Source organism: Amycolatopsis sp. SB7-3 (genome assembly GCF_041021335.1).
Classification (GTDB): Bacteria; Actinomycetota; Actinomycetes; order Mycobacteriales; family Pseudonocardiaceae; genus Amycolatopsis; species Amycolatopsis japonica.
In genome coordinates this window covers 55162-167250 of the sequence record NZ_JBFPJQ010000002.1, presented here as the reverse complement: position 1 = coordinate 167250, position 112089 = coordinate 55162, and the positions used below count along the sequence as shown (strand labels likewise).

At 69.5% G+C, this 112089-nt stretch carries 111 protein-coding genes and 2 pseudogenes (2 of these 113 cut by a window edge); 43 read left to right on the top strand and 70 right to left on the bottom strand.

Annotated features, from left to right (window positions below):
* Together AB8M46_RS19005 and AB8M46_RS19000 are read right to left on the bottom strand one after the other, a co-directional pair.
* Positions 1–226, bottom strand: partial view of an MFS transporter gene (locus tag AB8M46_RS19005; RefSeq protein WP_394360987.1) — the start only. 1025 nt of this gene lie to the left of the window's left edge; the window shows 226 of its 1251 coding nt (coding positions 1–226); the start codon lies at positions 224–226; its stop codon lies beyond the left edge, outside the window.
* On the bottom strand, positions 223–801 hold the full coding sequence (locus tag AB8M46_RS19000) for a transcriptional regulator (RefSeq protein WP_037337583.1): 579 nt from the start codon (positions 799–801) through the stop codon (positions 223–225). Before AB8M46_RS19000 ends, AB8M46_RS19005 begins: the two co-directional genes overlap by 4 nt.
* Before the next feature lie 118 nt (positions 802–919).
* Here AB8M46_RS19000 and AB8M46_RS18995 point away from each other — a divergent pair, with 118 nt between their 5' ends.
* The 3 genes from AB8M46_RS18995 (at position 920) to AB8M46_RS18985 (ending at position 3441) form a co-directional block, all read left to right on the top strand.
* Entirely contained in the window at positions 920–1456 is a 537-nt protein-coding gene (locus tag AB8M46_RS18995) for an NADPH-dependent FMN reductase (protein WP_394360986.1), read from the top strand.
* Between the two features lie 75 nt (positions 1457–1531).
* A complete protein-coding gene (locus AB8M46_RS18990; RefSeq protein WP_037337579.1) occupies positions 1532–2476 on the top strand; it encodes a 5'-3' exonuclease H3TH domain-containing protein in 945 nt (314 codons plus the stop codon).
* Positions 2473–3441, top strand: a complete 969-nt coding sequence (locus AB8M46_RS18985) for a pirin family protein (protein WP_394360985.1) — start codon at positions 2473–2475, stop codon at positions 3439–3441. The genes AB8M46_RS18990 and AB8M46_RS18985 overlap by 4 nt, the downstream gene beginning before the upstream one ends.
* A 280-nt stretch (positions 3442–3721) precedes the next feature.
* On the opposite strand, the gene AB8M46_RS18980 is transcribed toward AB8M46_RS18985, so the two are convergent.
* The 5 genes from AB8M46_RS18980 to AB8M46_RS18960 form a co-directional block, all read right to left on the bottom strand.
* Positions 3722–4942 carry a GNAT family N-acetyltransferase gene (locus AB8M46_RS18980; protein ID WP_394360984.1) on the bottom strand — a complete coding sequence of 407 codons (1221 nt, stop codon included), beginning with the start codon at positions 4940–4942 and terminating at the stop codon, positions 3722–3724.
* Positions 4943–4986: 44 nt separating this feature from the next.
* The gene (locus AB8M46_RS18975; protein ID WP_081975779.1) at positions 4987–5385 is read right to left on the bottom strand and encodes a DUF4333 domain-containing protein; all 399 of its coding nucleotides are present in this window, start codon (positions 5383–5385) and stop codon (positions 4987–4989) included.
* A gap of 34 nt (positions 5386–5419) precedes the next feature.
* The gene (locus tag AB8M46_RS18970; protein WP_394360983.1) at positions 5420–6619 is read right to left on the bottom strand and encodes a GNAT family N-acetyltransferase; all 1200 of its coding nucleotides are present in this window, start codon (positions 6617–6619) and stop codon (positions 5420–5422) included.
* Positions 6620–6660: 41 nt separating this feature from the next.
* Positions 6661–7344 (bottom strand): DUF4333 domain-containing protein, encoded by a 684-nt coding sequence (locus AB8M46_RS18965; RefSeq protein ID WP_394360982.1) that lies wholly within the window; start codon positions 7342–7344, stop codon positions 6661–6663.
* A gap of 221 nt (positions 7345–7565) precedes the next feature.
* Complete coding sequence (locus AB8M46_RS18960) at positions 7566–10343, bottom strand: DEAD/DEAH box helicase (RefSeq protein ID WP_394360981.1); 2778 nt, start codon at positions 10341–10343, stop codon at positions 7566–7568.
* A 112-nt stretch (positions 10344–10455) separates the two neighbouring features.
* Here AB8M46_RS18960 and AB8M46_RS18955 point away from each other — a divergent pair, with 112 nt between their 5' ends.
* Positions 10456–11043, top strand: coding sequence for a hypothetical protein (locus AB8M46_RS18955; protein WP_394360980.1), 588 nt, complete (start codon positions 10456–10458; stop codon positions 11041–11043).
* Here the strand turns inward: AB8M46_RS18955 and AB8M46_RS18950 are convergent.
* The 7 genes from AB8M46_RS18950 to AB8M46_RS18920 all read right to left on the bottom strand — a co-directional run bounded on the left by AB8M46_RS18950 (position 11027) and on the right by AB8M46_RS18920 (position 15959).
* Positions 11027–11902: a diacylglycerol/lipid kinase family protein gene (locus AB8M46_RS18950; protein WP_394360979.1), complete on the bottom strand. Its 876-nt coding sequence runs from the start codon at positions 11900–11902 to the stop codon at positions 11027–11029. The two genes, AB8M46_RS18955 and AB8M46_RS18950, sit on opposite strands and share 17 nt — an antisense overlap.
* A 7-nt stretch (positions 11903–11909) precedes the next feature.
* The gene (gene tatC, locus AB8M46_RS18945; RefSeq protein WP_037337555.1) at positions 11910–12878 is read right to left on the bottom strand and encodes a twin-arginine translocase subunit TatC; all 969 of its coding nucleotides are present in this window, start codon (positions 12876–12878) and stop codon (positions 11910–11912) included.
* Between the two features lie 95 nt (positions 12879–12973).
* The gene (gene tatA, locus AB8M46_RS18940; protein ID WP_037337552.1) at positions 12974–13306 is read right to left on the bottom strand and encodes a Sec-independent protein translocase subunit TatA; all 333 of its coding nucleotides are present in this window, start codon (positions 13304–13306) and stop codon (positions 12974–12976) included.
* A 38-nt stretch (positions 13307–13344) separates the two neighbouring features.
* Positions 13345–13554 carry a bacteriophage holin gene (locus AB8M46_RS18935; RefSeq protein WP_037337549.1) on the bottom strand — a complete coding sequence of 70 codons (210 nt, stop codon included), beginning with the start codon at positions 13552–13554 and terminating at the stop codon, positions 13345–13347.
* A gap of 9 nt (positions 13555–13563) precedes the next feature.
* Positions 13564–14541: a helix-turn-helix transcriptional regulator gene (locus AB8M46_RS18930; RefSeq protein WP_394360978.1), complete on the bottom strand. Its 978-nt coding sequence runs from the start codon at positions 14539–14541 to the stop codon at positions 13564–13566.
* Positions 14538–15518, bottom strand: coding sequence for a helix-turn-helix transcriptional regulator (locus AB8M46_RS18925; RefSeq protein ID WP_394360977.1), 981 nt, complete (start codon positions 15516–15518; stop codon positions 14538–14540). The genes AB8M46_RS18930 and AB8M46_RS18925 overlap by 4 nt, the downstream gene beginning before the upstream one ends.
* 9 nt (positions 15519–15527) lie before the next feature.
* A complete protein-coding gene (locus tag AB8M46_RS18920; protein ID WP_037337545.1) occupies positions 15528–15959 on the bottom strand; it encodes a helix-turn-helix domain-containing protein in 432 nt (143 codons plus the stop codon).
* A 104-nt stretch (positions 15960–16063) separates the two neighbouring features.
* On the opposite strand from AB8M46_RS18920, the gene AB8M46_RS18915 reads away from it, so the two are divergent.
* The 3 genes from AB8M46_RS18915 to AB8M46_RS18905 are packed head-to-tail and all read left to right on the top strand — an operon-like array spanning position 16064 to position 18179.
* Positions 16064–16999: an NADP-dependent oxidoreductase gene (locus tag AB8M46_RS18915; protein WP_394360976.1), complete on the top strand. Its 936-nt coding sequence runs from the start codon at positions 16064–16066 to the stop codon at positions 16997–16999.
* Between the two features lie 32 nt (positions 17000–17031).
* A complete protein-coding gene (locus AB8M46_RS18910; RefSeq protein ID WP_037337539.1) occupies positions 17032–17484 on the top strand; it encodes an SRPBCC family protein in 453 nt (150 codons plus the stop codon).
* Complete coding sequence (locus AB8M46_RS18905) at positions 17481–18179, top strand: SDR family oxidoreductase (RefSeq protein ID WP_394360975.1); 699 nt, start codon at positions 17481–17483, stop codon at positions 18177–18179. Before AB8M46_RS18910 ends, AB8M46_RS18905 begins: the two co-directional genes overlap by 4 nt.
* On the opposite strand, the gene AB8M46_RS18900 is transcribed toward AB8M46_RS18905, so the two are convergent.
* The 4 genes from AB8M46_RS18900 to pafA all read right to left on the bottom strand — a co-directional run bounded on the left by AB8M46_RS18900 (position 18176) and on the right by pafA (position 21946).
* Positions 18176–19039, bottom strand: coding sequence for a TIGR03620 family F420-dependent LLM class oxidoreductase (locus AB8M46_RS18900; protein WP_394360974.1), 864 nt, complete (start codon positions 19037–19039; stop codon positions 18176–18178). The two genes, AB8M46_RS18905 and AB8M46_RS18900, sit on opposite strands and share 4 nt — an antisense overlap.
* Before the next feature lie 70 nt (positions 19040–19109).
* Positions 19110–19451 (bottom strand): helix-turn-helix transcriptional regulator, encoded by a 342-nt coding sequence (locus AB8M46_RS18895; RefSeq protein ID WP_037337530.1) that lies wholly within the window; start codon positions 19449–19451, stop codon positions 19110–19112.
* 12 nt (positions 19452–19463) lie between these two features.
* Positions 19464–20507 (bottom strand): oxidoreductase, encoded by a 1044-nt coding sequence (locus AB8M46_RS18890; protein ID WP_038513860.1) that lies wholly within the window; start codon positions 20505–20507, stop codon positions 19464–19466.
* 80 nt (positions 20508–20587) lie between these two features.
* Positions 20588–21946, bottom strand: a complete 1359-nt coding sequence (gene pafA, locus AB8M46_RS18885; RefSeq protein WP_037337524.1) for a Pup--protein ligase — start codon at positions 21944–21946, stop codon at positions 20588–20590.
* A 147-nt stretch (positions 21947–22093) separates the two neighbouring features.
* Between pafA and AB8M46_RS18880 the strand changes: the two genes are divergently transcribed.
* On the top strand, positions 22094–23572 hold the full coding sequence (locus tag AB8M46_RS18880; RefSeq protein WP_037337521.1) for a bifunctional phosphatase PAP2/diacylglycerol kinase family protein: 1479 nt from the start codon (positions 22094–22096) through the stop codon (positions 23570–23572).
* Here the strand turns inward: AB8M46_RS18880 and AB8M46_RS18875 are convergent.
* Positions 23569–24543, bottom strand: a complete 975-nt coding sequence (locus AB8M46_RS18875) for a metalloregulator ArsR/SmtB family transcription factor (RefSeq protein ID WP_350596662.1) — start codon at positions 24541–24543, stop codon at positions 23569–23571. The genes AB8M46_RS18880 and AB8M46_RS18875 overlap by 4 nt on opposite strands.
* 285 nt (positions 24544–24828) lie before the next feature.
* On the opposite strand from AB8M46_RS18875, the gene AB8M46_RS18870 reads away from it, so the two are divergent.
* Positions 24829–25467 carry an RICIN domain-containing protein gene (locus AB8M46_RS18870; protein ID WP_394360973.1) on the top strand — a complete coding sequence of 213 codons (639 nt, stop codon included), beginning with the start codon at positions 24829–24831 and terminating at the stop codon, positions 25465–25467.
* Positions 25468–25825: 358 nt separating this feature from the next.
* Here the strand turns inward: AB8M46_RS18870 and prcA are convergent, their stop codons facing one another.
* The 4 genes from prcA to dop form a co-directional block, all read right to left on the bottom strand.
* Entirely contained in the window at positions 25826–26587 is a 762-nt protein-coding gene (prcA, locus tag AB8M46_RS18865) for a proteasome subunit alpha (protein ID WP_037337513.1), read from the bottom strand.
* 52 nt (positions 26588–26639) lie between these two features.
* Positions 26640–27476 (bottom strand): proteasome subunit beta, encoded by an 837-nt coding sequence (gene prcB / locus AB8M46_RS18860; protein ID WP_038513874.1) that lies wholly within the window; start codon positions 27474–27476, stop codon positions 26640–26642.
* A 77-nt stretch (positions 27477–27553) separates the two neighbouring features.
* Positions 27554–27748, bottom strand: coding sequence for a ubiquitin-like protein Pup (locus AB8M46_RS18855; protein ID WP_005150863.1), 195 nt, complete (start codon positions 27746–27748; stop codon positions 27554–27556).
* Positions 27749–27845: 97 nt separating this feature from the next.
* Complete coding sequence (gene dop, locus AB8M46_RS18850) at positions 27846–29348, bottom strand: depupylase/deamidase Dop (protein ID WP_016334163.1); 1503 nt, start codon at positions 29346–29348, stop codon at positions 27846–27848.
* Between the two features lie 43 nt (positions 29349–29391).
* Here dop and AB8M46_RS18845 point away from each other — a divergent pair, with 43 nt between their 5' ends.
* Positions 29392–29910, top strand: a complete 519-nt coding sequence (locus AB8M46_RS18845) for an NUDIX hydrolase (protein WP_037337505.1) — start codon at positions 29392–29394, stop codon at positions 29908–29910.
* Here the strand turns inward: AB8M46_RS18845 and AB8M46_RS18840 are convergent.
* From AB8M46_RS18840 to AB8M46_RS18830, 3 genes are read right to left on the bottom strand one after another with little or no spacing between them, the layout of a single operon-like run.
* Complete coding sequence (locus AB8M46_RS18840) at positions 29907–30512, bottom strand: hypothetical protein (RefSeq protein ID WP_378428244.1); 606 nt, start codon at positions 30510–30512, stop codon at positions 29907–29909. The two genes, AB8M46_RS18845 and AB8M46_RS18840, sit on opposite strands and share 4 nt — an antisense overlap.
* 56 nt (positions 30513–30568) lie before the next feature.
* Complete coding sequence (locus tag AB8M46_RS18835; RefSeq protein ID WP_378428242.1) at positions 30569–31522, bottom strand: aldo/keto reductase; 954 nt, start codon at positions 31520–31522, stop codon at positions 30569–30571.
* Positions 31519–31863 carry a hypothetical protein gene (locus AB8M46_RS18830; RefSeq protein ID WP_037337498.1) on the bottom strand — a complete coding sequence of 115 codons (345 nt, stop codon included), beginning with the start codon at positions 31861–31863 and terminating at the stop codon, positions 31519–31521. The genes AB8M46_RS18835 and AB8M46_RS18830 overlap by 4 nt, the downstream gene beginning before the upstream one ends.
* A gap of 144 nt (positions 31864–32007) precedes the next feature.
* On the opposite strand from AB8M46_RS18830, the gene AB8M46_RS18825 reads away from it, so the two are divergent.
* Entirely contained in the window at positions 32008–32919 is a 912-nt protein-coding gene (locus AB8M46_RS18825; RefSeq protein WP_394360972.1) for a DMT family transporter, read from the top strand.
* A 54-nt stretch (positions 32920–32973) separates the two neighbouring features.
* On the opposite strand, the gene arc is transcribed toward AB8M46_RS18825, so the two are convergent.
* Entirely contained in the window at positions 32974–34776 is a 1803-nt protein-coding gene (arc, locus tag AB8M46_RS18820) for a proteasome ATPase (protein WP_037337492.1), read from the bottom strand.
* Positions 34777–35138: 362 nt separating this feature from the next.
* Here arc and AB8M46_RS18815 point away from each other — a divergent pair, with 362 nt between their 5' ends.
* Complete coding sequence (locus tag AB8M46_RS18815) at positions 35139–35960, top strand: hypothetical protein (protein WP_037337488.1); 822 nt, start codon at positions 35139–35141, stop codon at positions 35958–35960.
* A gap of 7 nt (positions 35961–35967) precedes the next feature.
* Positions 35968–36423: a hypothetical protein gene (locus AB8M46_RS18810; RefSeq protein WP_081975778.1), complete on the top strand. Its 456-nt coding sequence runs from the start codon at positions 35968–35970 to the stop codon at positions 36421–36423.
* Between the two features lie 502 nt (positions 36424–36925).
* Here AB8M46_RS18810 and AB8M46_RS18805 read toward each other — a convergent pair.
* Positions 36926–37750 (bottom strand): tRNA (adenine-N1)-methyltransferase, encoded by an 825-nt coding sequence (locus AB8M46_RS18805; protein WP_394360971.1) that lies wholly within the window; start codon positions 37748–37750, stop codon positions 36926–36928.
* 57 nt (positions 37751–37807) lie between these two features.
* Complete coding sequence (locus AB8M46_RS18800; protein ID WP_394360970.1) at positions 37808–38959, bottom strand: M50 family metallopeptidase; 1152 nt, start codon at positions 38957–38959, stop codon at positions 37808–37810.
* A 128-nt stretch (positions 38960–39087) separates the two neighbouring features.
* Between AB8M46_RS18800 and AB8M46_RS18795 the strand changes: the two genes are divergently transcribed.
* From AB8M46_RS18795 to AB8M46_RS18785, 3 genes are all read left to right on the top strand, one after another.
* A complete protein-coding gene (locus AB8M46_RS18795; RefSeq protein WP_037337482.1) occupies positions 39088–39981 on the top strand; it encodes a RecB family exonuclease in 894 nt (297 codons plus the stop codon).
* Positions 39982–39990: 9 nt separating this feature from the next.
* On the top strand, positions 39991–40776 hold the full coding sequence (locus AB8M46_RS18790; RefSeq protein ID WP_394360969.1) for a thioesterase family protein: 786 nt from the start codon (positions 39991–39993) through the stop codon (positions 40774–40776).
* A gap of 67 nt (positions 40777–40843) precedes the next feature.
* Complete coding sequence (locus AB8M46_RS18785; protein WP_037337476.1) at positions 40844–41779, top strand: ParA family protein; 936 nt, start codon at positions 40844–40846, stop codon at positions 41777–41779.
* A 71-nt stretch (positions 41780–41850) separates the two neighbouring features.
* On the opposite strand, the gene hisG is transcribed toward AB8M46_RS18785, so the two are convergent.
* From hisG to AB8M46_RS18760, 5 genes are all read right to left on the bottom strand, one after another.
* Entirely contained in the window at positions 41851–42696 is an 846-nt protein-coding gene (hisG, locus tag AB8M46_RS18780) for an ATP phosphoribosyltransferase (RefSeq protein ID WP_037337473.1), read from the bottom strand.
* Between the two features lie 32 nt (positions 42697–42728).
* Entirely contained in the window at positions 42729–42992 is a 264-nt protein-coding gene (locus AB8M46_RS18775; protein ID WP_016334149.1) for a phosphoribosyl-ATP diphosphatase, read from the bottom strand.
* A gap of 72 nt (positions 42993–43064) precedes the next feature.
* Positions 43065–43556: a methylated-DNA--[protein]-cysteine S-methyltransferase gene (locus AB8M46_RS18770; protein WP_350581268.1), complete on the bottom strand. Its 492-nt coding sequence runs from the start codon at positions 43554–43556 to the stop codon at positions 43065–43067.
* A 14-nt stretch (positions 43557–43570) separates the two neighbouring features.
* Entirely contained in the window at positions 43571–45034 is a 1464-nt protein-coding gene (locus AB8M46_RS18765) for an AlkA N-terminal domain-containing protein (RefSeq protein WP_394360968.1), read from the bottom strand.
* Between the two features lie 56 nt (positions 45035–45090).
* A complete protein-coding gene (locus tag AB8M46_RS18760) occupies positions 45091–45771 on the bottom strand; it encodes an HAD family hydrolase (protein ID WP_394360967.1) in 681 nt (226 codons plus the stop codon).
* 178 nt (positions 45772–45949) lie between these two features.
* Between AB8M46_RS18760 and AB8M46_RS18755 the strand changes: the two genes are divergently transcribed.
* The gene (locus AB8M46_RS18755; protein WP_037337460.1) at positions 45950–46849 is read left to right on the top strand and encodes a PAC2 family protein; all 900 of its coding nucleotides are present in this window, start codon (positions 45950–45952) and stop codon (positions 46847–46849) included.
* A gap of 82 nt (positions 46850–46931) precedes the next feature.
* Here the strand turns inward: AB8M46_RS18755 and AB8M46_RS18750 are convergent, their stop codons facing one another.
* From AB8M46_RS18750 to AB8M46_RS18740, 3 genes are read right to left on the bottom strand one after another with little or no spacing between them, the layout of a single operon-like run.
* Positions 46932–47756, bottom strand: coding sequence for a metallophosphoesterase (locus AB8M46_RS18750; protein WP_038513915.1), 825 nt, complete (start codon positions 47754–47756; stop codon positions 46932–46934).
* A 15-nt stretch (positions 47757–47771) separates the two neighbouring features.
* Positions 47772–49010: an MFS transporter gene (locus tag AB8M46_RS18745; RefSeq protein WP_394360966.1), complete on the bottom strand. Its 1239-nt coding sequence runs from the start codon at positions 49008–49010 to the stop codon at positions 47772–47774.
* Positions 49007–49585 carry an ArsR/SmtB family transcription factor gene (locus AB8M46_RS18740; protein WP_394360965.1) on the bottom strand — a complete coding sequence of 193 codons (579 nt, stop codon included), beginning with the start codon at positions 49583–49585 and terminating at the stop codon, positions 49007–49009. Before AB8M46_RS18740 ends, AB8M46_RS18745 begins: the two co-directional genes overlap by 4 nt.
* 260 nt (positions 49586–49845) lie before the next feature.
* Here AB8M46_RS18740 and AB8M46_RS18735 point away from each other — a divergent pair, with 260 nt between their 5' ends.
* On the top strand, positions 49846–51453 hold the full coding sequence (locus tag AB8M46_RS18735; protein WP_394360964.1) for an ABC-F family ATP-binding cassette domain-containing protein: 1608 nt from the start codon (positions 49846–49848) through the stop codon (positions 51451–51453).
* Positions 51454–51525: 72 nt separating this feature from the next.
* On the opposite strand, the gene mshC is transcribed toward AB8M46_RS18735, so the two are convergent.
* From mshC to AB8M46_RS18715, 4 genes are all read right to left on the bottom strand, one after another.
* Entirely contained in the window at positions 51526–52764 is a 1239-nt protein-coding gene (gene mshC, locus AB8M46_RS18730) for a cysteine--1-D-myo-inosityl 2-amino-2-deoxy-alpha-D-glucopyranoside ligase (protein ID WP_394360963.1), read from the bottom strand.
* A 74-nt stretch (positions 52765–52838) separates the two neighbouring features.
* Positions 52839–53603 carry a MerR family transcriptional regulator gene (locus AB8M46_RS18725; protein ID WP_037337443.1) on the bottom strand — a complete coding sequence of 255 codons (765 nt, stop codon included), beginning with the start codon at positions 53601–53603 and terminating at the stop codon, positions 52839–52841.
* Between the two features lie 19 nt (positions 53604–53622).
* A complete protein-coding gene (locus tag AB8M46_RS18720) occupies positions 53623–55581 on the bottom strand; it encodes a VWA domain-containing protein (RefSeq protein ID WP_394360962.1) in 1959 nt (652 codons plus the stop codon).
* On the bottom strand, positions 55578–56975 hold the full coding sequence (locus tag AB8M46_RS18715) for an ATP-binding protein (protein ID WP_037337436.1): 1398 nt from the start codon (positions 56973–56975) through the stop codon (positions 55578–55580). Before AB8M46_RS18715 ends, AB8M46_RS18720 begins: the two co-directional genes overlap by 4 nt.
* Before the next feature lie 119 nt (positions 56976–57094).
* Between AB8M46_RS18715 and AB8M46_RS18710 the strand changes: the two genes are divergently transcribed.
* The gene (locus tag AB8M46_RS18710; RefSeq protein ID WP_037337435.1) at positions 57095–57892 is read left to right on the top strand and encodes a hypothetical protein; all 798 of its coding nucleotides are present in this window, start codon (positions 57095–57097) and stop codon (positions 57890–57892) included.
* Positions 57893–57898: 6 nt separating this feature from the next.
* Here AB8M46_RS18710 and AB8M46_RS18705 read toward each other — a convergent pair whose 3' ends face one another.
* Complete coding sequence (locus AB8M46_RS18705; RefSeq protein ID WP_394360961.1) at positions 57899–58519, bottom strand: VC0807 family protein; 621 nt, start codon at positions 58517–58519, stop codon at positions 57899–57901.
* Positions 58516–59400, bottom strand: a complete 885-nt coding sequence (locus AB8M46_RS18700) for an alpha/beta fold hydrolase (RefSeq protein WP_394361724.1) — start codon at positions 59398–59400, stop codon at positions 58516–58518. Before AB8M46_RS18700 ends, AB8M46_RS18705 begins: the two co-directional genes overlap by 4 nt.
* Positions 59401–59488: 88 nt before the next feature.
* On the opposite strand from AB8M46_RS18700, the gene AB8M46_RS18695 reads away from it, so the two are divergent.
* Positions 59489–60052: a TetR/AcrR family transcriptional regulator gene (locus AB8M46_RS18695; protein WP_037337429.1), complete on the top strand. Its 564-nt coding sequence runs from the start codon at positions 59489–59491 to the stop codon at positions 60050–60052.
* 218 nt (positions 60053–60270) lie between these two features.
* Here AB8M46_RS18695 and AB8M46_RS18690 read toward each other — a convergent pair whose 3' ends face one another.
* Positions 60271–61317, bottom strand: a complete 1047-nt coding sequence (locus AB8M46_RS18690) for a ferrochelatase (RefSeq protein WP_394360960.1) — start codon at positions 61315–61317, stop codon at positions 60271–60273.
* Between the two features lie 85 nt (positions 61318–61402).
* Between AB8M46_RS18690 and AB8M46_RS18685 the strand changes: the two genes are divergently transcribed.
* The 3 genes from AB8M46_RS18685 (at position 61403) to AB8M46_RS18675 (ending at position 63653) form a co-directional block, all read left to right on the top strand.
* Entirely contained in the window at positions 61403–61987 is a 585-nt protein-coding gene (locus AB8M46_RS18685) for a TetR/AcrR family transcriptional regulator (protein WP_394360959.1), read from the top strand.
* Positions 61988–62058: 71 nt separating this feature from the next.
* Complete coding sequence (locus AB8M46_RS18680; RefSeq protein ID WP_394360958.1) at positions 62059–63240, top strand: Cmx/CmrA family chloramphenicol efflux MFS transporter; 1182 nt, start codon at positions 62059–62061, stop codon at positions 63238–63240.
* 8 nt (positions 63241–63248) lie between these two features.
* Entirely contained in the window at positions 63249–63653 is a 405-nt protein-coding gene (locus AB8M46_RS18675; RefSeq protein WP_394360957.1) for a nuclear transport factor 2 family protein, read from the top strand.
* 64 nt (positions 63654–63717) lie between these two features.
* Here the strand turns inward: AB8M46_RS18675 and fabI are convergent, their stop codons facing one another.
* Both fabI and fabG read right to left on the bottom strand, forming a co-directional pair.
* Positions 63718–64485, bottom strand: coding sequence for an enoyl-ACP reductase FabI (fabI, locus tag AB8M46_RS18670; RefSeq protein WP_394360956.1), 768 nt, complete (start codon positions 64483–64485; stop codon positions 63718–63720).
* A gap of 50 nt (positions 64486–64535) precedes the next feature.
* Complete coding sequence (fabG, locus tag AB8M46_RS18665; RefSeq protein ID WP_016334125.1) at positions 64536–65240, bottom strand: beta-ketoacyl-ACP reductase; 705 nt, start codon at positions 65238–65240, stop codon at positions 64536–64538.
* 192 nt (positions 65241–65432) lie between these two features.
* Here fabG and AB8M46_RS18660 point away from each other — a divergent pair, with 192 nt between their 5' ends.
* From AB8M46_RS18660 to AB8M46_RS18635, 6 genes are all read left to right on the top strand, one after another.
* Positions 65433–66791 carry an MFS transporter gene (locus AB8M46_RS18660; protein ID WP_037337416.1) on the top strand — a complete coding sequence of 453 codons (1359 nt, stop codon included), beginning with the start codon at positions 65433–65435 and terminating at the stop codon, positions 66789–66791.
* Positions 66792–66801: 10 nt separating this feature from the next.
* The gene (locus AB8M46_RS18655; protein ID WP_037337413.1) at positions 66802–67470 is read left to right on the top strand and encodes a response regulator transcription factor; all 669 of its coding nucleotides are present in this window, start codon (positions 66802–66804) and stop codon (positions 67468–67470) included.
* Between the two features lie 3 nt (positions 67471–67473).
* On the top strand, positions 67474–68877 hold the full coding sequence (locus tag AB8M46_RS18650) for a sensor histidine kinase (protein ID WP_394360955.1): 1404 nt from the start codon (positions 67474–67476) through the stop codon (positions 68875–68877).
* Positions 68874–69815 (top strand): TAXI family TRAP transporter solute-binding subunit, encoded by a 942-nt coding sequence (locus AB8M46_RS18645; protein ID WP_394360954.1) that lies wholly within the window; start codon positions 68874–68876, stop codon positions 69813–69815. The genes AB8M46_RS18650 and AB8M46_RS18645 overlap by 4 nt, the downstream gene beginning before the upstream one ends.
* A 100-nt stretch (positions 69816–69915) precedes the next feature.
* Positions 69916–71199, top strand: a complete 1284-nt coding sequence (locus AB8M46_RS18640; RefSeq protein ID WP_394360953.1) for an alpha/beta hydrolase family protein — start codon at positions 69916–69918, stop codon at positions 71197–71199.
* A 70-nt stretch (positions 71200–71269) separates the two neighbouring features.
* Positions 71270–71701, top strand: coding sequence for a thioesterase family protein (locus AB8M46_RS18635; RefSeq protein WP_038513971.1), 432 nt, complete (start codon positions 71270–71272; stop codon positions 71699–71701).
* Here AB8M46_RS18635 and AB8M46_RS18630 read toward each other — a convergent pair.
* Positions 71689–73284: an alkaline phosphatase D family protein gene (locus tag AB8M46_RS18630; RefSeq protein ID WP_394360952.1), complete on the bottom strand. Its 1596-nt coding sequence runs from the start codon at positions 73282–73284 to the stop codon at positions 71689–71691. The two genes, AB8M46_RS18635 and AB8M46_RS18630, sit on opposite strands and share 13 nt — an antisense overlap.
* A 112-nt stretch (positions 73285–73396) precedes the next feature.
* Here AB8M46_RS18630 and AB8M46_RS18625 point away from each other — a divergent pair, with 112 nt between their 5' ends.
* Entirely contained in the window at positions 73397–73858 is a 462-nt protein-coding gene (locus AB8M46_RS18625) for a tRNA (cytidine(34)-2'-O)-methyltransferase (RefSeq protein WP_037337394.1), read from the top strand.
* A 77-nt stretch (positions 73859–73935) separates the two neighbouring features.
* Here AB8M46_RS18625 and AB8M46_RS18620 read toward each other — a convergent pair whose 3' ends face one another.
* From AB8M46_RS18620 to AB8M46_RS18600, 5 genes are all read right to left on the bottom strand, one after another.
* Positions 73936–74916: a VWA domain-containing protein gene (locus AB8M46_RS18620; RefSeq protein ID WP_394360951.1), complete on the bottom strand. Its 981-nt coding sequence runs from the start codon at positions 74914–74916 to the stop codon at positions 73936–73938.
* Positions 74913–75797 carry a DUF58 domain-containing protein gene (locus tag AB8M46_RS18615; protein WP_225950060.1) on the bottom strand — a complete coding sequence of 295 codons (885 nt, stop codon included), beginning with the start codon at positions 75795–75797 and terminating at the stop codon, positions 74913–74915. The genes AB8M46_RS18620 and AB8M46_RS18615 overlap by 4 nt, the downstream gene beginning before the upstream one ends.
* A gap of 70 nt (positions 75798–75867) precedes the next feature.
* The gene (locus tag AB8M46_RS18610) at positions 75868–76938 is read right to left on the bottom strand and encodes a MoxR family ATPase (protein WP_037305078.1); all 1071 of its coding nucleotides are present in this window, start codon (positions 76936–76938) and stop codon (positions 75868–75870) included.
* Between the two features lie 278 nt (positions 76939–77216).
* Positions 77217–77759: a molybdenum cofactor guanylyltransferase gene (locus AB8M46_RS18605; RefSeq protein ID WP_394360950.1), complete on the bottom strand. Its 543-nt coding sequence runs from the start codon at positions 77757–77759 to the stop codon at positions 77217–77219.
* 3 nt (positions 77760–77762) lie between these two features.
* Positions 77763–79112 (bottom strand): NlpC/P60 family protein, encoded by a 1350-nt coding sequence (locus tag AB8M46_RS18600; RefSeq protein WP_037337381.1) that lies wholly within the window; start codon positions 79110–79112, stop codon positions 77763–77765.
* Positions 79113–79454: 342 nt separating this feature from the next.
* Here AB8M46_RS18600 and AB8M46_RS18595 point away from each other — a divergent pair, with 342 nt between their 5' ends.
* Positions 79455–82262, top strand: coding sequence for an aconitate hydratase (locus tag AB8M46_RS18595; protein ID WP_125734188.1), 2808 nt, complete (start codon positions 79455–79457; stop codon positions 82260–82262).
* A gap of 74 nt (positions 82263–82336) precedes the next feature.
* Positions 82337–83140, top strand: a complete 804-nt coding sequence (locus tag AB8M46_RS18590; RefSeq protein ID WP_394360949.1) for an alpha/beta fold hydrolase — start codon at positions 82337–82339, stop codon at positions 83138–83140.
* Between the two features lie 434 nt (positions 83141–83574).
* On the opposite strand, the pseudogene AB8M46_RS18585 reads toward AB8M46_RS18590, so the two are convergent.
* Positions 83575–84018 (bottom strand): annotated as a pseudogene (locus AB8M46_RS18585) (MgtC/SapB family protein); the annotation flags it as partial.
* 135 nt (positions 84019–84153) lie between these two features.
* Positions 84154–85107, bottom strand: a complete 954-nt coding sequence (locus AB8M46_RS18580; RefSeq protein WP_037337370.1) for a LysR family transcriptional regulator — start codon at positions 85105–85107, stop codon at positions 84154–84156.
* A gap of 144 nt (positions 85108–85251) precedes the next feature.
* Between AB8M46_RS18580 and AB8M46_RS18575 the strand changes: the two genes are divergently transcribed.
* From AB8M46_RS18575 to AB8M46_RS18565, 3 genes are read left to right on the top strand one after another with little or no spacing between them, the layout of a single operon-like run.
* Entirely contained in the window at positions 85252–86673 is a 1422-nt protein-coding gene (locus tag AB8M46_RS18575; RefSeq protein WP_394361723.1) for an MFS transporter, read from the top strand.
* Between the two features lie 13 nt (positions 86674–86686).
* On the top strand, positions 86687–87577 hold the full coding sequence (locus AB8M46_RS18570; protein WP_394360948.1) for an SDR family oxidoreductase: 891 nt from the start codon (positions 86687–86689) through the stop codon (positions 87575–87577).
* A gap of 15 nt (positions 87578–87592) precedes the next feature.
* Positions 87593–87940: a darcynin family protein gene (locus tag AB8M46_RS18565; RefSeq protein ID WP_394360947.1), complete on the top strand. Its 348-nt coding sequence runs from the start codon at positions 87593–87595 to the stop codon at positions 87938–87940.
* Here AB8M46_RS18565 and AB8M46_RS18560 read toward each other — a convergent pair.
* The 8 genes and pseudogenes from AB8M46_RS18560 to AB8M46_RS18525 form a co-directional block, all read right to left on the bottom strand.
* Positions 87930–88649, bottom strand: coding sequence for a nucleotidyltransferase domain-containing protein (locus AB8M46_RS18560; RefSeq protein ID WP_394360946.1), 720 nt, complete (start codon positions 88647–88649; stop codon positions 87930–87932). The genes AB8M46_RS18565 and AB8M46_RS18560 overlap by 11 nt on opposite strands.
* Positions 88650–88881: 232 nt before the next feature.
* Positions 88882–90485: pseudogene (locus tag AB8M46_RS18555) on the bottom strand (alpha/beta hydrolase).
* Between the two features lie 156 nt (positions 90486–90641).
* Positions 90642–91064, bottom strand: a complete 423-nt coding sequence (locus AB8M46_RS18550) for a nitroreductase family deazaflavin-dependent oxidoreductase (protein ID WP_378428920.1) — start codon at positions 91062–91064, stop codon at positions 90642–90644.
* Between the two features lie 46 nt (positions 91065–91110).
* The gene (gene egtD / locus AB8M46_RS18545) at positions 91111–92088 is read right to left on the bottom strand and encodes an L-histidine N(alpha)-methyltransferase (RefSeq protein ID WP_394360945.1); all 978 of its coding nucleotides are present in this window, start codon (positions 92086–92088) and stop codon (positions 91111–91113) included.
* A complete protein-coding gene (gene egtC / locus AB8M46_RS18540) occupies positions 92085–92849 on the bottom strand; it encodes an ergothioneine biosynthesis protein EgtC (RefSeq protein ID WP_125734196.1) in 765 nt (254 codons plus the stop codon). The genes egtD and egtC overlap by 4 nt, the downstream gene beginning before the upstream one ends.
* 5 nt (positions 92850–92854) lie before the next feature.
* Positions 92855–94204: an ergothioneine biosynthesis protein EgtB gene (gene egtB / locus AB8M46_RS18535; RefSeq protein ID WP_125693690.1), complete on the bottom strand. Its 1350-nt coding sequence runs from the start codon at positions 94202–94204 to the stop codon at positions 92855–92857.
* Positions 94201–95463 (bottom strand): glutamate-cysteine ligase family protein, encoded by a 1263-nt coding sequence (locus AB8M46_RS18530; RefSeq protein ID WP_037337355.1) that lies wholly within the window; start codon positions 95461–95463, stop codon positions 94201–94203. The genes egtB and AB8M46_RS18530 overlap by 4 nt, the downstream gene beginning before the upstream one ends.
* Before the next feature lie 129 nt (positions 95464–95592).
* On the bottom strand, positions 95593–96516 hold the full coding sequence (locus tag AB8M46_RS18525) for a LysR family transcriptional regulator (RefSeq protein ID WP_037337353.1): 924 nt from the start codon (positions 96514–96516) through the stop codon (positions 95593–95595).
* A 163-nt stretch (positions 96517–96679) separates the two neighbouring features.
* Here AB8M46_RS18525 and AB8M46_RS18520 point away from each other — a divergent pair, with 163 nt between their 5' ends.
* The gene (locus AB8M46_RS18520) at positions 96680–97867 is read left to right on the top strand and encodes a Glu/Leu/Phe/Val dehydrogenase (RefSeq protein ID WP_394360944.1); all 1188 of its coding nucleotides are present in this window, start codon (positions 96680–96682) and stop codon (positions 97865–97867) included.
* A 69-nt stretch (positions 97868–97936) separates the two neighbouring features.
* Here the strand turns inward: AB8M46_RS18520 and pip are convergent, their stop codons facing one another.
* The gene (gene pip, locus AB8M46_RS18515) at positions 97937–98884 is read right to left on the bottom strand and encodes a prolyl aminopeptidase (protein WP_394360943.1); all 948 of its coding nucleotides are present in this window, start codon (positions 98882–98884) and stop codon (positions 97937–97939) included.
* 165 nt (positions 98885–99049) lie between these two features.
* On the opposite strand from pip, the gene AB8M46_RS18510 reads away from it, so the two are divergent.
* Positions 99050–99853 carry a MarR family transcriptional regulator gene (locus AB8M46_RS18510; RefSeq protein WP_394361722.1) on the top strand — a complete coding sequence of 268 codons (804 nt, stop codon included), beginning with the start codon at positions 99050–99052 and terminating at the stop codon, positions 99851–99853.
* 4 nt (positions 99854–99857) lie between these two features.
* Here the strand turns inward: AB8M46_RS18510 and AB8M46_RS18505 are convergent, their stop codons facing one another.
* The 4 genes from AB8M46_RS18505 to AB8M46_RS18490 are packed head-to-tail and all read right to left on the bottom strand — an operon-like array spanning position 99858 to position 102990.
* Positions 99858–100589: an ESX secretion-associated protein EspG gene (locus tag AB8M46_RS18505; RefSeq protein WP_350592088.1), complete on the bottom strand. Its 732-nt coding sequence runs from the start codon at positions 100587–100589 to the stop codon at positions 99858–99860.
* Positions 100590–100613: 24 nt separating this feature from the next.
* A complete protein-coding gene (locus AB8M46_RS18500) occupies positions 100614–101945 on the bottom strand; it encodes a hypothetical protein (protein ID WP_394360942.1) in 1332 nt (443 codons plus the stop codon).
* A complete protein-coding gene (locus AB8M46_RS18495; protein ID WP_394360941.1) occupies positions 101942–102568 on the bottom strand; it encodes a DUF3558 domain-containing protein in 627 nt (208 codons plus the stop codon). The genes AB8M46_RS18500 and AB8M46_RS18495 overlap by 4 nt, the downstream gene beginning before the upstream one ends.
* 2 nt (positions 102569–102570) lie before the next feature.
* The gene (locus AB8M46_RS18490; protein ID WP_394360940.1) at positions 102571–102990 is read right to left on the bottom strand and encodes a hypothetical protein; all 420 of its coding nucleotides are present in this window, start codon (positions 102988–102990) and stop codon (positions 102571–102573) included.
* Between the two features lie 180 nt (positions 102991–103170).
* Here AB8M46_RS18490 and AB8M46_RS18485 point away from each other — a divergent pair, with 180 nt between their 5' ends.
* The 5 genes from AB8M46_RS18485 (at position 103171) to AB8M46_RS18465 (ending at position 107999) form a co-directional block, all read left to right on the top strand.
* Complete coding sequence (locus AB8M46_RS18485) at positions 103171–103767, top strand: TetR/AcrR family transcriptional regulator (protein WP_037337340.1); 597 nt, start codon at positions 103171–103173, stop codon at positions 103765–103767.
* Positions 103768–103924: 157 nt separating this feature from the next.
* Complete coding sequence (locus AB8M46_RS18480) at positions 103925–105271, top strand: hemolysin family protein (protein WP_394360939.1); 1347 nt, start codon at positions 103925–103927, stop codon at positions 105269–105271.
* Complete coding sequence (locus tag AB8M46_RS18475; RefSeq protein WP_037337336.1) at positions 105268–106311, top strand: hemolysin family protein; 1044 nt, start codon at positions 105268–105270, stop codon at positions 106309–106311. The genes AB8M46_RS18480 and AB8M46_RS18475 overlap by 4 nt, the downstream gene beginning before the upstream one ends.
* Positions 106308–107219, top strand: a complete 912-nt coding sequence (locus AB8M46_RS18470) for a 3-methyladenine DNA glycosylase (RefSeq protein WP_394360938.1) — start codon at positions 106308–106310, stop codon at positions 107217–107219. The genes AB8M46_RS18475 and AB8M46_RS18470 overlap by 4 nt, the downstream gene beginning before the upstream one ends.
* 93 nt (positions 107220–107312) lie before the next feature.
* Positions 107313–107999 (top strand): hypothetical protein, encoded by a 687-nt coding sequence (locus AB8M46_RS18465; RefSeq protein ID WP_037337331.1) that lies wholly within the window; start codon positions 107313–107315, stop codon positions 107997–107999.
* Between the two features lie 456 nt (positions 108000–108455).
* Here the strand turns inward: AB8M46_RS18465 and AB8M46_RS18460 are convergent, their stop codons facing one another.
* Positions 108456–109280, bottom strand: coding sequence for an aldo/keto reductase (locus AB8M46_RS18460; RefSeq protein ID WP_394360937.1), 825 nt, complete (start codon positions 109278–109280; stop codon positions 108456–108458).
* A gap of 48 nt (positions 109281–109328) precedes the next feature.
* On the bottom strand, positions 109329–110147 hold the full coding sequence (locus AB8M46_RS18455; RefSeq protein WP_394360936.1) for a helix-turn-helix domain-containing protein: 819 nt from the start codon (positions 110145–110147) through the stop codon (positions 109329–109331).
* A 114-nt stretch (positions 110148–110261) separates the two neighbouring features.
* Here AB8M46_RS18455 and AB8M46_RS18450 point away from each other — a divergent pair, with 114 nt between their 5' ends.
* Positions 110262–110624 (top strand): nuclear transport factor 2 family protein, encoded by a 363-nt coding sequence (locus tag AB8M46_RS18450; RefSeq protein WP_394360935.1) that lies wholly within the window; start codon positions 110262–110264, stop codon positions 110622–110624.
* Positions 110625–110627: 3 nt separating this feature from the next.
* Here AB8M46_RS18450 and gcvP read toward each other — a convergent pair whose 3' ends face one another.
* Positions 110628–112089 carry the 3' portion of an aminomethyl-transferring glycine dehydrogenase gene (gene gcvP / locus AB8M46_RS18445; RefSeq protein WP_394360934.1) on the bottom strand. Its footprint extends 1418 nt past the window's final position, so only the last 1462 of its 2880 coding nucleotides appear in the window; its start codon lies off the right edge, out of view; the stop codon is at positions 110628–110630.

The window sequence follows — 112089 nt, the reverse complement described above, 5'->3', positions numbered from 1 at the left end:
CCGCGCCGACGCTGGCCCGGCGCGTGCCGACCCGGTCCACGACCGGCCCGCCCAGCAACGCGGCGACCATCAGGCCCAGCACCTCGGCAGCGGTGACGATGCCGGTCTTGGTACCGCTCCCGGTGCTCTGCAGGACGAACCAGGGAATCGCGAGCAACGTCATCATCACCCCGGCCGAGGAGAACCCCGACGCCACGACCAGGGCCCCCAGTGGCATCCGGCTCATGGCGTCTCCGGCCGGGTTTTCCTCGGGAACGCGGCCCAATGCACCCGGACCGGGGTGTCGCCGTCCTTCTCCGGACGGCGATAGCGGCTGATCACCTCGAGGATTTCGTCGCTCAACGCGGCCGCCTCGCCGGGCGTCAGCGGGAGCGACGAGTCGTGGAAGTTGACCTTGTCGATCCAGTCGTCGGCCCAGTCCCGCACTTCGGCCACGAACTGCGATTCGGCGGCGTATCGCCGCTCGATCATGGTGTGCGCGTACGCGTTGAGCGGACCGGCCAAGTCGGGATCGTCGATGAAATCCGCGGCGCTCATCTGATCGCCTTCGTGCACCGCCTTCCACCACCTGTCGCGCCTGCTGCCGCGTTCGGTGTCCTCGGCGATCAGCCCGGATTCGGCCAGCTGGCGCAGATGCCAGCTCGTGGTCCCGGAACTCTCCCCCACCCGCTTCGCCAGCCCGGACGCCGTCGCCGGACCGTCCTCTCGCAGCAATTCCAGGATCTCGACCCGCAACGGATGCGACAACGCCCGCAAGATGCGGCCGTCGACCCGCGCGAGATAGCGCTCGGTCTTCCCCATACCCATCACCCTACGACCGCAGAGGACTCTTTGCAAAGACTTCTCTGCGATTAGTTCCCAGTATGCGGCGATTCTGGAGTTTGACTTCAACTTAACTCTAGGTTTTACGGTCTGTGCCATGACAACGAACTCGCCTTACCAGCTCGCCGTCGTGATCAGCAGCGTCCGCGAGGGCCGCTTCGCCCCCGTCGTCGCGAACTGGTTCCTCGACCGCGCCAAACAGCGCGACGACGTCACCCTGTCCGTCATCGACCTCGCCGAAGCCCCAGGCGACCTCTCCCCCGGCGTCGCCGGCGCGGACGCCGTCGTCGTGATCGTCCCCGAGTACAACCACAGCTACCCCGGCCCGCTCAAGACCGCGCTCGACGCCACCGGCCCCGAATGGCACGGCAAACCGGTCGCCTTCGTTTCCTACGGCGGTATCTCGGGCGGCCTGCGCGCGGTGGAGCACCTGCGCCCGGTCTTCGCCGAGCTCCACGCCGCCACCATCCGCGAGACCGTGAGCTTCCCGTACGCCTGGAACCACTTCGGCCCGGACGGCGCGCACGACGACTTCGAAGGCGCGTCCGCCGCGGCCACCACGCTGCTGGACCAGCTGAACTGGTGGGCCAACGCCCTCCGCGACGCACGCCAGGTGCGGCCCTACGCGGCCTGACGGGGTCCGTGGAGGACTCGGCTGGGGGTCGGGTCCTTCACGGACATCCGGGGCGGAACATGGCAGGCTGTCCGCGTGACCGGACCACTCGCTCTCCTCGATTCCGCGAGCCTCTACTTCCGCTCGTTCTACGCACTGCCCGATTCGATGACCGCCCCGGACGGGACACCGGTCAACGCCGTGCGCGGGTTCACCGACACGATCGCCCGGATCCTCGTCGACCGTCGCCCTTCGCGGCTCGTGGCGTGTCTCGACGCCGACTGGCGGCCGAAGTTCCGCACCGATCTGCTGCCCAGCTACAAGGCGCACCGGGTGGCCGAAGAGGTCCCGGAAGGCAGCGACGTCGAAGAGGTGCCGGACACCCTGACCCCGCAGGTGCCGATCATCCTCGAACTGCTGGAGGCCTTCGGCATCGCGACGGCCGAGGCGGACGGCTACGAGGCCGACGACGTCATCGGCGCCCTCGCGATCCGCGAACAGGAGTCCCCGGTCGAGGTCATCACCGGCGACCGCGACCTGTTCCAGCTGGTGCGTCACGAGCCGACGTCCACTGTGGTCATCTACGTCGGCAAGGGCTGGAACAAGGCCGAAGTCCTCGGCCCGGACGAGATCGCCGAGAAGTACGGGATCCCGGCCGGGAACGCCGGCCCCGGGTACGCCGACATGGCCGCGCTGCGCGGCGACCCGTCGGACGGGCTGCCCGGTGTCGCCGGGATCGGCGAGAAGACCGCGGCGAAGCTGATCACCCAGTTCGGTTCGCTGCAGGAGCTGATCGAGGCGTCGAACGCGGGCGACTCGCGGGTTCCGCTCAAGACCCGGCTGCGGCTGACCGACGCCGCGGACTACCTCGCGGTGGCCCCGACCGTCGTCCGGGTCGCCGCCGACGCGCCGGTCGAGCAGTCCCGCCCGGACATCGTCCCGTCCGAGCCAGCCGACCCGGACAAGGTCGCGGAACTCGCGGAACGCTGGAATCTCGGCCGTTCGGTGGAGCGTCTGCTGGCCGCGCTCCCGAAGTCATGAGCAACACCGAGGCCGACCCGGCCGAGCTGCTGTGCTCAGAGCGGCCGGGCGAAGGCGTCACCGTGCTGACCCCGCGCGACGTCCCGCTCGGCGGCCCGCGGGCGATCCGGGTCCGCCGGACACTTCCGCAGCGGCAGCGATCGCTGATCGGCGCGTGGTGCTTCGCCGACCACTACGGCCCGCAGGACGTTTCGGCGTCCGGCGGGATGGACGTCGCACCGCATCCGCACACCGGATTGCAGACCGCGAGCTGGCTGTTCAGCGGCGAGATCGAGCACCGCGACAGCATCGGCACCCACGCCATGGTGCGGCCCGGCGAACTCAACCTGATGACCGCCGGGCACGGTATCGCGCATTCGGAAGTGTCCACTCCGGACACTTCGACCCTGCACGGAGTCCAGCTCTGGATCGCGCTGCCGGACGAACATCGCGACACCGCACGGGATTTCCGGCACTACGCGCCGCCGCTGCTCGATCTGCCCGGCGCCACGGCGCGGGTGTTCCTGGGCAGCCTCGCCGGGACCACCTCGCCGGTCCCGGCGTTCACTCCCCTGCTGGGCGCCGAACTCACCGTCGAGCCCGGTGCGACCTTGGCCCTCGACGTCGATCCGGCCTTCGAACACGGTGTCCTGCAGGACATCGGCTCCGTCACCGTCGCCGGAGTCGCGCTGGGCACCGGGGAACTCGCCTACCTCGCGCCCGGCGCCGCGCGGTTGGAGCTGGTGAACCCCGGCACCGAACCGGCTCGGGTGCTGCTGCTCGGCGGGACGCCGTTCACCGAGGAACTCGTCATGTGGTGGAACTTCGTGGGCCGCAGCCATGACGACATCGCCGAGTACCGCGAGGCTTGGCAGGCGCAGGCGGACCGGTTCGGCCGGGTGGAGGGCTACCAAGGCGGCACGGCTTGGCTGCCTGCGCCCACGTTGCCGCAGGTGCGGATCAAACCGCGGCGGAATCCGTCCTAGCCCTGTAAGCGGTAAAGACCGTTAGGGCCAAGGCTGCCTCAGGCACCTACTGGATGTGGGTGACTGGCCGCAGGTCCGTGAAGGCCTCCTTCCCTACCCTGAAGGTAGGCAAGGAGGCCTTCACGGACTACAAGATCGCCACCGCAGCCTCAGCAATAACACCAGCCCCAGCGGCCACAACGGATGCGCGTGAAGGGCCCCTTCCCAAGTACGTGAAGGCCCCCTTAACTGCGTCTAGCGCAAGGAAGGGGCCTTCACGGACTTCGAGGGGCGCGCGTGCCTAGAAGAACGTTCCGCACCAAGGCGAGCGCGCGGTGTGGAACAGGGCGTCGGCCCGGGCGACCGCCGCCTCGTCCAGCACCTCGACCCGCCCGGACAGGGCCAGATCGCCGAAGAGCCCGTGGCCGAGGTACAGCGACGACAAGGCGGCCACGTCCAGCCGCAGATCCGCCTCGGCGGTCGTGCGTTCCACCCCGTCCGGGCCGACGGCGTAACGGCCGTTGTTGTCCGGAAGCTGCTTGTCGTGCACTTCGAGCACCACGGGTTCGGCTGTGCCGTAGGAGCGCGCCCGCAACGCCGCCAGGACGTCGACGAGCCGCAGCCACAGATCGTCGATGATCTCGGTGGTGTTCACCGCGCGCGGATCAGTGAGCAGTTCGGCGATCGGCTCGTCCAGCGGGCGGCCCCGTCCGGAGACCTCCGAGACCAGGTCGACCGACAGCAGGAAACGCCACAGCCCCGCCCATGCCTGTGGCGTGGCGGCATGGAGTTCACGGACGTCCAGGATCGCCCCACGCTCCGGCGCCTGCCGGTCGCGCGCGTCGATGGTCTGGTAGACGACGAAACCGTCGTCACCATCCGGTCCACTGTGGACCGCCACCCGATAGCCGCCGTCCCCCTTCACCACGCGTTCGAAGAAGCCCGGCCACCACGCCGACGGCCGGGACACGAAGCCCGGTCGTGCTCCCTCGAAGCGTTGGTACAGCGCGGGAACGCGCTCCACCGCTTCGTCGGGGGTGATGAACCTGACCTCGCCGGTCCGGCCGACGCCGTCCCGGAGCCGGGCGCGCGGGCGTTCGATCGATACGCCTTTGCCGAAGGTCGCCGCGCCGTACCCGAAACGGCCGTAGATGACCGCTTCAGAGGCATGCAACGCGGCCAGCGGGACACCCCGCGCCGCGAAGTCCTCCAGTTGTACGGCCATCATCGTGGTGAGGATCCCGCGGCGGGTCCAGTCGGCACGGACGCCGACACCGTCCACGGCCGCCGTGACCAGCTTCTGTCCACCCGGGACGGTCAGCTCGACGTCGAACGAACTCGCGATCCCCACCGGGGCGCCGTGCTCGTCGAACGCGGCGAATTTGCCCGCGGCGGTCCAGGACGGAGCCATCTTCGCCCAGACCTCGTCCGTGGCGGGCTTGCCGTGCAACGACTCCGACAGGACGTCGAGACAGGCTCGCTGTTCGCCTTCGGCCACGGCACGCACAAGGAATTCGCTCATACCGTGGATCCTGCCGTCCGGACCGGGGAGCCCCAACCGGTTTTTCAGGCGGGGGCGCCGACTTCGTAGCGGCCGTCTTCACCGGTGACGGTGATCGTGACGGTCTTGCCCTCGCCGGCGACCTGCACGGTGCAGGTGAACGTGCTGCCGTCCTCGACCTTCTGGTTCGACGGGCAGAGCACGTCACCGACCTCTCGCACCTGATAGGTCTCGGTGAGGATCTTCCGCACGTCCGCCTGCATCGTCCTCGGGTCGAAGACCCTGCCCGGAGCGTTGGAGGACGAACCGCCGGAGGTCGCGGGCGCGCTCGACGAAGCTCTCGACGTCGGCGGTACCGTGACGGTCTTCGTCGCCGGCGCGGGCGCCGGGGTGTCCGAACACGCCACCAGCACCGCGAAAGCGGCACCACACAGACCGACCGTCGCGACGGCTCGCCTGCTCAAGCTTCTGCACCCCCACCGGTGTGATCATCCAACGTCAGAAGAAGGTACCGCACCAGGGGTTCACCCGCGTGCCGAACAGCTGGTCCGCTCGCTCCAGTGCGGTCTCCCCGGTCGCGCGGACGCGTCCGGCGAACGCGAGATCCGAGGGACGCCAGCCGCCGAGGTAAACCATCGACAGGGTGTCGGCGTGCAGCTCGAGATCCGCCGGATCGGTGGTGCGGGCGGCGCCGTCATCGGAGAGGCGATAGCGGCCGGAGTTGTGTTCCAGGAAGGGATCGGTGACCTCGATGACGATCGGCTCGCCCCGGTACGTGCGGGCGCCGAGCATCGTCTCGACGTCGACCAACCGGAACCAGCCCTCGTCCTGGACCTTGTTCACCGCCACGTCACGCGGGTCGGTGAACAGCAGCTCGACCGGTTCGTCGAGCGGCCGCTTCTCGGCGGTGATGCGGTCGACCAGGTCCACAGAGAGCAGGTAGCGCCACAGCCCGGCGAACGCTTCCGAGTTCGCGTAATGGAAGGAATGGATCTTCAGCCGCGCCGGGTCGCCGAAGTGGGCTCGCTCGACGGTGTAGGTGACGAATCCGTCGGCGCCGTCCGCGCCGCTGTGCACCGCCGTCGTGACCGGCGTTGTCGCCCGTCGCACTTCGCGTTCGTAGCCCGGCCACAGATGCGGGCTGCGCGCGATCATGCCGGGCCGGGTGCGCGGGAGCGCGTCGAAGAGCGAAGGCCATTGCTCGATGGTGCTCTCGAGATCGAGGAGGGAGATCTGCCCACCGGCGGGCACTTCGGGACGGAACCGGGCGCGGCGCTTGTCGATCTCGATCGACTTGGCACGCACGGCGACACCGTACCCGAACCTGCCGTAGATGGCGCCCTCGGACGCGTGCAGCATCGCCGCGGGAACCCCACGGGCGGCGAAATCCTCGAACTGGGCACGCATCAGCGCGGTCAGCACACCACGACGGATGCGATCGGCGCGGACGCCGACCAGGCTGACCGCGGCGAGCGGCGTGGTGCCGCCACCGGGCAGCGTCACCTCCGAGTCGAAGGACCGGAGGGTGCCGATCAGCTCCGAGTCGAAGGCACCGAACCCGCGATCCGGCTGCATCGACGGGGCGATGGCCGACCATTCCTCGTCGGTCATCTCCTTGACGTGCAAGGCCCGCCTGAACAGATCCGTCGCGGCCCGTTCCTCGTCGGACCGCAACGGCCGCACTGAAAAGTCGCTCATGACACGATCATGCAGGATCGACCGTGCCCGGCGCCCGCGGTTTACTTGGTGGTGGCGGGCGGCGAGACCTCGTAGTTGCCGGTGTCACCCTTCACGGTGATCGGCACCTCCTGCGGCTTGCCCTCGATCGTGGCGGTGCAGGTGAACTTCACCCCGTCCTTGACCTCCTGGCCGGAGGGGCAGGTGACCGCGCTGATCTCCTTGATCCCGTAGGTCTCGGTGAGCAGCTTCTGCACGTCGGTCTGCATCTGGGTGTTGTTGAAGACCTGGGTGTTGAACCAGCCCGGCGTGACGAAGCCGAGGATGCCGACCGCGGCGATGATCACCACGAGCGCGCCGATGCCGATGAAGAGGCCCTTCTTGGACTTCGGCTTGTCCTGCGCCTCGCCCTGGGTGCCCGGGAACTGGCTCTGGCCGTAGTCGTACTGGCCGGGCTGCTGCTGCCCGTACTGGGGCTGCTGCTGCGGGCCGCTCTGCGGGTAGCCCGGCTGCTGCTGGGGCCCGCTCTGCGGATATCCCGGCTGCTGGCCGTATTGCGGTTGCTGGCCCCACTGCGGCTGTTGCTGCTGGGTCTGCGACGGGTCGTACTGCGGCTGCTGGCCCCACTGCGGTTGCTGCTGCGGGCCACTTGGCGGTTGAGCGCCGCCCGGCTGTTGGCCGTAGCCCGGCTGCTGCCCCCACTGGGGCTGCTGCTGCGGGTCGTTGCCGCCATACGGCGTGCTCATCGTTCGCCTCCGCCTGTTCCGCCATCGTCACCGGCCGACCTGCATGGCCGTCGTGGGCGATCCAACCACAGGTCGGCGCCCCTGCCCACTGTTCCCGGCCGGTGTCGGGCCAACTCCCCGCGACCGTGCTCACACCGGAGGCGCGTCCGTTCCGCCGGTCAGCCCAACGCCTCGTGAGTGGTACGGACGGTTAGAACCGTCCTCACCACTCACGAGGCCGGTCACGCGCCGCCGGCCGCCACGACTCCGCGACGCAACGCCTTCACCGCGTCCGAAGCCGCCGCCCCGACCGGATCCGCCTTGCCGAGGACGTCGCGGATCTGGTCGAGCAGGTCGATGACCTGCCGCGACCACCGCACGAAGTCGCCGGCCGAGAGCTCCTGGCCGTTCGCTTCGGCGGCGGTGAGCACCTTCTCCAGCGATTCGCCGCGCGCCCACCGGTAGACGGGCCAGGCGAAACCGGCGTCGGGCTCACGGGTGCGATCCAGTTTGTGCCGCCGCTCGTCTTCGGTGAGCTCCATCCACAGGCGCGTGGTCGCCTGCCAGGCGTCGACCACCTTGCCCGCGGGCAGACGCGGCTCCCCCGCGGTGTCCCGACGCGCCTCGAAGACCAGTGTCGAGACGACGGCCGCGAGTTCGGCGGGGGCCAGGCCCTTCCAGACGTCGTGCCGGATGCATTCGGCGGCGAGCAGATCCGACTCGCTGTAGAGCCGGGTGAGCCGCTTGCCGTGTTCGGTGACCCGGTCCTCGCCGTCGCCCTTCGACGCGGGGCCGAGGTAGCCGCGCTCGCCGAGCAGCCGCAGGATGCGATCGAAGGCGCGCGCCAGCGAGTGCGTGGTCGCGGCGACCTTGCGTTCCAGTTGCTCGGTCTCGGCCGTGAGCCGCTGGTACCGCTCGACCCAGCGCAGGTTCGCCTCGCGTTCGGCCAGACCGTGGCACGGATGCGCGCGCAGCGCCCGCCGCAGCGCGGCCAGCTCACCGTCCTCATTGGCCCCGGCGCGGCGCTTTTGCCTGCCGGGCAAGGAGATTCCCGCGTTGCGCAGACTGGAGGCGATGTCGCGCCTTGTCTTGGGCGAGCGGAGCTCGATGTGCTTCGGCAGCTTGATGTTCCCCAGCGCCTCGACCGGCGACGGGAAGTCCGAGACCGAGAGCGGTCCGGACCAGCGGTCCTCGGTGACCACGACGGGCCGCGGCTCGCGGATCGGGTCGAGCCCCGGATCGACGACGACCGCCAGCCCGGCGCGCCGTCCCGCCGGCACGGCGATGACATCGCCCTTGCGGAGCTTCTCCAGCGACTCGGCGGTACCGGCCCGGCGAGCGGAGGTGTTCTGCCTCGACAGCGCCTTCTCCCGTGCCGAGATCTTCGCCCGCAGGTCGACGTACTCCAGCATCTCGTCGAAATCGCCGGTGATGGCGGAGGTGTAGCCCCGCAGGGCCTCCTTGTTCCGCTCGATCCGCCGCGCCGTCCCGACCACCGACCGGTCGGCCTGGAACTGCGCGAACGACTGTTCCAGCAGGTCACGGGCCGCGTCGGCGCCGACCTGGGCGACCAGGTTCACCGCCATGTTGTACCCAGGCCGGAACGACGACCGCAGCGGATACGTCCTGGTCGAGGCCAGGCCGCCGACCTGCTTAGGGTCGATCCCCGGCTGCCAGACGACGACCGCGTGGCCTTCGACGTCGATCCCGCGCCGCCCGGCTCGACCGGTGAGCTGCGTGTACTCCCCCGGGGTCAGGTCGACGTGCGCCTCGCCGTTGTACTTGACCAGCCGTTCCAGCACCACGGTGCGCGCGGGCATGTTGATGCCGAGCGCGAGCGTCTCGGTGGCGAAGACGACCTTCACCAGCCCTTGGACGAACAGCTCCTCGACGGTCTCCTTGAACGCCGGGAGCAGCCCGGCGTGGTGCCCGGCGATACCGCGTTCGAGCGCCTCGCGCCATTCCCAGTAGCCGAGGACGCCGAGGTCGCCTTCGGGCAGGTCCTTGGTGCGCTCGGCGACGATCCGGCGGACCTTCTCGACCTCTTCGGGGCCGTTGAGCCGGAGGCCGGACCGGACGCACTGACCGACGGCGGCGTCGCAACCGGCGCGGGAGAAGATGAACACGATCGCGGGGAGCAGCCCGGCGTTGTCCAGCCGCTCGACCGTGTCCGTGCGGGAGGTCGGCCGGAACCGCGGCATCCGCGACGGCGCGCCTCGCCGCCCGCGTGGTCCGCGCAATCCGGCCGGGGCGAACCGTCCGCCGATCTCCTCGGTGCGGCGCAGCAGGCCGGGGTTGATCCGCAGTTCGGCGCCGGGCGCGTGTTCGTCCTGGCCGGCGAACAGGTCCAGCAGCCGGTTGCCGACCAGCATGTGCTGCCACAGCGGCACTGGGCGGTGCTCGTCGACGACGACGGTGGTGTCGCCGCGGACCTCGACGAGCCATTCGCCGAACTCCTCGGCGTTGCTCACCGTGGCCGACAGGCCGACGACGCGGACGTGCTCGGGCAGGTGGAGGATGACCTCTTCCCAGACGGCGCCGCGGAACCGGTCGGCGAGGTAGTGGACCTCGTCCATCACCACGTACGCGAGCTCGCCGATGGTCGAAGACCCGGCGTACAGCATGTTGCGCAGGACCTCGGTGGTCATGACCACGACCTGCGCGTTGCCGTTGATCGACGTGTCACCGGTCAGCAGCCCGACCGCGTCGGCCCCGTAACGGCCGACGAGATCGGCGTACTTCTGGTTCGACAACGCCTTGATGGGCGTCGTGTAGAAGCATTTGCGCCCCTCGGCGAGGGCGAGGTGCACCGCGAACTCGCCGACCACGGTCTTCCCGGCGCCGGTGGGCGCGCAGACGAGCACACCGTGACCGTCTTCGAGCGCCTCGCAGCCGCGGACCTGGAAGTCGTCGAACTCGAACGACGATTCGGCCGCGAAGCGGGTCAGCTGGGGGTATCGAGCGCGGCGCTGGGAGGCCGCGTAGGCCTCGGCCGGGGTCTGAGAAGGGCTATTGACCACTTCGTCAGGGTTCCATACCCCACCGACAGTTCGCACTCGGTGTGACGATCTCGGGAACGGCCGCCACGCCTCTGTCATCCAAGGGGCGGATTCGTGATCGAGAGGGGACGCCATGGAGATCGCTTGCCCGCAGTGCGCGCAGGTCGACCAGGTGCAGAGCGTGCCGGCGGTGTTCCAGAGCGGGCAGACGACCTACCGGGTGCAAGGCGGTATGACGGCCATCCCCGCCGGTGACGGCGTGGTCTACACCGCGACGACGCACACGGGTGTGTCGGTGACCGCGACCGCGGCGTCGCTCAACCCGTATCCGGTGCTTCGCGGCGGCGGGTGCTTCCTGGCGCTCGCACTTGTCCTGCTGATCCCCGCGTTCGTGTTCCTCGCCTTCGCCAACGACGTCTTGGACGAGAACGTCGCGCCGACCGCAGACGGCAGGGTCGCGCAGGTCATCGGAGCGTCGATCTTCCCCTTCGGCGCCTTCGCGCTGGTCGCCTTGTTCGCCGTGCTGTTCGTGCTCCGGCTACGGCGCAACGCGCGGATCCGGCGAGGTATCCCGGACGCGCTGGAGTACTGGCGGCAGGCGTGGTTCTGCCATCGCTGCGGCGGGGTGTTCTTCCCGCGCGGCGACCTGATGCCGCCCGCGGCGTTCCGCGGGCAGGTGTGGCGAGCGGGTGACTACGCCGGGCTCACCCGACGACGGTGAGCGCTCCGGGGACGCAGGTGACGTCGATCGGCAGCCCGCCCAGCGGCTCGCCGTCGGCGTAGACGGGCAGGTCGCTGCCCGCCAAGTGGATCTGGGCGGCCTTGAGGGTCCGGACCGCCGGATGCGCGATGTGCTCGCCGGAGCGGACACCGGGCAGCATGCGGAGCAGGTCCCGCCGGGTCGCGTTGCCCACGACGGTGACGTCGAACAGCCCGTCCTCCGGATCGGCTCCGGGACAGATCCGCATGCCGCCGCCGTAGAAGGCGGTGTTCCCGACGGCGATCATGGTGGCGTCGAGTTCAAGGGTCTCGACGTCCGTGCGGAGCACCACCGGCCGGGGCCGGAACGCGGCGAGTTCGGCCAGGATCGCGACGTCGTAGCGGCGCGGGCCGCGCGGCCAGGTCAGCCGGTTGGCGCGTTCGGTGACCAGCGCGTCGAAGCCGGAGCACAGCACGGTGGCGAACCATTCACCACCGGCCCGCCCGAGGTCCACTCGGCGCCGCTTCCCTTCCGCGATCCGCCTGGCGACGAGATCGACGGCGGCGTGCGGCCGTTCGGGGATGTCCAGCGCCCTGGCGAAGTCGTTGCCGGTGCCCGCGGGGACGAGCCCGAGCGCGACACCGGATTCGGCACAGAACTGAACGCCCTGATGCGCCGCACCGTCACCGCCGAGCACGACGAGGACGTCCAGCCCGGCCGCGCGCGAGTCGGTCATCAGCGCGCGGGATTCCTCGACCGTGTGCGCGACGAGGACGTCGAGCCGGTCGACGACGGGCCGCAGCCGCGCCGCGACCGACTCCATCAGCCGTTCCGCGGCCCCGTTACCCGAGGCGGGGTGGACGGCCAGCGCCGCGTGCATCCCCGGTTCAGGTGACGTCGTCGGTGCTGGTGCGCTTGCCGTTCGTGGCGGCCGACGGCTCCTCGTCGATCGTGCTCGGCGTGTAGTCGAACGGCGCGGCCTCGTCGTCGGCGAGCTGGTCCCAGCCCTCGGTGCCGCGTTCCTTGTCGAGCTTGCGGTCGTGGAAGCGCGCGATCTGGATGGACAGCTCCAGGAGCACCACCAGCGCGCCCGCCAGGGCGAGCATCGAGAACGGGTCCGAACCAGGTGTCGCGAAGGCGGCGAAGACGAACACGACCATGATCAGGCCGCGGCGCCACTTCTTGAGCGTCTGGTACTTCAGGACGCCGACGCGGTTCAGCATCACCACGAGCAGGGGGAGTTCGAAACTGACGCCGAAGATCACCAGCAGCGACAGGATGAACGAGACGTACTTGTCCGCGGTGAGCGCGGTGATGAACTGGTCGCCACCGAAGTTCATCAGCAGTTCGAGAGCGTGCGGGACGAGGAGGTACGCCAGCACGGCGCCCGCGGCGAAGAGCGCCGAAGCGAACGCGACGAAGGTGAGCGCGTACTTGCGCTCCTTCGAGTAGAGGCCGGGCGCGATGAACGCCCAGATTTGATAGAGCCACACCGGCGAAAGCAGGACCGCGCCACCCGCGAGACCGACCTTCAACTGCGTCATGAACGCTTCGAAGGGCACGGTCTGCAGAAGCTTGCACTCGCCTTCGCTCCCGCCGAACCGACGGTCCGCGGGAATGGCGCAGTAAGGATCGACCAGCAACTTGCCCAGCGAGGGGACGGGGCCCAGCGTGGTCTGGAACCAGATGAAACCGAAGATCCCGCCGACGACGAGAGCGAGCAGTGCGAAGCCCAGACGGCGCCGGAACTCGTAGATGTGCTCGATGAGCGTCATCGTGCCGTCGGGGTTGCTCCGACGGCTGCGCTTGCGCCGCTTCGTGCCGCGGCGCTCCTCACCGGAGGCGGAATCCGCCACTGGACAGTCCGTTCTCGTCAGGGTCCACCATGAGCGCGCCGGTACTTCGGCGCGCTCATCCGCGAACAGGCTCCGCTTGGCTAACTAAAGACCGCTCAGCTGGCGTTCTTCTGCGCCTGCTCGGCCGGAGCGGGCGTGGCGGCCTGCTGCTTCTTGAGCTCGTCGAGCTGACGCTGGAGGTCGGCGACCTGCTTGTCCTGCGCGCTCGCGGCGGGCGCGGGCGTGGTGGCCTGCGGCAGCTGCTTGGTCTCGACCTCTTCGGTCTCGGCGGCCTTGTCCTTGTCCCCGGCCATGTCCTTGGTCTCGGCCTTGAAGATCTTCATGGACTTGCCGATGGACCGCGCGGCGTCCGGAAGCCTCTTGGCGCCGAACAGCAGAACAACGACGAGCACCAGGATGATGATGTGCCACGGCTGCAGCGCGTTCATCGTTTGCGGCCTCCTTCTCGAGTCTCTCGTGTGTGATGTTACCGGTCTTCGAGCCCACGTCGTTGCGCGATCGCCACGCGGAGCGCGGCCGACCGGGCACGAAGGAGCCCTGTCCGTTTTCGGGTGTTCGTAGCCACCATGCTCACCGTATGGGTGAGCACGCGCAAGACTCTGCGTAATTTGATTAGCAAAACGAAGAGCAGGATCAGCCCGGCGACGGCGAGCGCGATGCTCGGCAGGTACGACACGGCGTCACCCTACTGCTCGTAGGTTGACGTTAGGTGACGAGCCCGGGCCAGTGCGTCGGCCGCTCGCTGACGAACTGCCTCGCCCAGCGCGACCGGGCTCTCGACCTGCGCGTCCCCGCCGAGGCCGAGGATCAGCCGGACCATCCAGGACTCGTCGGCATAGCGCATCCGGATGCGCAGCCGCCCGCCGTCGAGCTCGTCGAGCTCCTCGCAGGGGTAGTACTCGGCTACCCAGCGTGTGTCGGGATCGAGGACGAGGACGGCTTCCTGCTGATCGGGACGCGGCCGGAAAACACCATCGGAAATGTCAGTGGGCCGGGCGTGCGCCGGCGGGACGGCGGGTTCGTCGAGCACGGTCAGTTCGTCGATGCGGTCGAGCCGGAACAACCGGACGCCCTCGGCGCGGCGGCACCACGCTTCGAGGTAGCCGACCGCCTGGACGATGAGCAGCCGCATCGGATCGACGGTCCGTTCGGTGATCTCGTCCTTCGACGCGGTGTAGTAGCGGATCCGCAGCGCACGTTTGGCGGTGAGGGCGGACCGGACGGCTTCGCGCGTCCCGGCGGTCTTCTTGCCTTCGCGCACTCCCCCGCCGACGACGATCCCCGACGGCTGCGCCTGCCCCGCGGCGGCCTCGATCTTCGCGATGGCGCGGCGAACGGCGTCGGCGTCGACCACTCCGGGCGTCTCGGCCAACGCCCGCAGCGCGACGAGCATGGCCGTCGCCTCGCCGCCGGTGAGCCGCAGCGGGCGGTTCATGCCGGCGTCGTGCGTGACGACGATCGTGTCGCCCTCGAAGGAGAGGTCGATCAGGTCACCGGGCCCGTAACCGGGCAACCCGCACATCCACAGCAGCTCGAGATCCTTGCGCAGCTGCTTGGGCGTGACGTCGAAGTCGTGGGCGGCGTCGTCGATCTTGATGCCGGGCCGGGCGAGGAGATAAGGCACGAGCGCGAGCAGGCGCGGCATCCGTCCGGTGGCGCTCATCGGGCACCACCCGCGTGCGCGATGGCTTCGAGACGGCTGAAGACCGACTTCGCGAGCACCTCGGGTTCGAGGACGAGGACGTCCGGGCCGTGGGCGGTGAGCCAGTCCGCGGCGGATTCCGGGTAGTGCAGCTCGATCTCCACGAGGTCGCCTTCTTCTCCCCCGGCGTCGCTGCGGCCGACCACCCGGCCGCGGCGGCGGACCCCGGCGGCCCGGCCGTCGGCGACCCAGACACTGGCGATGGTCGGCGCGGACGGGTCCTCGCCGCTGCTGGCGGAGACCATCTTCAGCAGATTGACCCCTTCCGGGCGTTCGACGACGCCGGTTTCCCCGAAGGCGTCGACCTTCCCCGTCACGCGCGAGAGGCGGAAGCAGCGGGACGCGCCACGGTCCCTGTCATGCCCGACGACGTACCAGCGGCCCTTCCACGACACCACGCCCCACGGTTCGAGGGTGCGGATCTTGCGCTCGGCCGAACCACTGCGCCGGTACTCGAAACGCACCGCCTGTCCGGCTTGGACGGCGGCCAGCAGCGGGCCGAACGCCGGCTCGGCCCGGACGCGGGGCTCGACGACGGTCGGGGCGTGGTCGTCGACCTCGACCCCGGCGGCGCGGAGTTTCACCAGCGCGCCTTGGGCCTCACCGGTCAGTTCCGGGGAATCCCACAGCCGGACGGCGAGCCCGACCGCGGTCGCTTCGTCGGGCGCGAGGTCGATCTCGCCGAGTTCGTAGTCGCGCCGCGCGATGCGGTAGCCGTCGATCGCGTCGAACGCCGAGTTGCGGCCGGTCTCCAGCGGGATGCCGAGCTCGCGCAGTTCGGTCTTGTCGCGCTCGAACATGCGGAAGTACGCCTCGTCGCTGGCCGCGTCGGCGTACCCGGGCACGATGCCCCGGATCCGCTCGGCGGTGAGGTACTGCCGGGTGGACAGGAGGGCCAGAACCAGGTTGACCAGACGTTCGGCGCGTGCGGTGGACACCCGGCTACCCTAGCCCGCGCCGTCCGACCCGATGGTGACAGCCGCCGATCGCGCGTCGTAGCGATCCCTGGCGCTCTCCACCTCGTCGAACCGGGTCTCGGCCCAGTCCTTGATCCCGGCCAGCAGCTGCCGGAGACTCCGGCCGAGTTCGGTCAGTTCGTAGTCCACGCGCACCGGCACGCACGGAGTGACGGTGCGGGTCAGCAGACCGTCCCGCTCCAGTGTCCGCAGGGTCTGCGTGAGCATCTTCTGGCTGACACCGGCGATCCGGCGGGAGAGGTCGCTGTAGCGCTGGGGCCCGTCGCCGAGCGCCACGAGGACGAGACTGACCCATTTGCCCGAGACCTCGTCGAGCAGTTTCCGGGCGGGGCAGGCCGCGAGATAGGCGTCGTAAGCCCGTTTCTCCTCGTCCCGCCGTTCCTGTGCCGTGCGCGTGACCACGGTGCGCGTACCTCCGTGTGGGTTGGGCACCTCGAAGTGCGTACTTCCCGATGGAGAGTAACTCCCCATACGTTCGCCCGGGAACGATCCCTGGAGGAGAAACGATGCGTGCAGTGGTGGTCCGCCGGTTCGGCGGCCCGGAAGTCCTGGAATTCGCCGAAGTCCCGGTGCCGTCACCGGGTCCAGGTCAAGTGCGGGTGAAGGTGGCCGCGGCCGCCGTCAACCCGGTCGACGCCGGGACCCGGACGGGTTTCCTGACCGAGGCGGGGATCGTCCCGCCGCGTGAGGCGCTCGGGATCGGGTGGGACGTGGCGGGCACGGTCGACGCCGTGGGTGACGACGTCACCCGATTCGCCATCGGAGACAGCGTGATCGGCTTGAGGGACCGGCCGTCGGCGGCGCTCGGCACGTACGCCGAGTTCGTCGTCCTCGACGCGGACGCGCTCGCCGCCGCACCGCGGACGGCATCCCCCGAAGAGGCTGCGACCCTGCCGTTGAACGGTCTCACCGCGGTCCAGGCGCTCGATCTTCTCGATCTCCCGCCGGGAGCGACGGTCCTGGTGACCGGCGCGGCGGGGGCCGTCGGCGGCTACGCGGTCACCTTGGCCAAGGCACGCGGCTTCCGGGTGGTCGCGGTCGCCGGCTCCGCCGACGAGGCACCGGTCCGCGGGTTCGGCGCGGAGGTTTTCGTGCCCCGTGGGGATTTCCTCGCCGATCGCGTGCGGGCGGTGATCCCCGGCGGTGTCGACGCCGCACTGGACACGGCCCTGCTCGGGCTCGAAGCCCTGGACGCCGTGGCGAGCCGTGGCCGGTTCGTGGTGTTCGCGGCCGGGGCGGCGCCGATCCCCTTGCGTGGCATCACGGTCGAGCATGTCTGGATCCGCGCCGACGGAACCGCACTCGCCGGGCTGGCGGCCTTGGTCGACGACGGCACGCTCGCTCTGCGGGTCGCGGACACCCTGCCGTTGGGCGAGGCGGTGAAAGCCCACGAACGCCTGGCGGCGGGCGGGCTCCGGGGGCGACTGGTTCTCATAAGTTGACGCTTAATTAAGTCCACGGTTATCTTCGCGTCATGGACAACGACGTGACCCGGCTCGAACTCCGGCGCGAGTACCCGGACCCGATCGAAGACGTCTGGTCGGCGCTCACCGAACCCGCCCGGACGGCCCGCTGGATCGGCCCGTGGACGGGCGAGGCGGGGGTCGGCAACACGATCATGCTGACGATGACCGCGGAGGAGGGTTCCGAACCGGGACCGGCCGTCATCCGGGAATGCGATCCACCGAAGCGGCTGGTGATGGATCTGGGCGTGACCGATCAGCCCGCGTGGCGGGTCGAGCTGACCTTGACCGAGCGCGGCGAAGGAACGGTGCTCGAATTCGTGCACCTGCTGCCCGAGACCGACTGGGACACCTCGGACATCGTCAAAGGCTGGCATTTCTATCTCGACCGGCTGGGCGCCTCGCTCGTCGGCGAACCGGTGCCGGAGTGGGACACCTACACGCCGCCTAGTTTGGAGGCATGACCGATCGAGTACTGCTGATCACCGGCGCCTCCCGCGGGCTCGGCGAAGCCACCGCACGCCGGGCCGCGGCGGCCGGGTTCCGCCTCGCGTTGCTCGCCCGCGACCGCGAGGCGCTGCTCCCGCTCGTCGCCGAATTCGGCGATGATCGCGCGCTGGCGCTCGCGGCCGACGTCACCGACTGGACTTCGCTGTCCGCCGCGGTCGAAACGGTGAAGGACACCTTCGGCAGGCTGGACGCGGTGTTCGCCAACGCGGGGCAGAGCGTCGTCGTCTCGTTCTTCGGTGACGGCGGCACGGACCCGGAACAGTGGCGGGACATGGTGCTGACGAACGTCTACGGCACCGCCCTCACCGCGCGGGCGACCCTGCCGTCGCTCGCGGAGTCGAAGGGGCACCTCGTGCTCACCGGCTCGGTCGCCGGGCGCTACCACCGGCCCGGCAACCTCTACTCGGCGACGAAATGGGCGGTGACCGGCCTCGCCGGCTCCATCCGCGAGGAGGCCGTCGGCACCGGCGTCCGGGTCACGGTCGTGCAGCCGGGCCTGGTCGACACCTCGATGATCCCCGAGGACTCGAAGTCCAAGCCGAAACTGGAGCCCGACGACGTCGCGAGGGCGGTGCTCTACGCGCTGGAGCAGCCGCCCTCGGTCGACGTCAACGAGATCGTGGTCCGCCCGACCGGCCAGCTCCGCTAGCGCGGCAGCAGGGACTCGGCCAGCCGCCGCCACTGCGGCATGGCCGATTCGCCGGGTTCGACACCGATGACCTGGACACCGACGTGGTCGGCGCCCGCGTCGAGATGTCCGTGCAGTTTCGCGACGATGGTGTCGAGGTCGCCCCAGAACACGAGGTCGTCGACGAGCCGGTCGCTGCCGCGGCCGCCGTCGATGTCGGCTTCGGTGTAGCCGAGACGACGGAACTTGGCGACGTTGTACTCCGACGTCAGGTAGTCGTGCAGGTGTTCGCGGGCGATCTCGCGCGCCTTCCCCGGATCGGTTTCGAACAGCACGGCGTGCTCGACGCCGAGGAAGGCCTTCTCCCCCAGCACTTCCCTCGCCTGAGCGGTGTGCGGCACCGTCACGTGGTAAGTGTGCGCACCCTCGGACCGGTCGCGTGCCAGGCCGAGCATCTTCGGTCCGTACGCCGCGAGCAGCCGCCGGATCGGCGCCTCGGGCAGCGGATTCGCACTGGTGACGGTGTCGAGTTCGTCGAGGTACTCGCTCATCGCGTCGAGCGGCTTGACGCCGGGCTGCGCGCCACCGAAGCCGAGCCCCAGGACATGCCTGCCGGGATACGCGTCGGCGAGCAGCAGTGCCGCGCCGTGGGTCCAGCGCGCGCCGCGGGAGCCGATGCGCGCGATCCCGTTGACCACGGCCATCCGCTCGGTGGACGCGAGCAGGAATCCGGCGTGGGTCAGCGCCTCGCGCCCATCCCGTTCCGGGATCCAGATCGCGGGCCAGCCGAGTTCTTCCAGTTCCTGTACGGAATCCCGCAGCATGCTCGCGGGCTGATCCTCGAAGTCGAACGTCCAGATCCCGAAACGCCCCAGTTCCATCTGTCTCTCCTCAGGTCGAGTCCAACATATCGGAGTATCGCAGATTCTCGATATGTTATTCCCGGCGAGTTCAGATGGAGCGCCCCAGCAGGTCGACGAGCTGCGCGATCCGCCGCTCGTCGCGGCGGTAGTGCGTCCACTTCCCCACCCGCGTGGACTCGACGAGCCCGGCGCGCTGCAGCAACGCCATGTACGCGGACACCGTGGACTGCGCGAGCCCCAGCTTGGCCTGGAGATGACTGACGCAGACGCCGACCTCGTTCTGGTCGGCGATCGCCTTCTCCGGCGGGAAATGGCGGTCCGGCTCGCGCAGCCACCCGAGCACCTGGAGCCGGATGGGGTTGGCGAGCGCCTTCAGCACCTCGACCAGCTGCTCGGTGGTCTGCGGGACCGGTTCGGCTTGTGCGGTCATAGTCCTTCGAGCTTAGGCCGTCCCGAGGCGAGCGGCCCGCCCCTTCGCCCCACTCGCCCAGCACGCACCGCGGGCACAGTCGACGGAGTCCAGCGAGCCGGTGTCGAACGACTTCCAGTGCCGCCCGCCGTCCGGGCTCACGTCGCTTCCTCCGGGGCCGACGGCGAGCACCGTGTTCCCCAGCCACGCCAGACCCGAGCGGTAGCCGACCGGCGCCTCGGACGGCGTCCGCCAGGTGCGGCCCTTGTCCGCGCTGAGCGCGACCGCCGGGCCGGGCGCGTTCGGCGCCGCGTAGTCGCCACCGATCGCCACACCGTGCCGCGGATCCCGGAAGGTCACCGAAAAGACGCCCGCGGACGCGCCGCTGGGCAACGGGGTGTCGGCCGCCTCCCAGGTCTTCCCGCCGTCGCCGGAATGCAGGACCCGGGCGCGGGCACCGCCGCCGGTGGCGATCCACGCGTCACGCGGACCCGACGTCGTGAGGCACTGACCGCTGGCGGCGAAGCCGAACTCGCCGTCGAGCGCGGGGACCATGCCCTCGGCGGGGACGGGCTTCCAGGTGCGGCCGCCGTCCGAAGTGGACTGCAGCCGGAACTTGCCGTCCACCGGGTCGCTCATCGCGAGACCGCGCCGGTGGTCGAAGAACGCGAGACAGTCGTAGAAGGCGGCAGGCTCGCTGTTCTGGAAGGACAGTCGCCAGCTCGCGCCGCCGTCGTCCGTGCGGTAGATCCGGGACGCGTCGCCGGGACCGATCGACAGGGCGACCGCGTGCTCGGCGTCGAAGGCCTCGATGTCGCGGAAGTCGAGCGCCTCGGTACCGGCCGGAGCGACAGGCTTCCACGTGCGGCCGCGGTCGGTGGTGCGCAGGATGGTGCCCCTGCTGCCGCTGACCCACGCCGTACGGGAATCCACCGCGGACAGCCCTCGAAGCTGGGCGTCCGTGCCCGTCGGGGTCTCCACCCACGCGGGATCGGGACACTCCGGCGCGGCGTGCGCGACGCCGGTGAACGCCAGCGGGACGACCGCTCCCAGCAGGACCAGCAACGCACGGCGCATCGGCGCACCTCTCCCTCGAAGATCCGTGAAGGCCACCTTAGAGCGCGCGGCGCCCTCCGAGATGGCCTTCACGGAGTAATTCAGAGCGAGGAGATGAGCCTCTCGACGCGTTCGTCCACCGAGCGGAACGGGTCCTTGCACAGCACGGTCCGCTGCGCCTGGTCGTTCAGCTTGAGGTGCACCCAGTCCACGGTGAAGTCACGCCCGGCGGCCTGCGCGGCGGCGATGAAGTCACCGCGCAGCTTCGCCCGCGTGGTCTGCGGCGGGGTGTCCTTGGCCAGTTCGATCTCGCCGTCGTCGGTGACCCGCCGCACGAGCCCCTTCCGCTGCAGCAGGTCGAAGATGCCGCGGCCACGGCGGATGTCGTGATAGGCCAGGTCGAGCTGGGCGATCCGCGGGCTCGACAGATCCAGGTCGTGCTTGTTGCGGTAGCGCTCGACCAGCCGGTGCTTGATCGCCCAGTCGATCTCGGTGTCGATCTTGCTGAAGTCCTGCTGCTCGACCGCCTCCAGCGCCCGGCCCCACAGCTCGACGACGCGCTCGGACTGCGGCGACGAACCCGTCTCCTTGACGTGCTGGACGGCGCGGGCGTGGTACTCGCGCTGGATGTCCAGCGCCGACGCCTCGCGACCGCCGGCGAGCCGCACCTGGCGGCGGCCGGTGAGGTCGTGGCTGATCTCGCGGATGGCCCTTATCGGGTTGTCCAGCGTGAAGTCGCGGAACTGGACGCCCGCCTCGATCATCTCCAGCACCAGGTTCGCCGAGCCCGCCTTGAGCATCGTGGTCGGCTCGGCCATGTTCGAGTCGCCGACGATCACGTGCAGGCGCCGGTAGCGCTCCGCGTCGGCGTGCGGCTCGTCGCGCGTGTTGATGATCGGCCGCGAACGCGTGGTGGCGCTGGAGACGCCTTCCCAGATGTGTTCCGCTCGCTGGGACAGGCAGTACACGGCGCCACGCGGCGTCTGCAGCACCTTGCCCGCGCCGCAGATCAGCTGCCGGGTCACCAGGAACGGCAGCAGCACGTCGGCGATCCGCGAGAACTCCCCGGCACGGGTCACCAGGTAGTTCTCGTGGCACCCGTAGGAGTTGCCCGCCGAGTCGGTGTTGTTCTTGAACAGGAAGATGTCGCCGCCGATACCCTCGTCCGCCAGCCGCCGCTCGGCGTCGACCAGGAGGTCCTCGAGGATGCGCTCACCGGCCTTGTCGTGCGTGACGAGCTGGACGAGGTCGTCACATTCGGCCGTCGCGTACTCGGGGTGGGAGCCCACGTCGAGGTAGAGCCGCGAGCCGTTCGACAGGAAGACGTTCGACGAACGCCCCCAGGACACGACACGCCGAAACAGGTAACGCGCCACCTCGTCCGGGGAGAGCCTGCGCTGCCCGTGAAAGGTGCACGTGACCCCGTACTCGGTCTCGATGCCAAAGATCCGCCGCTGCATCCCACCAGAGTAGGCGGTGAGGACCCACTGACGGTGCGCCGTTCGGGCGGCGACACGCGGTCGGTACGTTGCATTCGGTGAAAGGTGTGCGGGAAGTCCCGATCGGGTATCACGCGCATGACGTCCCGGCCCGGAAGTGGGGAACCCGTGTTAAAGCAGCTCAAACGCCCTTTCCGCAAGGTCGGACGGACCGATCGGCGGTTGATGGCCCGCAGTGCGGCCCTGCCGAGGACCAGGGCCGACGACGTGATCACCTCACTCTCCAAAAGTGCGGACAAGTCCAAGCTCTGGTGGTGTGTCGCGATCGCCCTCGCGGCGAAGAAGGGCCCGACGCGCCGGGGCGCGCTCCGCGGCGTGGCCGCCATCGCCGGGGCGAGCGCGGCGGCGAACCTGATCGGCAAGCCGCTGTTCCCGCGCCGCCGTCCCGCCGCCGAGGAGGTGCCGATGCACCGGCGCCTCGTCCGGCGCCCGACGTCGTCCTCGTTCCCGTCCGGACACTCGGCGTCGGCGGCCGCCTTCGTCACGGCTGTCGCGATGGAATCGCCCAAGGCGGGTGCCGCCCTCGTGCCGCTGGCCGCCGCGGTCGCCTACTCCCGGGTCCACACTGGCGTCCACTGGCCCAGTGACGTCGGGGTGGGGATCGGCATCGGCGTCGGCGCGGGCCTGCTGACGCGGCACTGGTGGCCGCTGAACGACGACGTCCCCGGCCGCACCGCGCACACCGCCGAGGCGCCGGAGATGCGCGACGGCGAGGACATGCTCGTCCTGGTCAACCCGCATTCGGGGATCGACGGCCAGGACCCGACGGAGGAAGCCCGCTTCGCCTGGCCGAAGGCCACCATCCTGTACCCGGACGCGAAACGGGACCTGCGCGATCAGCTCTGCGACGAGATCGCCGCCCGCGACAACACCGTGCGCGCGCTCGGTGTCGCCGGTGGCGACGGGACCGTCGCCGCGGTGGCCGCCGTCGCGGCCGACCACGACCTGCCGCTCGCGCTCATCCCGGCGGGCACCCTCAACCATTTCGCCCGCGACGTCGGCATGCGTTCGATGCCCGACGCGGACGCCGCGACCGAAGCGGGCAACGCCGTCGGAGTCGACCTCGGCGAGGTCGAGATCAACGACGACGATGACCACCGCTACTTCGTCAACACCGCCAGCCTCGGCGGCTACCCGGAGATGGTCCGCATCCGGGAAAAGCTGCAGAAGCGGCACCCGAAGTGGCCGTCCGCGGCGATCGCGCTCGCTCGCACCCTCCGGCGCGCGAAGCCGCTCGAAGTGACCCTCAACGGCAAGCACACCAGCATCTGGCTGCTGTTCGTCGGCAACGGCACCTACTCGCCGAAGGGCTTCGCGCCCTCACGTCGCCCTGCCCTCGACACCGGGCTCCTAGACGTGCGCTACCTGCGCGCCGACGTGCCGTACTCGCGGGCGCGGTTCATCCTCGCCACGATCACGAACAGCCTCAACGCCAGCCACGTCTACCAGGAACTCGACGTCCCGGAGCTGCACGTCCGGCTGCTCAACGGCAACCGCCGGGTCGCCACCGACGGCGAGGTCGGCCCGCTCGGCAACGACTTCCGCTTCCGTTCGCGGCCCAGCGCGCTCACCATCTACCGGCTCTAGTTACCCAACAGCGCGGTGCCCAGCGGCGTCAGCGCGTGCAACACGGCGTTGCGGTCCCGTTCGGTGGTGATGAGCCCCGCGCGCCGCAACACGGCGGCGTGCTTGCTGGCAGCCGACGGGGTCACGCCCAAGCGGGCGGCCAGCTCCGACGTGCTGCAGCCGACCGCCAGGACCGCCAGCGTCGCCGCCCTCGTCGGGCCCAGCAGGTCGGCGAGGGCGGTGTCCGGCGATCTCCGCACGTCGCGGCCGTAGCCGGTCGACGGGGCCGCCTGCCGCACCGAGGGGTAGAGCAGCCGGACCGGTGATCGTCCCGCCGCCGGGACGATCACCGGGCACACCGCGAAGTACGTCGGCGAGATGATCAGCCCGCCGCCGTCCGTGCCGCAGGAACCGACGATCCCGTCGCCGACCTCCAGCACCGGCGAAGACCAGCGCACCAGCGGCCGCAGACTCGTGAGCATCGCGTCGGCGCCGTCGTGCAGGAGCAATTGCGCCCGCATTCCCCGGTCCGCGTCCACCTGTGCTCGTGCCGGCTCCCAGCCCGGCGCCAGCGACAGTTCGAAATAGTCCTGCATCGCCTGGACGAGCTTCGGCAGCCCGGCCGTGTCCCCGTCCGGCAATCCGGCCGCCCACGACGGCAGCTCCCGGTTCACCGGGAAATCCCGCAACGCCGATTTCAAGCACAGCGGGTCGGTGCGGGCGACTTCCGCGAGCCCCGCCTCCAAACCGCTTTCGTCCACGCCCGGCACGAGGAACGCGGGAATCGGCGCATACGGGCGGCACAACCACAACAGCACCGAAGCCGACTCCCCCAGGCCGAGCCGGACCCGATGCCGCCATCGGTTGAACAACGCCGAACCCGCGTCGCGCCGTTGCAGGATCTGCAGACTCGAAACCAGCTCGGCCAAGGGATCGGCTTCGGGCGCGAGCCGAACGCGCGTCAGGTCCTGCAACGTCAGCTCGATGCGCACGGATGTCCTCGCCTTGCTCGAAGTCGTCGCCGTGTGATCGCGAGGCGGGCCATTCCGTTACATCGCTGAACAGCCTTATTGCCGCTATCGGAAATCTCCTCGACGGCCGTGGTTCAGACCTGAATGATGTTCGGAGAAGGCCCGCTTCTCGGGGGTTTACGCGGAGCCTTCCACGAGGGGGATTCACCGGCTTGGCCTGCGGGCCGCGTTTCGTCGCGGCCTGTCGTCTTCCGCCGTTCCCCTTCGCTCACTGGGAGAAAACGCTTTCCACAAAGGGGAAAGAAAATGACGAAAATGAAGCGCCTGGCGGGAATCATCGCCGCCGCCGCGGGTGTCCTGACCCTGGTCACCGCTCCGGCCGCGACCGCGGCTCCGAAGCCCGTCGGCGACGGGTTCAACACGGTCACCGTCCACGGCATCAAGCTCATCCCGGTCAAGCGCACCTCGACCGGTGCGCGCACGCAGGCCGCGGGTGTCGCCGACGCGGACATGTACCTCATCCCGTCCGGGCTCAACCCGAACAAGTGCTGGGACGCCGACCTCAACACCATCAACCGCAACGGCACCAAGATGCAGCTCTGGGACTGCAACCTGAACGCGGACCACCAGGCGTTCTACATCACCGACAACCCCGAGGGCTACTCCCGCTTCCAGAACGTGGCCAGCGGCCGCTACCTGGACGCGGACCTCAACAGCATCAACAAGAACGGCACCATCGTCCAGCTCTGGGACTTCATCGCCGGTGCCAAGAACCAGTGGTGGGGCGGCACCGTCAACCCCGAGGGTTACGTCCGCTTCCAGAGCCCGGCCAGCGGCCGCTACCTGACCGCTGAAGGCAACTCGTCGACCAACGGCACGCGGCTCCAGCTGTGGAGCTTCATCGCCGGCGGCCGCAGCCAGTGGTGGGGCGACACCCCCGCCTGATCTCGGCTGATCGCTCCGTGAAGGCCTCCTTCCCTACTCTCAAGGTAGGGAAGGAGGCCTTCACGGCTTTCTGGCGTCCACGTCGCTCAAGTGATCCTTGAGTCGGTCCCCGGCGGCGAGGGCGGTTTGTCACGGAAGTCGTGAGTGGCATTTCGGGTTCTAACCCGAATCGCCACTCACGAGGCGGCACCTGCGACCGAACCGCCGCTCCCGTAGCCATCGCTCCGTGAAGGCCTCCTTGAGGGACTCTGGGTCCCTCAAGGAGGCCTTCACGGCGTTCCACTGTGTACAAACGTGGGGTGAGAACGCGAAGGGCCCCTTCCCAACGCGGGAAGGGGCCCTTCGCGTACAGAGAGGCTCAGTCCTTCTTGGACTCACCTTCGGGCTTGTCGCCGTCGGCGTCGTCCTTCTTCGGCTCTTCGGGCTCGGCGGGCAGCAGCGCCTCCAGTGCCGCACCGGCGACCCGGCGGAACTTGCGGCCACGCCGCTCCCGCTCCAGGACGGCGACCTCGAGCTTCACCGGGTCCGAATCGCCGTTCGCGGGTGTGGGAGTGTTGTCGCGCAACGCCTTCACCGCGACACCGAGCGCCGCGCCCAGCTCCATGTCCGGCTCGAAGCTCTCCTTCAGCTTGGTGGTGAGCGTGTCGGCCTGACCGCCCATCACGACGAACTTCGGCTCGTCGAAGATCGAACCGTCGTAGGTCAACCGGTACAGCTGGTCCTCGGCGGCGGTCGCGCCGACCTCGGCGACACAGACCTCGACCTCGAACGGCTTCAGCTGCTCGGTGAAGATGCTGCCCAGCGTCGCGGCGTACGCGTTCGCCAGCGCACGCGCGCTGACGTCCCGCCGGTCGTACTGGTAACCCTTCAGATCCGCGTGCCGGATACCGGCGACACGGAGGTTCTCGAACTCGCTGTAGCGGCCGACGGCCGCGAAACCGATCCGGTCGTAGATCTCCGACACCTTGTGCAACGTCGCCGAGGGGTTCTCGGCCACGAACAGCACGCCACCGCGGTACTTGAGCACGACCACGCTCCGGCCACGCGCGATGCCCTTGCGCGCGATCTCGGAACGCTCCCGCATCAACTGCTCGGGAGAGGCGTACAACGGCATCGTCACTGTGGTGCTCCGCTCTTTCGGGCTCTCATCGGGAAGGGGACAGGGAGAAGGGCTAGCGCCCGCGCTCGGCTCGTCCGGCCACGACCGCCTCGGCCACCGCGGTCGTCTGCTCGACCGGCAACGCCACCGCACCCTGCTCCGCGGTGACGGTCACGATCGTCGGGAAGATCCGGCGCACCAGATCCGGACCGCCGGTCGCGCTGTCGTCGTCCGCCGCGTCGTACAACGCCTCCACCGCCGTCCGGATCGCGCCTTCGGCGTCCGCGTCGGGGTCGTACAGCTTCTTCAGCGAGCCCTTGGCGAACAGCGAACCCGAACCGATGGCGTGATAGCCGGCGTTCTCCTCGTAGCGCCCGCCCGTCGCGTCGTACGAGACGATGCGGCCCGCGTGCTTCGCGTCCTCGGCGTCGAGGTCGTATCCGACGAACAGCGGCAGCACGGCCAGCCCGGCCATCGCCATCTCGAGGTTGGACTTCACCAGCCCCGCGAGCTTGTTCGTCTTGCCGTCGAGCGAGAGCGAGACACCCTCGATCTTCTCGTAGTGCGCCAGTTCGACCGCGTACAGCCGCACCATCTCGATCGCCAGCCCGGCCGAGCCCGCGATGCCCACCGCCGAGTACTCGTCGGTGACGTGGACCTTCTCCATGTCGCGCGAGGCGATCAGGTTGCCCGACGTCGCCCGCCGGTCACCGGCGATCAGCACCCCGCCCGCGAACTTGACCGCGACGATCGTCGTGCCGTGCGGCGCGTCCAGCCCGCCCGCGCCCGTCGCGACCCGCCGCTCCGGGAGCAGCTCGGGCGCCTGCGCCCGAAGGAAGTCCGAGAACGACGAGGTCGCCGACGAGAAGTACGCGGCGGGCAGCGCCGACTTACCCGAGGTGTGTTCCATACGTGCTCAAAGTTCCAATCTGTGTGATCCGCCGGCTCCGCACAGGCGGCCCCGGCCCGGGGCCGCCGGAAAACGAGCTACTCGCCGCCCTTTTGCACGTACGCGCGCACGAAGTCCTCGGCGTTCTCCTCGAGCACGTCGTCGATCTCGTCGAGGATCGTGTCGACGTCCTCACCGAGCTTCTCGCGCCGCTCCTGGCCCGCCGGACCGCCGCCCTCGAACTCTTCGTCCGAGTCGCCTCCGCCGTGCTTTTCGATCTTTTCCTGAGCCATCTCGCCTCCCGGTGTGGCCGATGTTTCCTAGCCTACCCAGCGGTCCCGACATTCCGTGGGATCCGTGATCGCTTAACCCCGATGAAAGGAAATCCCGCTAGTCCGAACCGGTGAGCGCCTCCACCAGCTCCTCGGCGGTCGCGGAGTCGTCCAGCAACTTCCCCACGTGGGCCTTCGTGCCCCGCAACGGCTCCAACGTCGGGATCCGCACCAGCGATTCCCTGCCGACGTCGAAGATGACCGAATCCCACGACGCCGCGGCGATGGAGTTGGCGTACTTCTCCAGCGTGCGGCCCCGGAAATAGGCCCTGGTGTCCGAAGGCGGGGTCGTGACCGCCTCCAGCACCTCCTCCTCGGTCACCAGGCGTTTCATCGAACCCCTGGTGACGAGCCTGTTGTACAGGCCCTTGTCCAACCGGACATCCGAGTACTGCAGGTCGACCAGCCGCAACCGCGGCGCGCCCCAGGCCAGCTGGTCCCGCGCGCGGTAGCCCTCGAGCAACCGCAGCTTCGCCGGCCAGTCCAGCCTGTCCGCGCATTCCTGGGGGTCCCGTGCCAGCGCGTCGAGGATCTCGCCCCAGACCCGCAGGACCTCCTTGGAGGCCTCGTCCGCGCCGGTGCGCTCCAGGTTCGCCGACGCGATCTCGTGGTAGGCGAACTGCAGGTCCAGCCCGGTGTACTTGCGCCCGTTGGCCAGCGACACCTTCGCCTTCAGCGTGGGGTCGTGGCTGATCTGGTGCACGGCCCGCACCGGCTCGTCCAGTTTCAGGTCGTCGAACCGGATACCCGCCTCGATCAGGTCCAGCACCAGTGCCGTCGTGCCGACCTTGAGATACGTCGAGTACTCGGCCAGGTTCGCGTCGCCGATGATGACGTGGAGACGGCGGTACTTGTCCGCGTCGGCGTGCGGCTCGTCGCGGGTGTTGATGATGCCGCGTTTGAGCGTCGTCTCCAGGCCGACCTCGACCTCGATGTAGTCGGACCGCTGCGAGAGCTGGAAGCCCGCTTCCTCGCTCTGCTGCCCGACGCCGACCCGGCCGGAACCCGTGATCACCTGACGGGAGACGAAGAACGGCGTCAGTCCCCCGATCACCGCGGTGAACGGGGTCGACCGCTGCATCAGGTAGTTCTCGTGCGTGCCGTAGCTCGCGCCCTTGCCGTCGACGTTGTTCTTGTACAACTGCAGCGGGGGTTGCCCGGGGACGGTGGCCGCCTTGCGCGCCGCCTCCTCCATGACCCGTTCGCCCGCCTTGTCCCAGATGACCGCGTCACGCGCGTTCGTCACCTCGGGCGCCGAGTACTCCGGGTGAGCGTGGTCGACGTACAACCGCGCCCCGTTGGTCAGGATCACGTTCGCCGCGCCGAGGTCCTCGACGTCCGGATCGTGCCCTGGGCCGCTCGGGCCGGTCAGGTCGAACCCGCGGGCGTCGCGCAGGGGTGATTCCACCTCGTAGTCCCAGCGTGCCCGCCTCGCCCGCGGGATGTCCGCCGCGGCCGCGTAGGCGAGCACGACCTGGGTCGAGGTGAGTACCGGGTTCGCCGTCGCGTCGCCCGGCACCGCGATGCCGTACTCGACTTCGGTTCCCATGATCCGCCGCATACCCACCACCCTACGGGGTCGGAGCCGTGCGACGATGCCCCCCATGTCAGGCAGTGACGAACTCGTTGCGCTCTATGACCTCGACGGAACCGCGGTGGGAGCGGCCACGCGCTCCCGGGTCCGCGCGGAGGGGCTCTGGCACGCCGCGGGCGTGGTGTTGGTCCGTTCGAGTGACGGAGAGCGTGTCTACGTGCATCTCCGTACGGCCACCAAGGACGTCTATCCCTCCACATGGGACTGCTGGGCGGGCGGCATCGTCGCCGCGGGCGAGACGCCGGAGGAATGCGCACGCCGGGAACTGGCCGAAGAACTGGGTGTTCACGGAGTGGAACTGCGCCCGCTTTTCGTCCACGTCACCGACGACGACACGATCCGTGCCCACAACTTCGCCTTCGAAACCCGCTGGGACGGCCCTTTCGTGCATCAGCCGTCCGAAGTGGTCGAAGGACGCTGGCTGACGCTGAGCGAGTTGCGTTCGTGGCTCGACGATCCCGAGAGCCGGTTCATCCCGGACGGCCGGCTGGGCGCCCTGGAATGGTTTCGGCGACGAGACTCGCGCTAGGCCGAACGGAGGCGCTGCGCGACGATCGGCAACAACCGCTTCGCCGCGTCCGTCGCCCGCGCTTCGGTTCCGGCGGTCACGCTGAGGGCGGAGACGAGTTTCCCCTTGGCAAGCAACACCGTGCACGTCTTGTCCTCGCACCAGGCGCGCTGGACCTCGATGCCGGTCTGCTTCGCCAGGGTGAGTTTCCTGCCTTCGCAGTCCGCCTGAGTGACGACATCCGACGCGTCCCGGTCGGTGTACTCGGTGACCTGGTGTTCCAGCGTCGAGCCGCTCGGGTACGACCACGACGCCGAACGGCTCGTGCCGCGGGTCAGACCGGTCAGACAGCCGGACACCTTGCTCTCGCCGGGAACGACCTCTTCCTCGGCGACGTCCTCGTCGGTCAGCAACGCGGCCGAGACGGCCGCTGGGACGGGAGCCTGGGTCGACGACGGCGGAACCGGGTTGGCCTGCGGCTTGACCGAAGGCTGCGCGGGCTCGACCGTGGGCGTCGGTGTCGGGTCGTCGTAGTAGGTGTCGAGGTCGTTGGGACGGTCGGCGCATCCCGACAGACCGAACAGCGCGACCGTCGCCACCGCGAGTACCTGCCGATGACGCACTCTCGAGTCCTCCCCGATGTCCCGCCTGACGTTTGCCGCGAGAGTAGTCCAGCCCTTCACCGCCAGCCGAGGCAGGACCTGTGCCGCCAGTACGCGGACGGCTCCTCGGCGAGCGTGGCGAGTTCCGCGAGTTCGTCGGCGGTCGGCTTCACCTTCGCGGCAACGAGATTCTCCCGCAGCTGCGCCGTACTCGACGGGCCGATGACCGCGACCGGCCGCCAGTCCTGCGCGAGCACCGCCGCGATGGCCACCGCGTCCGGTCCCGTCCCGTGCTCCCGCGCGATCCGCGCGAGCGGTGACGGCGGCTCGACCACGAGCCGTCCGTTCGCGACGGTTTCCTTGACCAGCACCCGTTTCCCGGCGGCGTGCGCTTCCGCGAGCGCCGGGCCGACGGAGGGTTCGAGCAGGTTCCACGTCGACTGCACGGCGCTGAACACCGGCGTTCCGGCCACTTCCAGCTCGAACGCCCGCCGCACCGCGTCCGCCTGGGCGGGCCCGGATGTGGAGAAGCCCACCGGGACACCACCGGCGGCGAGTTCGGCGAGCGCGCCGATCAGCCGGTCGTCGGTGAACAGTGGACTGTCCACAGTGAGCGAGTGGACCTGGTAGAGCGAGACCGCCTTCCCCAGCAGGTCAACGGTTTCCGCCCACTGCCCGGCGAACCGCGCCGCGGTGTGCTCCTTGACCTCGTGCACCGGCGCGTCGAGCTTCCACTCCCCCACGTAGCGGTAGCCCCATTTGCTCGACACCGTCACGTCCGCGTGCCCGCGGTCGGCGAGCCAGCCGGCCAGGAACTCCTCCGAAGAACCATACGAACGGGCGACGTCGATCCAGCGGACACCGGCGCCGTACGCGTCGTCCAGCACCGCGTAGGTCGCCGCGCGCATCGCCTCGAACTCGCGTCCCGGCGGCAACACCTCGGCCCGGCCGAGGTTGATGTAGGCGGGCCTGCCGAGTGCCGCCAGCCCGACGGCGATCCGGTCGCCGACGGGGATTTCCGTGTCCGTCACCGGGCTCCTTCGTTCTTGTGGCGGAGGATCGCGAGCCACTGGCTCGAATTCTGCGCCTGCCGGTGCAGCTTTTCGAGGCGGGCCGCCGGGGCCCGAACGTAACCCTTGCCGAACACCGGCGCGATCTGACGGAGGCTGGCGCCCTCCTCCCGCGCGGCGAGCAGTGCCCAGTCGGAGGCGTCGGCGCAAGCCGCGGAGGCGCGGCGCAACTCGCCCAGCAGCTCGATCAGTTCGGGCGCGCTCACCTCGCCCGCCCGGACGGCGGCGGCCGTGGTTTCCAGCCAGGCCAGGACATCGGCTTCGGTGATCGGCGCTCGCGGGCGCCCGGAGGATTCGCTCACGGCCCGGAAGTATAGGTCGTTATACGGCCGATCCGGCCGAGCGCCACGCGGGAGGCGTCGGACACAACGTCCGAAAACCGCTGGAGCGCAAGGGGGATGCCGGGATTCACTGGGCGCGGACTTGCGGAATCAGGAGAAGGACAATTGGGACGTTTCAGTATCGCGATCCGGTTCGCGGCGCTCGCGATCGTATGGGGTGCGAGTTTTCTGTTCATCAAGGTCGGCCTCACCGGCCTGTCGCCCGCTCAGGTGGCGCTCTCCCGCGTCTGCCTCGGCGCCGTGGCGTTGATAGCCATCGCCGCCTGGCGTCGTAAGCCACTCCCCCGCGATCCGGCCCTCTGGGGCCACCTCGCGGTCGTCTCCGTGCTGCTGTGCGTCATCCCGTTCCTGTTGTTCTCCTGGGCCGAGCAGTACATCTCCTCCGGGCTCGCCAGCATCTTCAACGCGACGACCCCGCTGATCACCATGCTCATCGCCGCCGCGGCCCTGCCGTCGGAACGGTTCACGAAGGCCCGCACGACCGGGCTGATCCTCGGATTCCTGGGAGTGCTCACCATCGTCGGGGTCTGGCAAGGGATCGACATCTCCCACGAGCTGACCGCGCAGCTGGCCTGCCTGGGCGCGACGACCTGCTACGGGATCTCGTTCGTCTACGTGCGACGGTTCATCTCCTGGCGGAACCTCGACGCGCCGACCATCGCGCTCGGGCAGGTCTGCTGCGGCGCCGTCGTGATGCTGGCGCTGGCGCCGTTCATCGCGACGACGCCGGTACGCCTCGACACGCCGATCGTGCTCAGCATGATCGCGCTCGGGGCGCTCGGCACCGGACTGGCGTACGCCTGGAACGCGTCGATCATCGCGGCGTGGGGCGCGTCGAACGCTTCGGCAGTGACCTACCTCACACCCGTCGTGGGTGTCCTGCTCGGTGTTCTCGTGCTCGACGAACCCCTGGCGTGGAACCAGCCCGTCGGCGCGCTGCTCGTCGTCCTCGGCATTCTGGCCGCGCACGGGCGGCTGAGCCTGCGCAAGAAGGTCGAAGAAGCCGTAGCCGTGTGACGCGAAGGGGCCCTTCACCGCAACGTATGCGGCGAAGGGCCCCTTCGGCTCGTGCTACAGGTACTGACCGGTGTTCGTGGCGGTGTCTATCGCCCGCCCCGAATCCTGGTTCTTGCCGGTGACGAGCGTGCGGATGTAGACGATCCGCTCGCCCTTCTTGCCGGAGATCCGGGCCCAGTCGTCCGGGTTGGTGGTGTTGGGCAGGTCCTCGTTCTCCGCGAACTCGTCGACGATCGCGTCCAGCAGATGCTGCACGCGCAGGCCGGGCTGCTTGGTCTCCAGCACCGACTTGATGGCCGACTTCTTCGCCCGGTCCACGATGTTCTGGATCATCGCGCCCGAGTTGAAGTCACGGAAGTACAGGACTTCCTTGTCACCGTTGGCGTAGGTGACCTCGAGGAACCGGTTCTCGTCCGTCTCTTCGTACATCCGCTCGACGGTGTGCTGGATCATCGCGTCGAAGGTCGCCTTCACGTCCCCGCCGAACTCGGCGAGGTCGTCCGCGTGGATCGGGAGACCGTCGGAGAGGTACTTGGAGAAGATGTCCTTCGCGCCTTCGGCGTCCGGACGCTCGATCTTGATCTTGACGTCGAGCCGGCCCGGCCGCAGGATCGCCGGGTCGATCATGTCCTCGCGGTTGGAGGCGCCGATGACGATGACGTTCTCCAGGCCCTCGACACCGTCGATCTCCGAAAGCAGCTGCGGGACGATCGTGGTCTCCACGTCGGAGGACACGCCCGAACCGCGGGTGCGGAAGATCGAGTCCATCTCGTCGAAGAACACGATCACCGGGGTGCCTTCGGAGGCCTTTTCCCGAGCCCGCTGGAAGATCAGGCGGATATGCCGCTCGGTCTCCCCGACGAACTTGTTCAGCAGTTCCGGACCCTTGATGTTCAGGAAGTAGGACTTCCCGTCCGCCGAGTCGCCGCGGGCTTCCGCGACCTTCTTGGCGAGCGAGTTGGCCACCGCCTTGGCGATGAGGGTCTTTCCGCAGCCAGGAGGCCCGTAGAGCAGCACGCCCTTCGGCGGACGCAGCTGGTACTCCTGGTACAGATCCGCGTGCAGGAACGGAAGCTCGACGGCGTCGCGGATCTGCTCGATCTGCCGGGTGAGGCCACCGATGTCCTCGTAGCGGACGTCGGGCACCTCCTCCAGCACGAGATCCTCGACCTCCGCCTTCGGCACGCGCTCGTAGGCGTAACCGGCCTTCGAGTCCACCAGCAGGGAATCGCCCGGCTTGAGGGGCTGTTCGGCCAACGGGTCGGAGAGCAGGACGACCCGCTCCTCGTCCGCGTGACCGACCACGAGCGCACGGGGGCTGCCGCCCTCGACGTCCGGGGCCAGCACCTCGCGCAGCGCGCAGACCTCGCCGATCCGCTCGAAGTCACCGCCTTCGACGACGGTGAGCGCCTCGTTGAGCCGCAACGCCTGTCCGCGCTGCAGCGACGAGACCTCGACCGCGGGTGAGACCGAAACCCGCATCTTGCGGCCCGCGGTGAACACGTCCACCGTGTTGTCCTCGTACGCGGTCACGAACACGCCGTAACCGCTCGGAGGCTGGGCCAGCCTGTCGACCTCCTCCCGCAACGCGAGCAACTGGCCACGCGCCTCGCGGAGCGTCTCGACCAGTTTCGTGTTGCGTTCCGTGAGTTGGCTCACGCGTTCCGACGCCTCGGCGAGTCGCTGCTCCAGCACTCGGTTCTGACGTGGGGAATCGGTGAGCTTCCGGCGCAGCAGGGCGACTTCCTCCTCGAGGAAGCGGATTTGACGTGCCTGCTCGTCGGACGTGGTTCCAGCTCCGGTCGTTTCTGAAGGGTCGGCCTCCTCGCGCCGACCTCCGGGAAGGTCATGATGCATCGGGCACCTCCTCGGAGTGCTTTTCATTCCACGGTACCGGCGATCACCGACAATAAAAGGCCTTTCCGCATCACAAGATCGGCGCGTCGCGTTCCGGACGACCCGCCAGCACGTACCTTCGCGACGCGCAAGGGGCCATCCCGGTGCCGGGTCCGGCGCACTCATGGTCACAATCCGTCCACCTGGCCTGACCTGCGACGGAATACCCGGCTCCGTCCGGGTGCAAACGGGTTTCCGGTCTCAGTTCGGCCCTAATCGAGCGGCGATCCGGCTCGATGGCTAGCATCGGGCGACGTTCGCCGGGGAGGCGGACCCGCAGGTCATGTTGAGCATTTTCGCAGAACAGCTAGGGGGCACCAGCCATGACATACCCGCCGCAGCAGCCCGGCGGCTACGGACAGGATCCGTACGGCCAGCAGGGCGGGTACCCGCAGAGCGGCCCCCAGCCGCAACAGGGATACCCCGGCGCCGGCCAGTACGGACAACAGGACCCGTACGGCCAGCAGCAAGGTGGTTACCCGCAGAGCGGTCCTCAGCCCCAGCAGGGATACCCCGGTGGCACGCAGCAGTTCGGCCAGCCGGATCCGTATGGGCAGCAGGGCGGCTTCAACGCGTACCCGCAGGAAGGCGGTTACGGCGGCGGAGAGCCACCCAAGAAAAAGAAGACCGGCCTGATCGTCGGCATCGCGATCGGCGCGGTCGTGCTGGTCGGTGGCGGTGTCACCGCACTGGTCATCGCGCTGAACTCCGGCGACGACAACCCGGTCGCCGCGCCGCCCTCCAGCAGCGCCGCACCGTCGGAGACCCCGTCCTCGTCGCAGAAGCCGAGCTCGACGCGCACCAGGTCCAGCTCGCCGAGCACGTCGTCGACCAAGAGCTCCGGTCCGGCGCCGGGTGGCAAGGCCACGCCGCAGGAGGTCTTCGAAGGCGCCGCGACTTCGTATAGCGCGGGTGACAAGAAGACGTTCCTCGACCTGATCTGCCGTAGCGAGAACACCAAGGACGAGGGCAAGCCGCTCGACCCGATCAAGCTCGAGATCATCGAGCCCGCCAAGGAAAGCGGCGACCGGGCGACCGGACGTTACCGCGCCACCCAGGGCACCAAGACCGCGGAAGGCACCATCACCGCGGCCAAGGAATCGGACCTGTGGTGCCTCAAGGACATCAAGGCCGACAAGAAGTGACCTACCCGTGACGGTGAGCCACAAGCTGACCGCCGTCGCGGTGGTTTGCGGCGCGGTCGTGGCCGGGGTCGTGGTGGGGCTGCTGCTGGTGGCCCCGTCCGGCTCCGACCCGGCCGCGTCGAGCAGTGTCACGCCCGAGCCGCGGCCGGGTTCGTCCCGGCCGGTGCCGGTGGATCCGGACGTGGCCGCGGTCGAGGTCGTCGGCAAGGCGATCGCCGCGGCCATCGTCAACCACGACGCGACCGCGTTCGGGAAGCTGACCTGTGTCCAGCAGTCCTCGGCCGATCTGGCCGAACTCGGCCGGAAGTGGGCCGCCGCGGGGAAGGTCACCGCGACCGTCCCCGATCCGCCGTCGGTCAGCGGCGACTCCGCCTCGGTGACCGTTCACGTCGAGGGTGCGGGCGGGCAGAAGGACACGCCTTTCCCGCTGAAGAAACGCGACGGCAAGTGGTGCGTGCCGTAGGCATCGGCCCGCGATCCGTGAAGGACCCCTTCCTCGCGCCTAGTGTCCTGCGTCAGAAGTTCGTGCCTTAAGTCCGTATCGGTGTCCAGTCGTGATGCGTGTGGGCTGGGTCGTGAGTGATAAAGAGCGTTCTAACGCGTTTTATCACTCACGACCCTTTCGACAAATCGGGCATGTAGACATCAATCAGACATTCAGCCGGCGAAGAGCGTCCCTGCGGGCATTCACGGCACATCCCCCTCATCGCATGTGACGATGGGCGCTTTACCCTCGCCCCATGCGGTGAAAGGCCCCTTCAGCCACCCCGAGGCCAGAAGAACCCAAGACACGACTGGTGTCCTTTGTGGACATAATCCGGTCGAGCCTCCTGCCAACCGCCCCGTTCGAAGATCCGGTCCGAATCACCAAGAGTGGCATCGACCAGCGCTCATACGACTTCGCCGGTGCCCTGCGCCAGGTGCCGGGAAAGGGTCCTTCAGGCGAGCACGGCCACCAGTATCGATCAGCCCTTGCCGGAGCGCCGGTGGACCCGGGGCGACACGGTCCCGTCCGCCAGACGGCGCGCCGTCAGCAGGAACGCGGTGTGCGCGACCATCCGGTGGTCCGGCCGCACCGCGAGGCTCACGACGTGCCACGGCCGCATGAGGGTCTCCCACGACTCCGGTTCGGTCCAGCATTGCTGATCCCGCAGGGCTTCCGTGATCCGCGAAAGTTGTGTGACCGTCGCCACATAGACCGTGAGCACGCCGCCGGGCACGAGATGCGCGGCGACCGTCTCCAGCTGGTCCCAAGGCGCCAGCATGTCGAGGACGACGCGGTCGACCTCGCCGGTGTGCGTCGACAGGTCCGCGACCGTCAGCGACCAGTTGTCCGGCTTGTGGCCGAAGAACGTCTCCACGTTCCGCTCGGCGTGTTCGGCGTGGTCGTCCCGGATCTCGTAGGACTGCACGGTGCCTTCCGAACCGACCGCACGCAGCAGCGAGCAGGTCAGCGCGCCGGAACCGGCACCGGCCTCGAGCACCCGCGCCCCCGGGAAGATGTCGCCCCACATCACGATCTGCGCGGCGTCCTTCGGGTAGATCACCTGCGCGCCACGCGGCATCGACAACACGTAGTCGGGCAGCAGCGGGCGCAGCGCCAGATAGTGGCTGCCGCCGGCCGAAGTGACGACCGAACCCTCCTGCGCACCGATCACGTCGTCGTGCGCCAGCGCGCCGCGGTGGGTGTGATACTGCTGTCCCTCGGCGAGCACCATGGTGTAGTGCCGCCCTTTGGAGTCGGTCAGCTGAACCCGGTCACCAACACGAAACGGCCCACGGACCGACACTGAACCTCCATACGCGCGAATGATCGACGACCGATCCTCGCAGGTGGCCGTACCGCGCTACGCCGGGGGTCGGCTCCGGGTCATCGCGGCGCGCAGGTCTTCCCGCCGCAGCACCCCCGCGGGCCTGCCTTCGTCGTCCACGACGAGGAACTGCCACGCGGCGGTTTCCCTGACCCGCTCGGCGATCTCCTCCCCCGACTCCGAGGAGAGCAGCACGGTGTCGGCGCGGATCGGCTCCGCGGCCATCTCCGCGGGCGCGTGCGGCGACGTCCCGGCCAGTTGTGCGGCGGCCGTCTCGTCGAGCAGCCCGGCGGCGACGCCGTCGGCGCGCACCAGGACCACCCCACGGCCCGCCGAAGCGGCCAGCGCGTCCGAGACGGGGCTTTCCGCGGGAAGCTGGAGAACGGGCCGGATGAGTTCGCTCAGCCGTACGCCTTCCGGCCAGCCTCGGCGTGTTTCGGCGGCGAGTTCGCTTCGCGCGCCGAGGATCACGAACCACGCGGTCACGACGCAGACACCGAGGCGGAGCCAACGGTCCTCGCTGCCCGCCGCCAACCCCCACAGCGCCCAGACGACCAGGCCCGCCGCGACGACACCGCCGCCGACGACCGCCGCGCGCGTGCCCTTCTCGCGGCGTCCCGTGGCGGCCCAGACCCCGGCGCGGACCAGCCGTCCGCCGTCGAGCGGAAGTCCGGGAAGGAGGTTGAAGATCCCGACGGCGAAGTTCGCGACGGCGCATTCGGCGATGAGCAGCCAGGCGGCGCTCTCCGGCGGGACGGCGAACATCAGCAGTCCGCAGAATCCGCCGAGCAGCAACGAAACCACCGGTCCCGCGGCGGCGACGAGCCCTTCCTGCCGAGGCTGGCGGGGAGTCCTGGCGACCTCGGAGAGGCCGCCGAGCAGGAACAACCGCAGGCGCCGGACCGGGATGCCGAGGCGCAGCGCGACCAGGCAGTGCCCGAGTTCGTGCGCGAGCACCGACAGTCCGAGAAGGACCGCGAACGCGGCGGCCAGCAGCCAGGAGGTCAGCGTGGTGACGCCGGGCAGGATCCGGCCGACCAGCGGCGTGTAGAGCACCACGATGATCAGGGAGCCGATCCACCACGAAGGGGCCAGCAGCACGGGGATCCCGGAGACCCGGAACAGCAGGAGCCCACCCTCTGGTGCCACGCCTCGTCGAGGCGGGCCCTGCTCACCCGTCACCGCCATGTGTCGAAGCGTAGATGCCCAGGTGTGGGGTGCCGGTAACCCGCCCTTCCCGTCCGGGTGGTGTCGGTCATGCCACTCCGGTCCGTCGCGGTCCCGAAACTGTCGGTACCCGGCGATACGCTTCCCCCATGCCCGACACCGACACGGTCACCGCCGATCCGCCGCCCGGCGCCGAAGTCCCGCGCCGTCGGCCGGCCCTGTCCCCGTCGCGTGCCAGCGACTTCAAGCAGTGTCCGCTGCTCTACCGCTTCCGCGCGGTCGACAGACTGCCCGAGATCCCGACCAAGGCCCAGCTGCGCGGCACGCTGGTGCATTCCGTGCTGGAGCGCCTGTTCTCCCTTCCGCAGGCCGATCGCACGCCGCCGCAGGCCAAGGAGCTGCTCGCGCCGGCGTGGGAGGAGCTGTCTTCGGAGCGTCCGGAGTGGATCGAGCTGTTCGATCAGGAGGATCCCGAGGCCGTGACGTCGTGGCTCGCGTCGGCCGAGCAGCTCGTCGACACCTACTTCGGCCTGGAGGATCCGCGCCGCCTGGAGCCGGAAGCGTGTGAGCTGCACGTCGAGATCGAACTGGGATCCGGAGTGCTGCTCCGGGGCTACGTCGACCGGCTGGACGTGGCGCCGACCGGTGAGATCCGCGTCGTCGACTACAAGACCGGTGCCGCGCCCCGCGAGATCGGCGAGGCCAAGGCGATGTTCCAGATGAAGTTCTACGCCGTGGTCCTCTGGCGGCTTCGCGGTGTCGTGCCGCGCCAGCTGAAACTGATGTACCTCACCGACGGGCAGTCCCTGGCCTACACACCCGACGAGGGCGAGCTGATCCGCTTCGAGCGCACGCTGGAGGCGATCTGGCAGGCGATCCTCAAAGCGGGCAAGACCGGCGACTTCCGACCGAATCCGAGCAAACTCTGCGCGTGGTGCGATCACCAGGCCCTCTGCCCGCAGTACGGCGGCACTCCCCCGCCGTACCCGGGCTGGCCGGAGCCGGATCCCGGCGAGGAGTCCGTATTGGACCGTGCGGATTAGGGTGCTTATGTGACAGACGCTTTTTACGTGCCGTCAGGTGACGGCGTCTTCCTTCCGACCCCGCACACCGCCGGCCCGTGGACCCCGGACGCGCAGCACTTCGGGCCGCCCTCGGCGTTGCTGGTCCGCGCGCTCGAAGAGGTCGAGGCGCCCCACGCGAGTCAGCTGGCCCGGGTGACGGTCGAGATCCTCGGGCCCGCGCCGCTGAAGGAGCTGTCGGTACGGGCCCGGGTGGAACGGCCGGGCCGATCGGTCGAGTGGCTGACGGCCGAGCTCTCCCACGGCGAGCGGGTCGTCGCCCGTGCTTCGGCGTGGCGCATCGCGACGTCGGACACCACCGCGGTGGCCACGGCGGATGCTCCCGCGCTGCCGTCGCCGGACGGGCTGCCCGCGTCGAACTGGCCCGAGGGCTGGCTCGGCGGGTACCTGCAGGCCGTCGAGTGGCGCAGCGTCAAGGGTGCGCTGGACGAACCCGGCCCCGCGACCGTCTGGGGCAGGCAGCGCGTCGCGCTCGTGGACGGGGAGAAGCCGAGCCCGCTGCAGCGGTTGTTCGTGCTGGCGGATTCCGGCAACGGGATCTCGAACTTCCTGGACCCGCGGGAGTGGTGGTTCATCAACTCCGAGCTGACCGTGCACCTCCGCCGTCCGCCCCTCGGCGACTGGATCGGCGTCGACGCGGCCACCCTGGTCGGCCCGAACGGGATCGGCACGGCGACGACGACGCTGCACGACACGTCGGGCCCGATCGCCTCCGGGGCGCAGGCCTTGCTGGTGCGACCGCGACAGGCGGGCTGATAGACGCGCTTTCTCGGCGGGTTTCCAATAGCCTTCCCGGAACAACAGACACAGGGAGCGCTTCGGCATGCAGATCACCTCGGTGGTCAACCAGAAAGGCGGGGTCGGCAAGACCTCACTCAGCGTGGGCGCGGCGGCCGCACTGGCCGAACGCGGCCGCCGGGTGCTGCTGATCGACCTCGACCCACAGGGCCACGCGACCACTGAACTCCTCGGCCTGGACGAGGTGGCACCGGACATGCCCAGCCTCGCGAAAGCCCTGACCAAGGTGTGGAAGGGCCCGATCGAGGAACTCGTCGTCCGGCATCCGCGCAGCAATCTCGGGCGGGGCGGCGCGTTCGACGTCATCCCGACCTCGCCGGGGATGTTCGACCTGATCCGGCGGCTGGACCAGTTCCGGGTGCCCGGCTGGCAACTGGCCAGGGTCATCCAGTTCGCCAACTACGACCACATCATCATCGACTGCCCGCCCGCGCTCGACGTGCTGACCAACAACGCGCTCGCCGCTTCGCACGGGATCCTCGTGCCGGTGCAGCCGGACCGGACGAGCATCCGCGCGCTGCGCCTGCTTTCGGACCAGGTGCGTTACGTCGAACAGACCGTCGGCCGTCCGCCGATCGCCTACTACGGTCTCGTGCCGGGGCTGTACCGCCGCCCGATCTCGCATTACGCGGCCGCGGCGTTGCAGGAGCTGTACGCGTTCGGGATCCCGATGCTGTCGCACGTCCCGCTCGGCGTCGTGATGAACGAGGCCGCCGCGCACGGCGTTCCGGTGACGACGTACGCGCCGGAAACGCTGCAGGCACTGTCGTTCCGGGAGATCGCGGAGACGCTCGACGGCTACCTGCGGAATCATCCGGCCGCGGCGATCGTGCCCGCGGACGAGGAGTTCGTCTTCGAGGACTTCATCACCGAGGTCTCGGTGACTCGCAGCGCCAAGGACAACGGGGCGCGCAAGAAGCTCTACGACCTGATGCCCAAGAAGCCCAACCGGCCCCGCTAGCCAATGCCATGAAGGGTCCTTTCCTTGCAAATTTTGCAAGGAAAGGACCCTTCATGGCGTCTGGAGCGGGGTCAGAGGCGGCAGGCCCGGATGTCCGAAGCGAGGACCGCCTTGGCGCCGGTCTCGGCGAGCTCGTCCATGATCCGGTTGACCTCCTTGCGCGGCACCATCGCCCGCACGGCCACCCAGTCCGCGTCGGCCAGCGGCGCGACGGTCGGCGACTCGAGACCCGGCGTGATCGCGATGGCCGCGTCGAGCAGCGACCGCGGGCAGTCGTAGTCCAGCATCATGTAGTGCTGGGCGAAGACGACACCCTGCAGCCGCGCCTTCAGCTGATCCTTGGGCCGGGTGTGCTCGGTGCCCGCCCGCTGCAGCAGCACCGCCTCCGACACGCAGATCGGGTCCCCGAAGGCCACGAGGTTGTGCTGGCGCAACGAACGTCCCGACTCGACGACGTCCGCGATGGCGTCGGCCACGCCGAGCTGGATCGAGATCTCGACGGCGCCGTCGAGGCGGATGACCTCCGCCTCCACCCCGTGCTGCTTCAGGTTCTCGCGCACGAGCCGCGGGTACGACGTCGCGAGCCGCTTGCCCTGCAGGTCTTCGGCCCGCCACTCCCGGCCCGCCGGCGCGGCGTACCGGAAGGTGGAACCGCCGAAGCCGAGGCCGAGGATCTCCTCGACCGGGGCGCCGGAGTCGAGCGCGAGGTCGCGGCCGGTGATGCCGAGGTCCAGTTCGCCGGATCCGACGTAGATCGCGATGTCCTTGGGACGCAGGAAGAAGAACTCGACCTCGTTGACCGTGTCGAGCACGGTCAGGTCGCGGGCCTCATGTCGCTTGCGGTAGCCGGCCTCTCCGAGCATCTCCGACGCGGCGGCGGCGAGGGCTCCCTTGTTCGGCACGGCGACACGCAGCATTGCTTCTCCTTGGTTCTCCGGACGCGAACGCGTCACAGGTACCGGTACACGTCCTCTGTCGACAGTCCTCGGCCGAGCATGAGCACCTGTACGCGGTACAGCAGCTGTGAAATCTCCTCGGAGAGCCTGTCGTCGGATTCGTGCTCGGCGGCGATCCACACCTCGCCCGCCTCTTCGAGCACCTTCTTGCCCTGCGCGTGCACTCCCGCGTCCAGCGCGGCGACGGTGCCGGAACCGTCAGGGCGCGTGCGGGCGCGCTCGGCAAGCTCGGCGAACAGCTCATCGAAGGTCTTCACGGTCTGGAGATCCTTCCATCCGCGCCCGCGTCGCGCTGCCCCGGGCCGGTGTGTTGCCGCTCGCGTCACACTTCAGAACAGCGCGGCGCCGCCCCGTTCGAAGTCGAGCAGGTGCCGTTTCCGTTCGACGCCACCGCCGTAACCGGTGAGATCGCCGTTCGACCCGATCACGCGATGGCAGGGCACGATGATGCTGATGGGGTTCTTCCCGTTCGCGAGGCCGACCGCGCGCGACGCGGTGGGCCTGCCCAAACGGTCGGCGAGCTGACCGTAGGAAACCGTCTCGCCATATGGGATCCCGAGCAGGCCTTCCCAGACCATCCGCTGGAATTCGGTGCCGCCGAAGCTCAGCGAAAGATCGAATTCCTTCCGCTGTCCGGCGAAGTACTCCTTCAGCTGCTTCTCGGTGTCGACGAAGATCGGCGCGCCCGGGTCCGGGTGGCCGAAGCTCTCCTCGGCCGGACGGTGCCGCTGCTGGACCATGTAGACCCCGCAGAGGCTTTCGCCGTCCGCGACCAGGGTCAGCTTGTCGTAGGGGCTGTCGATGACGGTGTGCGTGCGCATGGCGTTCCTCGGAGTCAGGCGGCGGGCAGCTTGTTGATCGGGTGATCTCCGGTCGCCCAAAGGTGCTGGACGGCATAGGCGCGCCACGGGCGCCAGCGTTCCGCGTGCGCGGCGAACGCCGCCGGGCCGAGTCCGAACCCCTTCGCGGCGACTTTGACGCCGAGGTCGGTCGACAGGAAGGCGTCGGGGTCGCCGAGCGAGCGCATCGCGATGCTCTCGACGGTCCACGGGCCGAAGCCGGGCAACGCGTGCAACCGCTCGCGGGCCGACTGCCAGTCACTTCCCGCGCCGAGGTCGAGTCCGCCGTCGTTCAGTTCGGCGACGAGGCCGAGCAGGGTCCGCTTGCGGCTCTGCGGCATCGCGAGGCTTTCCGGATCGATTTCCGCCAGCGCGGCGGCGTCCGGGAAGACGTGGGTGAGGCCGCCGTCCGGATCGTCGACGGGCTCACCGTGCGCGAGCACCAGCCGGGCGGCGTGGGTTCGCGCGGCCGCGGTGGACACCTGCTGCCCGAGGACCGCCCGGACGGCGAACTCGTCACCGTCGACCGTCCTCGGCACCCGCCTGCCGGGCGCGGCGGCCACGAGCGGGCCGAGCAGCGGGTCCGCGGACAACGCTTCGTCGACCGCGGCCGGGTCGGCGTCGAGGTCGAGCAGACGGCGGCAGCGGCTGATCGCGGTCGACAGATCCCGCAGATCCGACAACGTGAGCCGGCAGCCGATGTACCCGTCTTCCGGCTTGAGCGCGACGATGGCCGCGCCGTGCGGGAGCCGCAGCGTGCGGCGGTACGCGCCGTCGCGCCATTCCTCGACACCGGGGACGCCGGTCGCGACGAGATGCCCGAAGAGGTTGTCCGGGAACAGCGGCTTCCGGTACGGCAGGCGCAGGTTGAGTGTCCCGGGCGCGGTCGCCGGCGCGGTGCGGACGCGGGCCCGCAGTTCCGTCGGGGACAGGGCGAAGACCTCGCGGACGGTGTCGTTGAAGGTCCGGACGCTGCCGAACCCCGCGGCGAGGGCGACGTCGATCATCGACAGGCCGGTCGTCTCGATCAGCAGCCGCGCCGTCTGCGCCCGTTGCGCACGGGCGAGGCTGAGCGGGCCCGCGCCGAGTTCGGCGCGCACGTGCCGCTCCACCTGCCGGACGCTGTAGCCGAGCCGGGCGGCCAGCCCGCTCACGCCGTCGGTGTCGACGACGCCGTCGGCGATCAGCCGCATCGCCCTGGCCACCAGGTCCGCGCGCTCGTTCCACTGCGGCGACCCGGGGCTCGCGTCCGGGCGGCACCGTTTGCAGGCACGGAACCCGGCCTCCTGCGCGGCCGCCGCGCTCGGGTAGAACGACATGTTCTCCGGCTTGGGCGGGACGACCGGACAGCTCGCCCGGCAGTAGATCCGCGTCGTCAGGACGGCGGTGAAGAACCAGCCGTCGAACCGGGCGTCCTTCGCCTGGACCGCCCGGACGCAGCGTTCGAAATCCTCATGCACCAGGCCAGCATCACCGACCGCACCGGGTGCGGTCTAGCGGAAATGCGACATGGCGGTCAGGGCAGGAGCGCGGTCAGCGCCGGCACGTCGAGCCCGACCAGCGACGAACGGAACACCCGCCGCTCTCCCGGTTCGACGTCGACGTCGTTCGGGATCACCACCACCGTGCAGCCCGCGGCGGCCGCGGAAGCCGCGCCGGGCGGTGAATCCTCGATCGCCACGCACCGGGAAGCCGGGACTCCCAGCAACTCCGTGGCCAGCTGATACGGCCTCGCGTGCGGCTTGTTCAGACCATCGACCTCGTCACCGCAGACCGTGGCGGCGAAGTAGTCGCGGCCGATGGTGTTGAGCGCGAGTTCGGTCAGCGACCGTTCGGTGGAGGTGACCAGCGCCATCGGGACACCGTTGGCGCGCAACAGTTCGAGCAGCTCCTGCGCGCCGGGGCGCCACGGGAGGGGACCGTCGAAGAGGTTTGCCGTGCGGCGGCGGATCCACTCCCCCATCTCCGCGATCGACTCGGGTGTCACGGGCCTGGCGCACACTTCGAGGAGGAACGTGGCCGTGTCGTCCATATTGGACCCGACGAGACTCAGGCGCTGTTCCTCGGTCAGGCTGCCGCCGAGGCTTTCGACGGCCTCGTAGAGCGCGACGTCCCACAGCTTCTCCGAGTCGACCAGCGTGCCGTCCATGTCCCACAGCACGGCGGCGAGTCCGTCCGGTGTGGACGGTTCGGTCACGGCTCCCCCTCACGTTCGGTCAGGCCTTCCGGAGCCCACGGTAGCCGAGACGGATTCACGTCGACGGCCAGGTAGGCGCCCGAAATGTCGCATTGCGTCGGCTCCGCGCGGTTCGCGCCCGCGAAACGCCACCGGACATGCCCAACGGCGCACGGCCGCCTGGTCGTAGGCTGGTCCGGTGAGTGAGCCCGTCGACGAGACCCAGCGGCCCGGCCGCGACCACCCGGATGACACCAAGCCGATCATGATCGTCGCCTTCGAAGGATGGAACGACGCAGGTGACGCGGCCAGCCGGGCGGTCGAGCATCTCCAGCTCAACTGGGATGCGACCCCACTGAGCGAGCTGAGTCCTGACGAGTACTACGACTTCCAGGTCAGCAGACCGACCGTGCGCATGGTGGACGGCGTCACCCGGCGGGTCGACTGGCCGACCACGCGGCTCTCGGTGTGCCGCCCGGAGGGCTTCAGCCGGGACATCGTGCTGGTGCAGGGGCCCGAGCCGAACATGCGCTGGCGCGCCTTCTGCGCCGAACTGCTGGAGCACATCCAGCAGCTGGAGGTCTCCACCGTCGTCACCCTCGGCGCGCTACTGGCCGACACCGCGCACACCCGGCCCGTCCCGGTCACCGGGACGGCGTACGACAAGGACACCGCTTCGCAGTTCGGGCTGGAGCTGAACAACTACCAGGGGCCGACCGGCATCGTCGGAGTCCTGCAGGACTACTGCGTGCAGGCGGGGGTCCCGGCGGTCTCGATCTGGGCGGCCGTGCCGCACTACGTCTCGCATCCGCCATCGCCCAAGGCCACGCTGGCGCTGCTGCACAAACTCGAGGACGTCCTCGACGTCGAGATCCCGCTCGGCGCCCTTCCCGAGCAGGCGGAGGAGTGGCAGCGGACGGTCACCGAGATGGCCGAGGAGGACGAGGAGATCAGCGAGTACGTCCGGGGGCTCGAGGAGCGCGGCGACGCGGAGACCGAGTTCACGCTGGACGACGTCAGCGGGGACAAGATCGCGGCCGAGTTCGAGCGGTACCTGCGGCGTCGCCGTCCCGGCCAGGACGGTCCCGGACGGGGCTGATCGCGTCCCTTCAAGCGCTATGAACGGTCCGTTCCTTGCAAATTTTGCAAGGAACGGACCGTTCATAGCATTCGGCAGGGGGTCAGAAGATGCGCCGCAGCGGGATCGGCCCCCGCGCCCGCTTCCGCCACTCACGCGGATAGCCGAGCGAGACCTCTTCGAAGCGCACGCCGTCAGCCTCCGTGGAGCGCGGGATGTGCAGATGCCCGTAGACGGCGACCTCGGCACGGAAACGCAGGTGCCAGTCCTCGGTCTCGGTCGTCCCGCACCACAGCGCGAACTCCGGGTAGTACAGCGGTTCGGTCGGGTGGCGGTGCAGCGGCCAGTGCGACATGAGGATCGTCCCGTGGTCCTCGGGGATCGCCTCCAGCCGCTCCGTGCTGATCTTCACCCGGTCGGCGCACCACGCCTGCCTGCTGGGATACGGATCGGGGTGCAGGAAGAACTCGTCCGTGCACAGCACGCCCGCCTCGCGCGCCTGCTCGATGGCCGCCAGCATCGGCAGCCCGTCGGCCAGCGGGGTCCGCCAGCTGTAGTCGTACAGGACGAACAGCGGCGCGATCGTCAGCGGCTTCTCCTGGTGTTCCCACACCGGATACGGGTCCTCCGGGGTGAGGACGTCGATCTCGCGGCAGCGTTCCACCAGATGCTCGTAGCGCGCCTGCCCGCGCAGCTGACATTCATCCTTCTGGGTGGTCCACAGCTCGTGGTTGCCGGGTACCCAGACGACCTTCGCGAAACGTTCACGCAAGGTCTTGAGCACCCCGATCACGGATTCGGCGCGTTCGGCGACGTCACCGGCCACGAGCAGCCAGTCGTCGGGGGTCCGGGGGACGACCTCGTCGACGAGCGGGGCGTTGCCCTCATGGGTGACGTGGAGGTCGCTGGTGGCGAAGAGATGCGGCACTCCACCACCGTAGCTTCACCCGGTCCGGGGAACCGCCGGAATTGCCTTACCGCGCAGCCTTCCCGAAGCCGACACGGCCAGCACGATCAACGCCGAGAGGGTGTGCAAACCCGCCTGGACGTTCAACAGGACCCCCGTGCCCAGCACGTTCAGCAGCCAGCCGGTCAGCAACGCGCCCAGCGCCGTGAACCCCGCGGTCCCCGCGAAGACGGTGCTCAGCACGCGGCCGGAGCGTGCCGGGGACGCGGCGGTCTGGACCAGCGAGAGCAACCCGGATCCGGCGAGCACCCCGGGTGCGCCGACCAGGCCGAAGAGCCCGATGAAAACGCCCAGCGAAGCGGTCAGCGCGGGCAGATTCCAGATCAGCGCCGACAGCAGGCCGAGCGCGAGCCCGCCCCAGCCGAGCAGTGCGGCGGGCGCGACCTTGCGGGCGACGGTGGCGACGGCGAACCCCGCGGCCAGCCCGCCGAGCGCCTGTACGCCGCGCAGGAGGCCGACGTCGCCTTCGGTGCCGTCGAGGATGTCGAGCACGAAGACCACGAACAGCACCAGGAACATCCCCTGTGCCAGCGACGTCAGGACCACGACGACACCGGCGAGGCGAAGGCGTCCTTCGCGGCCGATCTCGCGAAGCCCGTCGAGCCACGCTCGCAACACCGGTTCGTGCGGTCCGGCCGCTTTCGGCGCCGCGACACGCTGGAACGGGCGCGCCAGGAGGGCGGAGCCGATCACCAGCACGCCGAGATAGGCGACCACGACCCAGCCCAGGCCGCCGAACCCGAGCAGGAGACCGCCCGCCCAGCCACCGGCGAGCCGAGCGACGCTGCCGTTGATGCTCATCAGGCCGTTGGCGCCGATCAGCTCGCCGGGAGGGACCAGTTCGGGCACGAGCGCGTTGCGCGCGGGCTCGAACAACGAAGCCAGGCCCGCCTGCGCGGCCATCACCGCGTAGATCACGTGGACCGGGCCGCCGGACGCGACGAACAACAGCGGCAAGGCCACGAACGCCTGTCCCGCGCACACCACGCACAGCACCAGCCGCCGGTTCCAGCGGTCCGCGATCACACCGGCGACGGGGCTCAGCAGCACCGCGGGCACCAGGCCCAGGACGATGCTCAACGCCGTGGTCGCCGCCGAACCGGTCGCCTGGAAGACGAACACCGGCAACGCGATCTGCAGCATCCACTCGGCGGTCTCGGAGAAGAACGCGGCGATCCACAACCGCGCGAACGCGGGTTCCCTCAACGGTTTCATCTGCCCGGTTTCCCCTCGGCGTCGATGCGGAGGAACGCCCGCAGCCCCAAGTGGACCGGGAGCGCCTCCGCGGGAGCGTCTTCACGGATCGCGCCGACGTAGGGCCGCACGAGCGCGTCGATCCGCCGGACCAGCTCGTCCAGCTCGCCGGCGGTCACCTGCAGCGAGTAGGTGTTGATCCCCGAAGCGTCCCGCCACTCCTTGCCGAGCCGGTCGGCGGCGTCGAGATAACGCTCGGTCAGCTCCTTTTCCCGCGCGAGGGTGGTGCCCACGACCGCCAGCTGCGCGCCGTGCAGCTCCGGGTCGTCACCGAACTCGATGCCGACCTGGCACGCCCGCCACGGCCGCTCCCGCCCGTCCTCCCCCTCGACCCGCTCCACGAGACCGTGCCGCGCCAGCTGACGCAGATGCCAGCTGCAGTTCGAGGCGGTCGAGCCGACGGCCGCCGCGCACTCGCTGGCGGTCCGCGGGCCGACCGCCATGAGGTGGTCCACCAGTGCCGAACGCAGCGGATGCGCCAACGCCCGCATCAGCTCGACGTCTTCGATCCGCTTGCGCGGCGGTAACCCGGCCATCGACCGATCCAATCTGAAAGACTTCTTTCGAAAGTTCTCTTTCAGATTCACAGGCGACCGCACCGCTGTCAAGCGAATCACGTCTCGACGCACAAGAAGGGGGTTGACTAATGCTACTGGTGTTGCGTTAGACTCTCCGCATCATGGACAACTGACATCGCACCTTCCCCGTTCCGAGGCGGCTCCGGTCGAGCACAGCTCCCGCAAGCCACGAAGCCCGGCGGGGTTCCCCCATGTCCGAAGAAACACGGTGATGTCGTATGTCTCTTTCCCTGATCGCCAAGGACCTCGTCCACTCCTACGGTGCCCGCGTCGTCCTCGACGGCGTGAACCTCACGGCTTCGGCCGGGCAGCGGCTCGGGCTGGTCGGCGAGAACGGCGTCGGCAAGTCCACGCTCCTGCGCCTGCTGGCCGGAGTGGAAGAGCCGCAGGGTGGCGAGGTGCTCCGCGGCGACGACCTCGGATTCCTCTTGCAGGAGTTGCCTTTCCCGCTCACGGCGAGGTTCGCCGACGTCATCGACGACGCGCTCGCCGAAATCCGGCGGGCGTCGGCGAGACTCGACGAATTGACCGCGGCGCTCGCCCGGCATCCGGACGACGCCGCCGTGCTCGACGAGTACGGCACGGTGCTCGAATGGGCCCAGGCGCACGACCTGTGGGACGCCGACCGGCGCGCCGAGGTCGTGTGCGCGGGGCTCGGGCTGGCCGGGATCGACCCGGCCCGCGAACTGGGCACGTTGTCGGGCGGCCAGCGGTCGCGGCTCGGCCTCGCCGCGTTGCTGATCCGGCGGCCGGGCACCCTGGTCCTGGACGAGCCGACGAACCACCTCGACGACGCCGCGATGGAGTTCCTCGAACAGCATCTCGCTTCGCTGACCGGGGTCCTCGTGCTGTCGTCGCACGATCGCGTGTTCCTCGACGCGGTGTGCACCGACATCGTCGACCTCGACCCGGCTTTGGGCGGCCCGACCCGGTACGGCGGCACGTATTCCGACTACCTGGACCAGAAACGGGCCGAACGGGCGCGCTGGGAACAGCGGTACGCCGAGGAGCAGGACGAGCTCAAGGAACTGCGGGAATCGGTGGCCGTCACCGCGCGCAACGTCGCGCACAACCGTCCGCAGCGTGACAACGCCAAGATGCTCTACGACTTCAAGACCGGGAGGGTGCAGAAGCAGATCTCACGCCGGGTCCGCAACGCCCAGCTGCGGCTGGACGAACTCGAACGCGATCAGGTGCGGAAACCGCCCGCGCCGCTGCGGTTCCAGGGCGATCTGACCGGCGAGCCCGGTGAGGGGAAGACGGCGATCTCGGTACGGGACATCGAGATCGCGGGACGGCTGCGGTTGTCGACCTTGGACATCACGACGACGTCGAGGCTCCTGATCACCGGTGGCAACGGCGCCGGGAAGTCGACGCTGCTGTCCGTCCTCGCCGGCTCGCTGACCCCGGACTCCGGCACCGTCCTTTCCGGACGCGGCGTTCGAATCGGCCTGCTGGCACAGGACGTCGTGTTCGCCGAGCCGGAGAAGACCGCTCAACGGACCTACGCCGAAGCCCTCGGCGAGGACGCTCCCCCGTTGCGCGGGCTGGGGCTGCTGGCCCCGCGCGATCTCGGGACGCGGGTGGGCGCGTTGTCCGTCGGGCAGCGACGGCGGCTCGCGCTGGCGCTGCTCATCGCCGACCCGCCGGAGGTGCTCCTGCTGGACGAGCCGACGAACCATATCTCGCTCACCTTGGCCGAGGAGTTGTTCACCGCGCTCGATTCCGCGCCGGGTGCCGTCGTCATCGCGTCCCACGATCGATGGCTGCGGCGCGATTGGGCGGGTGACCACCTGCGGCTGGAAGCCGGTCGCGTCGCCGTGTAGGGCGTTATACGGATGTCAGGAAAGGGTCGTTCAGGACGAAAGATGTCCTGAACGACCCTTTCCTGACGTTCCTCAGAGCTCGATGCCGAGCAGTGCGTCGACCGCGTTCCGGATCAGCCCGGGCGCGGCCGGGTCGGTGCCGGAGCGGTTCAGCGCCTGCTCCACCCAGGCGTCGACGGCCGCGAGCGCCTTGGGCGTGTCGAGGTCGTCGGTGAGGTGGTCACGCAGCCGCGCGACGGTGTCCTCCGCGGCGGGGCCCGTGGCGAGGGAAACAGCTTCACGCCAACGCGCCAGCCGTGCTTCGGCATCCGACTGCAACTGCGCGGTCCACGGCCGGTCCTCGCGGTAGTGGCCGGCGAACAGCGCGAGCCGGATCGTGCCGGGGTCGACCTTGTCGGCGCGCAGCCGCGAGACGAACACGAGGTTCCCGCGCGACTTCGACATCTTCTCGCCGTCGAGGCCGATCATCCCGGCGTGCACGTAGTGCCGCGCGAACGGCCTGTCCCCCGCGACGGCCTCCGCGTGCGCGGCGCTGTACTCGTGGTGGGGGAAGATCAGGTCCGAGCCGCCGCCCTGGACGTCGAAGCCGAGACCGAGCCGGTTGACCGCGATCGCGCTGCACTCGATATGCCAGCCGGGCCTGCCCGCGCCCAGTTCGGACTCCCACGAAGGCTCGCCCGGCCGCGCCATCCGCCACAGCAGCGCGTCCAGCGGGTGCTGCTTGCCGGGACGGTCCGGGTCGCCGCCGCGTTCGGCGAAGAATTTCGCCATGGTCTCGGCGTCGTAGTTCGACTCGGAACCGAAGTGCCCGGTGGCGTTGTGGTCGAAGTAGATGTCCGGGTATTCGGCATCGTCCGCACGGTAGGCGCTGCCGTTGGCCAGCAGCTTGGCGATGACCTCGACGATCTCCGGGATGCTCTCGACGGCCCCGACGAACTGCCGCGGCGGCAGCACCCGCAACGCGGTCATGTCCTCGCGGAACAGCGCCGTCTCACGCATGCCGAGGACGACCCAGTCGTCCTTGTCGCGCTCGGCGCGCTCCAACAGGGGCTCGTCGATGTCCGTCACGTTCTGCACGTAGTGGACTTCGTGCCCGGCGTCCCGCCACAGGCGGTTCACCAGGTCGAACGTCAGGTACGTGGCCGCGTGCCCCAGATGGGTGGCGTCGTACGGCGTGATGCCGCAGACGTACATCCGGGCGGTGGGCCCGGGCGCGGTGGGACGGATCTGTCCCGTCGCGGTGTCGTGGAGCCGCAGCGGACGGGGGGTGCCGGGGATACGGGGCACGTCGACCGATGACCAAGTCTGCATACCCCGACTGTAAGCGGAGCCGCCGCGCCGTTCCCGCCCGGTGGGAGACGAACACGGCCGGAGTAACCGGACCGCTATCCGGCGGCCCGGTCCGCGTTGGCGTGGACGGCGTCCCGGATGTACTCGCCGAGGCCCGGCCGCTGGTCCGGCTCGCGCACCAGGAAGCCGAGCTGGACCGGTTCGGTCGCGTACAGCCGGGCGAGCTCGCGGTGCGTCGTGAGGTCGCAGTCGCCCATGAACGCCGCGAGCATCCGGCGGTGTTCTTCGGCGAGGTCCATCGCCGAAGAACTGTCGGCGGGCGCGCCGGAGTCGAAGACGGCGAGCAGCCGCCGGACCCAGTCCTCCCGGCTCTTCTCCGCTTCGAGCCATTCCTCCTTGGACCGCGGCCTGGCCGCCGCCCGCCACTGCGGGGTATCACCCCATCGACGGACGGCCTCCTCCGCGTAGCCCTCCGGCTCACGGAACTCGCCGAAGACCTCGAACCGCTCCTCCGGGGTCAGCGCGTTCCCGGCCTCCTTCGCCGCGATCACCCGCTCGACGGATTCGGCCATCCGCGTCAGCTCGCCGATCCGGTCGGCGAGCAACGCGCGCTGACGCCGCAGGTGCTCCAGCGCGTCCACGCCCGGGTCTTCGATCACCTTCGCGATCGTTTCGAGGCCGAAGCCGAGTTCCCGGTAGAACAGGACGCGCTGGAGGCGGTCGAGGTCGTCGTCGCTGTAGCTGCGATACCCCGCGGCCGTCCGCCCGCTCGGGGACAGCAGGCCGATCTCGTCGTAGTGGTGCAGCGTGCGCACGGTGACGCCCGAGAGCGCCGCCACCTTCCCGACCGGATACCCCATCGGGCCAGCGTAGGCGAGTTCAGCGCTTCCTGGTCCGCAGGTAGTCGCCGACCACGGCGGCACCGAGCCCGTCGAGGTCGGGAGCGACCACCCGGCCGCCGGAGCGGCGAGCGAGCAGGTCGACGAACTCCGTCAGCCGCGGGTCGTCCCCGAGCCGGAAGACCGTCACCGACGCGCCCAGTTTCGCCATCCGGTCCACTTCGGACAGGGTCTTCAGCAACGTCCTCGGCTGGGGCGGATAGTCGAATTCCGCCGAACCGTCCGGTTCCAGATGCGCGGTCGGCTCGCCGTCGGTGACCATCAGGACCACCGGCTGCGCGTCGGGATGCCGCCGCAGATGCCGTCCGGCCAGGAGCAGCGCGTGGTGGGCGTTGGTGCCCTGTTCCCAAGCGCCTTCCAGGCCCACCAGTTCGGCCAGCTCGACCGATGTCGCATAACGGCCGAAGGTGATCAGCTGGAGAGCGTCGTTGCGGAACCGGGTGCTGATCAGCTGGTGCAGCGCGAGCGCCGTCCGCTTCATCGGCAGCCAGCGGCCCTCCTGCACCATCGACCACGAGGTGTCCACGAGCAACGCCACCGCCGCGCGCGACCGGTGCTCGGTCTCGATCACCTCGACGTCGGAGACGTCCATCCGGACCGATCGCTCCCCCACCGAAACCGAGCGCAGGACGGAGTTGCGGACCGTCCTGGAGACGTCCCACGGCTGCATGTCCCCGAACCGCCACGGCCTGGTCGCGCCGGTCGGTTCGCCCGCGGCGCCGGCGGACTCGGTCTCCCGCTGCCCGGTCTTGCCCCGCAGCGTGTTCACGACGTCCGCGAGAGCCGTCTCGCCCAGCCGCCGCAAAGCCTTGGGCGACAAGCGAAGCGTGCCATCGGGAGCACGTTCGAAAAGTCCTTGCCGCCGAAGCTCGCGTTCCAGTTCGGACAGCCGCCGCGCGTCGACCCCGGCGTCCGGCCCGAGCTGGCGTTCGAGCGCGTCGACGTCGATGTCCTCCAGCCTGGCGCCGGGATACGACTGGCCGAGCTGCTCGGCCAGCGCGTCGAGTTCGGCGAGATCGGACATCGCCCGGGCACCCTCGCCGAGGCCCATCGGATCGTTGCCACGGAACCGTTCCGAAGACGTCCAGTCCTCGCCGGGCCGCAGCGACCGCAGCTGGGCATCCAAAGTGGACAGTTGCTGCGCGAGCCGAGGGTCGCCGAACGCCTGCTGGGACAGTTCGGCCAGTTCGGCCCGCTGTTCGGGAGTCATCGAGTTCAGCATCCGTTGCGCGGCCGCGGCGCGGGCGGCGAGGACGTCGATCAGCTCCTCGACGTTCTTCGGGTTCTCCGGGAAGAACTCGCCGTGCCGGCGCATGAACTCCGCGAACCGTTCCGGGACGTCCTCACGGCCCTGGGCGTGCGCGGCCAGGAGGTCGTTGAGGTCGGCGAGCATGCGGTTCGCCTGCTCGACCTGTTCCGGCCCGGCGTTCCGCAGCGCCTCCTTCATCCCTTCGAACCGGGAATCCAGCAGCTCACGGCCGAGCAGGTCGCGGATCTTCTCGTAGTTCTCCCTGCCCTCCCGCGAACGCCAGTCGTACTCGGCGAGTTCGCGCACCCCCGCGGCCGTCCCCGGTGGCAACGCGTCCAGCTGCGCCTCGCGGAAACGGGCGTCGTCGTCCGGATCGGGGAACAACTCGCGCCGCTCGGCCTCCAGCGCCTGGCCGAGAAGCCGCTGGACCTCTTGGAGCGTGCCGTCGAGCCGGTGCCGTCGCTGGATCTCCGACCGCCGCTGCCAGAGCCGCCTGGTCAGTTCGTCGAGCCCCGCGGTGCGCGGGGTGCCGCGCCGCAGCAGCTCTTCGAGCGCGGACCGGGGCGAGGCGCCGGCCATGACGTCGCGACCGATCTCGTCGAGCGCGTCCCGCAGATCCGCGGGCGGCGCCAGCGGATCGGGACCGTCGTGCCACGGCCCGTACGAATACCCCTCCGGGAGGAAACTCATCGGCCGTAGACGGTCGTCGAGTCGTCCGAGTCCTTGGCGAGTCTCCTCGACAGGAACAGGGATTCCAGCGCCAGCTCGACCGCGGCCGCGATACGCCCGGCCGGTTCGTCCGGTGCGACGCCCGCACGCGCGGCGACGTCGTGCAGGACCGGCAGTTCCGGCAGCGCGGCGAGGACGTCCTTGCCGGGTACACGTTCCCCGGTGGCGACAAGATGCCCGGACTCGACGGCGTCGGCCAGTGGCAGCAGGTCCAGGCCGGCGAACCGCGAGCGGGCCGTCTCCGCGACCGCCCGGCGCAGCAGATGCACGAGGTGTTCGGTCTCGCGTCCCTCCTCCCCCGGCTCGAATTCGAGCTTGCCGCGCAGGACGGCGGGCACGGCGTCGAGATCGACCGGGCGCGCCACAGCGGGCTCCTCGCCGGTCAGCGCGGAGCGGCGCAGCGCCGCGGCACCGACCGTTTCCGCCGCCGCGACGGCGAACCGGGCCGAAACGCCGGACCGCTGGTCGATCACCGGCGACTCACGCAGGTTCCGCACGAACCGGGCGAGCACCTCCAGCAGCGGCTCGCCGACCTCGGCGACCAGATGGGCCTCCTGCCGCACGACCGCGATCTCCGCCTCGACGTCGAGCGGGTAGTGGGTGCGGATCTCGGCGCCGAACCGGTCCTTGAGCGGGGTGATGATACGGCCGCGGTTGGTGTAGTCCTCGGGGTTGGCGGTCGCCACCAGCAGCACGTCCAGCGGCAGGCGCAGGGTGTAGCCGCGCACCTGGATGTCGCGTTCCTCCATCACGTTCAGCAGCGCGACCTGGATGCGTTCGGCGAGGTCCGGCAGTTCGTTGATCGCCACGATGCCGCGGTGGGCGCGCGGCACGAGTCCGAAGTGGATCGTCTCGGGATCGCCAAGGCTGCGGCCTTCCGCGACCTTCACCGGGTCGACGTCGCCGATGAGGTCACCGACCGAGGTGTCCGGCGTGGCCAGCTTCTCCGTGTACCGGTCTTCGCGGTGACGCCAGGTCACAGGGAGGGCGTCGCCGAGTTCGGCGGCGCGGCGGCGCGATTCCGGGGTGATCGGGTCGAGCGGGTGCTCACCCAGCTCGGCACCCTCGATGACGGGCGTCCATTCGTCGAGAAGTCCCACGAGGGTGCGCAGCAGCCGGGTCTTGCCCTGGCCGCGTTCGCCGAGGAGGACGACGTCGTGGCCGGCCAGCAGCGCGCGTTCCAGTTGCGGCAGCACCGTGCGGGAGAAGCCGACGATCCCGGGCCAGGCGTCTTCGCCGTCACGCAGCTTGGCGAGCAGGTTGTCGTGCAGTTCTTGGTTGATCGACCGCGGCAGGTGACCCGCCGCGCGGAGGTCCCCGGCGGTCCGGGGCAGGTTTGCGGGAACATCGTTCACCCGTTCGACGCTACGTCGCGGGCGTGGCCGCTGTCGACGTGAAGCAACTCCAGCTCCGCGTCGAAAGACCAACGCGACCCTTTCCTGGTCTTACCGAAAGCACGACTAAAATCAGTCCGGTGTGCCGTCCTAGTGCGACCCTCGCGGTCTGGTCTTCGGCGTGGCTGAACGGAGCCGCGGCCTCCGACGACATCCTTGACGCCCTGCAGGTCTGGGGCGAAGCCCACGACTTCGTCGCCGCGGACGCGGCCGCCGCCGAGGCGTTCGACCTGCCGCTCGCGTTCAACCGGGCCGCGACCCCGGTCCAGCTGCTGCTCGCCCTCCGTTCGCAGGGGGCGAAGAGCATGCAGCTGGTGCTCCCGGTGCCCGGGGACGTGCGGGGGCTGGGTGGCGGCGGGCCGTTCGCCAAGGCGGCGCTGCGGACCGGCGAGGCCGTCGTGCTGCCGGATCTCGGTTACGGGGTGGTCCCCGAGGCGATCGCCGAAGGTCTCATGCGCTGGACCGTGTACTCGGTGCCCATGCCCGGCGTCCTCGAATACCGCCCGCTGGGCGAGGCGGAACACGGCCTGACCGACGCGATCCGCGCGAGCGCGGGTGCGCTGCAGGCGCTGGACGTCGCCAGCGAACGGCCGGGGGTGCGTGCCGAGCTCTCGGCACGGCTCCGCGCGGCCACCGACGCGCCCTGGCCCGCCGGAATGCCCAGCCGGGCGCTGCGGGTGCTCCAGCGGTCCCAGGAGATCGCGGCGATCCTCGCCATCGCGGAATCCGATGATCCGGGTGGCGCGCTCTCGTCGTCGGCGGCGCTTCGGCGGGCGGAGGCCCTGCGGCCGCTGACCGAAGCCGTCCGCAACGCCCGGTGCGCGGCGATCAACGAAGCGGTGCGGGTGTTCGCCGAGCAGGGTGACAGGCACCCGTAGCCGGGTTCAGGCGGCCACGGTGTGCTCCCGCCGGATCCGTTCGGCGTACCGGACGGACCACAGCGAAAGCCCGCCGATGACGGCGAGCAGCAGGATCACGCTGAGCGCGTTCATCACGTCGGCGGACAGGGTGTAGACCAGGGGCACCCGGGCCGCGGCTTCCAGCAGCAGCGCCACTCCCCACACCGCCGACATCCGGGTGAACGCCCGCCGGAAGGCGGGGACCTCGTCACTGAGGCGGTCGATCTCCGCGCGTTTCGCCGCGCTGGAACCGGCCCGCACCGCGACGAGCATCATGGGCGTGCGGCCGAAGCAGCTCAGCAACAGCACGATCGCGGCGGTCGCGGTGGCGAAGGATTCCTTCAGCAGCAAGAACTTCACGTCACCGGTGACCAGCGAGAGCACGAGTCCGACCCCGAGCACACCGGCCAGCAACGCGGCGAAGCCGTCGAACGACCGGTCGCGAACGGCGACCCACCCGATCCGCGCCGCCGCCAGTCCCGCCCCGGCGAGCAGCGAAATCTGCTCGCTCTGACCGGCCAGCCGGAGCCCGTAGTACGCGGCCAGCGGGAGCGCCACGTCCCAGAGCAGCAACGACAGCGCGGGATTCCTGCCGCGCGCGGTCACGAGTCCGCTTCGCAGTCGGCCAGGAACTTCAGGACGCGCGCGTTGACCTCGGCCGCGGATTCACCGGCGATGGCGTGGGTCGCCGACGGCCACAGTTCGACCTGTCCCCGCGGCAGAAGCTCGCGGGCGCGGGCGGCCGCGCGGTCCGGATCGTGGATGACGCTGCGCCCGGCGATCAGGGCCAGCACGGGCATCCGCAGCGAGCGCAACTGCTCGTCGGTGAACAACTTCGGCGACGGCAGGGCGATGCGGTAGGTCCGCATTCCCTCGTCGATCACCCGCGCGACCGGATCCGTGGCGTCGACCTCCGCGCCACCGGAGATCCAGTTGAGGAACGACGGCCGGGCCCAGCGGTTGACGACGGGGATCGCGGTGAGGGTGGCGCGGACGACGAGTCCCGGGGTCAGTCCGCCGAAGGTCAGCACGGGGTCGATCACGGTGAGCGACCTCAGCCGTTCCGGCGCCCGCACCGCGAGGTTGGCGGCGAGCCAGCCACCGAACGAATACCCGATCAGGTGCACCGAGGGCAGATCGAATTCCGCGAGCACCGTGGTCAGCCAAGCGGCCTGATCCGCGCCGTCGCGGATCGGGACGGTCTGTTCGCTGCGGCCCGGCTCACCGATGAGGTCCACCGCGTAGACCTCGCCGTGCCCGAGCAGCGCCGCGAGGTTGGGCTCCCACATCACCGCGGTGCCCGCGCGACCGGGCAGCAGCACGATCGGTGTCCCGCCCGGTTCACCGAACCGGTACACGCGCGCCACTCCGAACGCCGTCTGGATGTCGTGCACACCGGTCGGCGCGGGCAAGGCCGCCAAACCTCGGTCATAGACGACCTCGTACTCGGCTCGCGCCGCCGACGAGGCGAAACCGCCCACCTTCATTCGCACCCCTCCTCTTTACGGTACGATCGGATTGTAAACAGTCGGTGAGAAGTTTGCAATCCGATCGGACTGCCAAAAGGAGGAGTGGGTGCCCAAGCGAGTCGATCACGAGGACCGGCGGCGGCAGATCGCCGCGGCCGTTCGCCGCATCGCGGCCGACCGGGGACTCGAAGGGGTCAGCCTGAACGAAGTCGCGGCCGAAGCCGGTATCTCGAAAGGCTTCGTCCAGCACTACTTCGCGTCACGGGACGACATGCTGCGGTTCGCGGCGACCACCCTCCGAGGTGGGATCGAGGAGCGCATCGCCACCCCGCTTCGTGTCCGCGACCTGCTCGTCGCCTTGCTCCCCCTCGACGACGCCGGACGGGACGACGCGCTGGTCGCCAACGCCTTCCTGGTGCGCGCGCTCAAGGATCCGGAGATCGCGGGTCACTTCCGGACCGGCCACGGACTGCTTCGCGACACGGTGGCGGCCCTGATCGCCGCCGCCCAAGCGGACGGCGATCTCGCCCAGTCCGTCGACCCGGCCGCCGAAGCCACCCTTCTGCTGGCGCTGGTCGCCGGCCTCGGTGACGCGGTGCTACTCGGTTACCAGTCCGGCGACGAGGCGATCGCCCTGATCGATCTGCACCTGTCGAGGATCGCCGCCTGATCTCGCGAGCCCGACATCTGGCCCCAGGTCCGTGAAGGCCTCCTTGCCTACCCTGAAGGTAGGGAAGGAGGCCTTCACGGACTACGCGATCGCCACCGCAGCCTCAGTGGCACCAGCAGTCACAGCGGCCGCGCGTGAAGGCCCCCTTCATTGCGTTAGACGCAGTGAAGGGGGCCTTCACGTACTTCACAGCGAGCAAGGCGGCGAGGGCTAGGCACTTACGGGCGCGCGGGCCTCTTCGCCGGCTCACAGCACCCGACCGCACAAGGCGCCCCGTTGATCGTGCACCCGGCCGCCGGGAACGACGACAGCTTCCGCGCCGGCGCCCCCTCTGTGTGCTCCCGGATCAGCTCCACGACGAGCTCCGCGAACCGCGGGTCGGTGTCCGGAGTCGCGGCCCGCGCGAAGCCCATGCCGTGCTCCGCGGCGCGTTCGGCAGCCTCGTTGTCGAGGTCCCAGATCACCTCGAGGTGGTCGGACACGAAACCGACCGGGCAGACGACCACCGACGTGACACCTTCCGCGTGCAGCGCGTCGATGTGGTCGACGATGTCCGGCTCCAGCCACGGCACCTGCGGCGGGCCGGAGCGCGACTGCCAGACGACGTCGTAGGTCTCGATCCCCGCTTCGGCCGCGACGAGCCGGGCCGCTTCGGCGATCTGGCGCGAGTAACGCCGTCCGCCTTCCGAAGGCGGCCCGGACGCCTTGTCGGCGGACTCGGGCACCGAGTGCGCGCAGAACACCGTCCTGGTCCCGGGCCGGTTCCCCAGCTTCGCGTGCGCGGCCCGGACGGCGTCGGCGAAGGCGGCGATGAACAGCGGGTGGTCGAAGAACTGCCGCAGCTTCACCAGTTCCGGCGCACCGTCGCCGACCGACGCGCGGGCACGCTCGATGTCCTCGTCGTACTGGCGGCAGGCGGAATAGCCGCCGTACGCGCTCGTCGGGAAGACCAGGACGCGCCGAGCGCCCGCCTCGGTGATCTCGGCCAGGGTGTCCTCGACCATCGGCCGCCAGTTGCGGTTGCCGAAGTGGACGGGCAGATCGATCCCGGCGGCCGCGAGTCGCTTCTCGACCGCGGAGATCGCGTCCCGGTTCAACCGATTGATCGGCGAGACCCCGCCGAAGTGCTGGTAGTGCTCGGAGACCTCGAGCAGCCGTTCCCGGGGGACCCCCCGGCCCCGCGTGACGTTCTCCAGGAACGGCATCACCTCGTCGGGTCCCTCGGGACCACCGAACGAAAGCCAAAGCAGCGCGTCGTAACCCACCCCGCCATCTTGCCGTTGTGGCGCCCCGCACGCTGACCCGGCCCGTTTTGAACCGACCGATCCAAAACCTGGTACGGTCGCTTCCATGGCCAGGCCGAAGGAATTCGACGAGCGCGCCGCGGTCGGGCGCGCCATGGACGCGTTCTGGGCGCGCGGTTACGAGGGCACGTCGACACAGGCCCTCTGCGAAGCCACCGGCTTGGGCCGCAGCAGCATCTACAACACCTTCACCAGCAAGCACGCGTTGTTCATGCGCGCGCTCGACCACTACGCCGAACGCGGGATCACGGCCAGGACCGCCTTGCTGGAGGAATCCGGGACCGGCGTCGAGCGGTTCCGCGCCCTGTTCGCGTACACGATCGACGAGGAAGTCGAGCATCCCGGCCGAGGCTGCCTCGTGGTCAACACGGTGGCGGAGTTCGGCGAGCGCGATCCCGAGGTCAAGGCGCGGATCGACGCCGACACCCGGCGGCACATCGCCCTTCTTTCGGCCTGCGCCGAGGAAGGGCAGCTGGACGGGACGATCGACGGCGGTCGCGAGCCCGGCGCCGTCGCCGAGTTCGCGCACAGCACCGTCGCCGGGCTCCGGCTGATGTCCCGGCGCGGCGCCGGACGAGCGGCCATGGAGGCCGTCGCGGCCATCGCGGTGGACGCGATCGCCGCGAAGTAGACCGAACGAACCCTTGTGCGCAACGCTGCCCACATTTTGGACTGAACGATACAAAACTGGAGGGATTTCTCGTGCCTTTGGCGGTCTGCGTACTCGGACTGAGCGTGTTCGCGCTCGGCACCTCCGAGTTCATGATCACCGGCCTGCTCCCCGGGATGGCGGCCGATCTGAACGTCGGCATCCCGGAGGCCGGGCTGCTCATCTCGGCCTTCGCGATCGGCATGGTCGTCGGCGCTCCCCTGCTCGCGATCGCGACACTGCGGGTGCCGAGGCGCGCCACCTTGATGGCCCTGCTCGTCGTCTTCGGGCTCTCGCACGTCGTCGGCGCGCTGGGCTCGGGGTACGCCCTGCTCTTCGCGACGCGCGTCGTCAGCGCGGTCGCGTGCGCCGGATTCTGGGCGGTCGCGGCGGCCACCGCGGTCGCGCTCGTCCCGGTCGAGCGCCGCGGCCGCGCGCTGGCCATCCTGGTCGGCGGCCTCACCGTCGCGAACATCGCCGGCGTCCCCGCCGGGACCTTCCTCGGCCAGCACGCGGGCTGGCGGGCGGCGTTCTGGGCGGTCACGGCGCTGACCGTGGTCGCGCTGATCGGGGTCTTCGCCCTGGTCCCGGAGACCCAGAAGGGTGAGGACAAGACCGACGTCGCGACCGAACTGCGGCTCTACCGGGGCGGCCGCTTCTGGCTGGCGCTCGGCGTGATCGCGCTCGCGCAGGCGATGATCTTCGCGACCTTCAGCTATCTCGCGCCTCTGCTGACCGAGGTCGCCGGGCTGCCGGAAAGCTGGGTGCCGGGCGTGCTCTCCCTGTTCGGGCTCGGCGCGCTGATCGGGATCACCGCCGGCGGCAGGCTCGCCGACGCGAGGCCCTTCGCGACCCTCTACGGCGGCCTAGCCGTAGCCCTGCTCGCTCTGGTGCTGCTCGCGGTCTCCGGTCCGGCGACGCCGGTCGCGATCTTCGCCGTCTTCCTGTTCGGCGTCGCCGGATTCGGGGTCAATCCCGCCCTGAACGTCCGCGCCTTCGCCGTGGCGGGCAACGCCCCCACGCTCGTCGGCGCGAGCACGACCGCCGCGTTCAACGTCGGCAACACCGTCGGCCCGTGGCTCGGCGGCGAGTCGATCGACGCCGGACTCGGCTATCCGAGCGTGGCGTGGGTGAGCGTCGGGCTCGGGGTCGCCACCGTCGTCGCACTCACTTTCGCCGCCGGTGTCCAGCGCACCGACGATACCCGCCTGCTCCGTGAACCCGTTACTCAGTAAGGAGAATCATGTCCGAACGCACCAAGGCCACCCTCGACGAGTTCTTCCGCCGAATGTCCACAGGAGACTCTGATGGCGCCACGGAACTCTTCGCCGACAGCGTCGCGTGGGACATCCCCGGCGCGACGGATCTGGTCCCGTGGATCGGCCCGCGCCGGAACCGGGCGGAGATCCGTGAGTTCTACGACCTGCTCGACAAGGGCCTGATCAAGGACCGGTTCGACGTCGAACGCGTCTTCGTCGACGGGCCGCACGCGGTCGCGATCGGCCGCCTGCGCTCGACGATCCGCAGCACCGGCAAGGTGATCCAGACGGCCTTCAGCCTCGAGTTCGAAGTGGACGACGACGGCCGGATCACCAAGTACCTGATGCTCGAGGACTCCTGGCACGTCGCGAACGCCGTCCAGCCCTGACGCGCGTGAAGGCCTCCTTCCCGCGGCTGAGCCGAGGGAAGGAGGCCTTCACGCGCATCGAGACCTAGATGCCGAGGGCGTGCACTCCGCCGTCGACCATGATCATCGAGCCGGTGGTGGCGGGCAGCCAGTCCGACAGGACGGCGCAGACGGATTTCGCCGTCGGGTCCGGGTCGGAGCTGTCCCAGCCCAGCGGCGCGCGGTCGCCCCAGCCCTCCTCCAGCTCGGAGAAGCCCGGGATCGACTTCGCGGCCATGGTCTTCATCGGACCGGCGCTGACCAGGTTGACCCGGATCCCCTTCGGCCCGAGGTCGCGCGCCAGGTACCGGTTCACCGACTCCAGCGCCGCCTTCGCCACGCCCATCCAGTTGTAGACGGGCCACGCGACGCGCGCGTCGAAGTCCATGCCGACGATCGACGAACCGCGCGAGAGCAGCGGCAGCGTCGCGACAGCCAGGGACTTGAACGAGAACGCCGAGACGTCGACGGCCACCTTCACGTCCTCGCCCGGGGCGTCCAGGAACGGCGCGCCGAGGCAGGACTGCGGGGCGAACCCGATCGAGTGCAGCACACCGTCGAGCCCGTCGACGTGCTCACGCACCCGGTCGGCGAGCGAGTCGAGGTGCTCCTGGTTGGTGACGTCCAGCTCCAGCACCGGCGCCGGCTCGGGGAGCCGCTTGGCGATGCGCTCGACGAGCGACAGCCTGCCGAAGCCGGTGAGCACGACCTTCGCGCCCTCCTGCTGCGCGATCTTGGCCGCGTGGAACGCGAGCGAGGCGTCGGTGATGACGCCGGTGATCAGCAGGCGCTTGCCTTCGAGCAGTCCTGGCACGGGACCTCCAGTCCGGAGTGGTTTGCGATCGGTACGGGAAAACGGGGACGTCAGTGGCCCATGCCGAGGCCGCCGTCGACCGGCAGCACCGCACCGTTGACGTAACCGGCCTCTTCGGAGGCGAGGTAGCGGACGGCGGCGGCGATCTCCGACGGCTCGGCGTACCGGCCGGAGGGAACCTGGGCGAGGATCTCCTTCTTGCGGTCCTCGCCGAGCTCGTCGGTCATGTCCGTGGCGACGAAGCCCGGCGCGATGACGTTCGAGGTGATGTTGCGCGAGCCCAGCTCACGCGCGAGCGAGCGGGCGAGACCGACGAGGCCCGCCTTGCTGGCCGCGTAGTTGACCTGACCGGCCGAACCGGTGAGGCCCACGACTGACGAGATGAAGATGTAGCGGCCCCACTTGCCGCGCAGCATGCCACGGGAGGCACGCTTGGCCACCCGGTACGCGCCGGTGAGGTTGGCGTCGACCACGCGGGTGAACTGCTCCTCGCTCATGCGCATGAGGAGGGTGTCGTCGGTCATCCCGGCGTTCGCGACGAGGACCTCGACCGGGCCCTGGTGCTCCTCGACGAGCTTGAACGCGGCGTCGATCTGCTCGGCGTCCGTGACGTCGGCCTGCACCCCGAAGAGGCCTTCGGGCGCGCCGGAACCGCGGTGCGTGATCGCGACCTTGTGCCCCTGCGCCGCGAGGTCCTTCGCGATCGCCAAACCGATGCCGCGGTTGCCGCCGGTGACCAGTACCGACCGTCCCACTTCAGCTCTCCTCGCCTCGTCTTGTCGCGCTGACGGCACTGAGGTTATCGGCTCGCCAGGTTCGCGCCGGAGCCGCGCCACCCCTACCTCCGGGTAACCGCGACCGTCCTAAGCGGATGTTAGGAACCGCGCCGAAACCTTGCCCGGCGGTCACGGATTGTTCACCGTGAGCCGGAACACAGGAGGTCAAAGATGACAACCCGGATCGGCGAAGCGTCGCCGCCCGTGAGCGAACGTCGAGTCGTCGGCAACGTGCTGCGCGGCTCGATCGGCAACCTGGTCGAGTGGTACGACTGGTACGCCTACGCCGCCTTCACCACGTACTTCGCGAAGTCCTTCTTCCCCACCAAGGACACGACGGCGGCCTTCCTCGGCACCGCGGCGGTGTTCGCGGTCGGCTTCCTCATGCGGCCACTCGGCGGCTGGATGCTGGGCCGGTTCGCCGATCGCTTCGGGCGACGAAGCGCACTCGTGCTTTCCGTCACGTTGATGGCGACGGGGTCGCTGATGATCGCCGTGACGCCGACCTACGCCACGATCGGGATCGCCGCGCCGATCCTGCTGCTGGTGGCCCGGCTCATCCAAGGACTTTCGGTCGGCGGCGAGTATTCGACCTCCGCGACCTATCTGTCCGAAGTGGCCACTCCGGGCAAACGCGGCTTCTACTCCAGCTTCCAGTACGTGACGCTGTACGGCGGCCAACTGCTGGCGCTGGGTCTCCAGCTCCTGCTGCAGGCCGTGCTGACCGAGCAGCAGCTGACCTCGTGGGGCTGGCGGATCGCCTTCGTCGTCGGCGCGCTCGCCGCGGTCGTGGTGATGATCCTGCGCCGCGGGATGGACGAGTCGGCCAGTTTCGAGGAGACCAAGGCCTCCGGCACCGGCAAGGACGCGGGTGACAAGGGCACCCTGCGCGCGCTGATCAAGTACCCCAAGGAGATCGCGCTCGTCGTCGGCCTCACGCTCGGCGGCACGGTGTCGTTCTACACCTTCGCCACCTACAGCCAGAAGTTCATGGAGAACACCGCGGGCATCCCGCGCCGGACGGTCACGCTGATCCTGTTCTGCGCGATCCTCGTCGCCGCGATCCTGCAGCCGTTCGCGGGCAAGCTCTCCGACCGCATCGGCCGCCGTCCGCTGCTGATGTTCTTCGGGATCGCCGGCACGCTGCTGACCGTCCCGATCATGACGCTGATGGGCGGGACGAAGCAGCCGGTGCTCGCCTTCCTGCTGATGCTGGCCGGGCTGGTGATCGTCACCGGGTACACCTCGATCAACGCGATCGTGAAGGCCGAGCTGTTCCCGACGAAGATCCGCGCGATCGGCGTCGGTCTCCCCTACGCGCTCACCGTGGCGATCTTCGGCGGCACCGCCGAGCTCATCGCGCAGGCGCTGAAGGGCGCGGGCCACGAATCGGTGTTCTTCTACTACGTCGCGGGCTGTGTCCTGGTGTCGCTGATCGTGTACGGCACAATGCGGGAAACCTCGAAGACCTCGGAGCTGGACAAGAAGAAGCGGCCCGAGCCCGAGCTCGTGTCCGGCCGCGAAGGCTAGGCGGGAAGGTGTGGCCGTGCGGGTGCTGCTCGTCGAGGACGACGCCGGTGTCGCCGACGCGCTCGCCGAAGCGCTGCAGTCACGCGGCCACACCGTCTCCCACGCGATCCGCGGCAGCGACGCGCTGCACCGGCACCGCGCCGCCGACGTGATCCTGCTGGATCTCAACCTGCCCGACATGCACGGGCTCGACGTGCTCAGGAAGGTCCGTCAGGTGTCGCCGGTACCGGTTCTCGTGCTCACCGCGAGCGGGGACGAACGGTCCGTGGTGCGCGGGCTGCGGCTCGGCGCCGACGACTACCTGACCAAACCCGTCCGCCTCGCCGAACTGCTGGCGAGGATGGACGCGGTCGTCCGCCGTGCCTCCGTCTCCGCGGCACCGCGGGACGGTGTCGTGCGCGTCGAGGACGTCGAGATCGACCTCGGCGCGCGTCGCGTGCTGGTCGACGGGCACGACATCGGGCTCACCGCCAAGGAGTTCGCCGTCCTGGCGGTACTCGCCGCCCGGCCGGGCACCGCGGTGAGCCGCCAGCAGCTGATGGACGAGGTCTGGGGCGACGCGTACCTCGCCGTCTCCCGTTCGCTCGACGTGCATCTGACCCAGCTGCGCGCGAAGCTCGACCGGCCGGGCCTGCTGACCACCATCCGGGGTTTCGGCTACCGGCTGGGCCGGGACTGACCGGTGCGCACCCGGCTGCTGGTCGTCCTCGTCGCCCTCGCGCTGACGGTGGTCGCCGCGTTCGCGATCCCGCTGTTCGGGTCGACGGCCGCACAGCGCACACAGCAGCTCGTGATCGCCCGCAACGCCGATGTCGACCGGTTCGTCGTCCTCGCCCAGCAGGCGGTCGACGCCGCCGACCCGACCGCGCTGGCGGTCGACGCCGCGCGGTATTCGTCGTTATACGGCGAAGCGGTCGTGGTGGTCGACGCGCGCGGAGTGCCGCTGGTCGAAACCGGTGGGATGACCGCCGCGGAACCGGTGGTCCGCTCGCTCGTCGAGGCGGCGCTGCGCAACCAGCCCGCGAAAGGGCCGGAACAGCTCAGCCCGTGGTCGGCGGATCCGGTCCATTTCGCCCGTCCGGTGGGCACCGGGACCCGGGTGGCCGGTGTGGTCGTGCTCCGCGCGTCGGTGACCACGGCGGCGGCCGACGTCGCCGCCCGCTGGGCCGCGATCGTCGCGGGCGCGGTGCTGGTCGCGGCGGTGTTCGTACTGCTCGCCGTCCTGCTGGCCCGCTGGATGGTGCGGCCGCTGCACGAACTGGAGACCGGCGTGCAGGCGGTGACCGAAGGACATCGCGCGCAGGTCCCCGAGCGGGCCGGGCCCCGGGAGCTGCGGTCGCTCGCGACGTCGTTCAACCGGATGTCCGACGCCGTCGTCGAGTCGGCCGAACAGCAGCGGCGGCTGGTCGCGGACGCGTCGCATCAGCTACGGAATCCCATGGCCGCCTTGCGGTTGCGGGTGGATTCGCTCGCCGCGCAGGTCGACGGCGACGGCCAGCGGGCGTACCGGGCGACCGTCGCCGAGGTCGAGCGCCTGGAATCCCTGCTCGACGGGCTGCTCGCGCTGGCGCTCGCCGAAAGTGCCGCGACCCGGCTCGCCGCGGGCGAATCCGGTGACGAACCCTGCGATCTCCCCGCCGTCCTGGCGGAACGGGTCGACGCGTGGCGGCCCTCGGCCGAAGACGCGGGAGTGGGCCTCGCGGCGTCGGAAGGCCACGACGAGCCGGTGCCCGTGCGGTGCGAGGAAAGCGAACTGGCCCAAGTGCTGGACGTCCTGCTGGACAACGCGGTGCACTACGCGGGACGCGGCGCCACGATCACCACCGGCTACGAAACCGGCGACACGACGGCGACGCTCTTCGTGTCCGACAACGGTCCTGGACTGTCCGAAGAGGACAGAGAACGCGCGACCGAACGCTTCTGGCGTGCCGGTGGCGACGGCGCCCCGCGCGGCACGGGTCTCGGCCTCGCGATCGCGAGCCAGCACGTGCTCGCCAGGGGCGGGAAACTCGAACTGCGCGAGGCGGAACCGCACGGCCTCGAAGTCCGCGTCGAACTCCCTCTAGCGGCAAGGGAAAAGCCATGACCGTCACCAGGCGCACCGCACTCCTCGCCGGGCTCGCGCCACTCGCGGGCTGTTCGGCCGCGGGCTACCGGGGCCCGGAGCGAGAGGTCGTCATCGCGGCGGGCGAGAACGGCGGGTTCTATCTGGCCTTCGCGGAACTCCTGGCCCAGCAATTGAACCGGGCGGAACCACGGCTGCGGGCGAGCGCCGTCGCCACCGAGGCAAGTGTCGAGAACCTGCGTCGGCTACGGGACGGCAGAGCCGATCTCGGGCTCGTCCTCGGAGACGTCGCCGAGTCCGCTTTCCTCGGCGCGGAGCCGTTCTCCGTCCCGATCGCGTTCTCGGCCATCGGCCGCGTCTACGAGAACTACCACCAGCTCGTCGTCCGGGTGGACGGCGGTGTGCGGTCGCTCGCCGATCTGTCCGGGCGTCCGGTGGCGATGGGCGCGAGCGGGTCCGGCGTCGCGGTGTTCAGCACCCGTCTGTTCGCCCGCGCCGAAGTGCCCGTGAAGGCCAAGAACCTGCTCCTGGGCGAAGCGATCAACGCGCTGGCCGCGCACGAGGTCGACGCGCTGCTCTGGTCCGGCGGGATCCCGACCCCCGCGCTCACCGAACTGAACCGCACCACCCCGATCACGCTCCTCCCGCTCGACGGTCACCTTCCCGCCCTGCGCGCCGGCTACGGACCCGTGTACGACCAGGTCCACGTCCCGGCGCAGGCCTATCAGGGTGTCGGCGAGCTGCGGACGATCGGCGTCGCGAACCTGCTGCTGGCCGCTCCGTCACTGCCCGACGACGTCGCGGCCGCAGTGGCGCGGGTGCTGGCCGAGCACGCCGCCGACCTCGTCCCCGCGGCCGCCGTGGGAACGCAGTTCCTCGACGTCCGGACGCTGATCGGTACCGGGAAGGTCCCGCTGCATCCCGGAGCCGCTTCGGCCTACCGTGCCCTGCACGGGTGATCACGGCTCCATCTTCAGAGGGATGCGCGTCGCACTGGGGCGCTGCCAGGGTCGGAAGCAGGCGGTCACCGGGCCGCTCCGATCCGAAAGGACTCCCGCAGTGGGATTGAGACACACCAGGGTGGTGCGGGGTTCGGCGCTGATCGCGGGCCTCGCGCTCGCGGGCGGGCTCGCGACGGCGGCCCCCGCCGTCGCGGCCGACCAGGCCAAGCTCACCGCACCGGCCCTCACCGGCCCCTACGACGTCGGCACCACCGACCTCCACCTCGTCGACCCGTCCCGCGCCGATCCGTGGAAACCGGAGCGGCGACGGGAGCTCATGGTCACCGTCACCTATCCGGCGGACCGGTTCGCCGACGGCCCGCGAGCACCGTGGCTCGCGCCCGGGGTGGGCTCCGTCCTCGACCAGGTGCTGGCGAGCGAGGACTACCTCGGTCTGCCGGCGGGCTCCATCGACTGGGCCTCGGCGAAGCGGCGGGCCGAACTCGGCGTGCCAGTGGCGCATGGCGCGCCGAAGCCCGTCACGCTCTTCTCCCCGGGCTTCGGCGGCCCTCGTGAGACGTACACGGCGATCGTCGACGACCTGGCCAGCCGTGGTTACGTGGTCCTCTCGCTTTCGCACACCTACGAGAGCGCCGCGGTCGAATTCCCTGGCGGAAGGCTCGAAACGGCCGTCTCGGGCGAAGGTCCCGAGTTCATGAAGAAGGCGCTCGACGCCCGCGTCGCCGACAGCCGGTTCGTCCTCGACCAGCTGACGAAGATCACCCGCGGGCAGAACCCGGACGCGGAGAACCGGCCGCTCCCCCGCGGGCTCGGCTGGTCGCTCGACCTGTCGCGGGTCGGCGCCTACGGCCATTCCTACGGCGGGTTCACCGCGGGCGAGACGATGGTCCACGACCGGCGTATCGATGCCGGGATCAACCTCGACGGCGCGATGGCGAGCGCGATCGGCTACCCGCCGGGCAGCGTCTACGTGCCCGGCGAGGTCACCAAACGCGGTCTCGACCGGCCGTTCATGCTGATGGGCGCCGAGGGCACCGACGAGACCGGCAAACCGCTCGAACACACGCACCGGCATCCCGAATTCGACCGCAGCTGGGCGGATTTCTGGGCCAACCAGCGGGGCTGGAAGCGTGATCTGTACCTGCGCGGCGGCAGCACGCACATGGCCTACAGCGATCTGCAGGTCGTCGTGCCGCAGCTGGGTTCGCGAGTGACGCCGGAGAAGCGGGAGGCGGTCATCGGCACCATCGATCCCCGTCGTTCGGTGGCCGCGCAGCGGGACTACATCGGCGCGTTCTTCGATCTGCACCTGAAGGGCCGGGACCGGCATCTGCTCGACGGCGAGTCGCCGCGTCATCCGAACATCGATTTCATCGACTGACCGGACGCGCGTGAAGGCCCCCTTCCCTCGGCTCAGCCGCGGGAAGGGGGCCTTCACGTAGGTTGGAACCGTGACAGAGCCACGGAAACCGATCGTCGAGATGCCGCTGCGCGTGCGCTACCACGAATGCGACGGGCAGGGCATCGTGTTCAACGCGCACTACCTCGCCTATGTGGACATGGCGATGTTCGAGGCGGAAAAGGCCCTCTTCGGCTCCCACCAGGAGGCCCTGGCCGCCGGTGTCGACGTCGTCGTCGCCGAATCGAATCTCCGCTACCGCGCGCCTTGCCGTTACGACGACGAACTGGTCGTCGCCGTGTACCTGAACCACCTCGGCACGACGTCGCTGATCATCGACTTCGAGATCACTCGCGACGGCCGGCTGTGCGCGGAAGTCAAGACCCGCTACGTCTTCGTCGACCCGTCGACGCTCACGAAGGCGGCGCCGCCCGCGGCGGTACGCGAGGCGTACGCCGCCTTCGTGCCCGCTCAGGCGGACTGAACGCCGGGCCGCCGGTCTTCGACGACGTAACTGGCCCGCGTGCTGATCGGCGCTCCGGGGGTGTTGACGAACGGCACCACGCGGAAGTCGCTCCGCCAGCGCTGCCGGTTGACGTTCACCCGGACGTAGCCCCGCTGGCTGTTGAAGAACTTCATGTGCGGGTTGGCCTTCAGCAGGGTCTCACCGCCGGGCGTCATGTCCGCGCCGTTGCCGCCGCTGGTGATCGACGTCCCGACGAACTCGCTCGCCACGGTCGGCGAACCGGGGTCGCCGAAGTCGCGCTTGAGGTCCCAGGCGTAGTTCTGGTGCCGGTCGCCGGTGATGACCACCAGGTTCCGCACCCCGCGGTCCTGCGCCGCGGCCAGCACGCGGTCGCGGTCGGCGACGTAGCCGTCCCACGGGTCGAGGTAGACGTTCGTCGCCTCACCCGCGTCGGTGTCGGTCTGGCCCATCGGCGCCTGGTTGCCGAGGATCTGCCACCGCGCGCGGGACCGCGAGAACCCGTCGAGCAGCCACTGCCGCTGCTCCGCGCCGAGCAGGGTGCGGTTCTCGTCGAACCGCTCGGTGCAGTTCGCCGACTGGCCGTCGCCGCACGGCTGGTCGTCGCGGTACTGGCGGGTGTCGAGCATGGTGAAATCGGCCAGCGTGCCGTAGCTGAGCCGCCGGTGAAGCCGCGCGTCCGGCCCCTTCGGCAGCTGGGCGATGCGGTACGGCAGGTGCTCGTACATCGCCTGGAACGCCTCGGCCCGCCGCTGCCGGAACACCGCGCGGTCCTGGTCCGGTTCCTTGTCGATCTGCGAGATGTCGCCGGCCCAGTTGTTCTCGACCTCGTGGTCGTCGTTGACGTGGATCCACGGGAAGGCGGCGTGCGCGGCCATCAGCGGCGCTTCGGACTTGTAGAGGGCGTACTGGAGCCGGTAGCGGGCCAGGTCGAAGGTCTCGCCCTTGAACTGCGATCCCACCGGCGTCCCGCGGCCGACACCGGTGACACCGCTTTCGTAGAGGTAGTCCCCCAGGTGCACGACCAGGTCGAGATCCTCGGCCGCCATGTGGTCGTACGCGGTGAAGTGCCCGGCCTCCCAGTTCTGGCACGACGCGAACGCGAAGTTCAGCTCACGCGGCGACGACCACGCGACCGGCGCCGTCCGGGTGCGCCCGACCGGCGAGATCACGCCGCCCGTGCGGAAGCGGTAGAAGTACTCGTGATCCGGCGCGAGACCGTGGATCTCGGGGTGCACGGAGTGACCGAGTTCGGGCGTGGCGACCACGGAGCCGCGGCGGACGACGGCGCGGAAACGCTCGTCGAGCGACACCTCGTACTCGACGCGGACCGGCGTGCGCGGCATACCGCCGAACCCGTCGGCCTCATAGGGCTTCGGCGCGAGCCTGGTCCAGAGCACGACGCCGCCGGGCAGCGGGTCGCCCGAAGCGACACCGAGGGTGAACGGGTCGCCGGCACCGCGAGCGAGCGGCATCGCGCCGGCGGCGTTCCAGGCACCGGTCCCCAGCAGGACGGCGGCCGCGCCGGCGGAGCCATAACCGAGGAAGCGACGCCGCGACAGGGGGTGAGGGAGCGAAGGCATGTAAGCCCTCCTGTGGTGGGATGGTCACGGGCGGGCCTCATGCTCGTCCGGCTTGATGGCCGCCCGGCCGCGCTCAGGCGAAGCGCCCGTGAACGAAAGACGATCAACCCTCGTGTTCCGCATCCTGTTCTACCGCCCCGAAATCCCGCCCAACACGGGTAACGCGATCCGCTTGACCGCGAACACCGGCTGCGAGCTCCACCTGGTGGAGCCGCTCGGTTTCACGCTGGAGGACAAGCAGTTGCGGCGCGCCGGGCTCGACTACCACGACCTCGCGCGCGTCCACGTCCACGCGGATCTCGACGCGGCGTGGGCGGCTTTGCTGCCCGCCCGGGTCTACGCGTTCAGCGCTTCGGCGACGCGGCTGCACACCGACGTCGCGTACGAGCCCGGCGACGTCCTGATGTTCGGGCCGGAGTCGGCGGGGCTGCCCGCCGAGATCCAGGAGTCCCCGCAGGTGACGGACCGGGTGCGGCTGCCGATGCTGCCGTCGAGCCGGTCGCTTAACCTCTCGAACACCGCTGCGATCAGCGTGTACGAGGCTTGGCGGCAGAACGGCTTCGCGACCCCCTAGCCGCCCGGATGTCATGAAAGGGCCGTTCAGGACATCTTTTGTCCTGAACGGCCCTTTCATGACACGTCGCGAGCCGGCTAGGGCAGTCGCTGCCCCAGGAAGAGCGAAGCCGCGGCTCCGATCATCAGCACCAAAGTCCCGAGGATGACCCAAGGACGACTCGCGTCGGCGTCCTTGAGCTCGTACCCGATCTGCTCGCCGAGGTCGTCGTACACGCGTTTCAGCTCGTCCGCGCTCGCCGCCTTGTAGAAGTCGCCGCCCGAAAGCCGCGCGATCTCCTCCAGCGATTCGTCGTCGACCTTCACGTCCTGCGGTTTGCCGTCGATGTCGACCGAACCGTGCGTGGTGCCGAACGAGATCGACGAGATCGGCACCTGCGCCTGCTTCGCCGCCTGCGCGGCCGTGTAGCCGCCGCGCGGGGCGTACAGGTCGTCCGGGACGGTCTGCTTGCCGTCACTCATCAGGACGATCCGGGCGGGCGGCGGACCTTCCGCGCCACCGACGATCGCCGAGAAGCTCTCGATCGACTGCAACGCGGCGAAGATCCCTTCACCGGTGGCCGTCGACTGCGCCAGCTTCAGGTTGTCGATCGCCTTCACCACGCCACCGCGATCGGTGGTCGGCGCGACCAGCACGGTCGCCGTCCCCGCGAAGGAGATCAGCCCGAGGTTCACGCCAGGAGTCATGTTCTGCGCGAACGACCGCGCCGACTCCTGTGCGGCCTTCAGCCGGGTCGGGGCGACGTCGGTCGCCTCCATCGACAGCGAGGTGTCGATCACCAGCATCACGGTGGCCCGGTTGCGGGGCACCTTCTGCTCGGCCGTCGGCCCGGCGAGCGCGACGGTGAGCACCAGCAGCGAGAGCACGATCAGGATCGCGGGAACGTGCCGCACCCATCCCTGGCTCTTCGGCGCGACCTTCTCCAGCAGTTCCAGGTTGGCGAACCGCATGGTGCGCTTGCGCCGCGCGCGCTGGGACAGCACGTAGCCCACGACCACCGCGGCGACCGCCAGCAGCAGCAGGAACCACCACGGCGACGCGAATCCGGTGAGGCTCACGCGACACCACCGGACCAGCGGCGCTTGCGGGCCACCACGAACCGGACCATGTCCGCGATCCAGTCCGAATCGGTGCGCAGCACCAGATGCGCGGCACCGGCCCGGCGCAGCGCGGCCGCGACCTCCTGCCGGTGTGCGTGTGCGGCGGCGCCGAATTCCTTGCGCAGCAAGGCCGAAGCGTGCACTTCGCGCTGTTTCCCTGTCTCCGGGTCGGCCAGCACGACGGTGCCCACGTCGGGCAGGTCGATGTCGCGCGGGTCGAGGACTTCGATGGCGATGAGGTCGTGGTGCCCGCCGAGCGCCCGCAACGGACGCTGCCATTCGGTGTCGCCGAGGAAGTCGGAGATCACGACGGCGAGCCCGCGACGGCGCGGCGGACGGCGCAGTTTCTCCAGTGCCGCGGCGAGATCCCCGCGGACACCTTCCTCGGCACGCGGGGTCTCGGCGATCTTGCGGACCAGCCCCCGCGCGTGCGGGAGCCCGCCGCGCGCCGGGATGCGCGTGATGCTGCCTGCCCCGTTGGAGACGAGCGCGCCGATCCGGTTGCCGCCACCGCCGGTCAGATGCGCGACCGCGGCCGTCGCGCAGACGACCAGGTCGCGTTTCTCGCACAGCGCGGTGCCGAAGTCGAGGCTCGCGGACACGTCCGCCACCAGCCACGTCTCCAGTTCGCGGTCGGCGACGGTCTCCCGGATATGCGGGCTCGTCGTGCGCGCGGTGACCGCCCAGTCCATCCGGCGGACGTCGTCACCGGGCTGGTACGGCCGGGCCTCCCCCGGTTCCGAACCGGGCCCCGGCACCAGGCCGAGATGGTTGCCCTGCAGCAGCCCGTCGAGACGGCGGCGCACGTCGAGTTCGAGCGTGCGCAGGCCCGCCTCCATCCGCTCCCCGCGGAGTACCGGCGGAGCCCAGGAAGGACGTTCGCCCTTCTCGTTCTTCACGCTCGATTCCTTACCTGACCGGTGCGCCGGCCGGGACCGGGCCGCCCTGTCCGGCGCCGCCCTGCGGACGGGCCGAGACCTGCGGCAGCGGCACGGTCTGCAGCACCCGCGTGATGATGTGGTCGATGGGGACGCCGTCGGCCAACGCGTCGTAGGACAGCACGAGCCGGTGACGCAGCACGTCGGGAACGACGTCGACCACGTCCTGCGGCAGCACGTAGTCCCGCCCGCGGACCAGCGCCAGCGCGCGGGCCGCGGCGATGATGCCGAGGCTGGCACGCGGCGAAGCGCCGTAGGAAACCCAGCCCGCGACGTCGGCGAGGCCGTGGTCGTTCGGCGTACGGGTGGTGAGCACGAGGCGCACGACGTAGTCGACGAGCGCGTGGTGCACGAAGACCTGCGAAGCGACGTTCTGCAGCCGCACCAGCTCGGCCGGGCTGAGCACCTCTTGCGGGGTGGGCGGGGTGACACCCATCCGGTAGATGATCTCGCGTTCTTCCTCGGCCGTCGGGTATTCGACGACGATCTTGAACAGGAAGCGGTCACGCTGCGCCTCGGGCAGCGGGTACACACCCTCGTTCTCGATCGGGTTCTGCGTGGCGAGCACCAGGAACGGGTCGGGCATCGGGAAGGTCTGGCCACCGATCGACACGTGCCGCTCGGCCATCACCTCCAGCATCGCCGACTGCACCTTCGCGGGCGCGCGGTTGATCTCGTCGGCGAGCACGAAGTTCGCCACCACCGGGCCGAGCTCGACGTCGAACCGCTCCGCGCCCTGCCGGTAGATCCGGGTGCCGAGGATGTCGGCGGGGACCAGGTCCGGGGTGAACTGCACACGCGAGAACGAGCCGCCGACCACTCGCGCGAAGGTCTCGACGGCGAGGGTCTTCGCGACACCGGGCACACCTTCGAGCAGGAGGTGTCCCCTGGCCAGCAGGCCGACCAGCATCCGCTCGACCAGCCTGTCCTGGCCGACGATGATCCGCTTGACCTCGAACACGGTCCGCTCCAGCAACTGGGCGTCCCGCGCCGGCGTTCCGGGCTGCTGCTGCGCGCCGTCGGCGTAGCCGGGCTCGGTCACTCGTGCCTCCTGTGTTCCCCGCTTGCGTTCTTGCGTCCGGATGTGACCGTAGTGGTCGGTGACACAGCCGTTCGTGACGGTAGCCAACCCGATCAGCGGTATGACGGCTGTGAAGGGGCCTCGCCGCGGAATTTCACCAGGTCCTCCCACGCCTGTTTCGGATGCATCGCCATCCGCTGCCGGACGACGGCGAGCCGGTGCCGGCGGCTACTCGTCCGGATGCAGGTCGCTCACCGGCTTATGATGCCGAACCGCCCGCCCGCGTTCCCCGGTTCCGGTCAGGAAAACCGGTCCAGATCCTCCGGCGTGTCGATGTCGGCGCTCTCCCCGGACTCTTCGGGCACGTCGACGATCTCCAGCCCGCCCAACGTCCGCCGAAGCGACGCGTTCTCCACCGTTTCCGGCAGGGCGTCGCGCAAGGCCTCCGCACGCCAGGCGCCGAGCAGCCATTGCCGCTCCCCCGACGCGTCGACCAGTACCGCCCCCGCGGCCCGGCCGAGTCCCGCCAGCAAGCGGTCCACAGTGGATTTCCGGACGCCGGCGAGATCACCGGCCAGCACCACGACGAGCTCCGTGCGCACCAGCGCGAGCCCGGCCGCCAGCGCGGCCACCGGACCCGTTCCCGGCGACGTTTCCCTGGTCCAGACGACGTCGCCGAAGCCCGGCCGTTCCGGGCCGACGACGATCACCGGATCCGCGTCCGCGAGGGCCGCCAAAGCCCTGGCCAGCAACGGTTTCCCGCCGACGGCGAGCGCGGGTTTGTCCACACCGGACAGTCGACGCGCGGCGCCGCCCGCCAGCACGATCCCCGCGTAGGACACGCTCTATCCGATCAAGCGGGTCGCGTACGGCATGATGCCGCCGTACCGCACCGGCGCGATCCGGACCCGCAGACCCGACTGCGGCGCCTCGACCATCTGGCCGTTCCCCAGGTACATCGCGACGTGGTGGATGCCCCGCGCGCTGCCGCCCCAGAAGAGCATGTCGCCGCGGCGCATCTGGGAGAGCGGCACCTTGCGCCCGGCGTTGTACTGGTAGCCGCTGTAGTGCGGAAGCGACTTCACCCCGGCGAACGCGTAGATCATCAAGCCCGAGCAGTCGAAGCCGATCTTGTTGTAGTCGCCGTAACGGTCGGCCGTACCACCGTCGCGGATACCGCGGGTGGGGCCGGAGGTGTTGCCGCCACCCCACGCGTAAACGACTCCGAGCTGCGCGAGCGCCCGCCGGACGACGGCCTCGACGCTCGCCCCGGCCGGAGCCGACTGGACGGGCCTGCCGGACGGACGGCCACCGCCGCCCTGACTGGGCCTTTCCGCGGCGAGAGCGGCCTGACGGGCGCGCTCCTCGTCCTCGCGGGCCTTCTGCGCCTTCCAGTCCTCGTAGCGCTGCCGCTGCCCCTGCAAGCCGTTGACCTTCTGCTGTGCTTCGAAGAGCTGCTTCTCGACACTGGCCTTATCGGCTTCGAGTTTCTGGTTCTGCGCGGCCTGGGTGTCCTGGGCGTGCTGTGCCGCGCTCTGCGCGTTGTCGGCCTCGTGCTTGGCCGCCTCGGCCGCGCGCTTGCGCTCCTGCGCGATCTCCAGCTTCTTGCGCGCGGTCGCGTCCTTGTTGGACTTGTCCGTCTGCGCGCGCTTCATCGCGTCGAGCGCGTTGAGCCTGCTGCCGCCGACCGCGTCGAGCATCTGGGCGCGGCCGAGGAGTTCCTTGGGGCTGTTGGCGGTCAGGTACGCCGACACCGAGCCGATCGTGCTGCCCTGCTGGAAGCTCGCGGCGGCGAATTTGTCGAGATCGGCGCGGGCCTTGTCGATGGTCGCCTGCGCGGCGTCGGATTCGGTACGCGCGGACCGCGCCTCGCGATCGGCCTGCGCGGCTTCGTCCTGCGCGGTCTCCGCGTCGACCCTGGCCTTGTTGGCCTCTTCCATCTTCAGCTCGACGTCGTCGTTGAGCTGCGCGAGCTTCGACTCGGCCTGGGCCAGCTGGTTCGTGAGCCTGCCGACGTCACCCGCCTTGGCGTTGGCGTCGGCCTTGCTGGAGTTGATCTCGGAGTCGCTGGGATTCGGCGGAGGCGGCGGTACCGCAACGGCGGTACCCGTCACCCCGAGCAACAGGGCGATGCCGAGGGCGCCGATGGTCATGCCACGGCGGGCACCGGTCCCCGACCCGGCTTCACCACGCACGATCCACCCACCTCCTGATCTTGAACAATGAGCTCACTGTGCCACTGCCGTCACAGCATTACCAGAAGCACCACCAGGAACTTACACACCGTAGGCACCATTTCCCCTCAACGGGGGACGAACAGACGAACGTTTCGTCACTCGAACGGCCGCAGGTCGATGAGACCTTCGCGACCCGCGTGTCGGCTTGCCAAGCCAAACAGGACGGGCGTACTGTTTGAAAGGACGAACGAGGTGTGCCATCCCGGGTCCGGACCTACGGTGGGGGTGCGCAACACTCGCTCCGGGTCGGCCCGAACGACCTGGAGAACACACCGAACTGACCCGCCACTGGAGTTAGAAGTGACCGCACCCGCCAGCAAGGACAGCTTCGGCGCCAAAGACACGCTGAAGGTGGGCGACTCCTCCTACGAGGTTTTCCGCCTGAACAAGGTCGAGGGCTCCCAGCGCCTTCCCTACAGCTTGAAGATCCTGCTCGAGAACCTGCTGCGGACCGAGGACGGCGCGAACATCACCGCCGACCACATCCGCGCGCTCGGCAACTGGGACGCCAAGGCCGACCCGTCGATCGAGATCCAGTTCACGCCCGCTCGCGTGATCATGCAGGACTTCACCGGCGTGCCCTGTGTCGTCGACCTCGCCACCATGCGCGAAGCCGTCACCGACCTCGGCGGCGACCCGGACAAGGTCAACCCGCTCGCCCCCGCCGAACTGGTCATCGACCACTCCGTCATCATCGACGTCTTCGGCCGCGCCGACGCCTTCGAGCGCAACGTCGAGATCGAGTACGAGCGCAACCGCGAGCGCTACCAGTTCCTGCGCTGGGGCCAGGGCGCCTTCGACGAGTTCAAGGTCGTCCCGCCGGGCACCGGCATCGTGCACCAGGTCAACATCGAGCACCTCGCGCGCACGGTGATGGCCCGCAACGGCCAGGCGTACCCCGACTCCTGCGTCGGCACCGACTCGCACACCACCATGGTCAACGGCCTCGGCGTGCTGGGCTGGGGCGTCGGCGGCATCGAGGCCGAGGCCGCCATGCTGGGCCAGCCGGTCTCCATGCTCATCCCGCGCGTCGTGGGCTTCAAGCTCACCGGCGAGATCCCGACCGGCGTGACCGCCACCGACGTCGTGCTCACCATCACCGAGATGCTGCGCAAGCACGGCGTGGTCAGCAAGTTCGTCGAGTTCTACGGTGAGAGCGTCGGCGCGGTGCCGCTGGCGAACCGCGCCACCATCGGCAACATGAGCCCCGAGTTCGGCTCCACCGCGGCGATCTTCCCGATCGACGAGGAGACCGTCCGGTACCTCAAGCTCACCGGCCGCTCCGAGGAGCAGGTCGCGCTCGTCGAGGCCTACGCCAAGGAGCAGGGCCTCTGGCACGACCCGTCGCACGAGCCGGAGTACTCCGAGTACCTCGAGCTGGACCTGTCGACGGTCGTCCCGTCGATCGCCGGCCCGAAGCGCCCGCAGGACCGCATCGAGCTCACCGACGCGAAGAACTCGTTCCGCAAGTCGATCCACGACTACGTGGGCGGCGAGCAGGTCCCGCACACCAACGTGGACGAGGCCGTCGAGGAGTCCTTCCCGGCCAGCGACCCGGCCGCCCTGTCCTTCAAGGACGAGGGCGCGGTCGACATCCAGTCGGCGGCGAACGGCCACAGCGGCCGCCCGACCAACCCGATCAAGGTCAGCACCTCGGACCGTGGCGAGTTCATCCTCGACCACGGCGCCGTGGTGATCGCCTCGATCACCTCGTGCACCAACACCTCCAACCCGTCGGTCATGCTCGGCGCCGCGCTGCTCGCGCGGAACGCGGTCGACAAGGGCCTCGCGGTCAAGCCGTGGGTCAAGACCTCGATGGCGCCGGGTTCGCAGGTCGTCACCGACTACTACGACAAGGCCGGTCTCTGGCCGTACCTGGAGAAGCTGGGCTACCACCTGGTCGGCTACGGCTGCACCACCTGCATCGGCAACTCCGGCCCGCTCTCGGACGAGATCTCCGCGGCGATCCAGGAGAACGACCTCACCGCGGTTTCGGTGCTCTCGGGCAACCGGAACTTCGAAGGCCGCATCAACCCCGACGTGAAGATGAACTACCTCGCGTCGCCGCCGCTGGTCATCGCGTACGCGCTCGCCGGCACGATGGACTTCGACTTCGAGACCCAGCCGCTCGGCCAGGACTCCGACGGCAACGACGTCTTCCTGAAGGACATCTGGCCGTCGGCCAAGGAGATCCAGGAGACCATCGACTACGCGATCACGCAGGAGATGTTCACCAAGGACTACGCCGACGTCTTCGACGGTGGCGAGCGGTGGAAGTCGCTGCCGACCCCCGAGGGTAAGACCTTCGACTGGGACGCGGAGTCCACCTACGTCCGGAAGCCCCCGTACTTCGAGGGCATGCAGGCGGAGCCCGCCCCGGTCACCGACATCGCCGGCGCGCGCGTGCTGGCGAAGCTGGGCGACTCGGTCACCACCGACCACATCTCCCCCGCCGGCGCGATCAAGCCGGGCACCCCGGCCGCGCAGTACCTGACCGAGCACGGCGTGGAGAAGAAGGACTTCAACTCCTACGGCTCGCGTCGCGGTAACCACGAGGTCATGATCCGCGGCACCTTCGCGAACATCCGGCTGCGCAACCAGCTGCTGGACGACGTGCAGGGCGGCTACACCCGCGACTTCACCCAGGCCGACGCCCCGCAGGCGTTCATCTACGACGCGGCGCAGAACTACGCGGCGCAGGACATCCCGCTGGTCGTCCTGGGCGGCAAGGAGTACGGCTCCGGATCGTCGCGTGACTGGGCGGCCAAGGGCACGCGCCTGCTGGGCGTGCGCGCGGTGATCACCGAGTCGTTCGAGCGCATCCACCGGTCGAACCTGATCGGCATGGGCGTCATCCCGCTGCAGTTCCCGGCGGGCGAGTCGGCCTCGTCGCTCGGCCTCGACGGCACCGAGACGTTCGACATCTCGGGCATCACGAAGCTGAACGACGGCGAGACCCCGCGCACCGTCCACGTCACCGCGACGAAGACCGACGGCACCAAGGTGGAGTTCGACGCGGACGTCCGCATCGACACCCCTGGTGAGGCGGACTACTACCGCAACGGCGGCATCCTGCAGTACGTCCTGCGGAAGATGACCCAGGCGTAAGCACACCCGCGAAGGCCCCTTTCCCCGCACTTTCGGGAAAGGGGCCTTCGTGCGTCCTTCGGTAGCGTGGACGTATGGCCCACGGTCGAATCCAGGTCGAGAACGGCGAGCTCGCGTACGAGATCCGGGGCGAGGGTGATCCCGTCGTCCTGCTCCACGGCGGCATGCTCGACTCCCGGATGTGGGATGCCGAGATGCGCGAACTCGGACGCCACCACACCGTCATCCGGTACGACGCGCGCGGACACGGCGAGTCGTCCACGCCGACGGAACGGTTCAGGCACTACGAGGACCTCCGCGCGCTGATGACCGCGCTGGAACTCCCCCGCACGTCACTGGTCGGCCTGTCCGGCGGCGGGCGGATCGCGGTCGATTTCGCGCTGACGTATCCGGAGCTGGTCGAGAACCTCGTCCTCGTCGCGACCGGCCTCAGTGCGATGGTGGCAAAGGATCCGTTCGTCCTGGAGCAGAACAAGAAACTCGAAGAAGCGGGCGCGCGGGGCGATCTTCCCGCCGCCATCGAGTGCCTCCTGCGCATGTGGGTGGACGGGCCCCGGCGCGCACCCGCGGACGTCGATCAACGGGTCCGGCTGCTGTGCCAGGAGATGTACACGCAGACGATCGTGCGCCACGGGCTCGCCGGTTTCACGCTGATGGACGAGCTACGGGCCGTCGAGCGCACCGGCGAGCTGACCCCGCGCACCCTGACCTTGGTGGGGGATCTGGATTCCTCGGACATCATCACCATCGCGGACCAGATCGAAAACGAGGCACACGACGCCCGGAAACTGGTCGTCCCCGGGGTCGCGCACATGATCAATCTGGAGAAACCCGGCGAGTTCTCCCGGATATTACTGGATTTCCTCTCCTGCTCGTGAGTCGTCCGCCTGGACACACGTGTCGTCCGTCTGATCACGTGTGTCGTCCCTGCAGTCACGCGAAACCGCCCGACCGTAGGTAGCTTGAGACGCGGTTGGTTTTCTTGACTCGTACGGCGAAGATGCCGCCGTGATCGGCGGCGCTCCGGCGCCCCATCAAGAGACGAAGGGACCCATCACCGCATCAGACGCAGCGAAAGCCTCTATACCCAGCCGACGAGCACGCCACCTTCGCCTTACCCCTCAATAGATATCCTTACCACTCACAAGCAGGACCCCACCATGCCATGAAGGACCCCTTCATTGCGCCTAGCGCAGTGAAGGGGTCCTTCATGTACTTGGGGAAGGAGTCCTTCACGGACCCGAACGGGACCGACCACAGCGAGGTCCCGTGGGTGCCCTTCGTTCTAAGCGTCCTTACCACTCACGAGGTCGTCTTCCCGCTGTTCCGGGCGACGGTCGACGACGCGGCCGAGCGGGCGCAACAGCACGTTGACCCCGACGATCACCGCCGTCCCGGCGAGTGCGACGACGTAAAGTCCCGCTCCCGCAAGGGATCCGACGGCGGCGGAGCACCAGAGGGTGGCCGCGGTGTTGAGCCCGCGCACATTCAGGCCGTCGCGCAGGATCACGCCGGCCCCGAGGAAACCGATCCCGGAGACGATCTGGGCGGCGACCCGCGTCGGGTCGGCGTCACCGCTGGTGTTCAGCCCGCCGAAACCGTGCGCGGACAACAAAACGAAGAGCGTCGCGCCGACGGCGACGAGGGCGTTGGTGCGGAGTCCGGCCATCCGGGCGCGGTACTGGCGCTCGATGCCGATGACGGCGCCGAGGCCGACGCCGGTGCCGACCCTGAGCAGCATTTCGAAGGTGTTCATGATTCCGGCTCTTTTCTGGCGTGCGTACACAAAGCCAGACAGGGAAAGGAGACCGGAGAAGGTCAGCGCACCGCGCGCACGGGCGAACGGCGACCACGTCCGGTCGGTCCAGAACTGTCTTCCGGCATGTGCCGCTCACCTCGCTTTCGTACTCGAGCGGTGTTGATCAACCTTCGGGACTCTACCACCGGACGGTCCGAGCGCGGCGTGGATCGTGTCACGCAGCCAGCGCTGGGCCGGATCGGCGTCGAGCCGCGCGTGCCAGAGCTGGCAGACCTCGATCCGCGGAAGCTCGGCGGGGATCGGGAACCAGCGGATGCCGAGTGACCGGCCGTAGTGCTCGGCGAGCCGCTGGGGCGCGAGCCCGACGTAGTCGCTCGACGCGACCAGGAACGCGGCGACCGCGGAGGTGGGAACGACCGCGGCGACCCGGCGCTGGAGTCCGGCCGCCTCGAGCACGTCGTCGAGCGGTCCCCTGCCCCGGCCCCGCCGTGACGCGGAAACGTGGGGATAGCGGCAAAGCTGCGCCAGCGTCGGACGCCGCACGCCGCCGAGCGGGCCGTCCGCCCTGACGATCGCGACCACACGCTCGTGGTACAGCAGCTCCGAGTGGATGTCGGGGGCCGTGATGTCGCCCGCGCCGATGTCCAGATCCACCGAACCGTCTCGCAAGGCTTCGGTACTTTCACTGCCTTCCGCGACGAAGCGCAGGACGACGCCCGGAGCGACGGCGGCGGTCGCCTCGACGGCGGCCGTCGCCAGTGTCGCGGCGACGCCGTCGTTGATGCGGATGGTGAAAGTGCGTTCGAGGTCGCCGAGCGACAACTCGCGATCGGCGCTGATCAGCGCCGACGCCTCGTCGAGCAGCGATCGCACCCGCGGGGCCGTGCGGAGCGCGAACGGTGTCGGCACCATCCCGCGGCCGGCGCGCACGAGGATCGGATCCCCCATCGCGCGCCGCAACCGGCCCAGTGCCCGGCTTGCCGCCGGGATCGACAGATGCAGGCGTTCGGCGGCCGCCGTCACGCTGCCCTCCCGCAGCAAGGCGTCGAACACTCGCAAGAGGTTCAGGTCCAGCTGATCGGCCATAGTTGCATCGTACGCAACTCTCTGTTGCCAATGTTGCGTGGCGCGAAGAACCCGAAGGCCCATAGCGTCGTGGACATGCCACTCCGACTCCAAATCCGCGACGCTCCCGAAACCGCGGTGAACCGACGCGGCCTGTTGACCGCCATGTGCGCCTGTGTCGTACTCGTCGTCGGGATGGTCGCCGCGATCAACCTCGCCGTCCCGATGCTCGCCGCGAGCGACCTCCACCCGTCCGCGTCGGCGCTGATCTGGATCGTCGACACCTATGTCGTCTTCTTCGCCTGTCTCGTGATCCCCGGTGGAGCGGCGGGCGATCGCTTCGGCCGTAAGGGTGTCCTGCTCGCGGGCCTGGCGCTTTTCGCGCTCGGCGCGCTGCTGTCGGCGATCGCGCCGAACGTGCCCTTCCTGCTGGCGGGCAGGGCGATCACCGGGATCGGGGCCGCCGCGGTGCTGCCCAACACGCTCGCGGTCCTGCTGCACGCCGTCCCCGCCGAGCGCAAGGGCGTGACCATCGCGACCTGGGCGTCGATGACCGGGATCGGCGGTGTCGTGGGGAATGTCGGCGGCGGTGCCGTACTGACGAGCGGATCGTGGCGTTGGCTGTTCGCGGCCGCCGTCCCGCTCTCGCTGGTGCTCGCCGCGCTCGTCGCCCGGATCGCGCCGGTGTCGCCGCGACACGAGCGGCCGCTCAGCCCGCTCGGTGCCGTCCTGCTCGTCGGCGCGTCGGTCGCGTTGCTGCTCGGCATCGTCGAAGGGCCCGAAGCAGGCTGGACCAGCCCGATCGTCCTGGCCGGATTCGCCGGTTCGCTCGTGTTGTTCGCCCTGTGGACGTTCGCGGAACTGAAGGCCGAGCACCCGCTGCTCGATCCCCGGTTGTTCCGGGTGCCCGCGCTGCGCAGTGCCTGTCTCGGCATGACCGCGATCTTCTTCGGGATGTTCGCGCTGTTCTACGTCAACGCGTCCTTCCTCCAGTACGGCAAGGGTTTCGGGGTACTGCCGACCGGGCTCGGGATCATCCCGCTGACCGTCCCGGTCGTCCTCGGCGCGCGACACGTGGGCAAGCTCGTCCAGCGCTTCGGCGTCGACGTCGTCGTCGCCACCGCTTTCCTCTCCTGCGGCTGCGGCCTCATAGGACTGTCCATAAGCGACACTTCGACGCCGTATCCGGTCTACGCCGCCTGGCTCGTGGTGACCGGGATCGGTGTCACGCTGGCCCTCCCGACGTTGTCCGCCGCGATCTCCGGTTCACTGCCCCCGGCGCAGGCCGGGGTCGGCGCCGGGCTGCAGACCACCACACGTGAATTCGGCAGCGCGCTCGGGGTCGCGGTCGTCGGCACCGTCCTCACCGGACGCTTCGTCGCGGCGCTGCCGGAAGATATCCGCGAGGCCCACGATCCGCACACCGTCGCGCAGGCGCTGGCCGTCGCCGCGCCCGGCCGCTCGCCCGAGGTGATCTCCGCGTTCGTCACCGGCGCAAGCACGGCACTCCGGGTGATCGGGGTGAGCGTGCTCGTTCTCGGGGCGCTCGTCGTCCTGCAATCACGGCTTTCCCGCAACACCAAGTAGAAGGAGCATTCCCATGCACGTATTCGTCACTGGGGCGACCGGCTGGATCGGCTCGGCCGTCGTGGACGAACTGCTCGACGCCGGCCACGAAGTCACCGGCCTCGCCCGATCGGACGACTCCGCCGCCACGCTGGAGCGGAAGGGCGCCCGGGTCCGTCGCGGCGACCTGGACGATCTCGACGGCCTCCGTGCGGGCGCCGAGTCGGCCGACGCCGTCATCCACCTGGCGAACAAGCACGACTGGGCCAACCCCGCGGAGTCCGACCGGGCCGAGCGGGCGGCCGTCCAGACCTTCGCCGACGCCTTGACCGGCACCGGCCGGGCCTTCGTTCTCGCCGCGGGCCTCTCGACCCTCGCCACCGGACGGCCTGCCACCGAGACCGACCTCTCCCCCGCCGTCGGCCCCGACTCCCACCGTGGCGGCGCCGAGAACCTCGCGCTCGAGTACGCCGAAAAGGGCATGCGGGTGATCAGTGCCCGCTTCGCACCGTCCGTGCACGGCGTGGGCGACCACGGTTTCGTCGCCGCCCTCGTCGCGGCCGCCCGCAAGCTTGGCGTATCGGGCTATCTCGGCGACGGGACCGCCGCCTGGGCCGCCGTGCACCGCACCGACGCGGCCCGGCTCGTCCGGCTGGGACTGGAAGGCGCGCCCACCTGCTCCCTGCTCCACGCGGTCGCCGAAGAAGCCGTCACCACGAAGGAGATCGCCGAAGCCATCGGACGGACGCTCGACGTCCCGGTGGTGTCCGTGGCGCCGGAGAACGCCGCCGAGCACTTCGGGTTCGTCGGCCGGTTCTTCGCGCTGGACATGTCCGCGTCCAGCGCGCGCACCCGCGAACTCCTGAAGTGGACCCCGTACGGACCGCGCCTGGCCGAGGACATCGAAGCCGGCGCTTACGCCTGATCGAGAGGAAGCACCATGTCCGCAGTGACCGCTTTCATGCTGGTGAAGACCACACCCGAGTGGCTCGGCCTCACCGTCGAACAACGGGTGGCGGCCTTCAAGACCGAGGTCCTCCCCGCCATCGAAAGCAAAGTGAAGGGCGTCCGGTCCCGCTTCTTCGACACCGAGTTCTACTCCGCGCGAGTGACCGACGTATGGGTGTGGGAGGCCGGCGACCACCACTCGTACCAGCTGCTCGTCGAGGCGCTGCGCGAGACGCCGTTCTGGGACCGGTACTTCGAGGTGGTCGATCTCCTGGTCGGGGTCGAGAACGCGTATGCCACGAACTATGGTCTGGACGCCTACGCGAGCGTCAACGTCTGAAACCGGCAGGAGCGTCCCGCCGGTAGCCCACCAGGAGGCGGCCGCCCACGCCATCGAGCACACCGGCGGCGACCCGCCGCATCGGCGCCCGATCCCCCACGCAGACGACCTGCCGGTAGCCGGACAGCAATTCCTGACAGGTCTTCGGATCGGCTTCCCGAAGCCGTCGGAGGAGCCATTTGCCGTGTGAGCGCCACCGGCCTCCTGCCAGGAGGATCAGCTCGGCCACCGCGATCAGCAACCGGTCGGCGATGAAGACGAGTTCGTCGGGATCGTCGGCGCCGTCGAGGTCATCGATGAGATCGGTGAGCAGATAGCGATGGTCCTCCAGTTCGGTCGCGGAAAGCGGCGGCGGTCCGGCGTCCAGTCGCGCCCGGGCCGCCGCACGCGTCCGGCGGCCGAAGCCGTCGCGGTCGATGAGCACGACACCCTCGCCGCACATGTGCAGCAAAGGCGAGCGGCGATTCGCCGTCTCCCGCTCGGCGAAGTGCTCGTAGGACTCGGAGGTATGGCAGAACAGTTCCACTGGCACGCCGTCGCGTTCGGTCGTTTCGCGGAACGGAGCGGGCGGCCCGTCGAGGAATACGACGATGTCGAGATCCGAACCGGCGGTGCGCCAGCCGGTGTTCGCGCTTCCTCCCAGGATCGCGGCCCTCGCACCGGGAAAGCGGGCCTCGACCATCTGGCGGGCGATTTGGACGGGATCCATCCGCCCAGCTTGCCGCAGCGGGATGGCCGATGGGTGAGCCAGGCGCACCGGCGGCCGCGACCAAGCCGAAGCCGGTGCCCTGGTTACCCACCCGGATCTCCTGGACGAGCGAATCGTCCGGCCAATCCGGCCCTCCCCGTCCGGAACCCTAGGGCCGGAAGTTCGGGACCGGTCCCCGGACGCCGCGAAGGCCACCGCCGAGACGGTGGCCTTCGTGGTGTTCAGCCCGGGATCAGGCGGTTTCGAACGGCTGGACGTTCGGCTGGAAGACCTGGCCGTTGGCCGGGACCTTCAGATCGATCAGGTAGTCGGCCGTCACCTTGTCCACCCCGAGCGAGTCGCCCAGGATGCAGTGCCCGAAGGCGTCGACCGAGAGCAGCCGGGCGTTGCCCAGCTCGTCGGCCATCCGCTTCGAGAACAGGTACTGGGTCGCCGGGTCGTAGAAGTTGCCGACGACCAGGACCGGGGTGTCGGTCTTGGCCTGCCACGGGCCGCGGTAGACGTCCGGCTTCTTCACCGGCCACACCGGGCAGCCCGCCACGTCCGAGAACGCCTGGTAGCGACCGAAAGTGGGCGATTCCTTCTCCCACTTCGCGGCGATCTCGGGGACCTTCTCCTGCTTGATCGTGATCTTCTTGTCCGAGCAGTTCACGGCGAAGTACGAGTCGTCGCCGGTGTACGGGCTGTCCGGGTTCGCGTCCGCGCGCCCGTTCGCCCCGGACCGCAGCACCTTCAGCTCGACGGCCTGAGCCGTCTGCGCCTGCGCCGCGGGCGGGTGGACGACGTTGTACAGCGCCTGCAGGTCGTCGGCCAGCGGCGGGAACGACGTCGGCGAGTACAGCACCCCGGCCACCGTGCTGGTGAACGCGTTGATGTCGTAGCTGCTCCCGTCCGGCAGCTTGACCGGCTGCTGCCGCAGGTGGTCGCGGATCTCGTCGAACTTCGCCCGCGGCGTGCCCGCGCTGAAGGAGCACTTCGGCCCGACCTGCGCGCACTTGCGCAGGAAGGCGTCCAGCGCGATCTCGAACCCGCGAGCGCGCTCGCGGTCGTACTGCACGCCGTCGCTGGTGCGCAGCGCCGGATCGACGTTGCCGTCGATGACGATCGCCCGGCTCTGCTTCGGGAACATCGACGTGTACGTCGACCCGATCAGGGTCCCGTACGAGAAGCCGACGAAGGTCAGCTTCTGGTCGCCGACGGCCGCCCGCATCTTGTCCAGGTCACGCACGACGTCCTTGGTGGACATGTGGTTCAGCAGCGCGCCCGCGTTGTTCTTGCAGAACTGGCCGTAGTCACGGTACGAGGCCAGCGTCCCGGAGATCTCCTGTCGCGACAGCGGCACGGGGATCTGCGCGGCGAAGACGTCGTCCGCGTCCTCCTGCGTGGTGAAGCATTTGAGCGGGTTGCTGGCGCCGACCCCGCGCGGGTCGAACCCGATCAGGTCGAACCGGTCCAGCACCTGCGGCTGGAAGTAGTTCGCCGCGCCGATCGGCATCCGGAACCCGGAGCCGCCGGGGCCGCCCGGGTTGAGGAACAGCGAACCGACCTTCTTGTCGGGCGTCTTCGCCGCCCGCTTCAGCATCGCGATGTCGATCGTGCCGAGCGCCGCGTTGTCGTGGTCGATCGGCACGCGATACCGCGAGCAGCTGTAGAACTTCACCTGATCGGCCGGAACACCGCGGAGCTGGTCCGCCGTGCAGGCACCCCAGTTCACCGGCGCCGTCGCGCCGACCTGGGCGGCGGGCGGCCCGGCCTCTTGGGCGGCGACCGCCGTCCCGGACGCCCCGGTCAGCGCGGCGCCGGCCACGAGTGCCCTACCAGTGCGAAACCGCGCACCGGCCTCCTTGTGGATCTCGGCAAAACGACTCCTCCCTCGGCTGGCGACGTGTCGGACCACGTCGCGCGATGCGCCGCCGACGTCACGGCGCGTAACACCCAAGGAGCCTCGCACAGGCCGGTAACCCAGTCACCGGCCGAAAGGATGGTACGAACCTATCGAGTGGTTGTCTTCAACTCGAAAATCGGTAACACACGGCAAGCGGCCTTCTCCTCCATGGAGTAACCGGGCCAGAACTCCAGCAGCCGTTTCCACATCGCCTCGTACTCGTCTCCGAGCAGTTCCCTGGCCCTGACCGGGATCTCCTCGCCCGCCAGCGCGACGACCGCGTCGGGATGCGAGCGCAGATTGTGCGTCCACGCCGGATCGTTCGGCCTCCCCCAATTGGAGCCGACGAGCACGAAACCTTCCTCGTGCGGGAAGTACAGAAGATTGGTACTGCGGGGCAGCCCGCTCTTCCGGCCGGTCGTGGTCAGCCGCAGGGAAGGGAGCCCGGCCAGCGCGACCAGGCTCACCTTCCCCTTGAACAGCCGGTGGAGTCTCTTGTCCACCCAGATGATCCCGCCCGCGAGCCCCATCAGCCACGGTTTGGTGCCGAGCACGCGGGCGAGCGAAGTGAGAGGGTTAGCCACGGACAGATCTTGCCAGGCTCACCCCGAACCGCGATTCCGAGTCCGTCCACCATTTCTCCACGGAGAAACCGGCTTCGGCCAGTTCCGCGGCGATTCCCTCCCGCCGGAACTTCGCGGAGATCTCGGTGCGCACGTATTCGCCCTCGGCGAACTTCACCTGAAGGTCGGCGCCCGGGATGTCGACGGTCAGTGGCTCACGCGCCCGCAAGCGCATTTCGATCCATTCGTTCTCTTCGTCCCAATACGAGACGTGGTCGAACGCGGCCGGGTCGAAGTTCGCGCCGAGGCCGTTGTTGATCACGTGGAGCACGTTGCGGTTGAACTCGGCGGTCACCCCGGCGGCGTCGTCGTAAGCACGCTCCAAGGTCTCCCGGTCCTTCACCAGGTCCGTCCCGAGAAGGAACCACTCCCCTTCGTCGAGCACCTCCCGGACCGAGCGCAGGAAGGTGGCGCGGTCGGCGGGGAGGAAGTTGCCGATCGTGCCGCCGAGGAAGACCACCATCCGCGGCCGGTCGCCAGGCAACAGGTCGAGGTGCTGGGTGAAGTCACCGACCACGCCTCGGACCTCGAGGGACGGGTAGTCGGCGGTGATGGCTTCCGCGGCCTCGGCAAGCGCCGTCTCGGAGACGTCGAGCGGGACGAACTCCTTCAACGTGCCGTGGCTCGTGAGCGCGTCGAGCAGGAGCCTCGTCTTCTCGCTCGACCCGGAACCGAGTTCGACGAGGGTGTGCGCGCCCGAGCTTTCGGCGATCTCGCCGCCGCGCGCGGCGAGCACCTCCCGTTCGCTCCGGGTCGGGTAGTACTCGGGAAGGGCGGTGATCTTTTCGAACAGCTCGCTGCCGCGCGCGTCGTAGAACCATTTGGGCGACAACCACTTCTGGTCCGCCTCCAGGCCGGCACGGACGTCCGCGCGCAGCTGCTCGGTGATATCCGATTCGCTGTGGTGTACGTCGAGGTCGAGTTCGGTCATCGTGCCTCAGGGCTCCGATCGGCTTCGAGGGGCAGGATCTCCACGCCGGCGCCGGTGACCCGGACGGCGTGGTGGTCGGGAACGGGAGTCCAGCCGGGATCGTCGTCGCACGGTTCCGACGCGACGAGCACACCGTCTCCGGTGTCCCGATAGGACAGGGAATGCGTCCACGCGGTACCGATGAGCGTCCGGCCGTCGGTCAGCAGGAGATTGAGCCGCGAACCCGGGCCCGCCTCCTCGACCACTCCGGTCAGCCAGGTGACGGCCGCGAGCGGGTCTTCGCCCGCCTCGAGCCGTTCACGCAGCAAAGCCCACAGCAGTACCGAATCCGTGGTCGCCTCCAGTGTCAGCAGCCGGGTGATCGGCAGCTTCGCGGCGAGCTCGGCCATCGAGTCCGGCCAGCCCCGCACCAGCCCGTTGTGGCTGAAGAGGTAACCGCCGCCGGTGAACGGCGCGTTCGCCGCCTCGACCACGGGCATCCCCGTCGTACCGTTGCGGACCGCCGCCAGGAAGGCGTGCGAGCGAACCGATCCGGCGAGGGCGGGCAGATCCCCGTCCGTCCACAAGGGAGCGGACCGGCGCAGCCGCAGCGGCTCGGGGCCTTCGGCGTACCAGCCGAGGCCGTATCCGTCCGCGTTGACCGAGCCGCCGCCCCGCATGTCACGAGGGGCGTACGACTGCACGAGCAGCGAATGAGGGGCGTGAAAGAGCGTCTCGGCGGGCGAGCGCGGCTCGCCGAGATACGCGACGTGACGGCACATGCCGCTCAGGCCACCTCGCTCGGCCGCGCGTCCCGGGCACAGCGGAACCCCGAGAAGATCTGCCGCCGGATCGGGTGATCCCAGTTGCGGAACGTGCCGCGGATGGCCGCCGCGTCCGTGCCGAACGAGCCACCGCGCAGGATCCGGTAGTCCCCGCCGAAGAACACCTCCGAGTACTCCTTGTACGGGAAGGCGGCGAATCCCGGATACGCCTCGAAACCGCTGCTGGTCCACTCCCAGACGTCACCGATCAGCTGGTGCACGCCCAGCGGCGACACACCCGCCGGGTACGCGCCGACCTCCGCGGGCCGCAGATGCCGCTGCCCGAGGTTGGCGTGGTCGGGGGTGGGTTCCTCGTCGCCCCAGGGGAATCGGCGCGACCGGCCGGTCGCCGGATCGAACCGGGCGGCCTTCTCCCATTCCGGCTCCGTCGGCAGGCGCCGCCCCGCCCAGGCCGCGTACGCCTCGGCCTCGTGGAAGGAAACGTGGACAACGGGTTCCGCGGCGGGCACCTTCTCGTAGACGCCGAACCGCGTCCGCCACCAGCCGTCCTGCTCCCGTTTCCAGAACCGCGGCGCGTCGATGCCGTGCTCGCTGCGGTACGCCCAGCCGCGCTCGCTCCACCACTTCGGGTCTTCGTAACCGCCGGAGTCGAGGAACTCGGCATACGCCCCACAGGTGACCGGCGTGGTGTCGATGAAGAACGCCTCCACCGCGACCTCGTGCGCCGGACGCTCGTTGTCCAGGGCCCACGGCTCGGCGGAGGTCCCCATGGTGAAGGCACCGCCGGGTACGAACACCTCCGCGGGCAGTGGCCCGGACCGCGACGGCGGCGGGGCGGGCGCGTGCAGCACCGGATCGCCCTTGCGCAGCTGATGGGTGGCCAGCATCGTCTCGTCGTGCTGCTGCTCGTGCTGGGTGATCATGCCGAAGGCGAAGGCGTCCTCGGTAAGCCGCCTGCCTTGCAGTGGAACGGTTTCCAGGATGTCGAAGGATTTCTCCCTGACTTCTCGGACGTACTTGCGAGCTTCTTCCGGGCCCAGCAGCGGCAACGCCGGGCGATCCGCGCGGGCGTGCTGGAACGCGTCGTAGATGTCGTCGATGTCGGGCCGGAGCGCCTCGCGGCCGCCGACGTCGCGCACCAGCCAGAGCTCCTCCTGGCTGCCGATGTGCGCGAGATCCCAGACCAGCGGCGACATCAGTTTCGAATGCTGGCGAACCAGGTCTTCGTCGTCGACGCTCGTCAGCGCGACACTGCGCTCACGGGCCCTGGTGAGCGCCTCGGCCGCGTGAGCCCGCAGGTCTTGCGGGCTCAGCGCGCGAAGCGGGTTGGTCTCGGTGCTTTCCACGCTCATGACTGGTGGCTCCTCGAACCCCTCACGAGGGATTGCACACCCTCGCTGATCTCGGTGATGGTCTCCGGCGGCAGACCGGTCGTGCCCAGTTCGGCACAACCGAGGTCCACCACCTTGCTCGCGACGTCGGCGATCGCCCGGTCCGCGAGGCCGAACCGGGCGGCGCACTCCCATCGGCCCATGACCGGTTCGCACAGTTCGAGCACCTTGTCCACTGTGGACGGGCGCGCGAGCAGTGCGGCCAGCAGGGCCACCGGGTGCAGCCACCTGGCGGCGGGCTGGGCGTCCAGGTAGCGGATCTCCAGATATCCCTGTGGACGGACCGGGGTGAAGAACGTCGTCAGGTGGTAGGCCAGGTCGTCCTCGGTCGGCCTGCCGAGCCCGGCGCCCTCGCCCCGGCCGTCGATCCAGTCGGCGAAGGTCAGGGAATCGGGTGCGTCCCAGCGGCCGTCCGGTCCGGGAAGGACCATCAGCGGGGTGTCCATGATCCTGCCCGCCCATTCCGCGGCCGGGTCCTTGCCCGGTTCCGCCGACCGGGTGCGGGCCTTTTCCGTTTCCATGACGGCGAGCCAGCGTGCGGACGCGTGGCCGGTGTCGCGTCCGGCGTGGATCCGGGAATTGGCGAAGGCGGCGAGCAGGGGCGGACCGAGCGCGTGGACGGCCGCCCAGCGGACCGGCAGATCGTGCGCCTCACCGGCGTCCACGCAGACCTGCAGGCCCGCGGTGCTGCACATCATCGTGGCGCCGCCCTCGCCCATCGGGGCGAAGCGGCGTTCCATCGCGGCGTAGCGCGGGGTGCCCAGCTTGCGGGCGGGGGCGCGATACCTGTCTATCCCGGTGTCCCCCAGGTACAGGCCTCGTGCGGCGAGAAGACTTTCGAGATGGGCCAGATCGGCCGAGACGACGGCGTCCAGGTGGCGCAGCGTGGTCTGGGGTTGAGCGGAGATCTCCACCTGGCAGCCGGGCTCGAGGCTCAGCGGTGAACCTGCCGGAAGCGGGAGGGCGGGGCTGTCGGGGCGCAGCGTCCGCGGCGTGTGCGGGCCGAGCGCTGCGGCGAGATCGTCGGGATCGAGGGGCCGGGCGGGTTCGTCGGCGTAGTGCACGGTGAATTCCAGCTCTACGCCGAGAAGTCTCGGCGGCCCGTGTTTGAAGCACACGGAAGCCACATACGCCTCACCTTCGGCGCGGTCCGAGAGGACCTTCGCCGTCGCGTTCGACGCGCTCCCGGACTTCTCGGGGAAATCATGAACAGTAGTCATCTTTCCGCCGTCCAGTCGGTTGTCCGATAACTGAGATGCCTTGACTTCGGACGCTACACGCGGGGTCCGACAAAATCAGTCCGGTTCTTGCCGGGCAGGATCGCCGGACCACGTTCCGGGACGGGACGATCAGGGCAAAGCGGGCTCCGTGCCCAGGCCCAGCGCGGCCGCCGCGTTCCGCACCGCCTCGATCACCAGCTGCAGCGCCGGGCGCCGCGACGAGGTCGTCCGGTAGGCGATCGAAACCGTCCGGAGCAACGGTGTGGTCAACGCGACGACGTCGATCCCCGGCGGCCGGAGCCCGAGCCCGAGGTCGGAAACGAGGGTCACCCCGAGCCCCGCCCTGACCATCGCCATCGCCGTGGACTGCTCCTCGACCTCGTGGTTGATCTTGGGTTCGAACCCGTGCCGGTGACACGCGGTGCGCACCGCGCGGCCGAAATGACTCTTCGGGCTGGCGAGGATCCAGGGATGTTCACCCAGTTCGAGTAAAGACGCGCTTCCGGCGGGCACCGCGCCGGCGGGTACGGCGGCGTGCAGCCGTTCGACCGCGATCACCGCGCGCTCCAGGCCCGCGTCCCACGGCATCGGCGCGTCGGAGTAGTCGAGGACGAACGACAGGTCCAGCTCGCCGTCGCGCACGGCGTCGGCGGTGTCCTCGGGAGCCAGCTCACGGGTCCGGACCTGGATGCCAGGATGCTCACCCGCGAGCGCGGCCAGAGCGTGCGGCAGCAGCCCCGATGCGACCGACGCCCACACTCCGGCCATGAGGCGCACCGAAACGGTCTCCTGCGCCTCTTCCAAGGCCAGTGTCGCCCGTTCGACCGACCCCAGGATCTCCTCGGCGTGTTCGGTGAGCAGCAACCCCAGTTCGGTCAGCTGCACCCGTCTGCCGAATCGTTCGAACAGCTTCGCGCCCACGTCCCGCTCCAGCTGAGCCAGCTGCTGCGATACCGCCGAAGCGGTGTAATGCAACGAAGCGGCGGCCGCCGTGACGGTGCCGCGCCTGCTCAGCTCGCGGAGCATCCGCAGGCGGTGCAACGAAAGCTCCATGGCCCCAACGTAATCGGGTGCGGTCGTGCACGCCGGGTGACGCGTTACACCAGTTTCTCTGCACATCATCGTTCAGATTCGGTAAATGGACGCGCGCGCCCGCCGGGGCGCACCCTCGGAAGTGGCGCAGGAACGACCCCGAATCCACGAAGGAGGTGGCCGCATGGCCGCGAGGAACGCCGAACCGCTGATGAGGCTCGTCTGGACCGACCCCGTCACCGGTGCCACCGGCTACCTCGTAGTGCACAGCCTGGTCTCCGGTATCGCGACCGGCGGGACCCGGATGCGCGCGGGCTGCACGATGACCGAGGTCGAAGACCTGGCGAGGGGGATGGCGAACAAGACCGCGACCTTCGGCCTGCCGGTCGGCGGGGCCAAGGGCGGTATCGACTTCGATCCGAAGGACGAGCGTGCTTTCGGTGTGCTGGAACGGTTCTGCTCGTTCCTGCGGCCGTGGATCGACAACCACTGGGTGACCGCCGAAGACCTCGGCGTGCCCCAGCACCTGATCGACGAGGTGTTCGCGAAGCTCGGGCTCGAGCAGTCATACCACGCAGCGATCCGGCGTTCGGCCGATCCGGCGCACACCCTTCGCCGTGTGCAGGCCGGGCTGAACACCCCGGTCCCCGGCGGGCTCCTGCTCGGCGACGTGATCGGCGGCTACGGCGTCGCACAGGCCTGCCTCGGTGTCGCCGACGCGTGGGAATGGGCCGCCGAGAAGACCACGGTCGCCATCCAGGGCATCGGCACCATGGGCGGCGGCGCGGCCTGGTACCTGCACGAAGCCGGGATGAAGGTCGTCGCGGTCGCCGACGCGGCCGGGACGCTGTACCGGCCCGAAGGTCTCGACATCCCGGCGCTGCTGGAACTGCGGGACTCCTACGGCGAGATCGACCGGAGCCGGCTCCCCGCCGACGTCCGGCTGCTCCCCCGCGACGAGATCGTGGCGACGGAGGCGGACATCCTCGTCCCGGCGGCGATCTCCTACGCGCTGCGCGCCGGGAACCAGGGCGTCGTCAAGGCGAAGGTCGTCATCGAAGCGGCCAACGCGGCGACCACGCCCGACGCCGAAGCGGGACTGGCGGCCCGTGGCATCCCGGTGATCCCGGACTTCGTCGCGAACGCCGGCGCGGCCGCGTGGGCGTGGTGGCTCTTGCTCGGCGAGGTCGGCGCCGATCCCGCCGATTCGTTCCTGCGCCTGCGGACCGAGATGCGGGCGAAGGTGGCGCTGCTGCTGAGTTCGTGGAACCTCGACCGGATCGCACCCCGCATCACCGGGCTCCGGCTCGCCGAAACCACCCGTTCGGACGCCACCGCTCCCGAGACCGCCCCCGCGTTGGTCATCCCCTGAGATTGCGCGTGAAGGCCTCCTTCCCTCGGCTGAGCCGAGGGAAGGAGGCCTTCACGCGCGATCCGTGGCTCAGGAAGCGAAGCGGTCCGTCGCGCCGATGAGGACCTCGCGCATCGGCTCGTCCTGGGTGCTGTGGCCGACCTCGTCGATGACCACCAGTTCGCTGCCGGGCCAAGCGTGCGCCAGTTCCCACGGCGTGCCGATGAGGTTGCCCAGGTCGAGACTTCCTTCGGCGAGCACAGCCGGGATATGGGCCAGTTTCCCGGCGTCCCGCAGGACCACGCCTTCGTCCAAAAAGGACCCCTGGCTCCAGTAGTGCGTGACCAGCCTGGCGAAGGCGAGCCGGAACTCCGGGCTCTCGAAGCTCTTGTATGGCGGCGAGGTCGGGATGATCGCGTCCTCCCAGGCGCACCAGTCGGCCGCCGCCTTCCCGTGCACCGCCGGATCGGGGTCCATCAGCAACTTGAGGTAGGCCGCCGCCAGGTCACCGTCGCGATCCTCTTCGGGTACGCCGTCGCGGAACTTCGCCCACGCCTCGGGGAAGACGCCGCCGAGGCCGCGGGTGAGCAGATCGGTCTCGCTCCGGCGTCCGGTCGCCAAGCCCATCAAGACCATCTCCGTGACGCGGTCTGGATGACGCTCGGCGTAGACCAGCGCGAGCACCGAGCCCCAGGAACCGCCGAAGAGCAGCCACTTCTCGATGCCCAGATGCTCACGAAGGCGCTCCATGTCGGAGATCAGGTGGTCGGTGGTGTTGGCGGAAAGATCGGCTTCAGGCTCCCCCGCGTGCGGGGTGCTCCGGCCGCAGCCTCGCTGGTCGAACAGCACGACGCGGTACTTGGCCGGGTCGAAGTACCGGCGCAGGCCGGTGCTGCAGCCGCTCCCGGGGCCGCCGTGCAGGGTGACGGCGGGTTTGCCGTCGGGATTCCCGCAGACCTCCCAGTACACGAGGTGCCCGTCGCCGACGTCGAGCATCCCGTGGTCGTACGGTTCGATTTCCGGATACAGCCGTGTCACGTTCTCGTCCTCCCAGACCCCGCCAGAAATACAACAGCGCTGTCACAATAGCGGGATCCGGTCCGAGTGTCTGTTCCGGCGCGAGTCATTCGTGGACAAGGTGAGCGGCCGCCACGAGAGCGCCGCCACGAAGCCCCAGGGGATGAGATGTCGAACGCCCGCCGCATGTACGACCTGGTCGAGCCCATCGGTCTGGTGCCCTACTTCGCCGACGAGTCGGACGAGGCCTTGATCGCGCTCGGCCTGCGCGGCCCGTGGGACGCCTACTTCGCCGGCCGCGCCGCGCCGTTCGGCCGGTCGGTGCCCGCCGAGGTGATCCACGCGATCTTCTACAACTTCGCCCCCGGCGAGGTGGCCCGGCACATCCCGAAGATCTGGGAGCTGACCACACCCGAGGCGGCGCTGGCCGCCCGCGAACGAGGATGCGTCGCGGGGATGCGGCGGATCCTCGGCGGACTCGCCGACACCTCCGGAGTCACCCGCGCAGGCGACCTCCTGCTGAAAGCCGCGACCAGCGCGCCGGTCGAGGGACGCGCCCTCTACGCCGCCCTCCGCACTGTCCCGGTCCCGCAGGAGCCCGTGGCCAGGCTGTGGCACGCCGCCACTCTCCTGCGTGAACACCGCGGCGACGGCCACACCGTCGCTTTGCTGGTCGAAGGCATCGGTGGCACGGAGTCCCATGTGCTCCACGCCCTGTCCGTCGGCACCCCCGCGAACGAGTTCGGCCGGGTCTGGCACCTCCCCGCCGCCCAGCTGACCGCGGTCGTCGACGGTATGCGCGACCGCGGTCTCATCGGGACGGACGGCTGGCTCACCCCGGCTGGGCGCGCCACGAAGGAACGCGTCGAGGCCATGACCAACAGGCTCGCGGAGACGCCGTACAACGCCCTGAGCGCCCAAGAACTCGAGCGTGTCGTCGCCGACCTCGAACCGATCTCGGCCGCGCTCAGGGCGGTGTTTCCGTGGTGACGGCCTAGCCGGCCAAGGTGCTGGAGACGTGCTTGAGCGCGTCTGCCAGCTCCGCCGGGCCGGCCGGTCCGATGTGGACCACGGCGTCGTTGCCATGGCCGGTCGTGTAGCTCAGGTACCGGCCCCAGTCCGTATCGGCGAAATGAAGCGGATCCTCGGCGGCCACATGCCTGCCGACCTCGTCCCGCTTGCCGACGTAGAGCTCGCCGCTCCCCTCGACCGGCCGCTGCACGAGGCTGACGATGTCCGCGATCACCGGCGGCAGCGAATGCGTGTCCGGGCCGCGGCGAGCCGCTTCTTCGAGCTCGTACGCGCGGACCGTGCGCAGCCTTCCGCCGCCCGCGGGGACGGGCGGCAGCTGCTCGATCAGCGTTTCGGGCAGCCGTCGCCGATCGATCTCCTGCAGCCCGACCCAGTCGCCCGACGCCACCGCCAGGACCGCCTGCAGCCCCAGCGAAGCGGCGAGGACGCCGTAGGTCTGGCCGCCGGTGTTCACCCAGCCGTAGTACTCGATGGCCGGTTTCGTGAGCACCGGAAGCCAGTCCAGGAAGTCGACCGACGCGCGGCCGCTCGAATCCAGCAGCCCGGCCTGTGCCAGCGCCGCTTCAACGCGCTTGTCCGCCTCCGCGCGGGCCGTCCTGGACAGCCAGCGCGGTTCGGGACGCAGCGTGATGTGCAGTTCGCCGACGCGTTCGCGTTCGGCGAGCACCGCCAAGGCTTCGACCGGGACGTCCACCCGGCCTGTTCTCACGGTCATCCGTTACTCGCCGATGACCGGCGGACTGGTCCGCTGGTCGGTGCCGAAGATCGCGTCCGGGTCGGCCTCGATCAGGTAGTCGGGACGCTGGTGCTCGTCGTCCTCGTCGCCGTCGGCACGTCGGCCGCCGGCGCCCATCGGACCCATCTGCCCGCCGCCACGACCGCCCGCTCCGCGACCACCGGCCAGGTGGTCGGCGCCACCGATGCCGCCGAGACCGCCCATGCCGGAGCCCCTGCCCGAGCCGAGACCGCCGGAACCGGGAGCGCCCGCCCGGCCGCCGGTGCCGCCCTCGCCACCGAGCAGCCTGCCCGCGGCGCTGTTGGACGGGGGCACGTTGCGACCGCCGGTGCTTCCCGGCGGATTCTGGCCGGGACCGTTCGGGTTGTAGTTCTGGCCGGGGCCGTTCGGCAGGCCGATGACGTTGTCCGAGTCGCCGCCGGGTCCCCGTCCGGGGATCCTGCCCGGGATTTCGGTCGTCGGCCCGGGCCTGCCCTTGCCACCGCCGGTCGGGCGTGTGGTGTCGTCGCCGTCGCCCGGCTTGCGCGTCGTGGGAGGCGGGATGGTGGGGTCGGGCCGGTCCCTCGGGATCACCGGGCGGTCGTCGTTGGGGCCCGGTTTGGTCGGGGTGCGATCGTCGCCGCCCGGCCTGTTCTGATTCGGGTTGGTGCCGTTGTCGTCCGTGCCGCTGGTGTCGGTGCCGTCGTTGTCGTCCCCGCCGCCGTTCCTGATCGGCTTGACCGGGATGACCGGCGGGTGGACCGGGGGCGTACCGCCGGGGGTCTTGACGCTGACGTCCGCGCCGTCGCTCTTCAACACGCCGTAATCGGTCGGCAGGCTGGAACTCGTGCTGCTGGTGACCGAGTCGTACTGGTCCATCACGCGGACGTTGTTCTGGTTCGCCGCCTCGTGTTTCGCGACGCCCTCTTGGTAGTTCTTGATGTCGTTGTTGACCATGAACGGCCCGGCGATCGGGATCGCGCCCTTCAGGCCGGTGGTCCAGGGGTTGGGCTTGTCCGGCTTCGGCGGCACCGGGACGACCGTCTGCCCGGAGTCGTCGAAGCTGTCGGCCTGCGTCGTCACCGAATCCCTGGTCTGGAACAGCGGCTCCGCGGTCTCCTTGAAGGCCTGCTCCAGCGGGCCCGCACCGGCGTTCGCCGCGTCGGCGGCGGAACCGGTCCAGGACGCCGTCATCCGCGTCTGCAGGGACTTGATGGCCATGCCGCGCTCGACGTAGGCGTCCGAGAGTTCGGCGATGCGATCGGCCGCCGAACGCAGGTTGCGGGTGTCGCCCTGGGTGAAGTTCTCGAAGATCTGTTTGCCGTCCACTCTCATGCCCCCTTGAGTGTCTTGATCATGGCCGACACGGCCTTCTGCGCGTTCCCACAGGAATCCTGTTCGTTGTCGTAGCCCTCGGCCTGGGCGCTGATCGCCAGGTCGTCGGCGACGCCGACCGACAGATCACAATTGCCGCGCGCTCGCCGGTCCTGCAGTCCGTAGTACACGGTCGGATAACCGTCGACCTCGGGACCGGGCTCGAGGAACTTCAGCTGCCCGGCGTCCTTGGCCTTCTGCAATCCGGCAAGCCCGCCCATACCCTTTTCGCGGTTGCCGCTGCCGAGGATGATCTGCAGGCTGTCGGCCTTGCCACGACTCTTCCAGCTGCAAGCGGGATTGCTGGTGTCGCTCTTCGGCTCGCCGGGCTCGGTGAACCCCAGTTCCGCGGCCGTGGCGGCCGGGAGCAGTTTGCACGGGTCGCCGACGAAGGCCGAGGCATCCAGCGGATTCGCCACCTTCGGGACGTTCGGATCCTCCGGCGCGGCCGACGAAGCCGACGACGGCGACGTTCCCGGAGTGGGCGTAGCTGTACCAGGGGTCTCCCCCGTGCACCCTGCGACCGCGACGGAAACGAGCACGAGCGCCGCCACCGCGGCGCGATTCCTCAACACGTTCGGCATCCTCAGGTCGTGCGCAGGGTGTTGGCCTGGTCGGTCGCCATCGTCTTCGTGCGAGCCATCTCGAGTTTCTCGATGTAGCCCTCGATATAGGCCTTCATCGAGTCGTTCTGGTCCTGCAGGGAGATCAAGGACGTGATTCCGGAATCGACATAGCTCGAGCTGGCTTCGTCTTTCCCCGGCGGCATCAGGTCCTCCGCGATCCGGCGGATCTTGTCGCCGTCCTCGACAACCTTCTTCAGCTCGTCCTGCCACAGCCCGATGACGGTCTTCAGCTCTTCGGGGCTCATCTCGAACCCGCCGCCACCGCCGCCCCCACCGCCGTAAACGGTCGGTTCCTTCGGCGTGGTGAGGTCACCCCAGACGGCCTTGATCGCGCTCGCGGCATCGCCGATGATGTTCAACCCGCACCTTCCCCTCAGCACTCACACACGGTGATGGACAAAGAGTAGCCAAGCGGCGGACGGCGTGTCAGCCGATCCGGCCGAGTGGTCGGACGTGTCTCGGAGCCGTCCGGTTCCCGGTCGGGCGGATCATCCCGCGAACTGGTCACAGTACGTACGTACGGATTGCATTGACCGGGTTCCCGGTGACAGGATCCCAGGATGCCACGGGTCAGCCAGGATCACCTCGACGCACGCCGGCGCCAGATCCTCGACGGCTCCCGCGTGTGTTTCGCACGCCACGGCTACGAGGGTGCCACCGTCCGGCGGCTGGAAGAAGCCACCGGACTGTCCCGCGGTGCGATCTTCCACCATTTCCGCGACAAGGAGTCCCTCTTCCTGGCCTTGGCCGAGGACGACGCGGTGCGCATGGCCGACATCGTCGCCGAGCAGGGTCTCGTCCAGGTGATGCGCGAGCTGCTGACGAACCGCAGCGAACACCCCGCCGACTGGCTCGGCACGCGGCTGGAGGTCTCCCGGCGGCTGCGCACCGACCCCGAGTTCCGGGCCCGCTGGGCCGAGCGGTCCCACCAGCTGACCGCCGCGACCCGCCGCCGCCTGGAGCGCCAGCGCGACGCCGGGATCCTGCGTGACGACGTCGACGTCGACGTCCTGACCGCATACCTCGAACTCGTTCTCGAAGGTCTCGTCTCCCACCTCGCGATGGGCCAGCCCGGAGACGATCTCGGCCCCGTTCTCGACCTGGTCGAGGAGAGCGTGCGGCGGCACCGTGCCCACGCGGCCGGGGGAACACGTTAAGATTGTCCCATCGCCGCAGTACAGCGGCGGTGTCAGTTGATTCCGATCGAGGAGTGACTCTTTTCGTGCGCGACGCGCAGTCACCTGGTGACAGTATCGAGCCGGGTGGCACACCCGGCTGTTCCGCGGCTCTTCCCGCCGACCCCGCCGGCAGGAAATGATGGAAATCCTGCTCGCCGTTCTCGGCATTCTCCTGTTCCTCCTGCTGACCGTCGGCACCGGCCTCGCCGTCGCCGCCGAGTTCTCCCTCACCGCGCTCGAGCGCAGCACGGTGGACGCGAACGTCCGCCAGGTCGGCGACAAACGCGCGCACACCGTGCAGAAGGCGCACCGCACGCTCTCGTTCCAGCTCTCCGGCGCGCAGGTGGCGATCACCATCACCACCCTGATCACCGGTTACCTCGCGGAACCGGTGATCGGTGATCTGCTGCACCCGCTGTTCACCGCCGTCGGGTTCTCCGAAGGCGTGGCGAACGGCGTCTCGCTGGCGGTCGCGCTGATCTTGGCCACGTCGCTGTCGATGATCCTTGGCGAGATGATGCCGAAGAACCTCGCGATCGCCCGGCCGCTGCAGACCGCGCGTGCCGTCGCGGGGTACCACTCGCGGTTCTCGTCGCTGTTCCGCTGGCTCATCACCCTGATGAACAACAGCGCCAACTTCCTCGTCCGCAAGTTCGGCGTGGAGCCGCAGGAAGAACTGCGGTCGGCCCGGTCGCCGCAGGAACTCGGGTCGATCGTGCGCTCCAGCGCGGAAAGCGGCACGCTCGACACGTCGACGGCCGAACTGCTGGACAAGTCGCTGCGCTTCGGCGAGCGGACGGCCGACGAGCTGATGACGCCGCGCGTCCAGCTCGAATCGCTGACCGTGGACGACACGATCTCCGACCTCATCGAGATCTCGCGCCGCACCGGCTTCTCGCGTTTCCCGGTCTACACCGAGGATCTCGACGACGTGCAGGGCGCGGTGCACATCAAGCAGGCGTTCACCGTCCCGGCCGCCCAGCGCGCCACGATACGGATCGGTTCGGTCATGCGGCCGATCCCGACGGTGCCCGAATCGCTGCCGGGAGACTCGCTGCTCAACCGGCTGCGTGATTCCCGCTTCCAGCTCGCGATCGTCGTCGACGAGTACGGCGGCACCGCGGGCCTGGTGACCCTGGAGGACGTGGTCGAGGAGATCATCGGCGACGTCCGCGACGAGCACGACGACCGTGAAGCGCCGTCCTCCCAGCAGGTCGGCGCCGACAACTGGCTCGTGTCCGGACAGCTTCGCGCCGACGAGGTCACCGACGAGACCGGGTTCCGGATGCCCGACGGCGACTACGAGACCATCGCCGGGCTGATCCTCGAACGGCTCGGCCGGATCCCCTCCCCCGGCGACGCCACCGAACTCGACGCCTGGCGGCTCACGGTGACCAAAATGGACCGTCTCCGCATCGCCGAGGTCGAAGTCCGCCGGGTCAGCGAAACCTCGACCTCCGCCGAGCAGGAGCCCGCCCGATGAGCGACTGGTTCAACATCTTCCTCGTCGTGGTCCTGTTGCTGGCCAACGCGTTCTTCGTCGGTGCCGAGTTCGCGCTGATCTCGTCGCGGCGTGACCGGCTGGAAGCCTTGCTGGAGCAGGGGAAGACCCGCGCCAGGATCGTGATCAACGCGAGCAGGAACGTCTCGCTGATGCTCGCGGGCGCGCAGCTCGGCATCACCATCTGCTCGCTGCTGCTGGGACGGCTCGGCGAGCCCGCCGTCGCGCACCGGCTTGCCGGGTTCTTCGAGTTGTTCGGGATCCCCGAGGTGCTGCTGCACCCGATCTCGTTCGCGATCGCGCTGGCGTTCATCACCATCCTGCACGTCCTCATCGGCGAGATGGTGCCGAAGAACCTCGCGATCGCCGAGCCGGAGCGGCTGGCGCTGTGGCTGGTGCCGGTGCACGTGGCCTGGGTGAAGGTCGCCAACCCGTTCATCTGGCTGCTGAACTTCGTGGCGAACTCGCTGCTGCGGGTGTTCAAGGTCGAGCCGAAGGACGAGCTGGAGACTGCCTACACGTCCGACGAACTCGCCGAACTGCTCAGCGAGTCGCGCCGCGAGGGCCTGCTGGAGCATTCCGAGCACCAGCGTCTGAGCAAGACGCTGTCCTCGGTGGAGAAGACGGTCGCGGACGTGCTGGTCCCGACGGCCCAGCTGACCACACTGCCCTGCTCGCCCACGCTGGGCGACGTCGAACGGGCGGTGTCCTCGACCGGGTTCTCCCGCTTCCCGGTGTGCACCGACGACGGGACGCTGACCGGCTACATCCACGTCAAGGACATCCTCGACCTCGTGGGCGAGGACCCGACCACCGTGGTGCCGTCGGACAAGACGCGGGCGCTCACCGAACTGCACGCCGACGCCCGGCTGGACGAGGCGCTGTCGGCGATGCGCAAGGAAGGCAGTCACCTGGCGCGGGCGCTGAGCCCGGCCGGGACCGCGGTCGGCGTCGTCGCGCTGGAGGACCTCGTCGAGGAATACGTGGGAACTGTCCGCGACGGTACCCACGTCATGTCATGACCGGCCTGATCGTCCTTCCCGAGTCCGTGTGGCGGGCTCGGGAGGACGACCACGTCACGCGGATGCGGCGCTGGACGACACCGCACCAGCGCCGCCGCTCGCGGGGCGAGAAGCATCCGGTGCTCGACTTCCTCTTCAGCTACTACTCGCACCGGCCAGGACATCTGGAGCGCTGGCAGCCGGGTCCGGGTGTCGTGCTCGAAGGCGCGTCCGCGCGCCGGTTCCTGGAGCGGAAGGGCTACCTGGAGACTCCGGACGGCGTCATGCTGGATCCGGCGGGCTTCACCGAGGGCCGGGCCAAGACCGCGCAATTCGTTCTCCGGCTGCTTTCCGCGACCGCGTCCCGCTCGCCGAGACTCAGTTGTTTCGGGCTTCACGAATGGGCAATGGTTTACCGGGAATCGGCGAATGAGGTTCGCCACTCACAGCTTCCGCTCCGGCTCGGCTCGGCCGGGACCGACGGCGTCGTCGAGTCGCTGGAGATCCGATGCGGACATTTCGACGCGTTTCGGTTCTTCACCGAGCCCGCCCGGCCGCTCAACACCCTGCGGCCGGCGCGGGAGGACCAGGTCGACTTCGAGCAGCCGGGCTGCCTGCACGCCAACATGGACCTGTTCAAGTGGGCGTACAAACTCGATCCGTTCGTCCCGGCCGAGCTGGTCGGGGACTGCTTCGAGCTGGCCGCGGACATCCGTGAGCTGGACATGCGGGCCAGCCCGTACGATCTGGCGTCATTCGGATACTCGCCCGTGCGGATCGAGACCCCGGAAGGCCGTGCCGAGTACGCCCGCGCGCAGGCCGCGTTCGCCCGGCGGGCGGCGCCGCTGCGTGAGCACCTGATAGCGCATTGCCAACGGCTCCTGGCCGAGTTAAGGAAAGTTCCCGCGACACGCGGAAAACAACTGTGAGTCGTCGCATTCCCCGTAACATCCTCCCCTGTTAGAGTGATAACGGTTTGATTGCATACGCAGCGCGAGCGCGCACGTTTCGAAAGGACAACGATGGGGCGACACAGCGCGGTCGAGGAGCCGGTGCCGCATCCCCTCGACCCGCCGAAGCGGCCTCAGGGTCGCGGTGAGGCGACCGGTTCGCACCGGATCGTCGGGAAGAAGGCCCCGCGGCGGCGGATCGCCAAATGGCCCATCGCCTGCCTGGTCCTCGTGGTCCTGGTCGCGATCGGCGTGCTGGGCTGGAACTGGGCGGACGGCGAGCTCAACACCCGTGCCGAAGCCCAGGCCAAGGCGTGCAGCGCCGGCGACACCCCGATGCGGGTCATCGTCACCCCCAGCATCGAGAAGCCGGTCCGTGCGGCGGCCGAGCGGTGGAACAACGCCGCGACCGTGGTCCGCGACCACTGCGTGATCATCCAGATCGACGCGCTGTCCTCCGCTTCGGTGCTCGACGGCCTCGTCGGGCGGACCAACCTCGACTCCATCGGCGGCCTGCCCGCCGCCTGGATCCCCGAGTCCTCCTACTGGGTGACCGAGCTGAACACCGCCAAGCCCGAGCTGGTCGGTTCGCCCGCCCAGTCGGTCGCGACGGCGCGTTCGGCCGACTACCCGCTCGTCGGGCTCGCCGGCAAGAACATCGACGAGGTCCAGATGCGCGCCGCGCAGACGTTCCGCCAGTACCTCCAGCAGCCCGCCCAGCAGGCCGACTTCGCGGCCGCGGGTATCAAGGCCACCTGAGGCCCCGAACCACGGGAAAGGCCCCTTCGCCGCTCGGGAAGGGGCCTTTCCCGTATCTCCGCCTCGTGAGTGTTGGACGGTTAGAACCAAGGGTGTCTTGGACTTCTGCTGAACTCGACCTTCACACCTTCCCAAGTACATGAAGGCCCCCTTCACTGCGTCTAGCGCAGTGAAGGGGGCCTTCATGTACTTGGGACGCCAGTATCAGCGGGCCAAGTCCTCGTGAGCGGCGAGAGCGGTTAACACCAACCGTGTCCGACGGTTTGGCGTGATCCGACGGACGACACACGTGACGGAATGGACGACACGCGTGCCCAGACGGACGACTCGCGTGATGTCCCTCCAGACACTCGTGTCGTCCGTCGGATCACGCGTGTCGTCCATCTGATCACGCGAGACTCCCGATTCGGTCCCGGCCTCGTGAGTGTTGAGGACAGTAAGAGCCGTCCTCAACACTCACGAGGAGAAGGTGTCCGGGTCCGGGCCGGTGCGCGTCCCGTCGTCGAACTCGGCGAGCGCGGCGAGATCGTCTTCGGCGAGTTCGAAGTCGAAGACGTCGAAGTTCTCGCGGATCCGGGACGGGGTCACGGATTTCGGGATCGCGACCGTGCCGAGTTGCAGATGCCAGCGCAGCACGAGTTGCGCGGGGCTCTTGCCGTATTTGGCGGCGAGGGCGGTCAGCGTCGCGTCCGAGAGCAAAGATCCCTGCGCCAGCGGGCTCCACGCCTCGGTGACGATGCCGTGCTCGGCGTGGAACTCCCGCAACGCCTTCTGCTGAAGCCGGGGATGCAGTTCGACCTGGTTGACCGCGGGCACGATCCCCGTCTCGTCGAAGAGCCGCCGCAGATGCGGGACGTGGAAGTTCGACACCCCGATCGCGCGCACCCGGCCGTCCGCGTAGAGCTTTTCCAGCGCACGCCAGGTTTCGACGTACTTCCCGCGGGCGGGCATCGGCCAGTGGATCAGGTAGAGGTCGACGTGGTCCAGCCCGAGCTCCGCGAGGCTCGCGTCGAACGCCCGCAGCGCCTCGTCGTAACCGTGGCCCGGATTCGGCAGCTTCGTGGTGACGAACAGTTCGTCGCGGGGGACGTCCGATGAGCGGATCGCCTCGCCGACACCGGCTTCGTTCCGGTACGACGCGGCGGTGTCGATGCTGCGGTACCCGGCCTCGATGGCGGTCCGGACGACCTTGGCCGTATCGCCCGCGGGCACCTGCCAGACGCCGAAACCGAGTTGTGGGATGGCTACCTCGTTGTTCAGGACGACGGAAGGCACGGCCATGGAAGGGAAATCCTCACTGGGTTCGGCGGCAGGGCTTCTTGCCCCGCATCATTCCACCCCGCGCGCGGCATACGCGCGCAAATACTCCGCCGTGTCCGCGTCCGCCGGGAAGAACGACTCGATCACCAGCTCGGCGACCGTGACGTCCAGCGGTGTGCCGAAGGTCGAGACCGTACTGAAGAACGTGAGTTCGGCGTCTTCGTGCCGCAGTCTCAGCGGGACGAAGATGTCACCCGGTCCGGGGACCTCCACCTCGGGGACGGGATCCGCGCACGGATAGGCGCGCAGTTCCTCCAGCAGTTCGGTCAGCATCGGGTCGGCGGTCTGGATCACCTGACGCCGCAGCCTGCCGAGCAGATGGGCCCGCCACTCCCCCAGATTCAGCACATGCGGCGCCATCCCGTCCGGATGCAGTGTCACCCGCAGGACGTTGACCGGCGCCGTCATCAAGGCGGGTGAGACCAGGTCGGTCATCAGCGAGATGCTCGCGTTGGCGTCGACCAGGTTCCACCAGCGGTCGACGACGGCGGCCGGGTACGGCTCGTGGCCGGTCATCAGCTGGCGCACCGCCTTGCGGACCGCTTGCAGCTCCGGGGCGGCCAGACCGGTTTCGGCGTACGCGGGCGCGTATCCCGCCGCCAGCAGCAGCTGATTGCGTTCCCGCAAGGGCACCTCCAGATGTTCGCCGAGCCGCAGCACCATCTCGCGGCTGGGCTTGGACCGGCCGGTTTCGACGAAGCTCAGGTGCCGGGTGGAGATGTCCGCCGAGATGGCGAGGTCCAGCTGGCTGATCCGGCGGCGGTCACGCCATTCACGAAGGAGTTCGCCGACGGGGCGGCCCGCGCTCACTGTGGTCGTCACGATCACGAACCTACGGCCCCGCCCGCGGAGCCGCCATTACCTCCCGCGTAATCGACGGGACCCGCTCCCGGCCGACAGAGTTGCGGCATCGGTTACCCCACAACAGAACGAGGAGACACCATGTCGGACATCCAGCGCGTCGCCGAGCAGTACATCGCCGTGTGGAACGAGACCGACGCGGACAAGCGCCGCGCCCTGATCGCCGAAGTCTTCACCGAGGACACCGCCTACACCGACCCGCTCGGCGCCGTGACCGGCCACGACGGTGTCGACGGCTTCATCGCCGGCGCGCAGGCCCAGTTCGCGGGCTTGAAGTTCAGCCTGCCCGCGGCGCCCGACGCGCACCACGACATCGCACGGTTCCAGTGGTACCTCGGCCCGGAAGGCGCCGTGGAGCCGCTGGCGATCGGTTTCGACGTCATCACCGTCGAGGACGGCCGGATCAAGCAGGTGCTGGGCTTTCTCGACAAGATGCCCGGCTGACGATCAGGCGAAGGCCTCCGGCGGCGGACAGGAGCAGACGAGGTTGCGGTCCCCCGCGGCCCCGTCGATCCGCCGCACCGGGGGCCAGATCTTCGACGCGGTGAAGCCGGCCGGGAAGACCGCGATCTCCCTGCTGTACGGGCGATCCCACTCGCCCGCGAGACAGCGCGCGGTGTGCGGCGCGTTCCGCAGCGGGCTTCCCTCCAGCGGCCACTCCCCCGCGGCGACCTTCTCGATCTCGTCGCGGATCGCGATCATCGCGTCGCAGAACCGGTCGAGTTCACCGAGATCCTCGCTCTCGGTGGGCTCGACCATGAGCGTTCCCGCGACCGGGAAGGACATCGTCGGCGCGTGGAGCCCGTAGTCGGCCAGCCGCTTGGCGACGTCGTCGACGGTGACGCCGGTCCGTTTGGTGAGCGCGCGGAGATCGAGGATGCATTCGTGCGCGACGAGGCCGTCGTGCCCGGAGTACAGCACCGGGTAGTGCGCGGCGAGACGTTTGGCGACGTAGTTGGCGTGCGCGACCGCGGTCAGCGTCGCCCGCTTCAAGCCTTCGGCGCCCATCATCCGGACGTAGGCCCAGGAGATCGGGAGGATCGACGCGCTCCCCCACGGCGCGGCGCTGATCGGCCCCACCCCGGTGGCCGGGCCCGCGTCCGGCTGCAGCGGGTGGTTCGGCAGGTACGGCGCTAGATGCGCGCGGACGCCGATCGGGCCGATGCCCGGTCCGCCGCCGCCGTGCGGGATGCAGAAGGTCTTGTGCAGGTTGAGATGCGAGACGTCGGCGCCGAATTTCCCGTACTGCGCCACCCCGATCAGCGCGTTCAGGTTCGCGCCGTCGACGTACACCTGGCCGCCCGCGTCGTGCACCAGCGCGCAGACCTCGCGGACGGTGTCCTCGTACACGCCGTGCGTGGAGGGATAGGTGATCATGATCGCGGCGAGGTCGTCCGCGTGCTCGTCCACAGTGGACTTGAGATGACCCAGGTCGATGTTGCCCTCGTCGTCGCATTTCACGACGACCACCCGCATCCCGGCCATGACCGCGCTGGCGGCGTTCGTCCCGTGCGCGCTGGAAGGGATCAGGCAGACGTCACGCGCGGCGTTCCCGCGTTCGCGGTGGTACGCGCGGATGGCCAGCAGCCCGGCGAACTCGCCCTGGCTTCCGGCGTTCGGCTGCAGGGAGACCGCGTCGTAGCCGGTGATACCGGCGAGCCAGCGCTCCAGGTCCTTCACGACGGTGAGCAGGCCGGCCGCGTCCTCGGCGGGTGCGAACGGATGCAGACCGGCGAACTCGGGCCAGGTGATCGGCTCCATCTCGGCCGTGGCGTTGAGCTTCATCGTGCAGGAGCCCAGCGGGATCATGCTCCGGTCGAGCGCGACGTCCTTGTCGGACAACGCCCTCAGGTACCGGAGCAGCGCCGTTTCCGAGCGGTGCGCGTGGAAGACGGGATGGGTCAGGTAG

Coding starts and splice junctions, on each gene's coding strand:
- AB8M46_RS19000 (WP_037337583.1), bottom strand. CDS start 801: ATGGGGAAGACCGAGCGCTATCTCGCGCGGGTCGACGGCCGCATCTTG.
- AB8M46_RS18995 (WP_394360986.1), top strand. CDS start 920: ATGACAACGAACTCGCCTTACCAGCTCGCCGTCGTGATCAGCAGCGTC.
- AB8M46_RS18985 (WP_394360985.1), top strand. CDS start 2,473: ATGAGCAACACCGAGGCCGACCCGGCCGAGCTGCTGTGCTCAGAGCGG.
- AB8M46_RS18980 (WP_394360984.1), bottom strand. CDS start 4,942: ATGAGCGAATTCCTTGTGCGTGCCGTGGCCGAAGGCGAACAGCGAGCC.
- AB8M46_RS18970 (WP_394360983.1), bottom strand. CDS start 6,619: ATGAGCGACTTTTCAGTGCGGCCGTTGCGGTCCGACGAGGAACGGGCC.
- AB8M46_RS18965 (WP_394360982.1), bottom strand. CDS start 7,344: ATGAGCACGCCGTATGGCGGCAACGACCCGCAGCAGCAGCCCCAGTGG.
- AB8M46_RS18955 (WP_394360980.1), top strand. CDS start 10,456: ATGGAGATCGCTTGCCCGCAGTGCGCGCAGGTCGACCAGGTGCAGAGC.
- AB8M46_RS18950 (WP_394360979.1), bottom strand. CDS start 11,902: ATGCACGCGGCGCTGGCCGTCCACCCCGCCTCGGGTAACGGGGCCGCG.
- tatA (WP_037337552.1), bottom strand. CDS start 13,306: ATGAACGCGCTGCAGCCGTGGCACATCATCATCCTGGTGCTCGTCGTT.
- AB8M46_RS18930 (WP_394360978.1), bottom strand. CDS start 14,541: ATGAGCGCCACCGGACGGATGCCGCGCCTGCTCGCGCTCGTGCCTTAT.
- AB8M46_RS18915 (WP_394360976.1), top strand. CDS start 16,064: ATGCGTGCAGTGGTGGTCCGCCGGTTCGGCGGCCCGGAAGTCCTGGAA.
- AB8M46_RS18910 (WP_037337539.1), top strand. CDS start 17,032: ATGGACAACGACGTGACCCGGCTCGAACTCCGGCGCGAGTACCCGGAC.
- AB8M46_RS18905 (WP_394360975.1), top strand. CDS start 17,481: ATGACCGATCGAGTACTGCTGATCACCGGCGCCTCCCGCGGGCTCGGC.
- AB8M46_RS18900 (WP_394360974.1), bottom strand. CDS start 19,039: ATGGAACTGGGGCGTTTCGGGATCTGGACGTTCGACTTCGAGGATCAG.
- AB8M46_RS18895 (WP_037337530.1), bottom strand. CDS start 19,451: ATGACCGCACAAGCCGAACCGGTCCCGCAGACCACCGAGCAGCTGGTC.
- AB8M46_RS18890 (WP_038513860.1), bottom strand. CDS start 20,507: ATGCGCCGTGCGTTGCTGGTCCTGCTGGGAGCGGTCGTCCCGCTGGCG.
- pafA (WP_037337524.1), bottom strand. CDS start 21,946: ATGCAGCGGCGGATCTTTGGCATCGAGACCGAGTACGGGGTCACGTGC.
- AB8M46_RS18870 (WP_394360973.1), top strand. CDS start 24,829: ATGACGAAAATGAAGCGCCTGGCGGGAATCATCGCCGCCGCCGCGGGT.
- prcB (WP_038513874.1), bottom strand. CDS start 27,476: ATGGAACACACCTCGGGTAAGTCGGCGCTGCCCGCCGCGTACTTCTCG.
- AB8M46_RS18855 (WP_005150863.1), bottom strand. CDS start 27,748: ATGGCTCAGGAAAAGATCGAAAAGCACGGCGGAGGCGACTCGGACGAA.
- dop (WP_016334163.1), bottom strand. CDS start 29,348: ATGCGGCGGATCATGGGAACCGAAGTCGAGTACGGCATCGCGGTGCCG.
- AB8M46_RS18845 (WP_037337505.1), top strand. CDS start 29,392: ATGTCAGGCAGTGACGAACTCGTTGCGCTCTATGACCTCGACGGAACC.
- arc (WP_037337492.1), bottom strand. CDS start 34,776: ATGCATCATGACCTTCCCGGAGGTCGGCGCGAGGAGGCCGACCCTTCA.
- AB8M46_RS18815 (WP_037337488.1), top strand. CDS start 35,139: ATGACATACCCGCCGCAGCAGCCCGGCGGCTACGGACAGGATCCGTAC.
- AB8M46_RS18800 (WP_394360970.1), bottom strand. CDS start 38,959: ATGGCGGTGACGGGTGAGCAGGGCCCGCCTCGACGAGGCGTGGCACCA.
- AB8M46_RS18795 (WP_037337482.1), top strand. CDS start 39,088: ATGCCCGACACCGACACGGTCACCGCCGATCCGCCGCCCGGCGCCGAA.
- AB8M46_RS18785 (WP_037337476.1), top strand. CDS start 40,844: ATGCAGATCACCTCGGTGGTCAACCAGAAAGGCGGGGTCGGCAAGACC.
- hisG (WP_037337473.1), bottom strand. CDS start 42,696: ATGCTGCGTGTCGCCGTGCCGAACAAGGGAGCCCTCGCCGCCGCCGCG.
- AB8M46_RS18770 (WP_350581268.1), bottom strand. CDS start 43,556: ATGCGCACGCACACCGTCATCGACAGCCCCTACGACAAGCTGACCCTG.
- AB8M46_RS18745 (WP_394360966.1), bottom strand. CDS start 49,010: ATGAAACCGTTGAGGGAACCCGCGTTCGCGCGGTTGTGGATCGCCGCG.
- AB8M46_RS18740 (WP_394360965.1), bottom strand. CDS start 49,585: ATGGCCGGGTTACCGCCGCGCAAGCGGATCGAAGACGTCGAGCTGATG.
- AB8M46_RS18735 (WP_394360964.1), top strand. CDS start 49,846: ATGTCTCTTTCCCTGATCGCCAAGGACCTCGTCCACTCCTACGGTGCC.
- mshC (WP_394360963.1), bottom strand. CDS start 52,764: ATGCAGACTTGGTCATCGGTCGACGTGCCCCGTATCCCCGGCACCCCC.
- AB8M46_RS18725 (WP_037337443.1), bottom strand. CDS start 53,603: ATGGGGTATCCGGTCGGGAAGGTGGCGGCGCTCTCGGGCGTCACCGTG.
- AB8M46_RS18720 (WP_394360962.1), bottom strand. CDS start 55,581: ATGAGTTTCCTCCCGGAGGGGTATTCGTACGGGCCGTGGCACGACGGT.
- AB8M46_RS18700 (WP_394361724.1), bottom strand. CDS start 59,400: ATGAAGGTGGGCGGTTTCGCCTCGTCGGCGGCGCGAGCCGAGTACGAG.
- AB8M46_RS18685 (WP_394360959.1), top strand. CDS start 61,403: ATGGCCAGGCCGAAGGAATTCGACGAGCGCGCCGCGGTCGGGCGCGCC.
- AB8M46_RS18675 (WP_394360957.1), top strand. CDS start 63,249: ATGTCCGAACGCACCAAGGCCACCCTCGACGAGTTCTTCCGCCGAATG.
- AB8M46_RS18660 (WP_037337416.1), top strand. CDS start 65,433: ATGACAACCCGGATCGGCGAAGCGTCGCCGCCCGTGAGCGAACGTCGA.
- AB8M46_RS18645 (WP_394360954.1), top strand. CDS start 68,874: ATGACCGTCACCAGGCGCACCGCACTCCTCGCCGGGCTCGCGCCACTC.
- AB8M46_RS18630 (WP_394360952.1), bottom strand. CDS start 73,284: ATGCCTTCGCTCCCTCACCCCCTGTCGCGGCGTCGCTTCCTCGGTTAT.
- AB8M46_RS18615 (WP_225950060.1), bottom strand. CDS start 75,797: ATGGAGGCGGGCCTGCGCACGCTCGAACTCGACGTGCGCCGCCGTCTC.
- AB8M46_RS18590 (WP_394360949.1), top strand. CDS start 82,337: ATGGCCCACGGTCGAATCCAGGTCGAGAACGGCGAGCTCGCGTACGAG.
- AB8M46_RS18580 (WP_037337370.1), bottom strand. CDS start 85,107: ATGGCCGATCAGCTGGACCTGAACCTCTTGCGAGTGTTCGACGCCTTG.
- AB8M46_RS18575 (WP_394361723.1), top strand. CDS start 85,252: ATGTGCGCCTGTGTCGTACTCGTCGTCGGGATGGTCGCCGCGATCAAC.
- AB8M46_RS18570 (WP_394360948.1), top strand. CDS start 86,687: ATGCACGTATTCGTCACTGGGGCGACCGGCTGGATCGGCTCGGCCGTC.
- AB8M46_RS18565 (WP_394360947.1), top strand. CDS start 87,593: ATGTCCGCAGTGACCGCTTTCATGCTGGTGAAGACCACACCCGAGTGG.
- AB8M46_RS18560 (WP_394360946.1), bottom strand. CDS start 88,649: ATGGATCCCGTCCAAATCGCCCGCCAGATGGTCGAGGCCCGCTTTCCC.
- AB8M46_RS18550 (WP_378428920.1), bottom strand. CDS start 91,064: ATGGGGCTCGCGGGCGGGATCATCTGGGTGGACAAGAGACTCCACCGG.
- egtD (WP_394360945.1), bottom strand. CDS start 92,088: ATGACCGAACTCGACCTCGACGTACACCACAGCGAATCGGATATCACC.
- egtC (WP_125734196.1), bottom strand. CDS start 92,849: ATGTGCCGTCACGTCGCGTATCTCGGCGAGCCGCGCTCGCCCGCCGAG.
- egtB (WP_125693690.1), bottom strand. CDS start 94,204: ATGAGCGTGGAAAGCACCGAGACCAACCCGCTTCGCGCGCTGAGCCCG.
- AB8M46_RS18530 (WP_037337355.1), bottom strand. CDS start 95,463: ATGACTACTGTTCATGATTTCCCCGAGAAGTCCGGGAGCGCGTCGAAC.
- AB8M46_RS18525 (WP_037337353.1), bottom strand. CDS start 96,516: ATGGAGCTTTCGTTGCACCGCCTGCGGATGCTCCGCGAGCTGAGCAGG.
- AB8M46_RS18520 (WP_394360944.1), top strand. CDS start 96,680: ATGGCCGCGAGGAACGCCGAACCGCTGATGAGGCTCGTCTGGACCGAC.
- AB8M46_RS18510 (WP_394361722.1), top strand. CDS start 99,050: ATGTACGACCTGGTCGAGCCCATCGGTCTGGTGCCCTACTTCGCCGAC.
- AB8M46_RS18500 (WP_394360942.1), bottom strand. CDS start 101,945: ATGAGAGTGGACGGCAAACAGATCTTCGAGAACTTCACCCAGGGCGAC.
- AB8M46_RS18495 (WP_394360941.1), bottom strand. CDS start 102,568: ATGCCGAACGTGTTGAGGAATCGCGCCGCGGTGGCGGCGCTCGTGCTC.
- AB8M46_RS18485 (WP_037337340.1), top strand. CDS start 103,171: ATGCCACGGGTCAGCCAGGATCACCTCGACGCACGCCGGCGCCAGATC.
- AB8M46_RS18480 (WP_394360939.1), top strand. CDS start 103,925: ATGATGGAAATCCTGCTCGCCGTTCTCGGCATTCTCCTGTTCCTCCTG.
- AB8M46_RS18475 (WP_037337336.1), top strand. CDS start 105,268: ATGAGCGACTGGTTCAACATCTTCCTCGTCGTGGTCCTGTTGCTGGCC.
- AB8M46_RS18470 (WP_394360938.1), top strand. CDS start 106,308: ATGACCGGCCTGATCGTCCTTCCCGAGTCCGTGTGGCGGGCTCGGGAG.
- AB8M46_RS18465 (WP_037337331.1), top strand. CDS start 107,313: ATGGGGCGACACAGCGCGGTCGAGGAGCCGGTGCCGCATCCCCTCGAC.
- AB8M46_RS18460 (WP_394360937.1), bottom strand. CDS start 109,280: ATGGCCGTGCCTTCCGTCGTCCTGAACAACGAGGTAGCCATCCCACAA.
- AB8M46_RS18450 (WP_394360935.1), top strand. CDS start 110,262: ATGTCGGACATCCAGCGCGTCGCCGAGCAGTACATCGCCGTGTGGAAC.